Here is an 83,658-nt window from a genome sequence, read left to right on the forward strand (position 1 = left end):
CCCCTGCCGCAAGCACTCCCCCGCCGTGGCCCGGATTCCCGCCCCCGCAGGGCAATGGCTACCCCATCCCGCCGCCGCACTGGCCACCGCCAAGAAAGCGCGGCCGCAAACGCCTTGTGATATCCGCGGTTTCGGCACTGATCGTGCTCGCCGTACTGGTCGCCGCCGGTATCTTCGCGGTATCCAAACTCGGCGGCCCCGACGCCGCGCAGCGCGCGGCCCAAGACCGGGAAGCCGCTCGCCTGGCCGGCCAGCATTACTTGGAAGCGCTGGCCACTGGCGATGCGCGCACCGCGCTGTCGTTGAGCGCCCAACAGCCGGCCACTCCACAACTCGTCACCGATAAAGCACTCGCCGACCAACTTTCGGCAACACCGATCACCGCCATCACAGTGACCAACGACCCTTCACAGAATCCGGATACCCAGCCCGACACCCAGCGTGTCGTTCTGTCGGCACACTTCGGGCCCACCCCGTCACAAACGGTGATGACCGCCCACAAAAAAGACGGCCAGTGGAAGCTGGACACCACCACCGTCGCGATCATGATCGCCGCGCCGCCCAATGCCGCTGCGGCGATGAAAGCCCTCACCGTCGGCGGGGCCCTTACCAATGGCGCCAGCCCAATCTCGGTGTTCCCCGGAACACCGCAGGTCTCCTCCTCCAACCGCTACATCGACATCAGCGCCCCCACCACACCGCTGCTGCTCGAAGCGCTGACCGCCGCCAATCCGCCCGCTATCGCGCCCGTGGTCGCGCTCAATGACGCCGGCCGGCAGGCCTCATTAGAGGCCGTCGATAGACGACTCCACTACTGCTTCGCAGGGGTTGCATCTCCCGCCGGATGCTGCCCGCGCGGTTGTCCGATCATCAGTAACAACGGCGCTAACCTCGACCCCGACAGCATGAACCTCATCAGCCTGGAAAGCACTGACAACATGCACTACGAGCTTGATCCCAACGTCATGAAGGTTCACGTCACCGGAGACATGCGCTACAGCGCGCGCGGAACCCACCAATCCCAGCCAATTTCATTCCGTCAAACATGGACTGTGGACAGCATGGTAGACCTGACCACCCAACCAACCGTCTACGTGCCAAACCAACCACGATAGTCCCCTGGCCGGTCGTTACACGTTGCAGCCCAACGCTTCTCGCATCCGTGATGATTGAGCTAGCGTGGCGGCTTCTTCGCATCAGTCGCGGTGTTGATGGACCGTTCCCAGATGGTGGCCAGGGTGTCGACGAGTGCGTCGAGTTCGGCATCGCCGGTTTCCGGGGTGAGGGTGAGCATCCGATGGATGTTCATGGTGACGAGGGCAAGGGCCGTCTGGTGCGGGTCAGCAAGATCGGGGCCTAAGCGGTCGATGACGGTCTCGGCGACCGCGACGACGGGGTCGATCAGTCCGGCCCGTGCGGCCTCGATGTCCGGGTCGTCGATCGACGACCAGAAGACCGCCCGCAGGATCGCGCTGTGGCGCCGGTAGGTGCGCGCCGCACTGGCCAAAGCTGTCCGCCCGGCCACGACAGGATCATCGGCGGTGCGCCATCGCTCCAGCGCGGCGTCGGCGTCGGCGCGCAGTGGCCGCACCAGGGCCTCGAGGAGTTCGCTTCGGTCGCGGAAGTAGACGTAGAACGATTTGCGCGAGAGCGTCGTCCGAGCCATAACGGCGGCGACGGACACCGTGTGTGCTGGCTGCTGTGCGAGCAATTCCTTTGCGGCGTCGATAATTTCGCGTCGCGCGTCGGCGGGGGCGCGCCGCCGCCGCGGGCCTGCCGGACGGGGTGGGGCACCGTCACCTTTCGTTACTGCCACATTGGCAGTATAGTCACCCCGTGTTACTGCCATAGTGGCAGTAGTGGTCGCGAAGGCGGGAGTGTCGGATGCGTGCAGGTTGGGTCCGCGTGGTTCATGCGCCACGCTGGTATTGCGTCGTGGTCGGGATTTTCTTGGCGGTGCGTGCGGTGTCGACATTGGCAGCGGGCGCGAATTTCGCCCTGCCCGGTGACGGGTGGCGATCTGTTTGGCAATTGCTGCTGGTGGCGGTGCTAGCGGTCGGCGTCGCGTCGCCGCGCGTGGCCTGGCCGGCCGTCGCCGTGGTCGGGGTGGTGTACACAGTGGCGACGGTCCTAGAGGCGTTCCACGGCGCCGATCTGTTCGGGGTGGTGCCGGTCGACATGCGCGACCGGATCGTGCACCCGCTGCTGGCGATTGTTGCGGCCCTGAGCTTGTCGCTTGGAGGGCGTCGAGCCTCAGTACCCAGTCGCGACTAGGTGCACGGATATTGCCCGTTGAGCACACAATTCGACGGTGGCGTGTAGGTGCCGGTCAGCACGCCTCTGAGACCACCTGTGGCGGACCCACCGGGTGCGATGACGCGATTCCAATTCGCAGGAGTGAGAACATAGTGCGTGCCAGATTGGGTGACGGTGCTGTTCCACGTGTGCACGACGGATTGTCCCGCCGGCATGTCGAACTCAAGCTTCCAATCGCTCAGCGGCGCCATGCTCGCGTTGGTGACGGCGAAGCGAGCGATGAAACCGGTCTGCCACGTATGTTCCACCGAAAACGTCGCAGCGGCCGCGGCCGCATGAGCTACCGGGGCGATGACGAGCCCAAGGATGGCAACCATCACTGCCGACACAGTTACGTGAAGCGCTGCGCGCCAGCGTTTCACGTGGTTCTTCGGTCCGGACATAGTAGCCAACACTAGAGCCGAACAGGCGATATTGGCTCTCGCATCGCGGGTAAGCTGCAGTACCTTTGCTTAACCGAAACCGTCACGAAACCTTCGCCGGACGAACCTCACCGCGCCATGTTGGCGAACCGCGACAGGTGCAGTTGATGCGCGACGGTGACCGTCTTGGTCGGGCCGTTGCGGTGCTTGGCGAGAATGAAATCCGCCTCTCCCCCGCGTGGGTCGTCCCGCTCGAACGCGTCCGGCCGGTGCAGCAGGATCACGACGTCCGCGTCCTGCTCCAGTGATCCCGACTCACGAAGGTCGGCCAGCATGGGCTTCTTGTCGGTGCGCTGTTCGGGACCGCGGTTCAGCTGGCTGATCGCGACCACCGGAACCTCGAGCTCCTTCGCCAAAAGCTTGAGATGCCTTGAGAATTCCGACACTTCGACCTGGCGCGACTCGTGCTTCTTGCCCGACGTCATCAGCTGCATGTAGTCGACCACGATCAGCTTCAGGTCGGCTTTCTGCCGCAGCCGGCGCGCCTTGGCGCGGATCTCCATCATGGTGAGGTTGGGCGAGTCGTCGATATACAGTGGGGCCTCACTGATTTCGCTCATCCGCCGCGCCAGCCGCGTCCAGTCGTCGTCGTTCATCCGACCCGAGCGCATATCGGCCAGCTTGATCTTCGCCTCCGCCGACAGCAGCCGCATCACGATCTCGGACTTGCTCATCTCCAACGAGAAGATCACGCTGGCCAGCCGGTGCTTGATCGAACACGACCGCAAAAAATCCAATCCTAGTGTCGATTTGCCCACTCCAGGTCGCGCCGCCACGATGATCATCTGCCCGGGGTGCAGGCCGTTGGTGACCTCGTCGAGCTCGGTGAAGCCCGTCGGCACGCCGCGCGCCAGACCACCGCTCGAGGCGATGGCGTCGATCTCGTCCATCGTCGGCTGCAGCAGGTCCTCGAGTGGAACGAAGTCCTCGGAAAGCCGGCGATCGGCGACGTCGTAGATTTCGGCCTGCGCGCGGTCGACCACCTCGGCGACGTCGGCTCCCTCGGCGCCCGCGTATCCGTACTGCACCACGCGCGTGCCGGCTTCCACGAGCCGGCGCAGCAATGCCTTCTCGGCCACGATGCCGGCGTAATAGCCCGCATTGGCGGCCGTCGGCACCGTCGAGATCAGCGTGTGCAAGTACGGCGCGCCGCCGATCCGGCGGAGCAACCCGCGGCGGTCCAGCTCTGCGGCAACCGTCACCGCGTCGGCAGGCTCCCCACGGCCGTAGAGGTCCAGGATCGCGTCGTAGACATTCTGGTGCGCCGGACGATAGAAGTCGCCGGGCCGCAGCCGCTCCAGCACATCGGCGATGGCGTCCTTGCTGAGCAGCATGCCGCCCAGCACCGACTGTTCGGCGGCCAGATCCTGCGGCGGCTGACGGCCGTAATCTTCACTGGGAGGCGAGGCGTCCATGCCGGGCGCTAAGTCATCGACAACCGCCATGGCTCTCACCTCCCTCTGTCACAGAGTATCCGAACATACATTCGACACCCGGTATTGAGAGCGTAAGCCCGGGCACTGACGCCCCCGACTCAAGCACCCGGATAGCCTTGCGCCGGGACGACGGTAAACGTTGCTGGCAAGTACTTAAAGGGGCCACTGTTCATAACGCTGTGCATCGTGTGTGCATATCCGTCGACACCTGTGTTGAACGGGGTGTGGAGAACCTGTGGATTAATCTCGGGCGTCCTGACATCGCTGCAGATACGCGCAGTACAACACCGCACAATTGGTGTGGACAAGAATCTCTTCGGCGTGTCGCCGCAGGTTACCGTGTCGGGCGTGTTGGCTTTCGGCCACATTTTCGGCACGTTAAGGGCGGGTTAAGGGGCCCCTCCTGGAGGGCACCGGAAATAGTTCGCCAGACCCACCGCTGAACCATCGTCAAAGCGGGCACACAGCGCCCTCGAAGCGCCTAAGATTTGGCGCCCGGCCGATCGGGCGATCGCCGTCGGCATTGAGCAAACGCCGCGGGGTTAGCCCTCCGCGACGACCTCGAGCGCGACCTCGACATCGATCTCGGGGTGCAGGTGCACCGACACCGGGTGCGTGCCGACGGCTTTGATGTGCGTCTTGGGTAGCCGGACGATGCGCTTGTCGAGATTGGGTCCGCCGGCTTTCTTGATGGCCGCGACCACGTCACCGGTGGTCACCGAGCCGAACAACTTACCCGAGTCGGCCGCGGTCTTCACCGGCAGCGAAACCGGGCCCAGCGCCTCGATCGCCGTCTTGATTTCGGTGGCGTGCTCGAGGTCGCGCACGGTCTTGGTATCCCGGGCCCGGCGGATGTCGTCGGCCTGCTTCTGCGCGCCGCGCGAGGCGACGATCGCCAGGCCGCGCGGGAGCAGGAAGTTTCGGCCGTACCCGTCCTTGACCTCGACGGTGTCGCCGACGGCGCCGAGGTGGTCGACATCGGCCGTCAAAATCAGCTTCATCGTTTCGTACTTTCGGTTAAGCCTCGGCGGCTATCGCGCCGAGGAGGTGAAGGGCAGCAGGGCCACCTCGCGTGCATTCTTCACGGCGAGCGCAATGTCGCGCTGGTGCTGCACACAGTTGCCGGTCACGCGACGCGCGCGGATCTTGCCGCGCTCGCTGATGTACGTGCGCAGCAGCGCGGTGTCCTTGTAGTCGATCGCTTGTTCCTTCTTGCCACAGAAGACGCATTTGCGCGCCTTCACCGGCTTTTCCGGAGCCGGGCGCCGCTTGTTGGACTTGGCCATGTCTGTCTTTCTTTCGTTTCCTACTGCTGAAGTGTGTTTGATCAGAAGGGTGGTTCGTCGTCACCGCCGCCGAAGGAGCCCGACGCCGGGGCGCTGCCCCACGGGTCGTCCCCGCCGCCGCTCGGTTGCGCCGCCGGCGCCTGGCGCGAACCGCCGCCGCCACCGCCACCGAAGCCACCGCCGCCGGCGCCACTGCGGCTGGCCTTGTTGACCTTGGCGGTGGCGTAGCGAAGCGAGGGCCCGATCTCGTCGACCTCGACTTCCACGACAGTGCGCTTCTCGCCTTCGCGGGTCTCGAAGGAGCGCTGCTTGAGCCGTCCGGTGACGATCACCCGCGCCCCGCGGGTGAGGCTCTCCGCGACGTTCTCAGCGGCCTCGCGCCAGATGTTGCACCGCAGGAACAGCGCCTCGCCGTCTTTCCATTCCCCGCTTTGGCGGTCATAGATCCGCGGGGTCGATGCCACGGTGAAGTTCGCCACCGCGGCGCCCGACGGGGTGAACCGCAGTTCGGGATCAGCGGTCAGGTTTCCGACAACGGTGATAGTGGTGTCACCAGCCACTGTGCCCTCCTGGGTCCGTCCTGGTCCTCGCCTCGGGACGAGAGATGGTCATGAGCGTGTTCCTCGCTGAGCCTACGCAAGCCTGACGACAGCGGGCAGCCAGCGCCGCCGTTGACGTCCGCTTAGTGCTTGTCGGTGCGCATCACCTTGGTGCGCAGCACCGACTCGTTGAGGCTCAGCTGACGGTCGAGTTCGGATACCGTCGCCGGCTCGGCCTTCAGATCGACGACGACGTAGATGCCTTCGGCGTGCTTCGCGATCTCGTACGCCAGCCGCCGCTTACCCCAGATGTCGACCTTGTCGACGGTGCCGCCGTCCTTGCGGACGACGTTGAGGAACGTCTCCAATGACGGAGCGACGGTTCGTTCGTCGAGCGTGGGGTCAAGAATGACCATGATTTCGTATGGACGCATGGAAACCTCACCACCTCCTCTGGTCTGCGCGGCCACGGTCGATCCGTGGCAGGAGGGTCGCCTGCGTCGGCAACCGCCCCAGGGTACCGGAAGGTGATCTGCGCAGCGAAATCGTTACTGCCGGGCGCGCAGGTATTCGTTGGCCCGCGCCACGGTGGCCTCGTCGGCCTTGGTGAGCGCGCCCGAATCGAAGGGCGGCTGAGGGTCGTACTCGATGAGTAGTTGCGCGGCCTGCGCCGCCTGACGATCGACGAGCAGTTCAACCAGGCGCAGCGTCATGTCGATGCCGCTGGACACGCCCGCGGCGGTGATGATCCGCTGTGGCAGATGTTCGACGACGCGTTCGGGCACATAGCGCGCGCCCAACTCGTCGAGCAGGTCCGCGGCCCGCCAGTGCGTCGTCGCGGTGAGCCCATCGAGCAGGCCCGCGGCGGCGAGTAACAGCGCACCGGTGCACACCGAGGTAGTGAATGCGGTGGTCGGGTGTACCGACTGCAGCCAGGCGCGAATTGCGTCGTCGTGAATCAGCGCCCGGGTTCCGATGCCGCCCGGGAACACCACGACGTCGGGGGCGCCGACTTCGTCCAATGTGGCGTCGCACGTGATGCCCAGCATCCCGTTTTCGGTGCGCACCTCGCCGCGGCGGTGCCCGACGAACACCACGTCGATCGATGGAATGCGTTGCAGCACTTCGTAAGGCCCGACGGCATCGAGCGCGGTGAACCGCGGGAACAGTGGAATCGCGACCTGCGTCATGGCTGGCTCGCCGCGGCCGCGGTTTCCGCGCCGCTTTCGGCCGGGGCAGCCCGTCGGTGTGCGGGCGGGCGTAGCCAATCAGGCAGCCAACCCGGCGGGGCGTCGGGCGCGCGGTCGAAAGGCCCGCCCGCCGGGTCGTCCACCCGCCCGCCCCAGCGCACCAGGTCCTCGTCCGGTCGGTAGATCTGCCGGATCACCAGCGCGCACAGCGCCATGACCGCGAGGTCGCGCAGCAACACCGTCGTCGTGAAGAACTGTTCCGGCAGCGCGCGATTCGGGTTGCCATACAGGAAATACATGCGTGGCACCCATACCACCGCGTCAATCGTCATCCACGCCAGAAGTATTCGGCGGTGCGGCAACGCCAGCACGGCCAGCGGTACCAGCCAGAGCGAGAACTGCGGGCTCCACACCTTGTTGGTCAACAGAAATGCCGCCACTATCAGAAACGCCAGCTGCGCCACCCGCGGCCGTCGCGGAGCGGTCAGAGCGATGAAAGTGATTGCGGCGCAGCATATTAGGAAGGACACCGCGACCACCGTGTTGAGCACCGTGGGCGGTTCCCAGAAGCCCAGCTTGGGATCGAAACCGCGCCAGCCGGTGAAAGATTTGACGACGTTGTACAGCGAGTCCATGTCGTCGCCGCGGCGGGTGTTGAGCCGGAAGAACTCCGACCATCCACGCGGAAAGAGCAGCAACACAGGTAAATTCACCAACAGCCAGGTCGCCGCGGCGGCCGCTGTGGTGCGGGTCCAGGCACGAAGGCGGCCGGTCCGTATGCCCAGCACCAGCATCGGGCCGAGGAACAACAGCGGGTACAGCTTGGCCGCGGCGCCCAATCCGATGAGCGCGCCGGCCAGCACGGGTTTGCGGCGCGCCCACGCCAACATTCCGGCGAGGGCGAATCCCGTTGCCAGCGCATCGAAGTTGGTGAATATCTGAAAGATCAGCAGTGGTGAGGCGGCCACCAGCGCCGCATCCCAGATGCGACGGCCGGACAGGCCCGCCGTCGCCCAGACGGTCGCGAGCCAGGCCAGCGCCAGGCCGAAGGCCGCGACGTCGAAGAACACCACAACCTCGGCGACGACCGGAAGGGGGGCGACCTTGCTCAGCGCGGTGTAGGTCTTGGCCACCGCCATCGACGCGTACTGATAGACGCCGGTCAACACCGGATACTCCATGTATCGCACCGCCGGCTGGCCGTCATAGCGGGTCTGCGGCGAACCGCTGTTGTCACTTTCGATCCAGCTCGACTTGTACGGAAACTTGCCCTGGCTCAACAGCTCCGCGCCGTAGAGCGGCACCGTGTCGGAGTAGCACAACTCGTAGTAGGCGCGTTGGTTGTCCCAGTTGGCGACCCGCTGATCGCCCGTGCCGGTACCGGTGCTCTGCAGGCAGGCCGCCTTCGTCGACCAGCCGAGCGCCAAGAACACCAGCCCGATCAGAAACATGACGCGCAGCGGAGTCATCAGCCGAGCGCGCCCGATCAGCGCGTGCCGACCCACCGGTCCGCCGATCGCATCCGCCAGGGCGGCACCCAGAGAATCGGTGTGGCTTGGGCAATCGCGGTTGCCGGCGCTACGCAAATCCGCGGCCAGCGGTCGCGGCGAAATGGCGCTCTGCTGCCGAGCGCCGGTCACGGTGGCGGCTGGAGAAATGGCGGGCCCCCGGGCGGTGGGCCACCTGGCTGGGGACCGCCCGGCTGGACGCCACCCGGGGCCTGTGGTGGCGGCGGCGCGACCGTGATCGTCGTGGGCGGGCCAACGGGGATGGTGATCCCCGGCGCGACCTCGACGGTGGGCTGGATGACCTGCTCAGACGGCGGTGGCGGCGGAGGTGGCGGCGCGACGGGCACGCCGGCGTAACCGCCGATCTCACTCGGTTTGGGGAAGCTCTCATTCGAGGTGCCCTTCAGTGCACCGTCCATGGTCGCCTTCCAGATGTCCGACGGCAGGCCCGAGCCGTAAACCTCTGCGCCCGAGGCGGTTACCAGCGGCACGTTGTCTTGGACGGTCCCGACCCATACAGCCGTCGAGAGCGACGGCGTGTATCCGACCATCCACGCGTCCTTGTTGGCTTTGGTGTCGCCCAGCTGCACCGTGCCGGTCTTGGCGGCCGACGCGCGCCCGCCGGCCAGGGAGTGGCCGCGCGAATAGGCGGCGATCGGCTGCATCGCCGCGGTGACGTTATCCGCCACGCCCTTGTCGAGGCGTTGCTCGCCGTTGTTGTCCGAGCCGCCGGCGTCGAAAAGGACTTGCCCATCGGCATTGACGACCTTTTGCACCAGGTGCGGCGGGTGATAGACGCCGGAGGCGGCTAGCGTTGCGTAAGCCGACGCCATGTCGATCGGTCGAGTTTGATACTGCCCCAACACGATCCCGTTGTTCGGCGGTCCGCCCTTGCCGTCCTCGGACAGCGTGTGGTCGACGCCCGGGAAGCTTTTTGCGATGCCGGCTTGGTGGGCGGCATCCGCGACGGCCTGCGGCCCATTCTTGAGCTTGAGCATCAGCCGGTAGTAGGCGGTGTTCAGCGAAAGCTTGAGCGCCTCGGCGATGTTGCAGGTCCCGCAGCTCTCGCCGTCGACGTTGGTGATCTTGATGCCGTCCACCGTCAGCGGGGAACTGTCGACCTGGTAGCCCAGCCCGATCCCTTGCTGGAGCGCGGCAACAAGTGCGAACACCTTGAACGACGATCCGGTCTGCAGGCCGGCCTGAGCGAAGTCGAAACCGTTGGCATCGGTACCGCCGTAGTAGGCGCGTATCGCGCCGTTGTGCGGGTCGATGGAAACCGCGGCGGACCGCATGTCGGGGTCTTGCCCGTCGAGGTATTTCGAGACCGCCTTCTCCGCCGCCTGCTGGGCTTTCGGATCGATGGTGGTGGTGACCTGCAATCCCTGCGTGTTGAGGGTCTGTTCGTCGATGTTGAACAGCTCCATCAGTTCCCTGGTCACCTGACGCTCGATCAGCCCGTTGGGTCCGGTCGTCTGATTCTGCGCGCGGGCTTGATCGGGCGGCACGGTGGGCGGAAAGACTTGTGCCGCGCGATCACTCGGCGACAGCGTCTTGGTTTCGACCATGCCGTCGAGCACCCAATTCCAGCGGGCCGCGGCCCCCTTTGGATCGACGGCCGGGTCCAGAGAGGACGGGCGCCGAATCAGTGCCGCCAATAGGGCGCCCTCGGACACGGTGAGCTGCTCGACGGGCTTATTGAAGTAGGCCTTGGCGGCGGCCGAAATCCCGTAGGCCCCGCGCCCGAAGTAGATGATGTTCAGATAGGCCTGCAGCACATCGTCTTTGGACCACTCCCCCGACATCTTGGTGGCAATGACCAACTCCTTGGCCTTGCGCAGCAGTCCACTGAACCCGTGTTGGGCGGAACCGACCAGGGCGTTCTTCACGTACTGCTGAGTGATCGTCGAACCGCCCTGGAGATCGCCACCGCCGAATAGATTGTTGTTCACCGCCCGCGCGAATCCGCTGAAGGAAAAGCCCGGGTTGGAATAGAAGTTGCGGTCCTCGGCGGCGATTACCGCCTGGCGCACATGCACCGGCACTTGGTTGATGTTGACATCTACCCGATTGCCTTCCGGGGGAATGATTTTCGCGATCTCCGAACCATCGCTGGCCAGGATCGTCGAGACCTGATTGGTCCGGATGTTGCCCGGTTTGGGAATGTCGACGATGAAGTACGCCATCGTGAAGGTGACGATCGGCAACAGCACCAGCACCGCCGCGGTGAGGTAGGCCGCGCGGCGAACCCATCGCCAGTTGATCTGGTCGACCCAGCTCCAGTCCAGCCGCGGCTCTGGAGCCCGCGGGTCCGGTCCAATCGGATCACCGGGCCCACCGGGCCGGCGCGGTGGAGGCGGTGGTCCGGCCGGTGGCCGCTGACCGGACATCGGACGGTTGCGCCGCCCGGGCGTTGGCGAGCGGCCGTCGAGCGCGGCCTTGACCTCATCGATCGCGTCGGTCGGCACGGGTTTCGACGGAGGAGCGTCCAGCGCGGCCTTGACCTCGTCGAGCGGGTCGCGGCGCCTGGGGCTCCGGTCGTCGACGACGGGCGGGAGGATCGTCGTCATCCGGTCGTCGGGAGGAAGCGGTCGGCGGGGGCGGGGTTCCGGGGGCGCGCCGTCGTCCGGGCGGTCGGTGCTCGCATGCTTGCCCACGCGCTCAGTCGCTGGCCCGCTCGCCTCACCGGACGACTGGTCGTGGCGCCCTTCGTTACTCAATGGCCGTGCGGGCGCCGTTGCGCGCAGTCCGGGTGCCGCGCGTGCCCTTGGGCGGGCGTGCCGCGCCGAGCACATACGACTTGACGAGGTGATTCCAGCTGCAGGTTCTGCACACCTCCACCACGTGGACCGCGAACTCCTCGTAGCGGGTAGCCAGCAAGACCAGCTCTTCGGCCGTCCGTGCAGAACCCGACACCGCACCCAAGTGCTCGCCGAACACCCACGACACCAACGTGAGCTGCTCCTTGCGGCAGATCGGGCACATCACCTGGCTGGTTTTTCCGTGAAACTTCGCGGCGCGCAGCAAATAGGGGTTCGCGTCACACACCTCGGACACACCGGTGCGGCCGGAGTACACCTCGGCCAGCACCGCGCGCCGCCGAAGCGCGTAGTCCACCACCTGTCGCTGCAGTCGCACGCTGACCAGAGTACGTCGCGATGCCGGCCGCCGATATGCAACCAACGCCGTCGCGCTGGCGGAGCCGCCGTAATCGCTCGTCACATTCAGTGCCGAACTCGCCTCGGCCTTCTACGATCATGGCCGTGGCGAAATGGCTCGGGGCACCCCTCGGTGGCGGGACGACGTCGACCACCCGCGCCAAGGACGCCGATCGGCAAGACGCCTGCGCGATTCTCGACAACGCCCTGGGCGACGGCGAACTGTCCGGGGAAGAACACCGGCAACGAGTCAGCAGCGCCACCAATGCGGTCACGCTGGGCGATCTGCGGGCGCTGTTGGCCGACCTGCAGGTGACCAACGCCCCGGCCAAGCTGCGGGGCGCGAAGCCGCCGACGAAAGTCAGCGTATGGGTCATGCTGGCCGCCGCGTTCGTCGTCTCGGTGCTACTGGGCGTCGGAATCGGATGGGGCCTCTACGGCAATGCCGGCTCGCCGCTGGACTTCGGCAACGGCCGCGAGGACCCCGGGGCCAAGCCGGACGGAGTGGCCGCCGTCGTGTTGACCCCGCCCACGCAGCTGCATTCGGTCGGCGGGCTTACCGGCCTGATGGAGCAAACCCGCAAGAGGTTCGGGGACACCGTCGGCTATCGGCTGGTGATCTACCCGACGTATGCCAGCCTCGACCGCCCCGATCCATCCGACGACCGCCGCGTGCTCGATTACACCTACCGGGGCGGGTGGGGCGATCCGACCAGTTCCGCCAAGAGCTCCGTCGATGGGCCCGTGACGGTTGACCTAAGCAAGTTCGACATCGCGGCGACCGTGGGCATCATGCGCGGCGCCCCCGAAACCCTGCACATGAAGCAGGCTGACGTCCGAACCATGTACCTGATCATCGAGCCCGGCAAGGATCCCACGGCCCCGGGGGTGCTGTCGCTGTCGCTGTACGTCTCCAGCGATTACGGTGGTGGTTCGATCACATTCGCGGGCGACGGCACCGTCAGGCGGTTGGATTTGCCCACGTAGACGGCCTATCCGGAAGCGCGGGGCCGGGCACGTTTCGCGGTGACTAATAGCACACCAACACTAGGTGCTGTTGTGGCTAATATATCGAAACGATACGATGACGCGAGGCGTCGGACCGTCGTAACCAGCCAAGCAAAGGGGGTGGATCGATGCTGGAGCTTGCCATCCTGGGGCTTCTGATCGAATCGCCCATGCACGGTTACGAGCTAAGGAAACGGCTGACCGGTTTACTCGGTGCGTTCCGTGCATTTTCGTACGGTTCGCTCTACCCGGCCCTGCGGCGCATGCAGGCCGACGGGTTGATCGCCGAGGATGCCGCCCCGGCCGGGACCCCGGTCCGGCGGGCAAGGCGCGTCTACCAACTGACCGAGGCGGGTCGTCGACGCTTCGGTGAGTTGGTGGCCGACACCGGCCCGCATAACTACACCGACGACGGCTTCGGGGTACACCTGGCCTTCTTCAACCGCACCCCGGCAGAGGCGCGGATGCGCATTCTGGAAGGCCGCCGCCGCCAGGTCGAGGAACGCCGAGAAGGTCTGCGTGAAGCCGTGGCGCGGGCCAGCAGCTCGTTCGATCGCTACACCCGCCAGCTTCACCAACTCGGGCTCGAGTCCAGCGAGCGCGAAGTCAAGTGGCTCAACGAGCTCATTGCTGCGGAACGGGCCATGCCTGGCCTCACCGAGCAGACGTAACCCCCTTGCACAAACCCGAATACCGAGACACCACGTTATTGAGTTAGGAGAACGCCCTATGAGTGAGCAACACGCGCCACAGGCGTCGACGGATGTACGAGTCGCCATTGTCGGCGTCGGAAACTGCGCGTCCTCGCTTGTTCAGGGCGTCCAGTATTACTACGACGCCGACGCGAACAGCACTGTGCCTGGCCTGATGCACGTGAAGTTCGGCCAATACCACGTTCGCGACGTCAAGTTCGTGGCCGCATTCGACGTCGACGCCAAGAAGGTCGGCTTCGATCTGTCCGAGGCAATCTTCGCGTCGGAGAACAACACGATCAAGATCGCCGACGTGCCGCCCACCAATGTGACGGTGCAGCGGGGCCCGACGCTCGACGGCATCGGCAAGTACTACGCCGACACCATCGAAGTGTCCGACGCCGAGCCGGTCGACGTGGTGAAGGTGCTCAAGGAGAACAACGTCGACGTGCTGGTCTCCTACCTGCCGGTGGGCTCCGAGGAGGCGGACAAGTTCTACGCGCAATGCGCGATCGACGCGGGGGTGGCGTTCGTCAACGCCTTGCCGGTGTTCATCGCCTCAGACCCGGTGTGGGCCAAGAAGTTCGCCGACGCGGGCGTCCCGATCGTCGGGGACGACATCAAGAGCCAGGTCGGTGCCACCATCACCCACCGCGTGATGGCCAAGCTGTTCGAGGACCGCGGCGTGCAGCTCGACCGCACCATGCAGCTCAACGTCGGCGGCAACATGGACTTCCTGAACATGCTCGAACGCGAGCGGTTGGAGTCGAAGAAGATCTCCAAGACCCAGGCCGTCACGTCCAACCTGCAGCGCGAGTTCAAGACCAAAGACGTGCACATCGGCCCGTCCGACCACGTCGGCTGGCTCGATGACCGCAAGTGGGCCTACGTCCGCCTGGAGGGCCGTGCCTTCGGCGACGTGCCGCTGAACCTTGAGTACAAGCTCGAGGTGTGGGATTCGCCGAACTCGGCGGGCGTCATCATCGACGCGGTGCGCGCGGCCAAGATCGCCAAGGACCGCGGCATCGGCGGACCGGTGGTGCCCGCTTCGGCGTACCTCATGAAGAGCCCGCCGCAGCAATTGCCCGACGACGTCGCGCGCGCCCAGCTCGAAGAGTTCATCATCGGGGCGTAACAGCGCCTGCGGCCCCGTGGCGTGCGTTCAGGGCGCCCTGTAAGAACACGCAAAGCCCTGGACGCACACTCGGCGGCTCAAAGTAGTGTCGGAGATCGTGACCGAGATCTCCGAGGACGAACTGGTTGGACTGCACGAGTTCGCGCTGCTGCCCGAAAACGCCGAGCAGGCTGGGGTTTCAGGACCGCTGCCGCAGGTCCGGCGGATCGATACCGGTCCGATTAGCGCACTGCAATGGGGTGACTCGCCGCCGAGGATCGTTTTCCTGCACGGCGGCGGGCAGAACGCACACACGTGGGACACCGTCATCGTCGGTGTCGGGGAGCCGGCGCTTGCAGTCGACCTTCCGGGTCATGGACATTCCGCCTGGCATGAGGACGGCGACTACTCACCGCAGCACAACGCCGAGGCCCTGGTGCCGGTGCTGCGCGAGCTCGCACCCTCCGCCGACGTTGTGGTGGGCATGTCGCTGGGCGGTTTGACCGGGATCCGGCTGGCCGCTGTCGCGCCCGACCTGGTGCCCGAACTCGTTCTCATCGACGTGACCCCGTCGGCGCTGCAGCGGCATTCCGAGCTGACCAAAGAACAGCAAGGCACCGTCGCGCTGATGCACGGCGAGCGGGAGTTCCCCAGCTTCCAGGCGATGCTGGACCTCACGATCGCCGCGGCGCCACACCGCGAGGTGACGGCGCTGCGCCGGGGTGTCTTCCATAACTCCCGCCGGCTCGACAACGGAAATTGGACGTGGCGCTATGACGCCATCCGAACATTCCCCGACTTCGCTGGCCTGTGGGACGACGTCGACACCCTATCCGCGCCGATCACATTGGTGCGCGGTGGTTCATCGGGCTTCGTTACCGATGACGATGCGGCCGAACTCCGCAGGCGCGCAAAGCATTTCCGAACTGCACACGTCGTAGAGAATTCCGGGCACTCGGTGCAAAGCGACCAGCCGCGCGCACTGATCGATCTGGTGCGCGGGGTGCTCGAGGCACACTGAGACTACGGTTGCACACATGACTGCTGAGCGCCCCATCCGCGTCGGTGTGCAGCTGCAACCGCAGCACGCCCCGCACTACGGCCATCTTCGCGACGCCGTGCGCCGCTGTGAGGACATCGGCGTCGACATCGCCTTCAACTGGGACCATTTCTTCCCGCTGTACGGGGATCCCGACGGCCCGCACTTCGAGTGCTGGACCATGCTCGGCGCCTGGGCCGAGCAGACGTCGCGCATCGAAATCGGCGCGCTGGTGACATGCAACTCCTACCGGAATCCGGAGCTGCTGGCCGACATGGCCCGCACCGTCGACCACATATCGGACGGCCGGCTCGTCCTGGGCATCGGTTCGGGCTGGAAGCAAAAGGACTACGACGAGTACGGCTACGAGTTCGGCACCGCGGGCAGCCGCCTCGACGACCTGGCGGAAGCCCTGCCCCGAATCAAGGCGCGGCTGGCCAAACTCAACCCGGCGCCCACCCGTGACATCCCGGTCCTGATCGGCGGTGGGGGCGAACGCAAGACCCTGCGGCTCGTCGCCGAGCACGCGGATATCTGGCACAGCTTTACCTCGGCCGACGAGTTCCCAGCTAAGACGGATGTCCTCGGGCGGCATTGCGCCGACGTTGGGCGCGATCCGGCCGAAATCGAACGCTCGGCGGCGGTTGGTAACTCGGGCTCGCTGATCGACAACGCCGAAACCCTCGTGGGCCTCGGCGCCACGCTGCTGACGGTCGGCGTCAACGGCCCGGACTACGACCTGAGTGCCGCCGAGTCACTATGCAAGTGGCGCGATAAGCGCTAACCCCTCGATTCGAGGTTTGCTCCAATTCATCGGCGAAAAACCTGCACGCGCGTGCCAAGTCGTGAGAAACTTTCCTCCGCTGATAGCAGGTGCACATTCTGAAAGAGACTGATGCCGAAGAAATACGGGGTCAAAGAAAAAGACCAGGTTGTTAACCACATTCTCAACCTGATATTGACCGGGAAGCTGCGCAGCGGCGACCGCGTCGACCGCAACGAGATCGCGCTTGGGCTGGGCGTAAGTCGTGTCCCCATTCAAGAGGCACTCGTGCAACTCGAACACGACGGCATAGTCTCCACGCGCTATCACCGGGGAGCTTTCGTCGAGCGGTTCGACGAAGCCACGGTCCTCGAGCATCACGAACTCGACGGCCTGCTCAACGGCGTAGCGTCAGCCCGCGCTGCGGAAAACCCGACGCCGCGGATACTGGGACAAATCGACGCGCTCATGCGATCGCTGCGCGGCGCAAAGGAAGGGCGGGCCTTTTCCGAAATCGCTGGGGAATACCGGCGCACCGTCAACGACGAGTACGCGGGCCCGCGGCTGCACGCCACCATCCGCGCCTCGCAAAACCTCATCCCGCGCGTGTTCTGGATGACATACCAGAGCAGCCGCGACGACATGTTGCCGTTCTACGAAGACGAAACCTCCGCCATCTACCGGCGCGACCCGGAAGCCGCCCGGGCCGCATGCATCGGTCGCTCCCACTTGATGGCCCAAACCATGCTGGCCGAACTGTACCGGCGCAGGGTATTTACCCCCGCCGAAACCGTTGGCGCCGCGCCTCTTCGGATACTCGCCGGCGTCGACGCCGCCTGCGCCGAGCCGTCGATCGCGCTCTGAACGGCCGAATTCGGTCCTAAAACTGGTCGGCAATAGCTACCTTGTACGCACCCGATATCCGGTTAGACTGCCAAACTATGACGGACAGCACTTCCACGGTGCCCGAGGTGACGGAGCTTGCTGAGGGATTGCACCGTGCGCTGTCCAAATTGTTTTCGATTTTGCGCCGTGGCGACCCGAGCGGCGTGGTGGCCGGCGACTTAACGCTGGCGCAGCTCTCAATCCTGATCACGTTGCTCGATCAAGGACCCATCCGGATGACGGATCTGGCCGCACACGAGCGGGTGCGGACCCCCACCACGACCGTGGCGATCCGACGGCTGGAGAAGATCGGGCTGGTGAAGCGCTCGCGCGACCCGTCCGATCTGCGGGCCGTGCTCGTCGACATCACCCCGCGCGGGCGTGCGGTCCATGCCGAGTCGCTGGCCAACCGGCACGCCGCGCTCGCGGCGATGCTCAGTCAGCTGCCCGAGTCCGACTTGAACACCCTGATGAAGGCGCTCGCGCCGCTGGAGCGCCTGGCCTCCGGCGAAGCGGCACCGGCCCCTTCGGGCGAATCGACCGCATAAGCGGCCGAAACTGACTGCTTCACAACGTCATTGGTGGCGCCCGTAGACTGACGGCATGCCAACTGCTCTCATCACCGGGGCCGGCGGCGGTATCGGTTCCGCCATCGCCACCGCGCTGGCGCCGACGCACTCACTGCTCTTGGCCGGTCGGCCCTCCGATCGCCTGGATGCCGTCGCGGAGCGCCTCGACGCCACAACGTTTCCATTGGACCTGACCGATGCCGACGGGATCAAATCCAGTTGCGAAATCGTGGATGCCCTCGACGTGCTGGTGCACAACGCCGGCGTCTCGATCCCCGGCCATGTCGCCGAGTCGGATGTCGACGAGTGGCGCGCCACCTTCGACGTGAATGTCTTTGGCGCGGTGGCTCTTACGTTGGCGCTGTTGCCGGCATTGCGGAGCGCCCGCGGTCAGGTGGTGTTCGTCAACTCCGGCGCGGGGCGCAAGGTCTCGCCGGGTATGGCGTCCTATTCGGCCAGCAAGTTCGCGTTACGCGCGTTCGCGGACTCGCTGCGCGACGACGAGCCGGAATTGCGGGTCACCACGATATATCCGGGCCGCACCGACACGACCATGCAGCGTGAACTGGTCGCGTTCGAAGGCGGCGAGTACGACCCCGCCAGGTTCCTGCGGCCCGAAACCGTCGCGGCCGCGGTCGCCAGCGTGGTAGCCACGCCCCCTGACGGCCACGTCCACGAGGTGATGCTCCGCCCTAGGCGGGCCTAGACGACCAGGTTGACCAGCCGGCCGGGAACCACTATTACCTTGCGCGGGGTGGCACCCGCGAGGAACGCCTGGACCTTTTCATCGGCCAGCGCGGCGGCTTTCAGGATGTCGTCGTTGGCGTCGGGTGCCACCACCACTCGACCGCGTACCTTGCCGTTGACCTGCACCGGGTATTCCACGGTGTCCTCGACGAGATAGGCCGGGTCGGCGGCCGGAAACGGGCCGTGCGCCAACGGCGTGGTGTGGCCCAGGCGCAGCCACAGCTCCTCGGCCATGTGGGGGGCCAGCGGCGCCAACATCAGCACCAGCGGCTCCACCGCCGCGCGCGGCACCGAATCGCGGCGCTCTTTGGTGAGGTGGTTGGTGTACTCGATCAGCTTGGCGACCGCAGTGTTATTGCGCAGTGCCGCATAGTCTTCCGTTACGCCGGCGATGGTGCGGTGCAGCGAGCGCAGTGTGCCGGTGTCCAGGTCTTGCTGGCCGGCGCCGTCGTCCACCTTTGTTTCCCCGGTGTTCTCGTCGACCACCAGCCGCCACACCCGCTGCAGGAAGCGGTAAGCACCGACGACGTCCTTGGTGGCCCAGGGCCGGGATGCCTCGAGCGGGCCCATCGACATCTCGTATACCCGCAGCGTGTCCGCGCCGTACTCGTCGCAGATCTCGTCGGGCGAGATCGAATTCTTCAGGCTCTTACCGATTTTCCCGAATTCTTGAAAGACTTCGATTTCGCCGTCGGGCCCCGGATAGACGAACCCGCCGCCGCGTTCGATCACCTCGTCCGCCGGTACATACGATCCGCGAGCATCGGTGTAGGCGAAGGCCTGGATGTAGCCCTGGTTGATCAGCCGGCGGAAGGGCTCTCGGGAGCTCACGTGCCCGAGGTCGTACAAGACCTTGTGCCAGAACCGCGAATAGAGCAAGTGCAGCACGGCGTGTTCGGCGCCCCCGACGTACAGGTCGACACCGCCGGGATCGTCCGGGCCGTGTTCGGCCGGCCGGGGCCCCATCCAGTACGCCTCGTTTTCCTTGGCGCAGAACCGTTCCGAGTTGTGCGGGTCGGTGTAGCGCAGCTCGTACCAGGAGCTGGCCGCCCACTGCGGCATGACGTTGGTGTCGCGGCTGTAGGGCTTCAAGCCGTCGCCCAGGTCCAGCTCGACGTGCACCCACTCGGTCGCCTTGGCCAGCGGCGGTGACGGCTCGCTGTCGGCGTCGTCGGGATCGAACAACACCGGCGAATAGTCCGGCACGTCGGGCAATTCAACCGGCAACGCGGCCTCGTCCAGCGGGTGCGGGCGCCCGTCGCTGTCGTAGACGATCGGGAACGGTTCACCCCAATAGCGCTGCCGTGCGAAAAGCCAGTCGTGCAGCTTGTATTCGATGCGCGCCCGGCCTCGGCCTTCGGCTTCCAGGCGGGCGATGATCGCTTCCTTGGCGGCGGCCACGTCCAGCCCGTCGAGGTGGCCGGAGTTCACCAGCACACCGTCGCCGGTGTGTGCCGCCTCCGAAATATCGCCGCCGGCAATGACTTCCACGATCGGCAGGTGCAACTCCCGGGCGAATTCCCAGTCGCGCTGGTCGTGGCCAGGGACCGCCATGATGGCACCGGTGCCGTATCCGGCCAGCACGTAGTCGGCGATGAAGATCGGCACCGGCTTTCCGTTGGCGGGGTTGGTCGCGTAGCTGCCCAGGAAGACGCCGGTCTTGTCCCTACTCTCCTGACGCTCGAGGTCTGACTTCGCGCGGATCGCCTGCCGGTATGCGGCGACGGCGTCAGTGGGGGTAGCGGACCCGTACGTCCATGCGGGATCCACCCCGTCGGGCCAGGCGGAGGCGGCCAGATCTTCGACCAGATCGTGTTCGGGGGCCAGGACCAGATATGTGGAGCCGAACAGGGTGTCGGGCCGGGTGGTGAACACCTCGATGTCGGTGACATCGCCGTTGGTTTTGGTCGCGGAAAACAGCGCCTGCGCACCCCGGGATCGGCCGATCCAGTTGCGCTGCATGGTTTTGATCTTTTCCGGCCAGTCCAGCAGCTCGAGGTCGTCGAGCAGCCGGTCGGAATAGGCCGTGATGCGCATCATCCACTGCCGCAACCGTTTCCGGAATACCGGGAAGTTGCCCCGGTCGCTGCGCCCGTCGGCGGTGACCTCCTCGTTGGCCAGCACCGTGCCCAGGCCCGGACACCAATTCACCATCGCGTCCGCTCGGTAGACCAACCGGTAGCCGTCGATCACGTCGGCCCGCTCCCCCGCCGACAGCTTCGTCCAGTCCCGGCCGTCGTCGAGGCGGCGGGCGCCGGAATCGAATTCGGCGATCAGCTGGGCGATCGGGCGCGCCTTGCCGGCCGCGGTGTCGAACCAGGCGTTATAGATCTGCAGAAAGATCCACTGGGTCCACTTGTAGAAGTCGACATCTGTGGTGGAAAAGCTTCGCCGCCTGTCGTGACCGAGACCCAGCCGCCCCAGCTGGCGCCGGAAATTCACCACATTGGCCTCGGTCCGGGCGCGCGGGTGGGTGCCGGTTTGCACCGCGTATTGCTCGGCGGGCAGCCCGAAGGAGTCAAAACCCAACGCGTGCAGCACATTACGGCCGGTCATGCGGAAGTAGCGGGCGTAGACGTCGGTGGCGATGTAGCCCAACGGGTGCCCGACGTGCAGTCCTTCCCCGGAGGGATACGGGAACATGTCCTGCACGAACAGCTTGTCGTCGGGCACCGACGAACCGTCGGTCGGAGCCAGCGAGCCGACCGGATTGGGCACGTTGAACGTCCCGAGCCGCGCCCAGTTGTCCTGCCAGGCGCCTTCGATGCGGCCCGCCAGCTCCGCGGTGTAGCGATAGGGCGGCGCGTCGGAGTCCGTCGGAGCGCCGGCCGGGTTGCTCCCGGGCGCGCCGGTCGGGGATTCGGTCACCTGAACAGGGTATAAGGACGGCCCCGGCCGCCCCGTCGGCCACAGGTTGGTCTCGGTTGCGTTGCGCGCCGATCAGAGGTTCATCCCAGGTGTATTTCGGCCCTATTCACGGTGTTTGACCACTAGTTACAGTCAGCCTCTGTAGTAACGCCTGAGCCGTTGGGAAGGACCGACGCCATGATTCAGATCACCCCGAATTACCGGGTTTTAGGGGGTCTGGTGGCCGGCCTGATCGGCGTCGCGGTTTTTTCGGGCGCCCAGGCCTCGGCGGAGCCCTTGGTTCCAGCACCCCCACCGACGCCCGTCGGCCCCGGTGCCGCCGCGCCGGCGCCACAGAACGTCATCAGTCCCGGCGCGGTCAACGGGAACAGATTCACCGCCACCCCGCCGTCGGCAAACCCATTCACTCCGCCCAATACCGCGGCCGCACCCGCCGCTCCAGGACCCGCCGCCGCGGCTCCGGTGCCGCCCTCGGCGACTCCGGCCGTCTCCGGGACCATCCGTGAGTACCTGCAAACGAAGGGCGTCAAGCTCGAGGCGCAAAAACCGCAGGGATTCAACGCGCTCGACATCACCCTGCCGGTGCCGCCGCGGTGGACGCAGGTACCCGACCCCAACGTTCCCGACGCGTTCGCGGTGATCGCGGACCGGCAGGGCAACAGCGTGTACACGTCGAATGCGCAGGTCGTGGTTTACAAGCTGGTCGGCAACTTCGATCCCAAGGAAGCCATGGCGCACGGCTACGTCGACAGCCAGAAGCTGCTCGCCTGGCAGACCACGAACGCGTCGATGGCTGATTTCGGCGGCTTCCCGTCGTCGGTCATCGAGGGCACGTACCGCGACGGCGACATGTTGCTCAACACCTCGCGGCGCAACGTCATCGCGACGTCCGGGCACGACAAGTACCTGGTCACGCTGTCGGTGACCACCGATCGCACGCAGGCGGTCGCCGACGCACCCGCCACGGACGCCATCATCAACGGGTTCCGTGTGACTGCGCCCGGGGCCGCGTCCCCCGCGCCCGTGGCCGCACCCCCGGCGCCTTCCCGGGCCCCGGCTAACGCACCGGTCGGGGTTCCAGGGCAGACGGCCAGCGCGGCGCCCGTCGGGCTTCCGGGGCAGACCGCGAACGCGGCACCCGTCGGACTGCCCGCACAAGCCGCCGCGCCAATGCCGTCGGCGCAGCCCAGGCCCAACTTGTTGACCATGGTGCCCGGGCTGCCGCCGCTGCCGAACTTCAGTTTCCTCCAGCAGCGCTGACGCGGCGCCGACCCGAGCCCTGTGGAGCCGGGCGCGCGGATCGACGGCGGGACTCGTATTGTGAGGCCATGCTGATCGCGGGTGTGGTGTGCGTGTGCGCGGCGGTGGCTTCCGCGGGATTCGGGACCTGGTCGCTCTCCCACAGCCAGACGGTCGGCACCAGGCAGCTAGCGCTGCGCGCCTTGGCGCCGACACAGCTGGCCGTCGCGATAATGCTGGCCGCGGGCGGTGTCGTCGCGCTGGCCGCCTCCCCGCAGACCGCGTTGGTGGTGGTGATCGTCTGTGTCGTAGGCGCTTTCGGCACACTCGCCGCCGGATCGTGGCAGAGCGCACGCTTCGCGCTACGCCGGGAAGCGGCCTCGGCCGGCTGCGCCGGCAACTGCACGATGTGCACGCAGGCCTGCAACTGAAAATGCGTAGCGGTTGAGCCCTTAGTTTCGGCTGATGTCGATCGGGTGGGTCGCAAGCAACGAAAGCGGAAGTGGCTGGCGGCGCAGCACCTGCCCCCACAAGTCCGCCCTGGGGCCGACAAGAACGTCGGATGGCAACGCGGACAACACAATCCAGTCGTCGCGCTCGATCTCGCCTTCGAGCTGACCGATGGTCCAGCCCGAGTAGCCGGCGAAGATTCGCACTCCCTCCACCAGGGGCGCGATCAGGTCGGGCTCGGCGTCCAGATCGACCATGACCATCCGTCCGGCGACATGCCGCAGGCCCGGCACACCGTCCGGGTCGGCACCGACCCGCAACGCGGCCAGACAAAGGGCCGCGTCACGCTTGACGGGCCCTCCGATGAACATCGTCTTCGGTTTGGCGGCGAGTTTGGCCCACTGTGGCAACACGTTGTAGACGGCCGTCTCGCTGGATCGGTTGAGCACCACGCCCAACGTGCCGCCGTCATTGTGTTCGACGATGTAGATCACGCTGCGCCGAAACGTCGGCTCGAGCAGATCGGTGTTGGCCAGCAGCAACGTACCCGCACGCACCCGCTGCGCGGCGGGTGCGACATAGTCCTCTGGATCTTCAGGCGGCACGTCACCATCATCGCACCCCGGCAGCGCCGTCCGGTGGAAACGGGCCCGCCCCAGCCATATTTGTACTGTTATTGCAGCGGCGTCGAGATCGTCGGCCCGCGCCCTTAATCGTGGAAGTCGGTTCTGTGGTTCAAACCCGGATGCGCACGCACCTACGCGTCGAACTGTGGCGGTCGGTGCGCGGCTTGCCGGATTTCTGGCGATTGCTGCAGCTGCGCATGGCGAGTCAGTTCGGTGACGGCCTATTCCAGGCGGGGATGGCCGGAGCGCTGCTGTTCAACCCCGACCGGGCCGCGGACCCGATGGCGATTGCCCGCGCGTTCGCCGTGCTGTTTCTGCCCTACTCGCTGCTGGGACCATTCGCCGGGGCGTTGATGGACCGCTGGGATCGGCGGCTGGTCCTCGTCGGTGCCAACATCGGCCGCCTGATATTGATCGCCGGAATCGGCACGATTCTGGCGGTCAGGGCCGGCGAAATGCCGTTGCTCATCGCAGCATTGGTCGCCAACGGCTTGGGCCGGTTCGTCGCATCGGGGCTGTCGGCATCGTTGCCTCATGTCGTTCCGCGCGAACAGGTGGTGACCATGAACTCGGTCGCCACCGCCGCCGGTGCCGTCGCCGCATTTCTCGGCGCCAACTTCATGCTGGTACCGCGCTTTGTCGTCGGCGCCGGAGATAGGGGAGCGGCGGTCGTCATTTTTCTCACCGCGATCCCGGTGGCGACCGCGTTGCTGTTGTCGTGGCGGTTCGCGCCTCGGGCGCTCGGCCCCGACGACACCAAACGCGCGATCCACGGGTCGGCCATCTATGCGGTGATCACCGGCTGGCTGCACGGCGCGCGCACGGTCGTGAGCTACCCGACCGTGGCAGCAACACTGTCCGGCCTGGCCGCGCACCGCATGGTGGTTGGCATCAACTCGCTGCTGATCTTGTTGCTGGCCCATCACATGAAACATCCGGCGGCCGGCGGGCTGGGTATCGCGCTGGTGTTCTTCGGCGCCTCGGGGCTGGGAGCATTCCTGGCGACGGTGTTGACCCCACCGACGGTCCGGCGCTGGGGTCGCTACGCGGCGGCTAACGGCGCGCTCACCGCGGCCGCGCTGATCGAGGTCACCGGGGCGGGGCTGTGGCTTCCCCTTATGGTGGCGTGCAGCTTTTTCCTCGGCGTGACGGGCCAGATGATCAAGCTGTGCGCCGATTCGGCGATCCAGATCGATGTCGACGATGCGTTGCGCGGCCACGTGTTCGCGGTACAGGACGCATTGTTCTGGGTTTCCTTTATCGTCTCGATCACGTTGGCCGCGACCGTGATTCCCAAAGACGGGCACGCGCCCGGGTTTGTCCTGTTCGGATCGGCGCTATACCTACTCGGGCTGGTCGTTCACAGCATCGTCGGCCGGCGCGGCCAACCCGTGAACGGTCGCTAAGGTGAGGCGATGATGGCGGGACCCGGGCCGATCGTGGCCGACTTGCGTGCGGAGAGCGACGACCTCGACGCGCTGGTGACGCCGCTTCCGGGCGACCGCTGGGCCGACCCCACGCCGGCGCCCGGCTGGACCATCGCACACCAGATCGGACACCTGCTCTGGACGGACCGGGTTGCCCTGACCGCGGTCACCGACGAGGCTGCATTCGCCGAACTGCTGGCGGCCGCAACGGCGGATCCCGTTGGCTTTGTCGACGCTGGTGCCGATGAGCTGGCGACCGTGGCGCCCGCCGAATTGCTTGCCGACTGGCGGGGGACGCGCGCCCGGTTGCACGAGGCGCTGCTCTCGGTCGCCGACGGGCGCAAACTGCCATGGTTCGGACCGCCGATGAGCGCGGCCTCGATGGCCACCGCGCGGCTGATGGAGACCTGGGCCCACGGACTGGACGTCGCCGACGCCCTCGGCATTACGCGGCCCGCCACAGATCGACTACGGTCGATTGCCCATCTGGGGGTCCGGACCCGCGATTACGCGTTCATGGTCAACAATCTGACTCCGCCGGTCGAGCCCTTCCTGGTCGAGCTGCGTGGACCCGGCGGTGACACGTGGTCGTGGGGACCATCGGATGCGGTCCAACGTGTGGCGGGCTCGGCGGAAGACTTCTGCTTCCTGGTTACCCAGCGGCGCCCGCTGAGGTCCCTGGATCTCGCGGCGGTTGGTGCGGACGCGCAGCGATGGCTGGAAATCGCGCAAGCCTTCGCGGGCCCACCGGGCCCGGGTCGCTAAGCGAGCTACGCGTCCTGCGGATCGGTCGGGTCGCCGCCGACCACAACACGCGCTCGCGTCACGGCGGCGTCCTTGTCAGATTCGCCTCCAGCGCCACGGGCCAGCATGCCCGCAGGCGACATCGGCATCGCGGTACCGCCCATCCCGGTTGAGGCGGTGGGACCGCGCACCTCGGCGGCGTTGAGCACGCCCGCGCGCAGGCTGGTCGGCCTGCCGCCGGTCTCCGGCTCGAAACTGCTAGTGGGGCGCGTATAGCTGGTGAGTGCGGTACCCGGGAACCCGCCGACTCCACCGCCCACGCCACCCACGCCCGCGGCACCGGCTCCGCCCGCGCCGCCGGCACCGGCCAGTACGGGTTCCGCAAGCGCACCCGCCGAAGCCGCATTGGGCGCCCCGGCTGCAGAGAACATCCCCGTCATTGACGACATGAGCCCCTGCGGCATGCTCCCGAAGCTTTGAACCGCCTCCATCGGCGCCTTGAACGCATCCTGCAGCGGTTGCATCATGCCGGACACCATCGACGGGGTGTGGGCCGGCGTGAAACTGCCGGGTGGGCAATACCGCAAGCGCGACCAGCTCGCCCGCGCCCACGACGTTCTCCGGCGTATCGCCGCCGGAGAGATCAATTCCCGACAGCTGCCCGAGAACGCGGCGCTGCTGGCGCGCCGCGAGCATGACGTCGTTGCGGTACCCGCGGTGGTGGTGCACCTACCGCTCGCCCAAGTCGGGCCCCGTTCGGCCGCCTGACGCGTGCAATGTCTGGCCGGCCAGCCGTTTGCTGACCCGGCCGACCGGGTAGAGCGCATCCATGACGTTCGACCTCACTCCGACGGCCGCGCAACACGATCTGGCCCGGCGCACCCACGAGTTCGCCGAGGAAGTGATTCGTCCGGTCGCGCTCGACTACGACCAGCGGCAGGAGTTTCCCTGGCCGGTGCTGGAGGAGGCGGCCCGGCGCGGCTTCTACAGCCCTTTGTTTTACCGCGACTTGATCGGTGATTCGACCGGCGTCTCCTTGCCGATGTTCATGGAGGAGCTGTTTTGGGGCTGCGCGGGGATCGGTTTGGCCATCGTCATGCCGGCCCTGGCGCTGTCGGCGATCGGTCAAGCCGCTTCCCCCGAGCAGATGTTGCAGTGGGCGCCCGAATGTTTCGGTACACCAGGGGATCTCAAACTCGCGGCGCTGGCGATCTCCGAACCCGAAGGCGGCAGCGACGTCCGCAACCTGCGCACCCATGCTCGCCGCGACGGAGACGACTGGGTTATCGACGGCCACAAAATGTGGATCGGCAATGGCGGCATCGCCAACGTGCACGTGGTCAATGCGGTAGTCGACGAGGAACTCGGCCACCGCGGTCAGGCACTGTTCGTGATCCCGGGCGGTACCCCCGGACTGAAAATGGTGCGAAAGCTCGACAAGCTCGGCTGTCGGGCCTCCCACACCGCCGAGTTGATGTTGGAGGACGTCCGGATTCCCGGCGACAACCTCCTTGGCGGGCAAGACAAACTCGAACACAAGCTCGCCAAGGCGCGCGAAGCGGTGGCGGGCGGAGAACGTTCCGGCTCGGCGACTTTGGGCACCTTCGAACAGACGCGCCCGATGGTCGCCGCCCAGGCAATCGGAATCGCGCGCGCCGCATTGGAGTACGCGACGTCCTACGCCACCGAACGAGAGGCGTTCGGCGGACCCATTATCGACAACCAGGGCATCGCATTCCCGCTCGCCGACCTTGCCACCCAGATCGACGCCGCTCGGCTGCTGACTTGGCGTGCCTCGTGGATGGCGGCCAATAACGTCCCCTTCGAGCGGGGCGAGGGGTCGATGTCGAAACTCGCGTCCAGCGAGGTGGCCGTCAAGGCCACCGAATGCGCCATCCAGGTCTTGGGCGGCTGGGGCTACATCACCGATCATCCGGTGGAGAAGTGGTATCGAGATGCCAAGCTGTACACCATCTTTGAAGGCACTAGCGAGATCCAGCGGATGGTCATTTCGAACGCGTTAGGCGCCGCCGTGGGTACGCCGCCGCTGCATGTGGTGATCGAGCCGTCCGGGGGGCCGCTGAACCGGGTCTTCGGTCGCGGCGCGCTGTCGCGATCTCGCGCCGCTGAGGCCGCGTTGTCGATGCAGGATCGGGTCCCTGAACCGGTCATGCGGCTCGCAATGAAGGTGCTGCGCCCGCCGGGCCGGTAGCGGGGCTTGGGTATCGTCGCTGTATTGACGCCGTCTCAACCCCCCGGACGGAGGGTGAACGATGAGCAATCTTGAAGCCGCGCCGACCGAAGTAGCCTGCAGCGCTTCACGGGTCGCGGGCATCGAGGTGCTGCATCCACGAGAAGTTCCGCTGGGCGGGCCGCGAGCAATCCGGGTACAGCGAACCCTGCCGCAACGGCAACGCTCGCTGATCGGCGCGTGGTGTTTTATCGACCACTACGGCCCCGTCCGGGCGAGCATGGACGTGCCGCCGCACCCGCACACGGGACTACAGACCGTGAGTTGGTTGTTCAGCGGGGAAGTGGAGCACCGCGACAGTGCCGGCGTGCACGCCATGGTCCGCCCCGGCGAACTTAACCTGATGACGGCGGGCGCGGGCATTTGTCATTCCGAAGTATCGGTGGATACGGGCGCTGTCTTGCATGGCGCACAGCTGTGGGTGGCACTTCCGGATTCTGATCGCGAGACTGGGCGCGATTTCGCCCACCATGCGCCCCCGCCGATTTCGCTGCCCGGCGCGGTAGCGCGGGTCTTCCTCGGGGAGCTGGCAGGCGGCCGTTCGCCCGTGCAGACCTTCACACCGCTACTCGGCGCCCAGCTCGACCTGGATGCGAACGCTCGGCTCGACCTCGACGTCGACCCCGCATTCGAACACGGCGTGCTGTGCGACGTCGGTGCCGTGCGGCTCGGCGGCACCGCTCTCGGGGTCGCCGACCTCGGTTATCAAGGTGCCGGTAGCTCGTCGCTGCGGCTGCAGAACACGGGGGACGGACCCGCGCGGGTGCTGCTGCTGGGCGGGGCGCCCTTCACCGAGGAGCTCGTGATGTGGTGGAACTTCGTCGGGCGCAGTCACGACGACATCGTCAGCTATCGCCAACAGTGGGAGAACGCCGACGAGCGCTTCGGCGCTGTCCGCGGCTACCAGGGCTCGGTCGACCGACTGCCGGCGCCGCCCCTGCCGACGGCACGGCTGCGGCCGCGATCCATACCGGAGAGAAAGGATCCCTAATGACAACAGACAAGACGGGTGCACCGACCACCGTCACCGCGGGGCACCAGACCTACACGATTGCCGTCGAAGGGCGGACCGTCGGCCATGCCGACTATGCGGACCGCGGCAACCAGCGCGTCTTCCACCACACCGTCGTCGATCCCGAATTCGGCGGACGGGGGCTGGCGACCATCCTCGTCGAAGAGGCGCTCAACGCCGCCCGCGACGAAGGCAAACGCATTGTTCCGGTGTGCTCGATGGTTGAGACGGTGCTCAAAAAGCATCCCGAATTCGACGACATCACCGACCCGGTGACCGCCGAGGTCAAGGGGTGGGCGATGACGCAGCCGGAGGATCCGCGTTGATATGACGCTGGTCCTCAAGGTTGCGCTGATCGCCTTTATCGTCAGCGGCACCGTCCCTCTGATCACGAGGGCGACGATCCACTGCCGCGCTCCCAAAACTGAGGCACTGCAACACAAAACCGGCCCGAGGGCCGAACACGTCGCGGTGCGAACCGCTCGGTGGGCGAAGGGGGACTTGAACCCCCACGTCCCGAAGGACACTGGCACCTGAAGCCAGCGCGTCTGCCATTCCGCCACTCGCCCGGGGAAACAACCGAAGGACCATACCACTGTAGTGGCCGCGTGCCCCAGCCGCTCGCGTGGGCCCAAGAGCGCTTGCGCCGGGGCGCAGCCCGTACTGAGCTGCCGTGATGCGATTCTCAGAGTTCTCACGGTGCCGCAGCGTGGAGGTGTCCCGATACCATGCTTGAGTGATGCGACATGCGGGCGAGGCGTTTGCCTTGCGCCGCCGACATGCCGAGACAAGTGCGGGCGAGCGCTGAAACATGAGTAGCCACAAAGGGCTCGTTGCGCGGCTCGAGCGCAAACTCGAGGCGACTGTCGGCGATGCGTTTGCACGAGTGTTCGGGGGATCGATAGTTCCGCAAGAGGTCGAGGCCCTATTGCGCCGCGAAGCCGAAGACGGCGTGCGGCCACTTCAGGGCAATCGTTTTTTGGCCCCCAACGAATACATCATTACCCTCGGTATGCACGACTTCGAGAAAGTGCGCGCGGATCCCGATCTCACGTCGAGCGTTTTCGCTAGGTACTTGGCTGACTATATCTATGAACAGGGGTGGCAAACGTATGGTGAGGTTGTGGTTCGGTTCGAGCAGTCGCCGAACCTGCACACCGGCCAGTTCCGCGCCCGCGGTGCTGTCAACCCCGATGTCGAGCCCCGCCCGACGGACAACGAGCCCGCCCGGCCACAATCAAATCAGGCGTTCAGCGCAGAACCAGGAGTACCACCAATGACTGACAATTCGAGCTACCGCGGCGGTCAGGGGCAGGGGCGGCCCGGCGACGACTACTACGACGAGCGCTACGCGCGTCCGCAAGACGATCAGCGCGGCGGCCAGGACCCGCAGGGCGGCGCCGACCCACGAGGTGGATATCCACCGGAGCAGGGCGGCTACCCACCCCAAGGTGGCTATCCACCGCCTCGCCACCCCGAGCAGGGCGGTTACCCAGACCAGCGCGGCGGCTACCCCGACCAGGGCGGCTACCAAGACCAGCGCGGCGGCTACCCCGACCAGGGCGGCTACCAAGACCAGCGCGGCGGCTACCCCGATCAAGGCGGTTACCCCGATCAGCGCGGCTACCAAGACCAGGGCCGCGGCTACCCCGACCAGGGCCAGGGCGGCCCCCCGCCGCCGTATGAGCAGCGCCCCCCGGCGCCCGGCGGCGGCTACGGCGGCCCGGGCTACGACCAGGGCTACCGCCAAGGAGGTGGCTACGGACCTCCCGGCGGCGGTCAGCCCGCAGGCGGCCAGCCGGGCTACGGCAGCGGTTACGGCGAATACGGTCGTGGGCCGGCTCGCCAGGACGACGCCGGCTACGCACCGCCGCAAGGCGCACCGGAACAGGCTCGACCGCCTTACCCCGACCAGGGCGCCGGCTACGACCAGGGTTACCAGCAGGGTGGCGGCCAGGGATACGGGCAGCAGGAGTACGCCCAGCCGGAGTACGGCCAGCAAGAGTATGGCCAGCAGGACTACGGGCAAGGCGACTACACCCAGTACGCCGAACACATTCCGGGCGGGGGCGGCGGGTACGCCCCTCCCGCCGGCGGATACGCCGAACCGCCGTCGCGCGACTACGAGTACGGGCAATCAGCCGACTACGGCCAGGCGGCCGATTACGGTCAACCCGCGAGCGGCGGCTACGGCGGTTACGCGCAGGGCGGCTACGGCGCCGCCGGGACTTCGGTCACCCTGCAGCTCGACGACGGCAGCGGTCGGACCTATCAGCTGCGCGAAGGTGCCAACATCGTGGGCCGCGGACAGGACGCCCAGTTCCGGTTGCCCGACACCGGTGTGTCGCGCCGTCATCTTGAAATCCGCTGGGATGGACACGTGGCGCTGCTGACCGACCTCAATTCCACTAACGGCACGACCGTCAACAACGCGCCGGTACAGGAGTGGCAGTTGGCCGATGGCGACGTCATCCGTTTGGGCCACTCGGAGATCATCGTTCGGATCCACTGAACGCAGCGGGCTCAAAGCTGCCGTGCTTCGCCCCGCGCCGACCACCGTCCAAGTATCGTGACGTTGCTGATGTGCTCGGCGTCACCGATGCGAGGGGTGCGACGCCAGGACGGAAAGGACGCCAGATGCAGGGACTAGTACTGCAACTGACGCGTGCCGGATTTCTAATGTTGTTATGGGTATTCATCTGGTCGGTGCTGCGCATCTTGCGGACCGACATCTACGCACCCACCGGTGCTGTCATGGTGCGTCGCGGGTTGGCGCTGCGGGGCACGCTCCTACCCTCGCGGCAGCGCCGCCACGCTGCCCGCTATTTGGTGGTGACCGAGGGTTCACTGGCGGGCGCGCGAATCACGCTCAGCGGGCAGCCCGTGCTCATCGGGCGCGCTGACGATTCGACACTGGTGCTGACCGATGACTACGCCTCGACACGGCACGCCAGGCTGTCCCAGCGCGGCTCGGAATGGTACGTCGAGGATCTAGGATCGACCAACGGCACTTACCTTGACAGGGCGAAGGTGACGACTGCGGTACGAGTCCCAATAGCAACGCCGGTTCGGATCGGCAAAACGGCAATCGAGTTGCGCCCGTGACCCTGGTCCTGCGATATGCCGCCCGCAGCGATCGCGGCCTGGTACGCGCCAACAACGAAGACTCCGTCTATGCCGGCGCACGGCTATTGGCGCTGGCCGATGGCATGGGCGGCCACGCCGCCGGCGAAGTGGCGTCTCAATTGGTGATCGCCGCGCTGGCCCATCTCGACGACGACGAACCGGGCGGTGACCTGCTCGCCAAGCTCGACGCGGCGGTGCGCGCCGGCAACTCGGCTATCGCCGCGCAGGTCGAGATGGAACCCGAGCTCGAGGGGATGGGCACCACGCTCACCGCAATCTTGTTCGCGGGCAACCGTATTGGGTTGGTGCACATCGGGGACTCGCGCGGCTATCTGCTGCGCGACGGCGAGCTCACGCAGATCACCAAGGACGACACCTTTGTCCAAACCCTGGTGGACGAAGGACGCATCACGCGGGAAGAGGCACACAGCCACCCGCAACGATCTCTGATCATGCGGGCGCTGACCGGCCACGAGGTCGAGCCCACGTTGACCATGCGGGAAGCGCGGGCCGGTGATCGCTACCTGCTCTGCTCGGACGGGTTGTCCGACCCGGTCAGCGATGAAACCATCCTCGAGGCGCTGCAGATCCCCGATGTCGCCGAAAGCGCTTACCGCCTCATCGAATTGGCGTTGCGTGGCGGCGGACCCGACAACGTGACGGTCGTAGTGGCCGACGTCGTCGACTACGACTACGGCCAGACCCAGCCGATCCTCGCGGGGGCGGTGTCGGGTGAAGAAGACCAATTGACCACCCTGCCCAACACATCGGCCGGCCGGGCTTCCGCGATCAGCCCTCGCAAAGAGGCCGCGAAACGCGTTGCACCACAAGAAGAAACGCCAAGCCGGCCGCGGTGGCCGCGGCGCAGGATGTTTATCTTTGTGACGCTGATCGTCCTGCTGGTGCTTGCGGGCCTGGCCATCGTGCGCACCGTAATCCGAAGCAACTACTACGTCGCCGAATACAACGGCATCGTCTCGATCGTGCGGGGAATTCAAGGATCGATGCTTGGCGTGTCACTGCACGATCCTTATTTGGTGGGCTGTCTCAACGCGCGCAATGAACTGTCGCTCATCAGCTATAGCCAGTCCGGAGGGCACCTCGACTGTCGCCTGATGCGATTGCAGGACCTGCGTCCCGCGGAACGCGCCCAGGTTCAGGCCGGGCTTCCGGGCGGCACTCTCGACGACGCCATCGGGCAGTTACGCGAGTTGTCCGCCAACTCCCTGCTGCCGGCCTGCCCCCCGCCTCGCGCCACCTCCCCGCCCGGGGCCCCGGCCACCAGCGGGACGCCAGAACCAAGCGCCACAGCGCCCACCACCTCCAGCGGCACCTCACCTAGCAGTCCGACTCCCACGAGCGCCCCCGCGACCACTTCGCCGGCAGGGCCCCCGACCACCCCGCCCCCGACCATTTCCCAGACGGTCACCACACTCCCGCCACCCCCACCTCAGCCGGGCATCGACTGCCGGGCGGCCGCATGACCACGCAGGTCCAGCCGCCGGTTGCGGTCACGCCTCCGCTGCCGACTCGACGCAACGCCGAACTGCTGTTGTTGTGCTTCGCCGCCGTGATCACCGTCGCCGCGCTGCTGATCGTCGAGGCGAACCAGCAGCGCGGCCTGCGCTGGGATCTGACAACCTACGGGCTGGTTTTTCTGGTCGTGTTCGGAAGCGCGCATCTTGCCGTTAGGCGTTTCGCGCCCTACACCGACCCGCTGCTGCTGCCAATTGTGGCCTTGCTCAACGGACTTGGCTTGGTGATGATCCACCGGCTGGACATCGTCAACAACGAGTTGAGCGGTCGCCATCACCCCAGCGCAACCCAGCAGATGCTGTGGACGCTGGTCGGGGTGGCCGCGTTCGCGCTCGTGGTCACCTTTTTGAAGGACCACCGGCAACTCGCGCGCTACGGCTACGTCTGCGGGTTCGCGGGCCTGGTTTTCTTGCTAATCCCCGCGCTGCTGCCAGCGTCGCTGTCCGAAGAGAACGGCGCCAAAATCTGGATTCGCTTCCCGGGCTTCTCAATTCAGCCCGCCGAATTCTCCAAGATTCTGCTGCTGATTTTCTTCTCCGCGGTGCTGGTCGCCAAGCGCGGCCTGTTCACCAGCGTCGGTCGGCATTTCATGGGCTTGAACGTGCCCCGCGCACGCGACCTCGCGCCGCTGCTGGCGGCCTGGGTGATCTCGATAGGCGTGATGGTCTTCGAGAAAGATCTCGGCACTTCGCTGCTGCTTTATGCGTCGTTCCTGGTGGTGGTGTACCTCGCCACCCAGCGTTTCGGTTGGGTCGTCATCGGCCTGGTGCTGTTCGCGGCGGGAAGCGTTGTGGCGTATTTCATTTTCGAGCACGTCCGGGTTCGCGTGCAGACGTGGTGGGACCCCTTCGCCGACCCCGACGGCCACGGATATCAGATTGTGCAGTCGTTGTTCAGCTTTGCTACCGGCGGCATCTTCGGCACCGGGCTGGGAAACGGTCAACCCGACACCGTGCCGGCGGCGTCTACCGATTTCATCATCGCCGCGTTCGGTGAAGAACTCGGACTGGTCGGACTCGCCAGCATCCTGATGCTCTACACGATCGTCCTCGTCCGCGGCCTGCGCACCGCGATCGCGACGCGGGAAAGCTTCGGCAAGCTGTTGGCCGCCGGCCTGGCGTCGACGTTGGCCATTCAGCTGTTCATCGTGGTCGGTGGGGTAACCCAGCTCATTCCGCTGACCGGGTTGACCACCCCGTGGATGTCTTACGGCGGGTCGTCACTGCTGGCGAACTATGTGCTGCTGGGGATTCTGGCGCGCATCTCGCACAGCGCCCGGCGTCCACTGCGCACCCGCGCACGCAACAAGTCGCCCATCGCGGCGGCCGGCACCGAAGTGATCGAGCGGGTATGAACGCCTCTCTGCGTCGGATCTCGGTGACCGTGATGGCGTTGATCGTGCTGCTGCTGCTCAACGCCACCATGACGCAGGTCTTCGCCGCCGACGGGTTGCGCGCCGACCCGCGCAACCAGCGAGTCCTGCTCGACGAGTACTCGCGCCAGCGCGGCCAGATCATCGCGGGCGGCCAGCTGCTGGCCTATTCGGTGGCCACCGACAGCCATTTCCGATTTCTGCGGGTGTATCCCAATCCCGCTGTGTACGCACCGATCACCGGCTTCTACTCCCTGCGCTATTCCAGCTCGGGCCTGGAGCGAGCCGAGGACCCGCTGCTCAATGGGTCCGACGAGCGGCTGTTCGGGCGGCGGCTGGCCGACTTCTTCACCGGTCGCGATCCGCGCGGCGGCAACGTCGACACCACGATCAACCCGCACGTCCAGCAGGCCGGCTGGGATGCGATGCAGCAGGGCTGCGGTGGGCCGCCGTGCAAGGGAGCCGTCGTCGCCCTGGAGCCGTCCACCGGCAAGATTTTGGCCATGGTGTCGTCGCCGTCCTATGACCCCAACCTGCTGGCGTCGCATGACCCGGAGGTGCAGGCGCAGGCGTGGCAGCGGCTCCGCGACGACGTGGACAGTCCGCTGACCAACCGGGCCATCTCCGAGACGTACCCGCCCGGTTCGACGTTCAAGGTGATCACCACCGCCGCGGCCCTGCAGGCCGGAGCCACCGACTCAGAGCAGTTGACCGCGGCGCCGACGATTCCGTTGCCCGACAGCACCGCCACGCTGGAGAACTATGGCGGCACGTCCTGCGGCAACGGCAACGCGGCGACCGTACCGCTCAGCGAGGCCTTCGCCCTGTCGTGCAACACCGCATTCGTCCAGTTGGGAATGCTCACCGGCGCCGACGCGCTGCGCAGCATGGCCCGTTCGTTCGGCCTGGACAGCACCCCGAGTGTCATTCCGCTGCAGGTCGCGGAGTCGACGGTCGGCATAATCCCGGACGCTGCCGCGCTGGGCATGTCGAGCATCGGTCAGAAGGACGTCGCGCTGACGCCGCTGGAAAACGCGGAGGTCGCCGCGACCATCGCGAACAACGGGGTGACGATGCAGCCCTACTTGATCGATAGCCTCAAGGGTCCAGACCTGGCCAACATCAGTACCACCGCGCCCTACCAACAGCGCCGCGCCGTGTCGCCGCAGGTCGCCGCTAAGCTAACAGAGCTGATGGTCGGCGCCGAGAAGGTCGCACAACAGAAAGGGGCCATTCCCGGCGTGCAGATCGCATCCAAAACTGGTACCGCAGAGCATGGCACCGACCCGCGGCACACTCCGCCGCACGCGTGGTACATCGCCTTCGCGCCCGCACAATCACCGAAGGTGGCCGTGGCGGTGCTAGTGGAGAACGGCGCCGACCGCCTGTCCGCGACCGGCGGTGCACTCGCAGCACCGATCGGGCGGGCAGTCATCGAAGCCGCGCTGCAGGGAGGACCATGAGCCCGCGAGTTGGTGTGACGCTGTCTGGCAGGTACCGCCTGCAGCGCCTGATCGCCACCGGTGGCATGGGCCAAGTGTGGGAGGCGGTCGACAGCCGGCTGGGCCGGCGCGTTGCGGTCAAGGTACTCAAGGGCGAGTTCTCTCAGGATCCCGAGTTCATCGAGCGGTTCCGCGCGGAGGCGCGCACCACCGCGATGCTCAACCACCCCGGAATCGCCAGCGTCCACGACTACGGCGAGAGCCAGATGGACGGGGAGGGCCGTACCGCTTACCTGGTGATGGAGCTGGTCAACGGCGAACCGCTGAATTCGGTGCTCAAACGCACCGGGCGGCTGTCGCTGCGGCACGCGCTGGACATGCTCGAGCAGACGGGCCGCGCGTTGCAAGTCGCGCACGCTGCCGGCCTGGTGCACCGCGACGTCAAACCGGGCAACATCTTGATCACCCCCACCGGGCAGGTGAAGATCACCGACTTCGGTATCGCCAAGGCCGTCGACGCCGCGCCGGTGACCCAGACCGGCATGGTGATGGGCACCGCGCAATACATCGCGCCTGAGCAAGCCCTGGGCCACGACGCCACCCCCGCCAGCGATGTCTACTCGCTGGGAGTCGTTGGGTACGAAGTGGTTTCGGGCAAGCGGCCGTTCACCGGTGACGGCGCCCTGACCGTTGCGATGAAGCACATCAAGGAACCCCCGCCGCCGCTTCCGTCCGAACTTCCGCCCAACGTGCGCGAACTCATCGAGATCACGTTGGTCAAGAACCCCGGTATGCGCTACCGCAGCGGGGGACCGTTCGCCGACGCCGTCGCCGCCGTACGTGCCGGACGACGCCCGCCGCGGCCGAGCCAGTCACCGCCGGCCGGTCGGGCCTCGCCGGTCGCGATCTCCTCCGGTGCGACGACCAGGGCGGCCACCGTCACGGGCCGGACCCCGCCGCCCCGCCGATCCCGGCCTTCGACTGGCGGCCACCGGACGCCCGCGCCCCGGCGGACGTTCTCATCGGGTCAGCGCGCGCTGCTGTGGGCGGCCGGGGTGCTTGGTGCGCTGGCGATCATCATTGCGGTGCTCATCGTCATCAATTCCCGCACGGAGAACGAGCAGCAGCAGACACCCGCCCCGACCGTCACCGACACCGGGACCCCGCCGGCGACGAAGACCCCGAGCGGTGCGGGCCCCGGCCTGCGGATTAATTGGACGGATCGACCGACGATAGGTAATTCTGGACTGCGGAGCGGGCGACCCGAACCCGGCTGGGAAATCCCCTTTACACCCAGCGCGTCGCCGGCCCAGTACGAGATACCGCAATGACAACCCCGCAGCACCTGTCCGACCGCTACGAACTCGGTGACATCCTCGGTTTCGGGGGTATGTCCGAGGTTCACTTGGCCCGCGACGTTCGCCTCCACCGCGACGTCGCGGTCAAGGTGCTGCGCGCCGACCTGGCCCGTGACCCGAGCTTTTATCTGCGCTTCCGGCGGGAGGCGCAGAACGCCGCGGCGCTGAATCACCCGTCGATCGTCGCGGTGTACGACACCGGCGAGGCGGAGACCGCCGCGGGCCCGCTGCCCTACATCGTCATGGAGTACGTCGATGGCGTCACGCTGCGCGACATCGTGCACACCGACGGACCGCTCCCGCCCCGCCGCGCGATCGAGATCATCGCCGACGCCTGCCAGGCGCTGAACTTCAGCCACCAGAACGGCATCATTCACCGCGATGTCAAGCCGGCGAACATCATGATCAGCACGACCAACGCGGTGAAGGTGATGGACTTCGGCATCGCGCGCGCGATCGCCGACAGCAACAGCGTCACCCAGACCGCCGCCGTGATCGGGACCGCCCAATACCTCTCACCCGAGCAGGCCCGCGGCGATACGGTCGACGCCCGATCCGACGTGTACTCGTTGGGCTGTGTGCTGTACGAAATCCTTACTGGCGAGCCACCTTTCACCGGCGACTCGCCCGTCTCGGTCGCCTACCAGCATGTGCGCGAAGACCCGATTCCACCGTCGGCGCGGCACGAGGGCATCTCCGCCGACCTTGACGCCGTCGTCCTCAAGGCATTGGCCAAGAACCCGGACAATCGCTATCAGACCGCCGCGGAGATGCGCGCCGATCTGGTTCGCGTGCACAACGGCGAGCCGCCCGAGGCGCCCAAGGTCCTCACCGATGCCGACCGGAGCTCGTTGCTGACGTCGACGGGCCCGAACCTCGGCGGCCCGCGGACCGACCCACTGCCTCGCCAGCCGCTGGACCGTGCCGACGACGATCGGATGGGCGGTTCGATCGGTCGCTGGGTCGTCGCGGTCGCCGTGCTGGCGGTGCTGACGATCGTCGTCGTCATCGCCTTCAACACCTTCGGTGGCAGTACCCGCGACGTTCAAGTGCCCGACATGCGGGGCCAAGTCTCCGCCGACGCGATCGCCGCGCTGCAGAATCGCGGCTTCAAGACGCGCACCCTGCAGAAGCCCGACTCGACGATCCCGCCCGACCACGTCATCAGCACCGACCCCGGCGCCAATGCCTCGGTGAGCGCGGGCGACGAGATCACCATCAACGTCTCCACCGGTCCCGAGCAACGCGAACTACCGGACGTCTCCTCGCTGAGCTACTCGGATGCGGTCAAGAAGCTGACCGCCGCCGGTTTCAGCAAGTTCAAGCAGGCCAACTCGCCGTCGACGCCGGACCTCATCGGCAAGGTCATCGGGACCAACCCTCCGGCCAACCAGACCTCGGCGATCACCAACGTCGTCACGATCATCGTCGGCTCGGGGCCGGAGACCAAGCAGTTGCCCGACGTCGCCGGGCAGACGGTGGACGCGGCGCAAAAGAACCTGAACGTCTATGGCTTCACCAAGTTCAGCCAGGCCTCAGTGGACAGTCCGCGTCCGGCCGGCGAAGTGGTCGGCACCAATCCGCCCAAGGGCCAGACAGTTCCGGTCGATTCCGTCATCGAACTGCAGGTGTCCAAGGGCAACCAGTTCGTCATGCCCGACCTGTCCGGCATGTTCTGGGCCGACGCGGAACCACGCCTTCGGGCGCTGGGCTGGACGGGGTTCCTGGACAAGGGTCCCGACGTCGACGCCGGCGGTTCCCAGTCCCACCGGGTGGTCTACCAGAATCCGCCCGCCGGGGCCGGTTGCAACCGCGACGGGGTCGTCACGCTGAAGTTCGGCCAGTAGCGGCGGGATCCGCCGGCAACTGCGGCCGCACCGCGGCGCGCACCTCGTTCTCCAACCTGCGGACCAGCGTGTCGTTGCGCGCCCACCCGCAGTAGGCGAGCCAGTTGGCCAGCATGCGGTGGCCGCCCTCGGTCAGGATCGACTCGGGATGGAACTGGACGCCGTGGATCGGCAACTCGGTGTGCCGCACGGCCATGATGACGCCGCTGCGGGTCTGGGCCGTGACCTCGAGCACCGGCGGCAACGAGTCGGGCAGAATCGTCAGTGAGTGGTACCGGGTCGCGGTGAATGGATCCGGAAGCCCTTGCAGGACACCGGCATTGGTGTGATACACGCTGCTGGTCTTGCCGTGCAGCAACTCCGGCGCACGGTCGACGGTGGCGCCGAACGCGACGCCGATTGCCTGGTGTCCCAGGCAGACTCCGAGCAGTGGGGTGCGCGCCGCGGCGCACGCGCGGACGAGGGGAACCGACGCGCCCGCCCGTTCCGGGGTGCCGGGGCCCGGGCTCAGCAGAACGCCATCGAACTCGGTGGGGACCGCGGATTCCTCGGACAACCGCGCATCGTCGTTGCGCCACACCTGTGCCTCGACGCCGAGTTGTCCTAGGTACTGCACCAGGTTGAACACGAAGCTGTCGTAGTTGTCGACAACCAGGATCCGCATCGTGTCAGGGTACCGTTCGCTCAATACCCGACCGGGCCGGCTGGTCGCGCGAAATGCATCCGGACCGGTTCGGTGTGGCCGGCGATCTGCACGTCCGGCTTGACCTCTTCGCGGTAGCCCAGCCCGAATCGGACCACGTACTGCTTGTACAGGGTCACCAGGGGAGCGGCGGCCAGCGCGGCCTGCATCGCCGCGGCGTTGCCGATCGCGGTGATCGTGTAGGGCGGGCTGTAGGTGCGGCCGTTGAGCAGCAGCGTATTTCCGACGCAGCGCGGCACCGAGGTGCCGATGATGCGCTGGTCTTGCATCTGGATCGCCTCGGCGCCGGCACTCCACAACGCGTTCAGCACCGCCTGGATGTCTTGCTGGTGCACCACCAGGTCGTCGGGGGAGGCATCGCGGGGGAAGCGGCCATTGGCGTCACGTTGGGCATCCTGCAGCGTCACCACCAAACCCGGGCCGTGCACCGGATCCATCCCCGCCTCCCCGGCCAGCTCGGCGGACCGCCGCAGCATCGCGGCCAACGCGGCATTCGAAGACTTGCCGTGCATCGAGTCGAGCTTGCCCGCCAGCTCATCGCGTTGCGCCTTGAGATGGTTCACCGACGACTGCGCCTCGCGGACCAAGTCGACCAGACGTGGGGCATCGCTGCGGCGGATCTCCGATCCGCCGGACACGCCGTGGGTGGCGGCCAGCAGCAACCCCGCCAGCAGGCAGACCAATGGCACACCGAAGCGCCACGGCGAGCGGCGCGTATCGCTCATCGGCTCTCCATTTCCTGGCGATCTCGCCAGGTGGGTTAGTCTCGTAGCCAAGTTATGCGTGCAGCATCAGTCGTTATCGTTGCACCCGTCCCGCTCACCGTGTCGTTGAGGTAGTTCCGAGATATCGCCGAGGTAGTCATGCCCAAGTCCAAGGTCCGCAAGAAGAACGACTTCACCGTCAGCGCGGTCAGCCGCACCCCGGTAAAGGTGAAGGTCGGACCGTCGAGTGTGTGGTTCGTTGCGCTGTTCGTCGGCCTCATGCTGATCGGGCTCGTGTGGCTGATGGTGTTTCAATTAGCCGCCGTCGGCAGCCAAGCCCCGGCGGCGCTGCACTGGATGGCGCAATTGGGGCCGTGGAACTACGCGATCGCGTTCGCTTTCATGATCACCGGTTTGTTGCTCACAATGCGTTGGCACTGACCAAGATCAAATCCGGAATGAATTCATCTTGGGGTCGCTGCGTTACTGAGCCAGCAACGTTGTGACCACCCAATCACACGCGTGTGATTTATCCCCACTGTTGATAGCGCTTGTGGATAACTGCATAGGCAGTGGTGGGAGGGGGTGGAGGCCTCGTGCAGCAAACTAAATGGGAGCCTCCTGCGGGAGGAATCGCTGGTTGCGGCGTTGCCGGCGTGTTGATGGCTATCGCGAGTGTGACCCTGGTCACAGACGCGCCGGGCCGGGTTATGACGGGGATTGCCGCCGCGGGTCTGATCTTGTTTGCGGGCGCAACGTGGCGCGCGCGGCCGAAGCTGGCAATCACGCCCGACGGCCTGGTAATCCGGGACTGGTTCAGAACGCAGCAATTGCAGCGCTCCGACATCAAGATCATCCGAATCACCGAGTTTCGCCGCATGGCCCGAAAAATGCGGTTGCTCGAGGTCGAAACCGTCGACGGGGGGTTGGCCGTCTTCTCCCGTTGGGACCTCGGGACCGAACCCCTGGACGTGCTCGACGCGCTTACCGAAGCCGGCTACGCGGGCCCCCGGGAAAGCTAGCCGTCGGCCTCAGGAGATGGTGATCGACTCGATCACGACCGGTTCGGTGGGACGGTCGTTGCCGTCGGTGGCCGTCGTCGCGATCGTGTCGACGACCTTCTGCGATTCGGGATCGGTCACTTCGCCGAAAATCGTGTGCCGCCGGTTCAGGTGCGGTGTCCTGTCGACGGTGATGAAGAACTGCGAGCCGTTGGTGCCCGGGCCCGCATTGGCCATCGCCAACAGGTAGGGCTTGTCGAATTGCAACTCGGGGTGGAACTCGTCGGCGAACTTGTAGCCCGGGCCGCCGCGACCGGTGCCGGTCGGGTCGCCACCCTGGATCATGAAGCCATTGATCACCCGGTGGAAAACCGCGCCATCGTAGAACGGCCCGGAGGGGCTACCCGAGGCGTTCTGCGTCGAGTACTCCTTCGTGCCCTGCGCCAGGCCAACGAAATTGGCGACAGTCTTGGGCGCATGGTTTCCGAACAGGGCGATCTTGATGTCTCCGCGGTTGGTGTGCAGCGTGGCGGTAGCAGTCTGAAAGGGGCTGTTAGTCACGAGGTCACAGTCTGCCATCACCCGCGGGCATGCTCGCACCCGGTGTCGATCGACCGAAGCGGGTTGGGCCGAAAGCCGTGCGGTCGCGACGGTGCCGCAGGCGTCGTTTTGGTGGCAGTCTGTAGGTTCCACCCACGGCACAGAAAGGCAGCGGATGAGCGCACAGGCGGACCACCGGTTGACCCCCCGTGAGCGATTGGCCCGCGGCCTGGCCTACACGGCGTTGGGACCGGTGGACGTCACGCGAGGGATTGTCGGGCTGGGGGTGCACTCCGCGCAATCGACCGCGTCGGGATTGCGTCGCCGTTACCGGGAGGGCCGGCTCGCTCGCGAAATCGGTGCGGCGCAAGAAACTCTCGCGCAAGAGCTGGCCGCCGCGCAGCAAGTGGTCGCGAGCCTGCCTCAGGCCCTGCAGGACGCGCGCCGGTCCCAACGGCGCCACGGCAAGCGCCCCTTGCTGATCGCGGGAGTTGTCGTCGGGGTGTTGGCCGGCGGCGCTGCCGCCTTCAGCATCGTCAGGCGCTCCGGGCGCCGGCGCACCGAGCCGTCGCCGCGCCCGCCCAGTGTCGACGTGCAACCGCGCCCCTGAGCACGCCCAGTTTCCCATGGAATTCATACATTCACGCTGACAAATAATCTTTTTGCGGAGCCGTTTCATAGCTCGCTCATATTTCGCCGCCCGACCGGCTTTCGTTCTAACCGAATTCCGGAAAATGTCCCGTGTGGTTCATATTTTTCGGCGCGGCGCGTGCGATTTCGAATTCAACAATTAGAATCTGCGCGAGTCTTGCCGGAAGTCCCAGGTCAGTGGCTGTTCCGTGCGGTCCTCCCAGCGCCAGTTCCTAGCCCGCTGTTTATATCGTCCGGTGGCAACGACAAATTCTGAATGGGAGAACCGATGTCCTTCGTAACGGCTTATCCGGAGAAATTGGCCGCGGCCGCCGCAAATCTTCAGTCCATCGGCGCCGCATTGAATGCGGGAAATGCGGCGGCGGCCGCCCCGACCGCCGGCGTCGTCCCCGCCGCCGCCGACGAGGTATCTGCATTGACCGCGGCCCGGTTCGCCGCACATGCGCAGCGGTACCAGCAGTTGAGCGCCCAAGCGGCCGCGATCCAGCAGTTGATGGTGGCCACGCTGTCGGCAAGCGCGGCCTCCTACGCGTCTACCGAAGCCGCGAACGCGGCGTCGGCCGGCTGAACGGCCTGAGGGACAGGGGAGAACCGAAGTGGACTATGGGTTGTTGCCGCCCGAGATCAACTCCGGCCGCATGTACACCGGTCCGGGCGCGAATTCGTTGGCGGCGGCCGCCGCGGGCTGGGGTGGGCTCGCCTCCGAGTTGCACTCGACCGCGGCCGGATTTCAGTCGGTCGTTTCCGCGCTGACCGGCGGTCCGTGGCTGGGTCCCGCGTCGGCGTCGTTCTTGGCGGCCGCGACTTCGTACGTGGCGTGGCTGCAGAGCAGCGCAGCGCATTCCGAGTTGGCTGCCGCCCAGGCGGCGGCCGCGGTGTCCGCGCACGACGCGGCGTTCGCGATGACCGTGCCTCCTCCGGTGATCGCGGCGAACCGTGCACTGCTGGCGGCATTGCTCGCGACGAACATCTTGGGACAAAATGCGCCGGCAATCGCTGCCGCGGAGGCGGAGTACTTCGAGATGTGGGCTCAGGACGCCACAGCGATGTACGCGTACGCGAGTTCCTCGGCGGCGGCGTCGACGTTGACCGATTTCGAGGACCCGCCGCAGGTGGCCGATTCGTCCGGGCTGCCACGCCAAGCCGCCGCGGTTTCCGCGGCCGCCGATAATACCGGTGTGCGAGAAGCGTTGGCGGGCTTGGAGTCTGCGCCTAATCCGGTGGCCCAGCTGCTCTCGCTCAACGGGTCGGAGATCGACAAGATCATTGCCGACAACACCCCGCTCGACGACATGGTCATGCTGTACAGCAAGTACGTGGTCCCTTACGTGTCGACCGCGCAGTCGATGATTCAGTCGACGCAGTCCTTCGGGCAGATAAGCAACGGCATTACCGCGATGAGCACCTTCGCCAAAGGTCTCGCTCCCGCGGCCAAGGCCGTCGAAGGAGCGGCGCAGGCGGCTGGCAATGCCGCCGCGAACGCGGGGGGCGTGGCGGCGGGGGTGGGAAGAGCGCTTCCCCTGGGCGCGTTGTCGGTGCCGCCAAGCTGGGCGCCGGTGAGCGCGGTAACCAACCCCGGGACCGCGGCCCTCAACGCCACCGTTGTCCCGGCCGGGGCCGAGGGAGTGAATGCCCTGCCGATGGCGCCCGCGTTCGGTCAACTCGGTACAAAAGGTTACGGGCGGATCCCGCCGGCCTACGGTTTCAAGCCCACCGTGATGGCTAGACCTCCGGCTGCCGGGTAATCGAAACCAAACACTGACGCCGGCCTGAGGTGAATCACCCTGCACGCCACGGCTTTTAAGATCTCTCGACCTGGAAGCGCTGCGCTGCAGGCAGCCGGAGCTATGCGCAGCTGTGGTCAGCTTTCAAGCCGCTGACAGAACCGGGGAACCGTCGATCGGCAGCCGCAAAGCCCGGCGAATATTCAAATAACCTGAACATGCCGTGTGATAAACCACCAACAGTCCCTGGCGCATTGATTAGCCTATGTCTAAAGGACAAGAGCATGGCTACCGCACAGGGCTTCGTTACAACCGCTATCGACTGCGAGCATTGACAGGATAGGCGTGGATTTCTGGGCTCCTCCCGAGATCACATCGGCGCTGATTCACTCAGGGCCGGGGCCCGGATCGTTGCTGGCCGCTGCCGAGGCGTGGCGCCAGCTGGCGATCGAGCTGGGGCAGACCGCCGCTGACTATGCCTCCACCGTGGCGAGCATTCCCTGGCAGGGACCATCAGCGACCGCGATGACCCTGTCCACCATCCCCTACGTCAGCTGGATGCAAACCACCGCAACCCAAGCCGCTCAACTGTCGATGGCGGCCACCAGCATGGCCGGCTCCTTCGTCGCCACCCAGGCAGCGATCGTGCATCCCAGCGTGGTCACCGCCAACCGCACGCTGCTGGCGCAGCTGATCGCCACCAACTACTTCGGCATCAATTTCCCCGCCATCGCCGCCACCGAGCTCCAATATCTGCAGATGTGGGCGGACAACACCACCGCCATGCTGGGCTATCACGCCACCAGCCTGCAGACGATGGCGATGCCGACATTCGCCCCCGCATCGGCGATGACCACTCCGACCGCAACCGCGGCTCAAACCACCGCCGTTGCTGCGGCGGCAGCCGCCCCCGCAGCAATCGACCCCGAGTTCCTCGCCAATGCGATCCTTCAGACCGTCAACGGCGTAGTCAGCAGCGGCGTCTTCAACCCGCAGAGCATCATCGGTTTGGTCACCAGCGGCCACGATTACTTTCCGGGTCAGTACCCGGACGTCCTGGCGGCCACCCCCCGTAACCTGGCCATCGCCTACAACCTCACCGGGCCCGAGGCGGTGGGAGGAGCTCCCAATATCTTTGCCCCACCCGCCGCTACGACCGGTGCAGTGCAGGCTTCGGTCACCGCGTCTCTGGGCAGGGGAATGTACGTCGGCAACCTTGTGGTCCCGCCTTCAGCGGTCACTTCGCCGATCCAGCTGGCTGCCGCAGAGGCGCCATTGGCGGCGGCGACAACGGCCGAGGGTGTCCCATTGGTTCCGATGTTCGTCCCGCCGATGCCGCCGGGAGCCCGAAAGGCCCAGCGGGACAAGCCCAATGAGAAAGGCTACGGACCGCCGATCCCCGGCACCATCATGCGGCGGCCTCCGTCAGGCGGATGATGCCGTGGAGCCTAGGGGAATCGAACCCCTGACACCTGCCTTGCAAAGGCAGTGCTCTACCAACTGAGCTAAGGCCCCTCTGGATGATCGGCTGCGGGCGCATCAACCGGGGCCATGTGCCAGACCTCGACCCCACGTCGTGACCACACCACCGCCGCCACCGCAGCGATCAATGCCAGCGGCACTGCGAGTCGTACGTAACGTCTGGACGAGCACATGGTTGTGGGCCTAGGAGGACTCGAACCTCCGACCTCTTCGTTATCAGCGAAGCGCTCTAACCGCCTGAGCTATAGGCCCGTACGCGCGTACGGCCGAGCGACGAGATTACCGCAATCGCCGCCCCACCCCCAAAAATCCCGGGAATCGGCGCTAGTCGCGGTCGGCCAGGGTTACTTCGATGCCGCCGATCAGGTCGGTCGTCAGGTTGTAGACGAACGCGGCGATCGTGGCCATGGCGGTCAGCAGGACGATGTTGACCAAGCCGATCAAGACGGCGCCACCGAAGATGGTCCCGCTGGAGACCAGCTCGCCGCTGCTGCCGCTGGTGTTGTTCAGTAGGTCACCGACGTTGCTGTTGAGCTTGGACCACACACCCATGCCGCCGAGCACCAGGTACAGGAACGCGACCGCGATCATCCAGACGAAGAACAGCGCCACCGAGAGCAGCAGCGACACCTTCAGCGTGCTCCACGGGTCGATCCGGCGGATCTGCATGCTGGCCCGAACCGGGCCGCGGTTGCGCCGCGACACGTGCACCCGGTTTTCGCGGCTTTCCCTGGCTTCGTCGGTTGCCGAGCGGGCCGATCCCGTCGTGGCCGACGTCTCCGCGGTGCGATCGGGCGCGGACTTGCGTTGCGAGGCCCGCGGGATGGGGCCGGACAGATCGGGCAATTCGCTGGCGTACGCCTCGGCGGGCGGCCCGTCGCCGCGCGGTGGGGCGTCGAAATCCTGCGGCGGGCTCTTCGGATGCGCCGACGCCCCCGGTGCCGCGGTGCCGGAGATGAAACGGTTCAGCCGCGCATCCACCCCGGAGGGCGGGCCTGACGGCCGCGGCTCGGCATGGGGTTCCGGCTGGCGATGCGGTGGCTGGGGGGGCCGCCCGGGGCCGCGTCCCCGCGGGGGCACGTCTGCGGCATCCGGAATGCGGCCAGCCTGGGCGGGCGTCGCGCGGTGTACACCGGCTCGCTCGACCGAACCGTCCCCGTTCAGGCTGTCACCCTTGTTGGGGGCCCCCGGCTCGTTCGGTGAAGTCACCCCGACTCCTTACGTGTGTACCAAGGCCGCGAGGCGCTGGCTGTCGTCTGTGCGGTCGGGCCGAGTCTATTAGCCGTCCGACTCCTCGACGCCGTCGATCTGCCCGATTTCTTCCTCGGCGCTTTCTTCGGCGTTGCGTGCAATGGCTAACAGAGTGTCACCCTCACCCAGGTTCATCAACCGAACGCCCTTGGTCTGCCGTCCCGCCTTGCGGACCTGACGCGCGGCGGTGCGGATGACGCCCCCGCCCGAGGTGATCGCGTAGAGCTCGCTCTCGTCGTCCACGATCAACGCCCCAACCAGCCTGCCACGCCGGCGGTCGTACTGAACGGTCAGAACGCCCTTGCCGCCGCGGCCCTGCACCGGATACTCCTCGATCGCGGTGCGTTTCGCATAACCGCCCGCGGTGGCCACCAGCAGGAACATCCCTTCCTGAACGACATTCAGCGATAGCAGCCGGTCATCCTCGTTGAATCGCATGCCCTGCACGCCGGACGTGGCGCGGCCCATCGGCCGCAGCGCCTCGTCGGTCGCCGAGAACCGGATGGATTGCCCGTTGGCCGAGACCAGCAGCAGATCCTCTTCGGCCGAGCACAGCACCGCTCCGACCAGCTCGTCGTTGTCGCGCAGGTTGATCGCCACGATCCCGCCCGAGCGGTTGGAGTCGAAGTCGGTCAGCTTGGACTTCTTCACCAGCCCGTTCTTGGTGGCCAGCACCAGATACGGCGCGTCTTCGTAGCTCTTGATCTGGATGACCTGCGCGATGCGCTCCTCGGGCTGGAAGGCCAGCAGGTTGGCAACGTGCTGACCGCGCGCCGTGCGGGACGCCTCCGGCAACTCGTATGCCTTGGCCCGATACACCCGCCCCTGGGTGGTGAAGAACAGGATCCAGTCGTGCGTCGACGACACGAAGAAGTGCGCGACGATGTCGTCCTGCTTGAGGCCGGCGCCCTGCACGCCCTTCCCGCCGCGCTTCTGGCTGCGGTACAGGTCGGTCTTCGTGCGCTTGGCGTAGCCGGTCTCGGTGATGGTGACGACGACGTCCTCGCGGGCGATCAGGTCCTCGTCGCTGACCTCGCCGTCGGCCGCGACGATCCGGGTGCGACGGTCGTCGCCGTACTTCTCGACGATCTCGCCGAGTTCGTCGTGGACGATCGTGCGCTGGCGCTCCGGCTTGGCCAGGATGTCTTCCAGGTCGGCGATTTCGGCCTCGATCTTGGCCAGGTCGTCGACGATGCGCTGGCGCTCCAGGGCGGCCAGGCGCCGCAGCTGCATGTCCAGGATGGCCTGGGCCTGGATGTCGTCGATATCCAGCAGTTCGATCAGCCCGGCCCGGGCGATGTCGACCGTTTCCGACGCCCGGATCAAGGCGATGACTTCGTCCAGCGCGTCGAGCGCCTTGACCAGGCCGCGCAAGATGTGTGCGCGTTCGTTGGCCTTGCGCAACCGATACGTGGTGCGCCGCACGATGACATCGAGTTGGTGCGCGACGTAGTGACGGATCAGCTGGTCAAGCCGAAGCGTGCGCGGCACCCCGTCGACGATCGCCAGCATGTTGGCGCCGAAGCTGGTCTGCAGCTGGGTGTGCTTGTAGAGGTTGTTCAGCACCACCTTCGCCACGGCGTCGCGCTTGAGCTCGATGACGATGCGCAAGCCGACCCGGTCGCTGGATTGGTCCTCGATGTTGGAGATGCCGGCAAGCTTGCCGTCGCGGACCTGCTCGGCGATCGAGGTGATGAAGTTGTCGTGGTTGACCTGATACGGCAACTCGGTGATGACCAAAGACGTTCGGCCCCTGGCCTCTTCGACTTCCACGACGCCGCGCATCCGGATCGAACCGCGCCCGGTCTTGTATGCGTCGGAGATGCCCTGGGAGCCCACGATCAGCCCGGACGTCGGGAAGTCGGGCCCCTTGACGCACCCCATGACCGCGGCCAGCGTCGCCTCTTCGTCGGCCTCGTGGTTTTCCAGGCACCAGAACACCGCGTCGGCGAGCTCGCGCAGGTTGTGCGGCGGGATGTTGGTGGCCATGCCGACCGCGATGCCGCCCGAGCCGTTGGCCAGCAGGTTGGGGAACCGGCTGGGCAGTACTGTCGGCTCCTGCACCCGGCCGTCGTAGTTGGGAATGAAATCGACTGTCTCCTCGTCGATTTCGCGCAACATCTCCATCGCCAGCGGGGTCAGCCGCGCTTCGGTATACCTCATCGCCGCCGGCGGATCGTTGCCCGGCGAACCGAAGTTGCCCTGCCCGTCGACCAGCGGATAACGCAGCGACCACGGCTGCGCCATGCGCACCAGCGTGTCGTAGATCGACGCGTCGCCGTGCGGGTGGTAGTTACCCATTGTCTCGGCGACCGAGCGCGCCGACTTCGCGTGGCTGCGATCCGGGCGGAACCCCGAGTCGTACATCGCATACAGCACGCGGCGGTGCACCGGCTTGAGGCCGTCGCGCACCTCCGGCAGCGCGCGGCCCACGATCACGCTCATCGCGTAATCGATGTAGCTGCGCTGCATCTCCTGCTGAATGTCAACCGGCTCGACCCGGTCGGCTGGCCCCTCGCCTGGTGGCAGCGTCGTATCAGTCATCGGTTCCTCGTTTTAGTTGGCGTGCCTGATTCGTCAGACATCCAGGAAGCGAACGTCCTTGGCGTTGCGGGTGATAAAGCTTCGGCGAGCATCGACGTCCTCGCCCATCAAGATGGAGAAAAGTTCGTCGGCGGCGGCGGCGTCATCCAGGGTGACCTGACGCAGCACGCGCACGGTCGGGTCCATCGTGGTCTCCCACAATTCCTTGGCGTCCATTTCACCCAGACCTTTGTAGCGCTGGATGCCGTCGTCCTTGTTGATCTTCTTGCCGGCCTTCTGCCCCGCCTCGAGCAGGCCGTCACGCTCGCGATCGGAGTAGGCGAACTCGGGATCGCTGCGCTGCCACTTCAGCTTGTACAACGGCGGCTGCGCCAGAAACACGTGGCCGTTTTCGATGAGCGGGCGCATGAACCGGAACAACAGGGTCAACAGCAGCGTGGAGATGTGCTGGCCGTCGACGTCGGCGTCGGCCATCAGCACGATCTTGTGGTAGCGCAGCTTGGTGATGTCGAACTCGTCGTGAATCCCGGTACCCAGCGCGGTGATGATCGCCTGGACTTCGGTGTTCTTCAGCACCCGGTCGATGCGGGCCTTCTCGACGTTGATGATCTTGCCGCGCAACGGAAGGATCGCCTGGAACATCGAGTCGCGGCCGCTCTTCGCCGAGCCACCGGCCGAATCGCCTTCCACGACATACAGTTCGGATTTGCGCGGGTCGGTGGATCGGCAGTCGGCCAGCTTGCCCGGTAGGCCGCCGAGATCCGTGGCGCTCTTGCGGCGCACCAACTCTCGTGCCTTGCGCGCCGCGATACGTGCTTGCGCCGAGGACACCGCCTTGTTCACGACTGTCTTGGCGTCACTGGGGTTGGCTTCGAACCAGTGGGAGAGCTTGTCGTTGCATGCTTTCTGCACAAATGACTTGACTTCGGTGTTGCCCAGTTTGGTCTTCGTTTGGCCCTCGAACTGCGGTTCGCTGACCTTGACCGAGATCACCGCGGCCAAACCCTCGCGGATGTCGTCGCCGGTCAGATTGGGGTCTTTGTCTTTCAACAGTTTCTTGTCTTTGGCGTATTTGTTCACCACCGACGTCAGCGCGGCGCGGAACCCTTCCTCGTGGGTACCGCCCTCGTGGGTGTTGATGGTATTTGCGAACGTATGGACCGACTCCGAATAACCGGCGTTCCACTGCATCGCGATTTCGACCTCGTGGCCGGGTCCCTTGTCTGAGAAGTCCACGATGCTGGAGTGGATCGGGTTCTTGGTGCGGTTGATGTGCTTGACGTAGTCGACCAAACCGCCCGGGTAGTGAAAGGTGCGGTGCTTGACTTTGTGCGGCGCAACGGATTCCGCGGCCTTCTCCTGCGCGGACTTCGGCGCTTCTGCCGTGTCGCTGACGACTTCGTCGACCACCTCTTCGTTGCTCACCCGCTCATCGGTCAGGTGGATGGTCAGCCCCTTGTTGAGGAACGCCATTTCCTGCAGCCGGCGGGCAACGGTCTCGAAGTCGTAGTCCGTCGTCTCGAAGATGCCCGGGTCGGCCCAGAAACGGACCGTCGTACCGGTCTTCTTGGTTTTGTCGCCCTGTTTCAGCGTGCCGGGAATAGAGCGGTCGTAATGCTGGAACCACTCGTAGCCGTCGGTGCAGATCTCGACCTCGAGTCGAGTGGACAACGCATTGACCACCGACACACCGACGCCGTGCAACCCACCGGACACCGCGTAGGCGCTGTCATCGCCGCCGAACTTTCCGCCAGCATGAAGCTGAGTCATCACCACGTCGACCGTCGGCATGCCGGTGGCGTGCATGCCCACCGGGATACCGCGGCCGTTGTCGGTGACCTGAACGCCGCCGTTCTCCAGAATCTTCACGTCGACTTCCGTCGCGTAACCCGCCATCGCCTCGTCGACGGCGTTGTCGACGACCTCCCATATCAGATGGTGCAATCCGCGCTCCCCGGTCGAGCCGATGTACATGCCGGGGCGTTTGCGGACCGCTTCCAACCCTTCCAGGACGGTGATCGAGTCGGCGCCGTACTCTTTCGGTTTCTTCTTTTGGGCAGCCACGGGCGGAAGGCTCTCCTTGGGGTTGCGCGCGGGTAGTCTCCGGGACTTTGCGCTGGTTCTCCGCCAGTCTACCGATAAGGGGCGCCAGGACCGATTCTGTGAGGGTGTTTCTGCACAGCTATCTGCGCCGTGTGCGGAATTTTTCGCCGAAGGCTGCGTCAGGACGCTTGACGAGCCAGTTTCCAGCGTTATGGCGGCGCTGAAGCGGGTCGCTCGCTCGGTCAACCGTAGGTGTCCCGGGGGCCTCGGCCGGCGATGTGCCGCGGGCCCTTCCGCCACGATGGTGCGGCTGGCCCGGTGATTTTCAGCGATGTCACTACGCCGTTGCCAACCGCGGCGGCGATCTTGGCCAGAATCTGCGCCTGGATCATCCGCAGCTGGGTCGCCCAGGCGGTCGATTCGGCCGCCACGCTGAGCACCCCGTCGTTCAGGGTGGTCGGCGTCGCGTGGTCGGCGATCTGGTGTCCCACCACCGACGACCAGTGGCCAAGCACCGTGCCCTCCGCGACGTGCGTCGACCAGCCCCGCTTTTTCGCCAGATCGCGCGCCAGCCTGCCCAACGGTTGGGGATCGCGCGTGTCGGGTCCGGGGCCCGACCAGCTCCGCCGCTGTCCCGCGACGCGGCGCGGGGGAGGGGGCGCGCCACGTCCCCGGCCGGCGTCCTTTCCCTGCGCGCGGGCGGCGGCACGGGCTTCCTCGAGGGTGCGCCGCACCAGGTCGATGCCTGTCAGGTCGCCGGACGATTTGCGGCGGTCGGGAGTCGATCCGCCGCCGGCGCCGGTCATCCTTGCACCACCGATACGCGCCCGCCGTCCTCGTCGCGCAGGTCGATGTGCACCCGCCTAGCGTCCCACTCGGCCGGTATGTCTTCGAGGACCGCCGCGGTTACCAATACCTGTTCTGCCGCTTCGGCCACCGAAGCCAAGGCGCGACGACGCGTCGCGTCGAGTTCGGCGAACACGTCGTCGAGCAACAACACCGGTTCACTGCCGTCGGCACGCAGCAACTCGTACGCCGCCAAGCGCAGTGCGACGGCGAACGACCACGACTCCCCATGACTGGCAAAGCCTTTGGCGGGCTGATCGCCGAGTCGCAACTCGAGATCGTCGCGATGCGGGCCGACAAGACACATTCCGCGTTCCACCTCGGCGTCGCGGCGTGCCGCCAGCGCAGCCAACAACGCGGCTTCCAAGAACTCGCGGTCGGTACCTTCGGCGCCCACGCCATCCATGCTCGCGCGGTAGCCGATCGATGCCTGCCGCGATCCCGGCGCCAGCAACTGGTAGGCCTTTTCCACCTCGGGCGCCAACTGATTGACGAGATCGATGCGGGCGGCCATCAATTCCGCGCCGTGCTCGGCCAAACGGCTGTCCCACACGTCGAGAGTGTCCACCGCGCCGCCTCGGTGGCGCGCACCCGACAACGACTTCAACAGCGCCGTGCGCTGGCGCAACACTTTGTCGTAGTCCGCGCGCACCGCGGCGATCGCCGGGCGGCGCACCGTCGCCAAATCGTCGAGGTAGCGGCGCCGGTCCGCCGGATCGCCGCGAACCAAGGCCAGGTCTTCCGGCGCGAAAAGCACCGCGCGCAACACCCCGAGCACCTCACGTGTGCTGCGCACGGGGGAGCGGTTCAGCCTGGCCTTGTTGGCCCGACCCGCCGCGATCTCCAGGTCGATCGCGCATTCCCTGCCTTCGTTGACGACGATGGTCGAGACTATCGCGCGCGTATTGCCCGCCCGGATCAACGGCGCGTCGGTACCCACCCGGTGCGAACCCAACGTACTCGAATACCACAGTGCCTCAATGAGATTCGTCTTCCCGAACCCATTGGGGCCGACGAACACCGTCCGGCCCGGTTCCAATTCGAGGTCGGCCTGCGCCCAGGACCGGAAATCACGCAGTCCCAAATGCCGGACGTACACCTACCCGGGCAGCCGCACTGGCATCAACAGGTACACGTAATCCGTCGGCAAAGCGGGGAAGGGACCGTTGCCCGTCGGATGGCTGTCGTCGTCGAACGCCGGCCGCAGCAATGCCGGCTTACCCGGGGTCGTGAAACCGAACGACACCCGGTCGGCATGGACCGAGCCCAGTCCATCCGTCAGGTAGGTCGGGTTGAACGCGATCGTCAACGGGTCGCCGGCGAAGTCAACGGCGAGGTCTTCTTCGGCCCGGCCGACATCGTCGGCGCCCGCGGAGAGCCGCAGCATGCCGTCGGCGAATTCCATGCGCACCTGCGCGCCTCGGTCGGCGACCAGCGCGACCAGCTTGATAGCTTCGGTCAACTCGGCCACGTTGATGGTGGCGACCGCCGTGTGCTCGGCCGGCAACAGCTGACGAAACTTCGGGAACTCCGCGTCCAGCAGGCGGGTGGTGCTGCGCTTGCCGTTACCGCTGATACCCAGCAGTCCGTCTTTTCCGACGCCCGACCCGGCGCCCAATGACAGCCGCACATCCGAGCCGTCGATGCCGGCCTTAGCGGCCTCGGACAAGGTTCTCGCCGGCACCAGCACCGCGGCCTCGACATCGGGCGACAAGGCCGTCCACGTCAGCTCACGAACGGCCAGGCGGAACCTGTCGGTCGCGGCCAGAACTACGGTTTCACCCGAGATCTCGACCCGAATTCCCGTCAGCATGGGCAAGGTGTCATCCCGGCCGGCCGCGATGGCGACCTGACCGATCGCCTCGGCGAACAGCTCCGACGGCAGGCTTCCGGTGTCGTCCGGCAGCGCGGGCAGCGTCGGGTAATCCTCGACCGCCATCGTCGGCAGCGAAAACCTGGCATTTCCACACGTCAACGCCACGCGACTACCGTCCACGTAGAAGTCCACCGGTTTGTCCGGCAACGCCCGGGTAATGTCCGACAACAACCGCCCAGACACCAAAACGCTTCCAGGAGAAGCTATTTCGGCTGCAACCTGTGCCTCGGCGGACACCTCGTAGTCGAATCCCGAGATGGTCAGGCCCTCATCCGAGCCGGTCAACAACACGCCCGAAAGCACCGGCACCGCCGGTCTGGTCGGCAGATTCTTTGCCACCCACGACACCGCGTCGGCGAAAGACTCCCGCACCACACGAAACTTCAGATCGGTGAGGCCAGCTGTTGTCGTCGCCGCGTCCATAGCGTCCCTTCACCTGCCGAGTGTTCGAAACCAAGCTTGGCTAGCCGCCCGTCGCTAGCAGTCGAAGAACAACCGTAGATCGTCGGAGGCCATCTTGAAAGCTAATCGCAAAGCCCGACAAGCCCGGTCACCGCGAGGCTTGCGAGCCCAGCGTAACGAAGCCTCCCCAGCGCTGTACTTCAAAGAAGAAACAACGGAGATAACTCAGTAACAGTATTAAGGGGTGTGGATTCTGGGGACAGCGTGGTCTTGAAGCAGCTAGGGCGGGAGGCGGGATGTGGATGACAGCGTTGACAACTATGTGAGCTGTGTTGGGCCGGTGGGGATGAACGACGGGTGTGGACTGAGGCGCGATCGGTGCACCGGTGTTTGAGGGGTTTGTACACACCGCTGCGCACAACTCCGGCGTGTGGCTGGTGTTACAGGGGTGTGAGAAGTTTTTTGAAAAAAAGATGCCGGTAAGCGGCTGAAATCAGCGCTTGGACCGCTGACGGATACGAGTGGTGAGTTCCTTCACGTGATCGAACACCTCGCGTCGCTCGGCCATCTCGGACAAGATCTTCCGCTGGGCATACATGACGGTGGTGTGATCACGGCCGAATGCCTGGCCGATCTTGGGCAACGAGAGGTCGGTGAGTTCGCGGCACAGGTACATCGCGATTTGTCGTGATTGAGCCAGCGCTCGGGTCTTGCCCGGGCCGCGGAGCTCCTCGACGGTGGTGTCGAAGTATTCGGCGGTGGCTGCCATGATGGTCGCGGCGCTGATCTGCATGGTGCTGGCGTCGGCGATCAAGTCGCGAAGGACGATCTCGGCCAATGCCTTGTCGATCGGAGTCTTGTTCAACGACGCGAACGCCGTCACCCGGATCAGGGCGCCTTCGAGTTCGCGGATGTTGCGTTCGATGCTGCTGGCGATGAGCTCGAGCACGTCGTCGGGCACCGCGAGGCGCTCCATCTGCGCTTTTTTGCGCAGGATCGCGATGCGGGTTTCCAGTTCCGGGGGCTGCACGTCGGTGATCAGGCCCCACTCGAACCGCGTCCTCAGCCGGTCTTCCAGGGTGGCGAGCTGTTTGGGCGGCCGGTCGGAGGAGATGACGATCTGCTTGTTGGCGTTGTGCAGCGTATTGAAGGTGTGGAAGAACTCCTCCTGGATACCTTCCTTGCCCTCGATGAACTGGATGTCGTCGACAAGCAGCACGTCGACGTCGCGATAGCTGCGCTTGAACGCGACCTTGCGGTCGTCGCGAAGCGAGTTGATGAAGTCGTTGGTGAACTCCTCGGTGGAGACGTACTTGACCCGCATACCCGGGAACAACCGTTGCGCATAATTGCCCGCCGCGTGCAACAGATGTGTCTTGCCCAGGCCGGATTCGCCCCAGATGAACAGCGGGTTGTACGCGCGGGCCGGCGCCTCGGCGATGGCGAGCGCCGCCGCGTGCGCGAACCGGTTGGAGGCACCGATGACGAAGGTGTCGAAGGTGTAGCGGCGGTTGAGGCTGGTTCCGCCCGCGATGGCCGGGTCGATGATGTGGGGACGCTCGGTGAAGTAGTTGGGCCAACCCTGCTCGTCGTCGATGACGGGTTCCCCGTTTTCGTCAGCCTCGTCGACGTCACTTGACGATTCGAGGTCGACGTCGTCGACGAAGATGTCGGTTTGAGGGAGGACGGTGTCGTCACCGTCTTCCGCGGGCGGGGCGATGCGCACCCCGAGTTGGACTTGCTGGCCGAGGCGCCGGCTGAGCGCGTCGGTGATGGGTTCACGCAGATGACGTTCGATCTCATTTTGGACGAAACTGCTCGGTACCGAAAGCAGAGCAAACCCCTCGACGATGGTCAGCGGTTGGACCAGATTGAGCCACGCCCTTTGCTGAGGGGTCAGGGGGGCGACGAGCGTTGCGCGATTGGTGGCGACGCCGTCTGCGGTGGGTTCGCCGTTGAGTTCGGAGACGACCGCGTTCCACACTGTCGTGAAAGTTGAACCGGGGTCATCGGTCAACGACGTATCTCCCTGGTCCGACGTCGAGGAACTGCCAGCTTGGCGACAAAGCAGCTGTCCACATAGTTATACACAGGTGTGGACAGGATGAGCGTAAACGAGCCACAGCCTTCCGGCGACGGCCCGCGATCTCCATGCTGGTGGCAACCCACGCAGGTCGCCTAGGCAGCTAGTTGATCCGCCATCCTCGCTTCGTTGTCGAGCGCCGCCTCACGCTGAAACGGCATGCCCGAAGCTAACAGTTTTCCGTGCGGCTGCCAACCGTTCTGCTGCATTCCAATCGGGTTATTTAAAGTTCTTTGGGGCGCGCTTCGATTCGATACGGTTTCGGCCGGCACCGGGCCGGCGAGAACGAATGTTTTCACGGCGCTTGGGTGTGGGTCCGTTGGGGCAGGCCAAGTTTGACCCAGCGAAGGCGCATCAGTACCCTCAAACAGTCGCCCGAAAGTCGGCGATACGGCTGCGACCTAGGTGGACGTGCCTGGGGACCGCGCCGGCCAGTAGCGAGACCAGCTTCGACCGACACAGGAACCCATGCGGTTGCGAATCGTGAGCGGCCGGACGGCTGGGAAAGCTTTGAGCGAGACACAACGAGGAGAACGCCGTGGCCAAGGGCAAGCGGACCTTCCAGCCCAACAACCGGCGCCGAGCCCGCGTGCATGGCTTCCGTTTGCGGATGCGGACCCGTGCGGGGCGTTCGATCGTGTCCAGCCGGCGCCGTAAGGGTCGCCGCGCGCTGTCTGCCTGATCGCAACGTCAGGTCCTTTGGCGGTGCTTCCCGCACGCAACCGTATGAGGCGGTCGACGGAGTTCGACGCGACCGTCAAGTGCGGGGCGCGCGCGGTGCAGTCCGACGTCGTCGTCTACCTCCGCCGGCGCAACCACGGCAATAACGGCCCGCGGGTGGGGCTGATCATCGGCAAGGCGGTGGGGTCGGCGGTGGACCGTCACCGGGTCGCGCGTCGCTTGCGGCATGCCGCCCGAAGTCTGCTGGGCGATCTCGATCAATCCGATCTGGTGGTGATCCGGGCGCTGCCGAGTAGTCGGCAAGCGTCATCGGCGCGGCTGACGCAGCAGCTGCGAAGCGCTCTGCGACGCGGGTGTGAGCTGGCGGGGACGCGCCGGTGAATCAGACGGCGCGGGCGCGCGCGGTAGTCGGTGGTTCGGGCAGGGCCGCCGCACGGGGGCTGATTTTTCTCATCCAGCTATACCGGCACATGGTGTCGCCGCTGCGCCCACCGACGTGTCGCTTCGTTCCGACGTGTAGCCAGTACGCGGTCGATGCGCTCACCGAGTACGGCCTGATTCGCGGCGGCTGGTTGGCGGCGGTCAGGCTCGCCAAGTGTGGGCCGTGGCATCAGGGAGGATGGGACCCGATACCGGAGCGCCGCGGATGCCGGGCGAACTTCGACGACGCCAGCGACGTCTGGGATGCGCCAGCGGCGCGAGGGGAGAGTGAATCTTTTGTTTGATTTTTTCAGCCTCGACATCATCTACTACCCGGTGTCGTGGATCATGTGGGTTTGGTACAAGTTGTTCGCGGCGCTGCTGGGCCCATCGAACTTCTTCGCCTGGGCCCTGGCGGTGATGTTCTTGGTGTTCACCCTGCGAGCCTTGCTGTACAAGCCCTTCGTGCGTCAGATCCGTACCACCCGGCAGATGCAGGAGCTGCAGCCACAGATCAAGGCGCTGCAAAAGAAGTACGGCAAGGACCGTCAGCGGATGGCGCTCGAGATGCAGAAGCTGCAGCGCGAGCACGGCTTCAATCCGATCCTGGGCTGCTTGCCGATGCTGGCGCAGATCCCCGTGTTCCTGGGGCTGTATCACGTGTTGCGCTCGTTCAACCGAACGCAGGGCGGATTCGGTCAGCCGCACCTGTCGGTGATCCAAAACCGGCTTACGGGGAACTACATGTTCAGCCCGCTCGAGGTACAACACTTCCTGGACGCCAACCTGTTTGGCGCGCCGATCGGCGCGTCCATGACACAGCGGACGGGCATGGAGGCATTCACCGATTTCAGTCGCCCCGCAGTGGTCGCGGTCGGCGTCCCGGTGATGATCCTCGCCGGCATCGCAACCTACTTCAACAGCCGGGCATCGATCGCGCGGCAGAGCCCCGAGGCGGCGGCCAACCCGCAGACCGCGATGATGAACAAGCTTGCGCTGTATGTGTTTCCGCTCGGTGTGGTGGTCGGTGGGCCGTTCCTTCCGCTGGCGATCATCCTGTATTGGTTCTCGAACAACATTTGGACCTTCGGTCAGCAGCACTACGTGTTCGGCATGATCGAGAAAGAGGACGAGGCCAAGAAGCAGGAAGTCATCAAGCGCCGGGCGGCCAACGCGCCGGCGCCGGGAGCCAAGCCCAAACGCAACCCGAAGCCGACCCCGGCAGTCGGTAACGGCTCGGCGACGGTCGGCGATGACGACGCGGAACCGGCCGCGCCGAAGGCGGACTCCGATGGCTCCCAAGCTCGGCAAGCCGAGACACCGGAACAGGCGGACAAACCGAAGCCCGGCACACGCAACAACGCGCCGGGCAACCGCGCCCCGCGGCCGGGAGCGCGACCGAAGAGACGCAAACGCTGACGAGGGGGACCCGTGGATGAGGGAGAGAGAGGCATGACGGACGCACACATCACCGAGCCCGACGTTGACGTCGAACCGTCGGTCGAGGATGTCAACGAGGACGGGGCGGCGACGGAAGCGGCCGCCGACGAAGGCGATGACTTGGAGGAGCGGTTGGTCGCCGAGGGGGAGATCGCCGGCGACTACCTCGAGGAGCTGCTGGACCTATTGGACTTCGACGGCGACATCGATCTGGACGTCGAGGGCAACCGCGCGGTGGTGAGCATCGACGGCAGCGACGACCTGAACAAGTTGGTCGGCCGCACCGGCGAGGTGCTCGACGCGCTGCAGGAGCTGACTCGGCTGGCGGTCCACCAGAAGACCGGCGTGCGCAGCCGACTGATGCTCGACATCGCGAGTTGGCGCCGTCGGCGCCGCGAGGAGCTGGCCGCGCTGGGCGACAAGGTCGCGCGTCGCGTGCTGGACAGCGGCGAGCGCGAGGAGCTCGCGCCGATGACGCCGTTCGAGCGGAAGATCGTCCACGACGCGGTCGCGGCGGTCCCCGGGGTGCACAGCGAAAGCGAGGGCGCGGAGCCGTCGCGCCGCGTGGTAGTACTGCTCGACTAGGAGTTACAGCGGTGTAGTTCGCCGCGGCATTTTGAGCCGCGGCGACAAAGACCAGAGGGATGTTTCACGTGAAACATGTCGGCCGTTGCGAGCGGATGCCCGACCCTGCCGTGCCGACAGCCCCCGCCGAATCGATACCGACCCCGGACGCGGCGTCCGCCATCTTCGGGCCACATATATCTATTGCGCAGCGGTATGCCGAACTGTTGGCATCGCGCGGCGTGGAACGCGGCCTCCTCGGACCGCGCGAGGTGGCCCGGGTATGGGACCGTCATGTGCTGAACAGTGTCGCCGTCGCCGAGCTCCTGGATCCGGGGGATCGGGTGGTGGATATCGGCAGCGGCGCCGGGCTGCCGGGGATCCCGCTGGCGATTGCGCGGCCCGACCTTCGGGTCGTACTTCTCGAACCGCTGCTGCGACGGAGCGAGTTTCTCAATGAGGTGGTGGCCGAACTAGGGTTGGCCGTCGAGGTGGTGCGCGGCCGGGCCGAGGAACCTTGGGTGCGGGAACGGTACGGGGGAAGGGACGCGGCTGTGTCGCGAGCGGTTGCAGCATTGGACAAGTTGACGAAGTGGAGTATGCCGTTGCTACGGCCCGGCGGTCGGATGGTGGCCATCAAGGGCGAGCGCGCCCCGGACGAACTCCGGGCGCACCGGCGTGTGATGGCGGCGTCGGGCGCCGTTGATGCCAGGGTGGTCACATGTGGCGCGAACTATTTGCGTCCGCCCGCAACCGTGGTCTTAGCGCGACGCGCAAGCCAGCCGCGGGAGGGGTCGGTACGAATGGGGAACAGGGGACATCGATGAGTTCTCCGCGAGACTGGCCCGCCGCGCCGCCGCCTCCAGCGGCTGTCGCGCCCGGGCAGGAGAGTGCCACCGAGTACCACGACCCGGCGGATGCGGTGCCGCATGTTTCACGTGAAACATCGGAGGAATACGACACCCCGATCGGCGCCGCCGCCGAGCGGGCGATGCGGGTCCTCCACACCGCCTACCCACCGTTGCGCAGGCCGGATCACCGACGGGTCTTCACCGTCGCGAACCAAAAGGGCGGCGTCGGCAAAACCACCACGGCGGTCAACCTTGCGGCCGCACTCGCCGTCCAGGGGCTCAAGACGCTCGTCATCGATCTCGATCCGCAGGGCAACGCGAGCACGGCGCTCGGGATCACCGACCGGCAGGCCGGGACGCCGTCATCGTACGAAGTCCTCCTCGGCGAGGTCTCGCTGCAGGACGCGCTGCGCCGCAGCCCGCACAGCGAGCGCCTGTTCTGCGTCCCGTCCACGATCGACCTGGCCGGTGCCGAGATCGAATTGGTGAGCATGGTTGCGCGCGAGAACCGATTGCGTAACGCTTTGGCCGCGCTTGAGGAGTTCGACTTCGACTACGTCTTCGTTGACTGCCCGCCGTCGCTGGGGCTGTTGACCATCAACGCGCTCGTCGCCGCGCCCGAGGTGATGATCCCGATTCAGTGCGAGTACTACGCGCTCGAGGGGGTGTCACAGCTGATGCGCAACATCGAGATGGTGAAGGCCCACCTGAATCCCCGGCTGGACGTCACCACCGTCATCCTCACCATGTATGACGGGCGGACCAAGCTCGCGGACCAGGTGGCCGAAGAGGTGCGCCGGTATTTCGGAAGCAAGGTGCTGCGCACGGTGATCCCGCGCAGCGTCAAGGTCTCGGAGGCGCCCGGCTACAGCATGACCATCATCGACTACGACCCCGGTTCGCGCGGGGCGATGAGCTACCTCGACGCGAGCCGCGAACTCGCGCTACGCGACTGACAACCATCGGCGAAGGGACGATCATGACGCAGCCGTTACGGAGGAAGGGCGGCCTTGGCCGGGGCCTGGCTTCGCTGATTCCCACCGGTCCGGCCGAGGGCGACTCGGGCCCGGCGACCCTTGGCCCACGGATGGGGGACGCCGCCGCCGACGTGTTGATCGGTGGACCGGCGCCGGACGCCTCAGGCGTGGGGGCGGTGTACCGCGAGATCGCGCCGGCCGACATCGAGGCCAATCCACGTCAGCCACGGCAGGTCTTCGACGAGGAGGCGCTGTCCGAACTCGTGCACTCCATCCGCGAGTTCGGCCTCTTGCAGCCCATCGTGGTGCGGGCGGTGCCCGGGGCGAAGAGCGGCGCGCGCTACCAGATCGTGATGGGGGAGCGGCGCTGGCGGGCGGCCCAGGAGGCGGGCCTGGCCACCATCCCGGCCATCGTGCGCGAGACCGCGGACGACACCCTGCTGCGCGACGCCTTGCTGGAGAACATCCATCGGGTGCAGCTGAACCCTCTGGAAGAGGCGGCGGCTTACCAGCAGCTGCTCGACGAGTTCGACGTCACCCACGACGAACTGGCGACCCGCATCGGCCGATCGCGGCCGCTGATCACCAACATGATCCGCTTGCTCAAACTGCCGATCGCAGTCCAGCGCCGAGTAGCGGCGGGGGTGCTGTCGGCCGGCCACGCCCGTGCGCTGCTATCCCTCGAGGCCGGCCCCGAGGCCCAAGAAGAGTTGGCCAGCCGGATCGTCGCGGAGGGCCTGTCGGTGCGCGCCACCGAGGAAGCGGTCACGCTGGCCAATCGCGGGGAGGGGCATAAGCCGGCGCCCCCGCGGCGCAAGCCCATCCAGATGCCCGGCCTGCAGGACGTTGCTGACCGGCTGTCGAATACCTTCGATACGCGCGTGACGGTCAGCCTTGGCAAACGCAAGGGGCGGATTGTTGTGGAGTTCGCCTCGGTGGAGGACTTGCAGCGGATCATCGGCGTTATGACCCCGCCCAACCCATGACCAGCGACACGGTGTAATTACGTCACTGTGACACTGGCCGGGTTCCGGGCGCGAATCAACCCGCTGCGGACACGGCGCAGTGCCGGAAAACCACTGGGCGACAACGAATTTCGGAGTTGAGCGGGCCGGAACACCCGGCTGTAGGCCGGCCCCGGCCGGGCCCGTCACCGGGCTGCGCGAACACTGGCCCCGCGACGGCAAACTCTCCTATCCTGGAGGGGTTGCCGGTGCATGTCAGCCTGGGGATATCCGGGCTTGCGGTACGCACGGAAGCCAGGAGGCTAGTGTCTGCTCGAATCACGCCGCTGCGGCTCGAAGCCTTCGAGCATCTTCCGAAGCACGCGCGCCGCTGCGTCTTCTGGGAGGTCGATCCCGCGACCCTCGGTAACCAGGACCACCTCGCCGATCCGGAATTCGAAAAGGAAGCCTGGTTGTCGATGGTGATGCTGGAGTGGGGCTCGTGCGGTCAGGTCGCGACGGCGGTCCCCGACGAACGCAGCCACGCCGATCCCCCGTGCCTCGGCTATGTCCTCTACGCACCGCCGCGAGCGGTTCCACGCGCGCAGCGGTTTCCCACCGCGCCGGTATCCGCCGATGCGGTGTTGCTGACGTCCATGGGGATCGAACCCGGACAGGCCGCACACGACTTGCCGCACAGCTTGTTGGCCCGCGTCATCGACGAGCTGGTGCGGCGCGGAGTCCGGGCGCTGGAAGCGTTCGGCCGCATGCCGGCGGCGTCGGAGTTACAGGACCCGCGCATGGTCGATCCCGCTGTGCGTCCGGTGCTGGAAGCCCTCGGCGACTGCACGGTCGAGCATTGCATCATCGATGCGGAGTTCTTGAAGGACGTGGGTTTCGTTGTGGTGGCGCCACATACGTACTTCCCCCGGCTGCGGCTCGAACTCGATAAGGGCCTGGGCTGGAAGGCCGAGGTGGAGGCGGCGCTGGAGCGCCTGCTGGCCAATGCGCAGCTGGAGCAGCCGATCGGGGCCGGGTCGACGGCCACGAATACCTAGCGGGCATCCAGCAGGGTTAGGAGCCGCCGAGCCTGGTCGTGCGTTCCACCGACAATTCGTGAGCCAGCAGCTCGGCGAAGGTGAATGTGCCGGTGGGTCTATCGTTCTTGCCCAGCAGATACAGCCGCTTGACCGCGGCGAGGATACCTTCGGCGATCGCGTCGCGAGTGTGCGTCGACACCAGCATGTCCCGGTCGCGTGGATTGGTGATGTAGCCGACGTCGACCTGAACGGTCGGCATCCGGGTCAGCCGGAGCAGATCCCATGTCCGGCCATGTGTGCGGCAATCCCGTAAACCGGTGCGGGCCACCACTTCTCGCTGAATGAAGTCGGCGAGATTACGGCCGATGGTAGAAACCGAGCCATGCGAGTTGCCGAAATGGAACGACGCGACGCCGTTGGCGGAAGGACTGCGCTGAGCCTCGCAGCGCAGGCTGATCATCAGGTCCGCGCCGACGTTGTTGGCCGTCGCGGCGCGTTCGGCATCCGACGGGCTGCGATTGGTCGGCCGGGACAGAAAGGTCTCCATGCCGATGGCCGTCATCCTGCCTTCAAGCCGGCTTGCCAAGTCCCACAACACATCTGCTTCGCTGATGGGCCCGTTCGGACCGTGGCAGATCAAGCCGTGATCCGCGCCGCCGCGGCCCGGATCGATGATGATCCGCTTGCCCGAGAGTTTGGGTCCCGATCGGCGCACCAACTCTTCCTCGCGAATCGCGTGGGGCGAGCCGCCGCTGACCCGGGAACTCAGAAAGTACAAGGAGCGTAACGTTTCCGGACCGCAGATGCCGTCGGCGGCGAGCCCGTACTCGCGTTGGTACGACATCAACGCGTTGTGCGTCTGCAAACCGAAGTAGCCGTCGACCAACCCGGTGTAGAAGCCGAGGTCCTGTAGCCGAGCTTGCAGGGTCGCGACGTCGTCCCCGTACAGGGGGGCGCCGAATTGGTGATACAGCGTGCGCGCGCCGAGCCGGTAAGACGCCTCTTTCAACGCCCGATAGGTGGCCTCGCCGACGATGCCGTCGACCAGCAGTCCACGGTGCTGCTGGAAGGCACGTACGGCCTGGTCGAGTTCGGAATCGAACAGTTCGAGGGCCACATGCCTGCCGGTGGTCAGGTCTTCCTCGGAGTTCTCCAGCAGGTTCAGCGCAGCCAGCGCCGCCCGGATTTCGGTCACTGCAGCGCTGCGGTCACCACAGCGCAGCGCGTCGCCGTTTTCGCGGCGCGGACTCGGCATACCAAGGGCCCTCCGGGACGGACTGACAGGCTTGAAATACGGGTTAGAGCTAACCGGTATTGTCGCAGATCCTTCTCGATTTCCGGAAAACCCCAGGCTAACCGGCGGGCTCGTGCCGCGCGGTTGGATGGGGTTCAGGCGAGGTTGGGAACCGCGTCGGAAAGCTCACGCAACAGGGCGGCTTTGCCCTTGGCGCCGACGATACGTTTCACCGGCTGACCGTCCTTGAACAGGATCATCGTGGGGATGGACACCACCTGGAAGTCGCGCGCCGTTTCCGGATTCGCGTCGACGTCGAGCTTGGCGACGGTGATGTGTTCGGCGCGCTCGGCCGCGATCTCTTCGAGCACGGGCGCGACCATCTTGCACGGTCCGCACCAGGTTGCCCAAAAGTCAACCAGCACAGGCTTATTGCTGGACAACACGTCGGTGGAGAAGGACGAGTCGGAGACTTCTATTGTGCCGCCGGCGTTTTCGGTCATCGTGACGCTCCCATCAATGTGTTCCTACGGTCAGCTGCTGTGTCTCGCCGGCCGCATCCGACTCTTCGTGCTCGGCCAGCCACCGCTCGGCGTCGATCGCCGCGGCGCAACCGCTACCGGCCGCCGTGACCGCCTGCCGATACGTGCGGTCTACCAGGTCGCCTGCCGCGAACACACCATCCAGCGACGTGCTGGTGGTGCGCCCCTTGACGAGCACGTACCCGTCGGGGTCGACGTCGATGACGTCGCGCACCAACGCCGAACGCGGCTCGTGGCCGATCGCGACGAAGACGCCGGTCACCGGCAGCGTGGTTTCTTCACCAGTCACGGTGTGGCGCAGCCGCAATCCGGTCACCGTGGTGTCGCCCTCCACCGCGGCGACAGTGTGATTGGTGACGAACTTGATCTTGTCGTTGTTGCGGGCGCGGTTCAGCATGATTTTCGATGCCCGGAACTCGTCGCGGCGGTGCACAAGCGTCACGCTGGTGGCGAACCGGGTCAGGAACAGGGCTTCCTCCATCGCGGAGTCGCCGCCGCCGATGACGGCGATGTGTTGGTCTCGGAAGAAGAAGCCGTCGCAGGTGGCACAGGAACTCACCCCGCGGCCCAGCAACTCCTGCTCGCCGGGAACCCGTAGGTAGCGCGCCGCGGCGCCCATCGCCAGAATGACGGCCCGGGCGCGGTGGGTTTCCCCCTCCGCCGTGACGACCGACTTGACCGGTCCGTCCAGCGACACCGACTCGACGTCCTCCATCCGCAGGTCCGCCCCGAAGCGCAGCGCCTGCTCGCGCATCTCGTCCATCAACTCCGGGCCGGTGATGCCGTCGCGGAACCCGGGATAGTTCTCCACGTCGGTGGTGGTCATCAACGCGCCGCCGAATGAGGTGCCCTCGAAGACCAGTGGTGCCAGCTGCGCGCGGGCGGCATACAGGGCCGCGGTGTACCCGGCGGGACCGGAACCGATGACGATGACGTCGTGGATGGGGTCAGTAGCGGACGGGGCGGCGGTCATGCGGGCCTTTCGGGGTACAGGGCGTCGTTGTGTCGAACGCCAGCGTAGGCATTGCTGTTCCCGCTGGGGCGCGCAACACGTGGCATCACACTAAAGGCGCGGGACTTGCGTGTTGGCCAGCAGGCCGGTGTCGGCCGCGCTGCAATTCAGTGCCACCGCAAAGACCGCCAGGTTGTTGGGCGTATCGCCGGGCAGCACGAGCAGCACGCCAGGGCGGGCGTTGATGTCGATCGGCCGTGCGCCCAGCACCTGCGTGGAAGCCGGATAGCCCAGGCCGCTGAGGCAGGATGCGCGACGAGACGGGTCGCTGAGCGGGCCGTACTCGGGTCTGCGGTCGAGCAGGCCAAGGATCTCGTGCTGCGACAACGGCACCACCATCGGCGGCGTCGACACCGTGATGTGCTCGGCGGTGACCGCCGTGCTCGGTATTGGCGTCGGCGCGTTGACCAGCGCCGCCGTGCCGATGCCGATCGCGGCCAGCACGGCGCACAAACCGGCCACACCCGCGGCGACCCGGCCGGGGCGCGGTCGCGGCCGGGCGGAGTGTGCCGCGGGGGCCCCGCGGGGGTCGGCCGACGTCAACGCCGCGGTGATCCGGGCGACAACCTCGGGGGGAGCCTCGGGGGCCACCGCGCCGGCGTCGGCGACATCGCGGCGCACCTGATTCAGCGCACGCAGGACGTTCTCGGCCTCCGGGTTGGCGCGGATTTGTCTGCGTACCCGGGCGGCGGCGTCGTCGTCCAGCAGGCCGGCCTGCAAATCGGCGAGCCGCTCGACCGTCAGCGGTGGATCTGCTGCCCCCGCACCATGATCCGCGGGATCGTTCTCGGCTGCACCCATCCGTCCCAGTGTCCGTCATGCACGGATCGATGGCCACACGCGGCCCCGCGGAAGCGTCAGGCCTGACCGGCTGGAGCATCGGGTGCGGCGTGGGCGCCGGTGTTGAGATAACCGAGCAGCTCGGCCAGGCGAACCCGGCCGCGGGCGCATCGGCTCTTGACGGTGCCTTCGGGGATGCCGAGCAGCCGGGCGGTGTCGGCAACCGAACAGCCCAGCATGTCGACCGCCACGATCGCGGCCCGCTGTTCGATTGGGAGCCGACCCAGGGCGCGCTGCACCAGCAGCGCCGTTTCGACCTGCGCGCTGCGATCGGCCACCGGGTAGACATCGTCGAGTGGCACGGTCCGCTGCGTCTTGGTCCGCCGCAGCCGGTCCAGGCACGCGTTGACCACGATGCGGTGCAGCCAGCTGCCGACCGCTGCGTCGTGCCGGAACGAACCCGCGCCGCGATGGGCCGAAAGCATGGCGTCCTGCAGCGCGTCTTCGGCGTCCTCGGGGGTGCGGGTGGTCAGCCGGGCCAGGCGGTGCAGCTGGCGGCGGTGACGGTGGAACAGCTCGCCGAACGCGTAGCGGTCGCCGGCAACGTGGGCGGCGAGCAGCTCGGCGTCGCTGCGCTCGACCTCTCCCCCCACACCCACGGCCGGACAGTAACCAATCGGTGATCGCGCGGCACTTCACCGCACCAAGGGTCTGTGAGCGCCGTCAGGACGCGGCTTGAACGGTGATCTCGAAGAAACCGGCTTGGCTCTTGCCGCTGGTGGTTCCGAGCGTGGAAATCCACACCAGCAGGTTCGAGGTCGGCGACCCGGCCTTGACCGGGATGACGTTGTGGCCGGGTTTGAGTGTGAAGGCCGGGGCGAGCACGGTGGTGTCCTCCAGCTTCGACGGCGTCTGGGTGGACGACGCCCGGATCTCGACTTTGGTTCCGCTGCTCGGGGTGTCGATCGTGACTTGGCCGACGACGGTCGGGCTGGGCAGCTGCAGCATCAAACCTTCGCCCTGCTTGAAGCTGGGGAAGGGAACGGCGTCGGTGTAGACCTCGGTAGCCCAGGCGGTGGTGGGGTCGCCGTCGATCGCCTGCCCGGCCGTGCCCGCATTGTCGGCATCACCGTCAGGGGAGTAGACGGACGCCCTGGTGGGTTTGACGACGGCGCCCGCCGGAGCGGAGCTGGGGGCCGACGAGCTGGTCGACGACGACGGGCCGTTGAGTCCGAGCTCGTCCTTGTTGAGGCCGCCGCCGACGTTGCCGAAGATCTTGCTCACCACCGACGCGAGCACCAACAGCGCCACCACGAGGACCACGACGCCGGCGCCCACCCCGATCAGCACGTTGCGGCGCCGTCGCGCGAACGTGGCCTCGTCCAGCGGACCGGCGGGTTCGCGCGGGCTCGGCGCTAGGGGTGAGTCGTCGACGGGCCCGAGCACCTCGGTGCGGTCCGCCACCGCGGTCGCCTGTTGCAACAGGTTCAAAAGTGTTGACGCACTGCGGATTCCGCCGTCTTCCTGGACCGCGCGGACGGCGACCGCCGAGATCTGGAAGGGAATGTCGCGGTCGATGACCGTGGGTTCGACGGGCAGGCCGGACGAATCGTGGTCGGCGGGGGCCAGTCCGCTGCGGACCCCGTGCTCCGGCAGCGGCCAACGGTTGACCAGCAGCGCGTAGAGCGCGGCGCCGATTCCGCGGATGTCGTCCTGTGGATTCGCGTCGGGCATCGTGGCCGGGTAGGCCAGCACCACGTCGCCCTCGATGCTCACGCGCACCCGGCTGGGGTGATCGATCGACAGGGCAACTCCGGCGCGGTGGGCCGCGTCCGCGGCGGCGGCGAGCGACTGCATCGCCCGGATGGCGCCGATTGGCGACGGCGCGGTGTCGGCCACCTCCTGCAGCGAGCCGCCGCGAATCCACTCCGCGACCACCAAGCCACCGAATCCCGTGTGCACGACGTCGAGCACTCGGGCGACACCGGGCTTGTCGATCCGGCTCAGCCGCAGCGTGCGGGCGAGGACCTCCTGCAGCACGTCATGCGGCAGGGCTCCGTCGGGATCCACGAACGTGAGCGCCACCTGCCGGTCGAGCGCGGTGTCGAGCGCCTGCCAGAACTGCAGGGGCGGCGCCCCGCCGTGGAAGACGAGGAGCCGATAGCGGCCGCCGGCGATGCGAGCGCCGGGCACCAGGTGGACGTCGTCGGTGGACGCCGCCGAGTCCGCGCTTCGCTCGCGGGGCGCGTCGAAGGGGATCGGCCCGCGCGCGGCTTCGCCGTTAAGATCGCCGTTGCGCTGGTCGGACGGCCGCGGCGCCGCGGAATCGGGCTTGGCGGGAATATCGGGGGCCGGAATGTCGGGCTCGAAATCGTCGGCAACCGGACGCGGTAGCTTGCCGCCTGACGCGGGGCCGGATGCGGCGCTGTCTACTGGGCGGTCGGTCACCTCCGGTCCTTTCGCTATCCGGACGCTGTCGGCCCGCTCCGGAGGCCTGCGCCGGATCGGCTCCTGGACCGCACCTACCCCCGGCGGGGACGAATTCCTCTGCTCAGGGTACGTGACGGGCCGCCGGTGAGACGATCGATCCGGTACGGCCGCCGTAGGGCGCGCTGGCGGTTGCTCCCAGCGCCCGCTGCGGGGTCTGATCCGGCGGCTCACGGCGCCCAGCGCCGCCTGGGCCTCGGGGACCCGTGCGCGGACCATGACCGTGGCCATGATCGGCAACATGATGAGCGCCAGGACCAGTAGTCGCAGCAGCGAACCGGCGGCGCCGCCGTGGGCCGTCAGCTCGCTCAGTCCCAGCAGCCGGTCGGCCACATGGGCAATCAAGGCAGCCAGCAACGACGCGGCAACCGTCACCAGAACCGTGCGCACCTCCCGGACGCCGACCGGGTGGCCGCCGCGGGGCAGCAGCGCGCGCCGCAACAGGTGGTAGCCGACGACTGCGCCGGCGAGGAAACCGATGCCGTTGGCCAGCCCGAGGAAACCGGCCACCAGCTTGGGGTCGCCGGTGAGGTGCGGGGCCAGCACCGAGCCGACGATCTTGACCGCCGTGATGACGAGGATGATCACGATCGGTGTCCACGGCTGTTCGCGTGCGTAGAACACGCGCAGCTGCAAAAGCACCAGCCCGTAAGGGATTAACGTGAACGCCGACAACGCGATCGCGGCACCCAGGTATCCGGCGTCGACCCCGCCGAAATGACCGTAGGCGAACAGGGCGCTGCCGATCGCGGGCCCGCCGACGGTCATGAAAGCCACGATCGGAATCAGCGTGATCAGGGTCAGTCGGGTGGCCAGCGACAGGTCGGCCAGCACCGCTCGGGTGTCGTCGGCGGCGGCGTTGCGGCTCAGCCGTGGCGTCACCACGGTCAGCACCGTGACGCCGATCATGCCGAACGGCAGCATCAGCACGAGCCAGGTGTAGTTGTAGATCGCCGGTCCGGAAGCGGCTGCGGTGCTGGCGATTTGGTTGCCGACCACCAGGCCGAGCTGGCTGATCAGCACGTAGAGCACCATCGCGGCGGCCATCGCACCGAATCGCTTGAGCCGCTGGTCGATTCCCCACAGCGGGCGCAGGCTCACACGCTCGCGCCGCAGCGCGATCAGCAGGACCGCGGTCTGCGCGAACACGCCGGCGGTGGTGCCGATGCCGAGCACGAGCAGCTTGGCATTGCCCATCCGAACGGGATCGACCGAAAGTTCGCCGGGGACCGCCAGATACACGCCCAGGGTTGCGAGTGCGACGACGTTGTTGACGACCGGTGCCCATGCCGTCGGCCCAAACACGTTGCGGGTGTTGAGGATTGCCATGAATACCGAGGTAAGACCGTAGGCGAGCACCTGGGGCAGGAGCAGGTAGGCGAAGGCCGTCGTCAGGGGTTCGTTGACCTGAGGAGCGCGGCCGAGCATCAGGCGCACCAGCAGCGGTGCGGCGACCACCGACAGCGCCGTCGCGAACAGCAGCAGCGCGGTGGTCAACGTGACCAGGCGCCGCACGAACGCCGCGCCGCCGTCGGGATCGTCTTGCTCGGCACGGGCCAGCACCGGAACGAAGATCGCCGTGAACGTCGCCTCCAGCACCAGCGCCGCGACCAGGTTCGGCAGCTGGTTGGCCACCGAGAAAGCACTGGACAGCGCGGCCCCCAGGATGGCGGCCAGCAGGACGATGCGGGCGAATCCGGTGATCCGGCTGATCAGTGTCGCGAAAGCCATCGCCCACGAGCGCGATACCAGGGCGGCGTCGGATAGTTCGGGTCGTCGACGGGCCAACTCCGGCACCGGAGGCAGCGGCCCGGTAGGCGGCGAGGCGGGTCCCCGGGTACCGGGCCGCGGCTGCGGCCGCGGCTGGGGTCGCCGGTAGGCGGGTTTCATACTCGGTGCTCTTCATCGACCCGATCGGGGATGTCGTCTCGCGAACGGGCGGGTCGGTGGTCGGGTGGGTCGGGCCGGTCTAGATCGGCGCGGTCGGGCTGGCCGCGGAATCGGTGCCACAGCCGGCGTCCGGCCAGCAGCACCAGGATCGCCGCCGCGGTCAGCGTGATCGCGAACAACACCTTCCCGTAGGCGTTGGAGTGCACGGACAAGCGCACCGGCTCGCCCAGCCGCAGCCCGTCCTGCGTTCGCAGCGACACGTCGATGGCAACCCGCTGGGTGAAGTTCACTTCGATCGGCACCCGCAGCGGTAGGTATCCCGGCGGCAGTTCGATCTGGCCGACGTCGGAGACGTTCATTCCGGGCGGGGCGTCGACGTGTAGGCGGACCCGGATGGGGACGGCGAGGCCGTTGTGCAGCGCCAGCGGGAGGGGGCTGTGCTCGGTGGCCAGGGTGTAGGAGCCGCCGGGGTTGACGATCGTGACGGCACCGAACAAGTCGCTGATGGTTTTGCCCACCACCGTTAGGCGCTGCGCGGCCAGCGCGTTGCGGGTGTCCGGCGGTTCGGTTTCGCTGAGTGCGCGCAGCATGTCCTCGCGCAGGGGAGCGGTGTACTGGATGCCGGTCAGGCCGGTGCGCTCGTCGGTGGTCAGCGCCGACGTCAGCCCCCACAGCCTGCCTACCTGGTGACCGATGTCGGCCGTCACGTCGTCACCGAAGCGGCCGCGGGCCGACAGGTAGGCGTCCGTCGGCGGCCCCGGCGCCTCGTTGTGGGCCGCGGCCTCGGCGATCAGCGCGGGCAGTGGGCGCGGTATGGCCAGGCCGGACCGGATCGTGGTGGCCAGCGCGGTCAGGATGACCTGCGCGTCGTCCGCCTGCAGGTGCCATGTCGCCGGCGGCACCAAGATCTGGGTGCGCGGCGCGGCGTCATGCTGCAAGGAGTGCCAGAACATGGAACCCAGCGCGTCCTGACGTCGGGCGGTCTCCGAGTCGTGCGCCAGCCGGACCGTCAGCGAGGAGTCCAGATAGGTGGGGACGGTGGGGTCGGTCCCCGCTCCGGCCAGCGCGGCGCCGACGGCCGGGTCAAACGGCGCGAGCACCACCTGGGGCGACAACCGCCGGGGCTTCGTGTCGACGGTCGTGGGCGAGTCGCTGGCGGAGTCCTGGGCGGCCAGGTCGGCGGCCGCGATGGCGACCGTGTTGTCGTTGGCGCTGAGCAAGTCGACCGCTCGGTTGGTCAGCGGGCCGTCGGGCAGCAGGGTGGCCCCGCGGGCGGACGGGACGTCGAGAATGTGGTCGACGATGTCGCCGACGCCGTTGGTGGCGATCCCGCTCAGGCCCTGATCGTTGACGCGCTGCAAGGCGTCGAGGTCGGCTTGCGCGTAGGGCAGCGGTGTGACGCAGGTGCGGTGGGCCAGCGCGCGTAACCGGTTCATCCACACGGTCGCGGCCGCCTGGCCGGTCCCCGGGTGGGTCGGGCTACCGGGTTGTTGAGCGGCCAGGTCAGGCGAGTTGGACACGACGTAGCCGCTCGTCATCGCGTTGACGGTGACCAGCAGATCCGGGTCGACAGCCAGGCAGAGCGCGCGTCCGACCGCGCCGTCGGGGTCGACGTCGTGGCTGGTGGCGACCTCGGCTGAGGACAGCAGGATGTCCAGCCGGCCACCGGTGGCCAGCGAGGTGGCCAAGTCGTCGTCGACGAGCCGGACCGGAATGGTGCCGCCGGGCGCGCCCGGGGACAGACGCGGCCGATCGGCCAGCGGCCACAGCATCGTGATCCACACGGGTTTCGACGTATCGGGCGCAACGGCCGAGCCCAGGTCGTCGGCCTGGTCCGGCGGCACACCGATCACCGGCAGCAGGAACCGCGCGTTGTCGAGCCGGGCGGGGGCGCCGTAGTCGGGAGTTCCGTTGGCATTGACCAGGATTGGGTAGATCCCGGGCTGGTCGATGCCCAACGATGGCTTGCTCAACGACCGCAGCGGGACGGACAGGCTGAAGCCGGCTTGTTGCCCACGCTGCAGTTCCGGTGCGACCGTCAGGAAATCCGCCGCCGGCTGGTATTGGTCGGTGCCACCGTCCAGGGCCGTGCGTAAACCCGCCGAGGCGGTGACGGGTGCGGCGTGCTCCAGCCGGACCATGACGTCGCGGACCGGACGGTCGCCGATATTGATCACCATGCCGCTGACCGTGACGACCGGTTGACTCGTTGTCGTGACCACATCGGGGGTCACCTGGTCGATGCGGACACGGACAAACGGCGTCGACCCGGGTTCGTCGGCCGCCGCGCGCGGCGCGATGACGGGCCCGTTGAGCAGTACCGCAAAACCGGCCACGATGCCGACCACGGCGGCAACCCGCACCAGGCCCGTCCAGCAGAGTCGCGGCACAATCACGGCCCCGGCCCGTGGCCGTTCTTCCGGCCGGCGGGTTTGTCGGAATGCCGGGTGCGCGAATGGGTCTGCGGGCGCCGCCGGGGCGAGCTCGGCGGCAGCGGAGGAAGTGCGGCCGGACCGTCACTCTGCAACTTGTCGATCAGTTCGTCGGCGACCTCGGCCAAGCGGCGCTCGTCCGCGTAGGCCAGCCTCGACGGCAGTTCCCGCATCGGCACCCATGCCACTTCGGCGACTTCGAGGTCCTCGTCCGACAGCTCGCCGCCGGAGAAGCGCATTAAATAGTGGTGCACGGTCTTGTGCACGCGGCGGCCGTCGGTGACAAACCAGTAGTCGATGCGCCCCAACGCCGCCAGCACGCTGCCCCGTATTCCCGTTTCCTCGGCAACCTCGCGAATGGCGGTCTGCTCGGCGGTCTCGCCCTGCTCGATGTGGCCTTTGGGCAGCGACCACAACATCCGTCCGCGTCGATCGATGCGACCGATAAGGGCGGCGACCTGGCTGTCGCGAGGCCCGTCGAGGCCGTCGATGACCAGTCCGCCGGCGGATGTTTCGTGCACGGTCCGCAGCCGGTCCGGCACGCGGCGCGGCGAGCGCGATCGGCGTGGTTTCGTCACCGCCGCGTCACTGGCCGCTTGGCCGTTCGTAAGGTTCTCGGCCGAGCCGGCAGCGCCGCGGCGTCGGCGTCGTCCCCGGCGCCGACGTGGTTTGGCTTGTTCGCCATCCGACACCCAAGCGATAGTAGCTGGCACGAGCTGGGCCTCCGGACATACTCGCCGCGGGCGAGGCCTGGGGTCTGGCCCGACTACGCTGATCGAACGTGTCCCAAGCCGATGCCGATCTGCTGACCGCCGCGGCGGTCGCGCTTAACCGGCACGCCCCCGTGTTGCGCGAGCTCGGGTCGGCATTCGCCGATGCGGGCCACGAGTTGTATCTGGTCGGCGGTTCGGTGCGGGACGCGTTGCTGGGCAGGTTGAGTCCAGACCTTGACTTCACCACCGACGCGCGTCCCGAGCAGGTGCAACAGATGGTGCGGCCGTGGGCGGACAGCGTGTGGGACACCGGCATCGCATTCGGCACCGTCGGAGTCGGCAAGGGCGATTATCGCCTCGAGATCACCACGTTCCGCGCGGACAGCTACGACCAGGTGTCGCGCAATCCCGAGGTGCGGTTCGGCGACCGGCTCGACGACGATTTGGTGCGGCGCGATTTCACCGTGAACGCGATGGCCGTGCGCGTCACGCCGGCCGGGCCGGGTGAATTCCTCGATCCGCTAGGCGGTTTGGCCGCGCTCGGCGCGCGCGTGCTGGACACCCCGTCGGCTCCGTCGGTTTCCTTCGGGGACGACCCGCTGCGGATGCTGCGCGCGGCGCGGTTCGTGTCACAACTCGGCTTCACCGTCGCGCCGCGGGTGCGGACGGCGATCGAAGAGATGGCACCGCAGCTGGAACGGATCAGCGCCGAGCGGGTCGCCGCCGAGCTGGACAAGCTGCTACTCGGCGACGACCCCGTCGCCGGTATCGACCTGCTGGTGCAGACCGGGATGGGCGAGGTGGTGCTGCCCGAGGTCGGCGGCATGCAGATGGCCATCGACGAACATCATCAGCACAAGGACGTCTACCAACATTCGCTGACCGTGCTGCGGCAGGCGATTGCGCTGGAAGGCCCACGCCCCGAGGGCGGCCCGGATCTGGTGCTGCGGTGGGCCGCGTTGCTGCATGACATCGGTAAGCCGGCCACGCGGCGGCACGAGGCGAACGGCGGCGTCAGCTTCCACCACCACGAGGTGGTCGGCGCGAAGATGGCCCGGAAGCGGCTACGGGCGCTGAAGTACTCCAAACAGATGGTCGACGACGTCTCGCAGCTGGTGTATCTGCATCTGCGATTCCACGGCTACGGCGATGGCAAGTGGACGGACTCCGCGGTGCGCCGTTACGTCACCGACGCCGGGCCGCTGCTGCCGCGGCTGCACAAGCTGGTGCGCGCCGACTGCACGACCCGCAACAAGCGGCGGGCCGCGCGCCTGCAGGCCAGCTATGACCGGCTGGAGGCGCGGATCGCCGAGCTGGCGGCCCGGGAGGATCTTGCGCGGGTGCGCCCCGATCTGGACGGCAACCAGATCATGGAGTTGCTCGACATCCCGGCGGGCCCGCAGGTCGGGGAGGCGTGGCGGTTCTTGAAAGAGCTGCGGCTGGAACGCGGGCCGTTGACCACCGAGGAGGCGTCCGCCGAGCTGTTGGCGTGGTGGCGATCGCGCCGGAACCCGTAGCGGATGCCGGGCGTCCGACAAAGCATGGAATCATCATGTCGGCCGTCACCGCGGCGACCTGCACCCTGGCCGCCCACGCCGCGGCCCACCTCGGGCAGGGGCGCGTCGCACTCGAATGGACCGATCGCGTCGAACTGCGCTCCGGATACGGTGGCCCGACCGAGTCGCGTCGTCACAATCTCGAAACCGCCCTCGCCGCAATAGATCCCAACGATTTCCCGCTGATCGCCGCCGATCTTGCCTACGTACGCGGCATGGCGCATCGCCAGCTCGGCGACGAGAACAAGGCGCAGATCTGGCTGTCGAAGGCGACGATCAACGGTGCGCTGATCGAACCGGCCAAGCAAGCGCTAGCCGATCCCGCGCTGCAGCTGGTGATCACCGACGAGGATGCCATCAGCAGCCGATCGAACAAGTGGGACGTGACCACCGAGCTGTCGGAGCAGCAACGTCAGGAATCCGAACACCAAGAGCGGCGCAGCGAACTCCTGCAGGAGGGGCGCGCGCTGCTCGACAACCAAGTCGGACTGGCCGAAGTCAAGCGGGCGGTCGCCGAACTGGAGGACCAGATCGAGGTCCGCGCGCTGCGCCTGGCGGCGGGATTGCCGGTGGCCAACCAGACCAACCACATGCTGCTGGTGGGCCCGCCCGGCACCGGTAAGACAACCACCGCCGAGGCGCTGGGAAAGATCTACGCCGGCCTCGGCATCGTGCGCCATCCCGAGATCATCGAGGTCAAGCGCGCCGACTTCTGCGGGGAACACATCGGCGCCTCGGGCCCGAAGACCAACGAACTGATCAGCCGCTCGCTGGGCCGCATCCTGTTCATGGACGAGTTCTACTCGTTGGTGGAGCGCCACCAGGACGGCCGGCCGGACATGATCGGCATGGAGGCGGTCAACCAGCTGTTGGTCGCGCTCGAGGTGCACCGGTTCGACTTCTGCTTCATCGGCGCGGGCTACGAGCGAGAAGTCGACGAATTCCTCACGGTCAACCCGGGTCTGGCGGGGCGGTTCAACCGCAAACTGCGGTTCGAGTCGTACACGCCCGACGAGCTGGTGGAAATCGCGGTGCGCTACGGCAAGCCGCGCGCCACCGTGCTCGAGGACGCCGCCGGCGAAGCGCTGAAGGCGGCCTGCCTCACGTTGCGCGCCTACCACGCACCCAACGGGGAGCACGGCATCGACTTGATGCAGAACGGCCGATTCGCACGAAACGTGGTCGAACGCGCCGAACGGCTGCGGGACTCGCGGGTGGCCGCCCAGCACCGCACCGACAAGGGGTCGGTGACCGTCGAAGACCTACAGTCGATTCGCACCCAGGACATGATCGCCGCGGTCAAGGACGCGTGCGCGGAAAAGCATGTGCCGATAGCGCTTTGAACGACGGTGGCGGCCTCAGTGCATGTGGCTGATTAGCGCTTCGATAGCGTCGGCGACGCCGTGGGGAACAGTTTCGTTGGCTTCTACGCGCGCGACCATCTCCTCGGTCACGCCGGCCGCGTCCGCGGTCTCGATGGTGGAAAGGTTGGCCCTCCGCCGGGCCGCATATAGACGCTGCGCCAGCGGAGCGCCGGGCGCGCTCGCGCCGACCGTCATCAGCTCGGCGTAATGACGGCGCACCGTGGCCAGCGCCTTGATCAGTTCCGGGGTAATCCGGCTGATGCGGGTTGCTCGAACGGCGATCGCCTCGAGCTGGCGCAGGTCGGCGAGGATCGGTGTCGCCCGCTCGATGAATTGCGGATCATCGGCCGGCGGCAATGCGGCGATCGCCAGATCGCAACCGTCCACAGCAGCAACGATCGCCTCCGCGATCAACGACGTCGAGGCATCGGAATTTGGGCCCTGCTCGCCCGCCTCGCGGGCGCCAGGGGCGGCCGGATTCGGCTTGACTTGTGCTTCGCCGGCCAATCCCCGGCGGAGCCGCGCGATGGTTCCGGCGGGCCATTGCAGTACCTGCTCGAGCTTGGCCTGAGTTCGTTCCCGCGGCCAACTGCGTCCCTTTTCGAAAGCGATGAGTGCGCCGGCGTTGATGATCCCGTCGGCCGCGAGACCGCGCTGACTAATGCCCAGTTCACGACGGCGCGCGGCCGCGGCTGCCCCTGCCCGAACCATGCCGGGATCCAGCTCGCCGACACGGGCATCGTGAGCGTCCGACCCGTCCCGGCGCTGCGGTGGAGCAGTCGACTCGGCGGTGGACATTTGCGGTGATCCCTCGGTTCCCGGGGCGGACCTTCCGCCGTTGCGATTCTAACCGTCGCGCCGGCCCCGTTCGTACACCGATTGCTACGTTTCGATGCAATACGGTCGGTGCTATCGTTCGACCTCAGCGTGCTACGGTTTTCAACTACTGCAATGGTCCGGGGGATCGTTGGGCCAGATTCGAATTGACGCAAAACTCCAGCTCAGACGAGCCATAATCCCGGCCTCGACCTAGGCACGGCCCGTCGGCGAGCCGAGGAATGCAGGATCGCTAACAGTAGCGCGGAAGACGCTGACTGGACATAACCGTTGCATTGCAGCGGTAAGTGCTATAGCGTGACGGACACAAGCACGGATGACCGCAATGCTTCTGGAGGAACGCGCGACATGACCGCACCAACTCTGTACGACATCCCGCTGGGCGCTTGCACGCGGGACCCCGACCGCTGGACGTCAGCCCCTGACGCGGAGGCTAAGGCCCTGTGCCGAGCGTGCCCACGCCGGTGGCTATGCGCGCGCGAGGCCGTCGAGTCCCCGCGTGCGGACGGACTGTGGGCCGGCGTCGTCATTCCGGAATCGGGCCGACCGCGGGCCTTCGCCTTGCGGCAGCTGCGATCCCTGGCCGAGCGCAACGGATACCCGCTGCGCGAGACCGCAAAGTCGGCTTAACCTGGTGCGCGGTGGCCGCCGAATTTCGAGGGGTCGGCGGCAGGACGCGTGGTTGGGTGTGGGCGACGGCGGTCAAGCCGGTTCGAATCGGAAGACGGCGAGCTGGCCCGCCAACGCCTCGAATTCGTCGGCTGTTCCGTCGCGCACCATTCCGGAGCGCTTTGCGAACGCCACTCCGACGGGCACCTCGGCCGGGAATGCCCGCAGCACCGGCCGCGCTTCGTCGGCATTCAGTTCGACGATCCTGACTTGCCGCGATCGTCGGCCCCGGGCCAGCGTGCCGGTGCCCGCGGCGCGGGCATTGGCCGCCCAGTCGGCGCCCGGATAACCGGCCACCACGTAGAGGCCGCCCTCGAACTCGAACGGCGTCATCGGAGTGCTGCGCGGTTGGCCCGACTTACGGCCGGGCACCGTCAGCACCATGGCGGGGCCGGTCGGTATCCCGAGCCGCTGCACCGCCATCATCATCTTGTTCATCGGTTTGAGGTAGCGCGGCGGACGTGGTTGTGACATCTGAGTGCTCCTTATTTCTCTGCTGATCTAATTCGCGAACAGGCTGCGGTGCGCCGACACCCAGTGCGCGAACGGGGTCGCCGTCCGGCCCAGGATCTTCTCGACGTCGTGGGTGACAAGGGCGGGTTTGTCGAGCGTGTCGGCGAGCATGGACGTGTAGGCGTCGGCGAACTCGGCGCCGAAACCCAGGCCGATGAACCGTTGCCGCACGACGTCGGCCGGTACTTCCTGATATCGCAGTCGGCGGCCCAGGACGGCGCCGATGACGTTCACCAGCTCCACGTTGGTGAATGCCTGCGGACCGGTCAGCGGAATGCGCTGCCCGACAAGTTCATCGGTGAGCAGCGCCCGCGCGGCGACCGCCGCGATGTCAGCCTCGACGATCGGCGAGGTCGACGCCGCGGCGTAGGGTCCGGCAACCACATCGCCGGCGCGGATCTGCGCCGACCACATGCCGGCGAAGTTCGTCGCAAACACCGTGGGGCGCAGGCTCACCCACGCCAGGCCGGAATCGACCGCGAGCTGCTCGACCTCCTTGTTGCGGTCGCCGCGGAAGCGGGACGGTTGCCGGGAGAAATCGTCGTCGGCGTTGATGGCCGACAGTGCCACCAGCTTGGTGACCCCGGCGGCCACGCACTGGGCCACCACGTCGGGCAACTCCGCCCCGAGGGCACGGGAATTGAGGAATACCGCCGACGCTCCCGCTAGCGCGTCGGCCGCCGAGGCGACCGCGTCGACGGACGACGGAAACCCCGCCGACTCAGGCGTGCGGGTGACCGCCCGCACTCGGGCGCCGGCGGCGGCGAGTTCGGCAACGAGGGGCCGCCCGACGTTGCCGGTGGCTCCGGTTACGACGATCGTCATGATGTGGTTCCTTCCGGTGTGATGCGACTGCTTTTCACCAAGGACGGGGCGGAAGATGGGAAAGTTACAGCCGGAATCTGTAACTTTTTGCCGCATCAGATCGTCGAAGATTCATGGACCAGTCATACGACCAGATCACCGAGGCGTGGCGTCAGCACCGCCCGTATCTGATCAATCTCGGATACCAGATACTCGGAGATGTCGGAGACGCCGAAGACGTTGCGCAGGAGGCGTTTCTGCGGCTGTCCCGTGAAGACGTCGACCAGCTCGACGATGTCCGCGGGTGGCTGACGGTCGTCACGAGCCGGCTCTGCCTCGATCAGGTGCGCTCGGCGCGATCGCGCTACGAACGCTTGAGCCGCCCGGCCAGCGAGGGCCGCGAACGCGAGCCGGCTGAACCGCGGTCCGTCGATCCGGCCGACCGCGTCACGCTCGACGACGAGGTCCGCAGCGCCTTGATGGAAGTCTTACGCAGGCTCAGCCCGGGGGAGCGCGTCGCGTTCGTGTTGCATGACGTGTTCGGCGTCCCCTTCGACACGATCGCCGAAACGGTGGGTCGTCCCCCCGGCACCTGCCGCCAGCTGGCGCGGCGGGCACGAGCCAAATTCAGTACGGCACAACCGAAGTTGAGCGAGGTGGCCTCGGCAGAGCACCAGCTCGTCGCCGAAAAGTTCATCACCGCATGCGCGAACGGCGACATCGCCGCACTGACCGCCGTGCTGGATCCCACGGTCTGGGGCGTGGGCACGGTTCTCGCCGACCCGGCGCCGCCCCCGCAGGTCAATCACGGGCCACACGCGGTGGCCACCAACCTGATGCGCTACCTCGGCCCGGAAGTCACGGTGGTGAGTGGTCCGGCCGGACAGCCGGTGCTGCTGGCCTTCGCGCAGCGCCGGCTCTTCGCCGCCATCGTGCTGACCATCCGCGGGCGCCTGGTCACCAAGATCGAGGCGATCGCCGATCCGTCGGCCCGCATCGGGGTCGCTCAAGGGCCGTAGCGCTTGTCAGCCCTCGTCCGCGTCGCGGCGGCGAGCGCGTGCCCGGTCCGGGCGCGCCGCGAAATACCCTGCGACCGTGGCCGTTATCTGTAGAAATTTGCGGCGCGTCGCCGTCGCCATTTGATGGCTCACATCGATGACGCCGCCGGGCCGTAGGTGGGGATCGAACGGCACCTCGACCACCGGCTGTCCGTGTTCGACGAATTCGCGGGCCAACAGTTCCCGGGTGCGTTTGTCGGCATGGCCGTCGGAATCGTTGAGCACCACGAGCGTGCGGTGCAAGAGATCGGCAAGGCCCTGATCCGACAGCCACTCCAGCGTCCGCGCGGCGGCGGAGGCGCCGTCCGCCCACGGCGAGGAGACCACGATCAATGCGTCGAGATCGCGCAGCACTTCCTGAGTGACCGGCGAATCCATCGTCGAGCCGCAATCGATGACCGAGATAGTGAAATGGCGATCCAGCCGCGACGCGGCTTCGCGGTAGATCGCGGGATCGAGGACCCGGCGTGGGCCCGAGGCAGGCTCCCCACCGAGCACGTGCAGCCCGGCGGAATTGCGCCCGACCCGCTCGATGACGTCGGTGAAGGACCGCAGATTCTTGTTCGACGTCAGCTCCCAGAACGAGGCGGTCGAACGCGGATCGACCCGGCTGCTCAATCGGCCGAATGCGGTGTCGGCGTCGATGGCGACGACGTGGTCCTGGGGACGCAACTCGGCGAACACCGATCCAACGCTGGCGGCGACCGACGTCTTTCCGACACCGCCCTTGCCCAGCACGCCCACCTTGTAATTGCCGTGCAGGCCGGCCCGAATGGTTGCCTCGAACTGAGCCTCCTGGCGCTGCGTCGCCGACGGACCGAGCTTGACGAGGTCAAAGGTGATCAGCCTCAGGATGCGTCGCCAACCGCGGTCGGGCAGTTCTGTCGCGGGGGTCCGCGGCGGGATCGGGGCGGGCGGCGCGGCGGGCGGAGCCGTCTGCTGGGGCGGCGCGGTGGATCGCGCGGACGCGGCGGGAGCGGCTTGCGCACGCGGCGGGGCAGCGGCGGGCGTGCGCAAGCCGCTCCCGCCG

The 83,658-nt window shown here is 66.7% G+C and carries 77 protein-coding genes, 3 tRNA genes and 4 pseudogenes; 44 read left to right on the forward strand and 40 right to left on the reverse strand.

The annotated features are described in order from the left end of the window. The first annotated feature begins 143 nt into the window (after positions 1-143). Complete coding sequence (locus tag ACQI5H_RS20345; RefSeq protein ID WP_427081120.1) at positions 144-1,115, forward strand: hypothetical protein; 972 nt, start codon at positions 144-146, stop codon at positions 1,113-1,115. Between the two features lie 59 nt (positions 1,116-1,174). Here the strand turns inward: ACQI5H_RS20345 and ACQI5H_RS20350 are convergent, their stop codons facing one another. Further along, positions 1,175-1,816, reverse strand: coding sequence for a TetR/AcrR family transcriptional regulator (locus tag ACQI5H_RS20350; protein WP_427081121.1), 642 nt, complete (start codon positions 1,814-1,816; stop codon positions 1,175-1,177). A 119-nt stretch (positions 1,817-1,935) separates the two neighbouring features. On the opposite strand from ACQI5H_RS20350, the gene ACQI5H_RS20355 reads away from it, so the two are divergent. Then, positions 1,936-2,274 (forward strand): hypothetical protein, encoded by a 339-nt coding sequence (locus ACQI5H_RS20355; RefSeq protein WP_427081122.1) that lies wholly within the window; start codon positions 1,936-1,938, stop codon positions 2,272-2,274. Here the strand turns inward: ACQI5H_RS20355 and ACQI5H_RS20360 are convergent. From ACQI5H_RS20360 to ACQI5H_RS20405, 10 genes and pseudogenes are all read right to left on the reverse strand, one after another. Further along, on the reverse strand, positions 2,271-2,699 hold the full coding sequence (locus tag ACQI5H_RS20360) for a cellulose-binding domain-containing protein (RefSeq protein WP_427081123.1): 429 nt from the start codon (positions 2,697-2,699) through the stop codon (positions 2,271-2,273). The genes ACQI5H_RS20355 and ACQI5H_RS20360 overlap by 4 nt on opposite strands. A 107-nt stretch (positions 2,700-2,806) precedes the next feature. Then, positions 2,807-4,183 (reverse strand): replicative DNA helicase, encoded by a 1,377-nt coding sequence (dnaB, locus tag ACQI5H_RS20365; RefSeq protein ID WP_427081124.1) that lies wholly within the window; start codon positions 4,181-4,183, stop codon positions 2,807-2,809. Positions 4,184-4,716: 533 nt separating this feature from the next. After that, on the reverse strand, positions 4,717-5,175 hold the full coding sequence (gene rplI / locus ACQI5H_RS20370) for a 50S ribosomal protein L9 (protein ID WP_076128959.1): 459 nt from the start codon (positions 5,173-5,175) through the stop codon (positions 4,717-4,719). 30 nt (positions 5,176-5,205) lie between these two features. After that, positions 5,206-5,460: a 30S ribosomal protein S18 gene (gene rpsR, locus ACQI5H_RS20375; RefSeq protein WP_076064574.1), complete on the reverse strand. Its 255-nt coding sequence runs from the start codon at positions 5,458-5,460 to the stop codon at positions 5,206-5,208. A 41-nt stretch (positions 5,461-5,501) separates the two neighbouring features. Continuing rightward, positions 5,502-6,020, reverse strand: coding sequence for a single-stranded DNA-binding protein (locus ACQI5H_RS20380; protein WP_427081125.1), 519 nt, complete (start codon positions 6,018-6,020; stop codon positions 5,502-5,504). A 122-nt stretch (positions 6,021-6,142) separates the two neighbouring features. Next, entirely contained in the window at positions 6,143-6,433 is a 291-nt protein-coding gene (gene rpsF / locus ACQI5H_RS20385; RefSeq protein ID WP_044509152.1) for a 30S ribosomal protein S6, read from the reverse strand. Positions 6,434-6,547: 114 nt separating this feature from the next. After that, positions 6,548-7,189 carry a DJ-1/PfpI family protein gene (locus tag ACQI5H_RS20390; RefSeq protein ID WP_427081181.1) on the reverse strand — a complete coding sequence of 214 codons (642 nt, stop codon included), beginning with the start codon at positions 7,187-7,189 and terminating at the stop codon, positions 6,548-6,550. After that, positions 7,146-8,829 (reverse strand): annotated as a pseudogene (locus ACQI5H_RS20395) (glycosyltransferase family 87 protein); the annotation flags it as partial. The gene ACQI5H_RS20390 and the pseudogene ACQI5H_RS20395, both read right to left, overlap by 44 nt. Further along, positions 8,826-11,417: a transglycosylase domain-containing protein gene (locus ACQI5H_RS20400; protein WP_427081126.1), complete on the reverse strand. Its 2,592-nt coding sequence runs from the start codon at positions 11,415-11,417 to the stop codon at positions 8,826-8,828. The pseudogene ACQI5H_RS20395 and the gene ACQI5H_RS20400, both read right to left, overlap by 4 nt. Next, positions 11,410-11,835, reverse strand: a complete 426-nt coding sequence (locus ACQI5H_RS20405; protein WP_076064569.1) for a DUF5318 family protein — start codon at positions 11,833-11,835, stop codon at positions 11,410-11,412. The genes ACQI5H_RS20400 and ACQI5H_RS20405 overlap by 8 nt, the downstream gene beginning before the upstream one ends. A gap of 125 nt (positions 11,836-11,960) precedes the next feature. Here ACQI5H_RS20405 and ACQI5H_RS20410 point away from each other — a divergent pair, with 125 nt between their 5' ends. The 8 genes from ACQI5H_RS20410 to ACQI5H_RS20445 all read left to right on the forward strand — a co-directional run bounded on the left by ACQI5H_RS20410 (position 11,961) and on the right by ACQI5H_RS20445 (position 18,631). Then, a complete protein-coding gene (locus ACQI5H_RS20410) occupies positions 11,961-12,842 on the forward strand; it encodes a DUF1707 SHOCT-like domain-containing protein (protein WP_427081127.1) in 882 nt (293 codons plus the stop codon). A gap of 149 nt (positions 12,843-12,991) precedes the next feature. Further along, entirely contained in the window at positions 12,992-13,534 is a 543-nt protein-coding gene (locus ACQI5H_RS20415) for a PadR family transcriptional regulator (protein ID WP_076064568.1), read from the forward strand. Between the two features lie 58 nt (positions 13,535-13,592). Further along, positions 13,593-14,690: an inositol-3-phosphate synthase gene (locus ACQI5H_RS20420; RefSeq protein WP_076064567.1), complete on the forward strand. Its 1,098-nt coding sequence runs from the start codon at positions 13,593-13,595 to the stop codon at positions 14,688-14,690. A gap of 97 nt (positions 14,691-14,787) precedes the next feature. Next, the gene (locus ACQI5H_RS20425; RefSeq protein WP_427081128.1) at positions 14,788-15,690 is read left to right on the forward strand and encodes an alpha/beta fold hydrolase; all 903 of its coding nucleotides are present in this window, start codon (positions 14,788-14,790) and stop codon (positions 15,688-15,690) included. A 16-nt stretch (positions 15,691-15,706) separates the two neighbouring features. After that, positions 15,707-16,492, forward strand: coding sequence for an LLM class F420-dependent oxidoreductase (locus ACQI5H_RS20430; protein WP_427081129.1), 786 nt, complete (start codon positions 15,707-15,709; stop codon positions 16,490-16,492). Positions 16,493-16,603: 111 nt separating this feature from the next. Continuing rightward, the gene (locus ACQI5H_RS20435) at positions 16,604-17,335 is read left to right on the forward strand and encodes a GntR family transcriptional regulator (RefSeq protein WP_427081130.1); all 732 of its coding nucleotides are present in this window, start codon (positions 16,604-16,606) and stop codon (positions 17,333-17,335) included. A 77-nt stretch (positions 17,336-17,412) separates the two neighbouring features. Continuing rightward, positions 17,413-17,904 carry a MarR family winged helix-turn-helix transcriptional regulator gene (locus tag ACQI5H_RS20440; RefSeq protein ID WP_427081131.1) on the forward strand — a complete coding sequence of 164 codons (492 nt, stop codon included), beginning with the start codon at positions 17,413-17,415 and terminating at the stop codon, positions 17,902-17,904. Positions 17,905-17,959: 55 nt separating this feature from the next. Beyond that, complete coding sequence (locus ACQI5H_RS20445; RefSeq protein ID WP_427081132.1) at positions 17,960-18,631, forward strand: SDR family oxidoreductase; 672 nt, start codon at positions 17,960-17,962, stop codon at positions 18,629-18,631. On the opposite strand, the gene leuS is transcribed toward ACQI5H_RS20445, so the two are convergent. Beyond that, the gene (gene leuS / locus ACQI5H_RS20450; protein ID WP_427081133.1) at positions 18,628-21,540 is read right to left on the reverse strand and encodes a leucine--tRNA ligase; all 2,913 of its coding nucleotides are present in this window, start codon (positions 21,538-21,540) and stop codon (positions 18,628-18,630) included. The genes ACQI5H_RS20445 and leuS overlap by 4 nt on opposite strands. A gap of 177 nt (positions 21,541-21,717) precedes the next feature. Here leuS and ACQI5H_RS20455 point away from each other — a divergent pair, with 177 nt between their 5' ends. Next, the gene (locus ACQI5H_RS20455; protein WP_427081134.1) at positions 21,718-22,800 is read left to right on the forward strand and encodes an LpqN/LpqT family lipoprotein; all 1,083 of its coding nucleotides are present in this window, start codon (positions 21,718-21,720) and stop codon (positions 22,798-22,800) included. 68 nt (positions 22,801-22,868) lie between these two features. Continuing rightward, positions 22,869-23,210 carry a hypothetical protein gene (locus ACQI5H_RS20460; RefSeq protein WP_427081135.1) on the forward strand — a complete coding sequence of 114 codons (342 nt, stop codon included), beginning with the start codon at positions 22,869-22,871 and terminating at the stop codon, positions 23,208-23,210. A gap of 21 nt (positions 23,211-23,231) precedes the next feature. Here the strand turns inward: ACQI5H_RS20460 and ACQI5H_RS20465 are convergent, their stop codons facing one another. Beyond that, positions 23,232-23,834 carry a YqgE/AlgH family protein gene (locus ACQI5H_RS20465; RefSeq protein ID WP_076128985.1) on the reverse strand — a complete coding sequence of 201 codons (603 nt, stop codon included), beginning with the start codon at positions 23,832-23,834 and terminating at the stop codon, positions 23,232-23,234. A 140-nt stretch (positions 23,835-23,974) separates the two neighbouring features. Here ACQI5H_RS20465 and ACQI5H_RS20470 point away from each other — a divergent pair, with 140 nt between their 5' ends. Together ACQI5H_RS20470 and ACQI5H_RS20475 are read left to right on the forward strand one after the other, a co-directional pair. Continuing rightward, a complete protein-coding gene (locus ACQI5H_RS20470; RefSeq protein ID WP_427081182.1) occupies positions 23,975-25,261 on the forward strand; it encodes an MFS transporter in 1,287 nt (428 codons plus the stop codon). Between the two features lie 12 nt (positions 25,262-25,273). Then, positions 25,274-26,047, forward strand: a complete 774-nt coding sequence (locus ACQI5H_RS20475) for a TIGR03084 family metal-binding protein (protein ID WP_427081183.1) — start codon at positions 25,274-25,276, stop codon at positions 26,045-26,047. Positions 26,048-26,052: 5 nt separating this feature from the next. Here ACQI5H_RS20475 and ACQI5H_RS20480 read toward each other — a convergent pair whose 3' ends face one another. After that, the gene (locus ACQI5H_RS20480) at positions 26,053-26,553 is read right to left on the reverse strand and encodes a hypothetical protein (protein ID WP_427081136.1); all 501 of its coding nucleotides are present in this window, start codon (positions 26,551-26,553) and stop codon (positions 26,053-26,055) included. 16 nt (positions 26,554-26,569) lie between these two features. On the opposite strand from ACQI5H_RS20480, the pseudogene ACQI5H_RS20485 reads away from it, so the two are divergent. From ACQI5H_RS20485 to ACQI5H_RS20500, 4 genes and pseudogenes are all read left to right on the forward strand, one after another. Continuing rightward, positions 26,570-26,794: pseudogene (locus tag ACQI5H_RS20485) on the forward strand (transcriptional regulator); the annotation flags it as partial. A 61-nt stretch (positions 26,795-26,855) separates the two neighbouring features. Continuing rightward, complete coding sequence (locus ACQI5H_RS20490) at positions 26,856-28,238, forward strand: acyl-CoA dehydrogenase family protein (RefSeq protein ID WP_427081137.1); 1,383 nt, start codon at positions 26,856-26,858, stop codon at positions 28,236-28,238. Between the two features lie 61 nt (positions 28,239-28,299). Continuing rightward, positions 28,300-29,278, forward strand: a pseudogene (locus tag ACQI5H_RS20495) (pirin family protein); the annotation flags it as partial. Further along, positions 29,268-29,615 carry a GNAT family N-acetyltransferase gene (locus ACQI5H_RS20500; RefSeq protein WP_427081138.1) on the forward strand — a complete coding sequence of 116 codons (348 nt, stop codon included), beginning with the start codon at positions 29,268-29,270 and terminating at the stop codon, positions 29,613-29,615. The pseudogene ACQI5H_RS20495 and the gene ACQI5H_RS20500, both read left to right, overlap by 11 nt. Positions 29,616-29,775: 160 nt before the next feature. Here ACQI5H_RS20500 and ACQI5H_RS20505 read toward each other — a convergent pair. Beyond that, a tRNA-Leu gene (locus tag ACQI5H_RS20505) sits at positions 29,776-29,858 on the reverse strand. 242 nt (positions 29,859-30,100) lie between these two features. Between ACQI5H_RS20505 and ACQI5H_RS20510 the strand changes: the two genes are divergently transcribed. From ACQI5H_RS20510 to pknB, 7 genes are all read left to right on the forward strand, one after another. Continuing rightward, positions 30,101-31,801, forward strand: a complete 1,701-nt coding sequence (locus ACQI5H_RS20510) for an FhaA domain-containing protein (protein WP_427081139.1) — start codon at positions 30,101-30,103, stop codon at positions 31,799-31,801. A 125-nt stretch (positions 31,802-31,926) separates the two neighbouring features. Then, complete coding sequence (locus ACQI5H_RS20515) at positions 31,927-32,394, forward strand: FHA domain-containing protein FhaB/FipA (RefSeq protein WP_076059994.1); 468 nt, start codon at positions 31,927-31,929, stop codon at positions 32,392-32,394. Then, entirely contained in the window at positions 32,391-33,899 is a 1,509-nt protein-coding gene (locus ACQI5H_RS20520) for a PP2C family protein-serine/threonine phosphatase (RefSeq protein ID WP_427081140.1), read from the forward strand. The genes ACQI5H_RS20515 and ACQI5H_RS20520 overlap by 4 nt, the downstream gene beginning before the upstream one ends. Further along, entirely contained in the window at positions 33,896-35,305 is a 1,410-nt protein-coding gene (locus ACQI5H_RS20525; protein WP_427081141.1) for an FtsW/RodA/SpoVE family cell cycle protein, read from the forward strand. The genes ACQI5H_RS20520 and ACQI5H_RS20525 overlap by 4 nt, the downstream gene beginning before the upstream one ends. Beyond that, positions 35,302-36,786 (forward strand): D,D-transpeptidase PbpA, encoded by a 1,485-nt coding sequence (pbpA, locus tag ACQI5H_RS20530; RefSeq protein WP_427081142.1) that lies wholly within the window; start codon positions 35,302-35,304, stop codon positions 36,784-36,786. The genes ACQI5H_RS20525 and pbpA overlap by 4 nt, the downstream gene beginning before the upstream one ends. Continuing rightward, positions 36,783-38,096 carry a serine/threonine-protein kinase gene (locus tag ACQI5H_RS20535; protein WP_427081143.1) on the forward strand — a complete coding sequence of 438 codons (1,314 nt, stop codon included), beginning with the start codon at positions 36,783-36,785 and terminating at the stop codon, positions 38,094-38,096. Before pbpA ends, ACQI5H_RS20535 begins: the two co-directional genes overlap by 4 nt. Continuing rightward, a complete protein-coding gene (gene pknB, locus ACQI5H_RS20540; protein WP_427081144.1) occupies positions 38,093-39,970 on the forward strand; it encodes a Stk1 family PASTA domain-containing Ser/Thr kinase in 1,878 nt (625 codons plus the stop codon). Before ACQI5H_RS20535 ends, pknB begins: the two co-directional genes overlap by 4 nt. On the opposite strand, the gene ACQI5H_RS20545 is transcribed toward pknB, so the two are convergent. Continuing rightward, a complete protein-coding gene (locus tag ACQI5H_RS20545) occupies positions 39,948-40,634 on the reverse strand; it encodes an aminodeoxychorismate/anthranilate synthase component II (RefSeq protein ID WP_427081145.1) in 687 nt (228 codons plus the stop codon). The two genes, pknB and ACQI5H_RS20545, sit on opposite strands and share 23 nt — an antisense overlap. A gap of 20 nt (positions 40,635-40,654) precedes the next feature. Further along, on the reverse strand, positions 40,655-41,398 hold the full coding sequence (locus tag ACQI5H_RS20550) for a DUF881 domain-containing protein (protein ID WP_427081146.1): 744 nt from the start codon (positions 41,396-41,398) through the stop codon (positions 40,655-40,657). A 138-nt stretch (positions 41,399-41,536) separates the two neighbouring features. On the opposite strand from ACQI5H_RS20550, the gene crgA reads away from it, so the two are divergent. Together crgA and ACQI5H_RS20560 are read left to right on the forward strand one after the other, a co-directional pair. Continuing rightward, the gene (gene crgA, locus ACQI5H_RS20555) at positions 41,537-41,818 is read left to right on the forward strand and encodes a cell division protein CrgA (protein ID WP_076060007.1); all 282 of its coding nucleotides are present in this window, start codon (positions 41,537-41,539) and stop codon (positions 41,816-41,818) included. Between the two features lie 155 nt (positions 41,819-41,973). Then, entirely contained in the window at positions 41,974-42,399 is a 426-nt protein-coding gene (locus ACQI5H_RS20560; RefSeq protein WP_427081147.1) for a PH domain-containing protein, read from the forward strand. A 9-nt stretch (positions 42,400-42,408) separates the two neighbouring features. On the opposite strand, the gene ACQI5H_RS20565 is transcribed toward ACQI5H_RS20560, so the two are convergent. After that, positions 42,409-42,957, reverse strand: coding sequence for a peptidylprolyl isomerase (locus ACQI5H_RS20565; RefSeq protein ID WP_427081148.1), 549 nt, complete (start codon positions 42,955-42,957; stop codon positions 42,409-42,411). Positions 42,958-43,093: 136 nt separating this feature from the next. Here ACQI5H_RS20565 and cwsA point away from each other — a divergent pair, with 136 nt between their 5' ends. From cwsA to ACQI5H_RS20585, 4 genes are all read left to right on the forward strand, one after another. Then, complete coding sequence (cwsA, locus tag ACQI5H_RS20570; RefSeq protein WP_427081149.1) at positions 43,094-43,528, forward strand: cell wall synthesis protein CwsA; 435 nt, start codon at positions 43,094-43,096, stop codon at positions 43,526-43,528. Between the two features lie 309 nt (positions 43,529-43,837). Next, entirely contained in the window at positions 43,838-44,137 is a 300-nt protein-coding gene (locus ACQI5H_RS20575; RefSeq protein ID WP_427081150.1) for a PE family protein, read from the forward strand. Between the two features lie 28 nt (positions 44,138-44,165). After that, entirely contained in the window at positions 44,166-45,314 is a 1,149-nt protein-coding gene (locus tag ACQI5H_RS20580) for a PPE family protein (RefSeq protein ID WP_427081151.1), read from the forward strand. A 324-nt stretch (positions 45,315-45,638) separates the two neighbouring features. Then, on the forward strand, positions 45,639-46,730 hold the full coding sequence (locus ACQI5H_RS20585; protein ID WP_427081152.1) for a PPE family protein: 1,092 nt from the start codon (positions 45,639-45,641) through the stop codon (positions 46,728-46,730). A 5-nt stretch (positions 46,731-46,735) separates the two neighbouring features. Here ACQI5H_RS20585 and ACQI5H_RS20590 read toward each other — a convergent pair. The 10 genes from ACQI5H_RS20590 to ACQI5H_RS20635 all read right to left on the reverse strand — a co-directional run bounded on the left by ACQI5H_RS20590 (position 46,736) and on the right by ACQI5H_RS20635 (position 58,119). After that, positions 46,736-46,808 (reverse strand) — tRNA-Ala (locus tag ACQI5H_RS20590). 145 nt (positions 46,809-46,953) lie between these two features. After that, positions 46,954-47,027, reverse strand: a tRNA-Ile gene (locus ACQI5H_RS20595). Positions 47,028-47,099: 72 nt separating this feature from the next. Next, the gene (locus ACQI5H_RS20600; RefSeq protein ID WP_427081153.1) at positions 47,100-47,984 is read right to left on the reverse strand and encodes a DUF3566 domain-containing protein; all 885 of its coding nucleotides are present in this window, start codon (positions 47,982-47,984) and stop codon (positions 47,100-47,102) included. A gap of 69 nt (positions 47,985-48,053) precedes the next feature. Then, the gene (gene gyrA / locus ACQI5H_RS20605; protein WP_427081154.1) at positions 48,054-50,570 is read right to left on the reverse strand and encodes a DNA gyrase subunit A; all 2,517 of its coding nucleotides are present in this window, start codon (positions 50,568-50,570) and stop codon (positions 48,054-48,056) included. Positions 50,571-50,603: 33 nt separating this feature from the next. Beyond that, positions 50,604-52,634: a DNA topoisomerase (ATP-hydrolyzing) subunit B gene (gene gyrB / locus ACQI5H_RS20610; protein ID WP_427081155.1), complete on the reverse strand. Its 2,031-nt coding sequence runs from the start codon at positions 52,632-52,634 to the stop codon at positions 50,604-50,606. A gap of 221 nt (positions 52,635-52,855) precedes the next feature. Continuing rightward, complete coding sequence (locus ACQI5H_RS20615; protein WP_427081156.1) at positions 52,856-53,419, reverse strand: DUF721 family protein; 564 nt, start codon at positions 53,417-53,419, stop codon at positions 52,856-52,858. Continuing rightward, entirely contained in the window at positions 53,416-54,558 is a 1,143-nt protein-coding gene (recF, locus tag ACQI5H_RS20620; protein WP_427081157.1) for a DNA replication/repair protein RecF, read from the reverse strand. Before recF ends, ACQI5H_RS20615 begins: the two co-directional genes overlap by 4 nt. Further along, positions 54,559-55,758, reverse strand: a complete 1,200-nt coding sequence (gene dnaN / locus ACQI5H_RS20625; RefSeq protein ID WP_427081158.1) for a DNA polymerase III subunit beta — start codon at positions 55,756-55,758, stop codon at positions 54,559-54,561. A 472-nt stretch (positions 55,759-56,230) separates the two neighbouring features. After that, positions 56,231-57,754, reverse strand: a complete 1,524-nt coding sequence (gene dnaA / locus ACQI5H_RS20630; protein WP_427081159.1) for a chromosomal replication initiator protein DnaA — start codon at positions 57,752-57,754, stop codon at positions 56,231-56,233. Between the two features lie 161 nt (positions 57,755-57,915). Then, complete coding sequence (locus ACQI5H_RS20635; RefSeq protein ID WP_427081160.1) at positions 57,916-58,119, reverse strand: hypothetical protein; 204 nt, start codon at positions 58,117-58,119, stop codon at positions 57,916-57,918. Positions 58,120-58,358: 239 nt separating this feature from the next. Between ACQI5H_RS20635 and rpmH the strand changes: the two genes are divergently transcribed. From rpmH to ACQI5H_RS20680, 9 genes are all read left to right on the forward strand, one after another. Beyond that, complete coding sequence (gene rpmH / locus ACQI5H_RS20640) at positions 58,359-58,502, forward strand: 50S ribosomal protein L34 (protein WP_073880743.1); 144 nt, start codon at positions 58,359-58,361, stop codon at positions 58,500-58,502. A 23-nt stretch (positions 58,503-58,525) separates the two neighbouring features. Next, positions 58,526-58,882, forward strand: coding sequence for a ribonuclease P protein component (gene rnpA, locus ACQI5H_RS20645; RefSeq protein ID WP_427081184.1), 357 nt, complete (start codon positions 58,526-58,528; stop codon positions 58,880-58,882). Further along, a complete protein-coding gene (gene yidD / locus ACQI5H_RS20650; RefSeq protein ID WP_427081161.1) occupies positions 58,879-59,226 on the forward strand; it encodes a membrane protein insertion efficiency factor YidD in 348 nt (115 codons plus the stop codon). The genes rnpA and yidD overlap by 4 nt, the downstream gene beginning before the upstream one ends. Next, entirely contained in the window at positions 59,210-60,340 is a 1,131-nt protein-coding gene (yidC, locus tag ACQI5H_RS20655; protein ID WP_427081162.1) for a membrane protein insertase YidC, read from the forward strand. Before yidD ends, yidC begins: the two co-directional genes overlap by 17 nt. Positions 60,341-60,373: 33 nt before the next feature. Then, positions 60,374-60,946, forward strand: coding sequence for a protein jag (locus ACQI5H_RS20660; RefSeq protein WP_427081163.1), 573 nt, complete (start codon positions 60,374-60,376; stop codon positions 60,944-60,946). A gap of 95 nt (positions 60,947-61,041) precedes the next feature. Next, positions 61,042-61,752 carry a 16S rRNA (guanine(527)-N(7))-methyltransferase RsmG gene (rsmG, locus tag ACQI5H_RS20665; protein WP_427081185.1) on the forward strand — a complete coding sequence of 237 codons (711 nt, stop codon included), beginning with the start codon at positions 61,042-61,044 and terminating at the stop codon, positions 61,750-61,752. Beyond that, positions 61,749-62,732, forward strand: coding sequence for a ParA family protein (locus ACQI5H_RS20670; RefSeq protein WP_427081164.1), 984 nt, complete (start codon positions 61,749-61,751; stop codon positions 62,730-62,732). Before rsmG ends, ACQI5H_RS20670 begins: the two co-directional genes overlap by 4 nt. 23 nt (positions 62,733-62,755) lie before the next feature. Next, the gene (locus ACQI5H_RS20675; protein WP_427081165.1) at positions 62,756-63,739 is read left to right on the forward strand and encodes a ParB/RepB/Spo0J family partition protein; all 984 of its coding nucleotides are present in this window, start codon (positions 62,756-62,758) and stop codon (positions 63,737-63,739) included. Positions 63,740-64,023: 284 nt separating this feature from the next. Further along, positions 64,024-64,755 carry an acetyltransferase gene (locus ACQI5H_RS20680; RefSeq protein ID WP_427081166.1) on the forward strand — a complete coding sequence of 244 codons (732 nt, stop codon included), beginning with the start codon at positions 64,024-64,026 and terminating at the stop codon, positions 64,753-64,755. A gap of 16 nt (positions 64,756-64,771) precedes the next feature. Here the strand turns inward: ACQI5H_RS20680 and ACQI5H_RS20685 are convergent, their stop codons facing one another. The 8 genes from ACQI5H_RS20685 to ACQI5H_RS20720 form a co-directional block, all read right to left on the reverse strand. Further along, positions 64,772-65,992, reverse strand: coding sequence for an N-acetylmuramoyl-L-alanine amidase (locus tag ACQI5H_RS20685; protein WP_427081167.1), 1,221 nt, complete (start codon positions 65,990-65,992; stop codon positions 64,772-64,774). Positions 65,993-66,126: 134 nt separating this feature from the next. Continuing rightward, the gene (gene trxA, locus ACQI5H_RS20690) at positions 66,127-66,474 is read right to left on the reverse strand and encodes a thioredoxin (protein WP_427081168.1); all 348 of its coding nucleotides are present in this window, start codon (positions 66,472-66,474) and stop codon (positions 66,127-66,129) included. 13 nt (positions 66,475-66,487) lie between these two features. Next, on the reverse strand, positions 66,488-67,486 hold the full coding sequence (trxB, locus tag ACQI5H_RS20695; protein ID WP_427081169.1) for a thioredoxin-disulfide reductase: 999 nt from the start codon (positions 67,484-67,486) through the stop codon (positions 66,488-66,490). 90 nt (positions 67,487-67,576) lie between these two features. After that, positions 67,577-68,326, reverse strand: coding sequence for a hypothetical protein (locus ACQI5H_RS20700; RefSeq protein WP_427081170.1), 750 nt, complete (start codon positions 68,324-68,326; stop codon positions 67,577-67,579). A gap of 56 nt (positions 68,327-68,382) precedes the next feature. Then, a complete protein-coding gene (gene sigM, locus ACQI5H_RS20705; RefSeq protein ID WP_427081171.1) occupies positions 68,383-68,964 on the reverse strand; it encodes an RNA polymerase sigma factor SigM in 582 nt (193 codons plus the stop codon). A 64-nt stretch (positions 68,965-69,028) separates the two neighbouring features. Further along, positions 69,029-72,682, reverse strand: a complete 3,654-nt coding sequence (locus ACQI5H_RS20710) for a lipid II flippase MurJ (protein ID WP_427081172.1) — start codon at positions 72,680-72,682, stop codon at positions 69,029-69,031. Next, on the reverse strand, positions 72,679-75,078 hold the full coding sequence (locus tag ACQI5H_RS20715) for a hypothetical protein (protein WP_427081173.1): 2,400 nt from the start codon (positions 75,076-75,078) through the stop codon (positions 72,679-72,681). The genes ACQI5H_RS20710 and ACQI5H_RS20715 overlap by 4 nt, the downstream gene beginning before the upstream one ends. Continuing rightward, entirely contained in the window at positions 75,075-75,806 is a 732-nt protein-coding gene (locus ACQI5H_RS20720) for an NUDIX hydrolase (protein WP_427081174.1), read from the reverse strand. The genes ACQI5H_RS20715 and ACQI5H_RS20720 overlap by 4 nt, the downstream gene beginning before the upstream one ends. Before the next feature lie 89 nt (positions 75,807-75,895). On the opposite strand from ACQI5H_RS20720, the gene ACQI5H_RS20725 reads away from it, so the two are divergent. Further along, positions 75,896-77,344, forward strand: a complete 1,449-nt coding sequence (locus ACQI5H_RS20725) for a CCA tRNA nucleotidyltransferase (protein ID WP_427081175.1) — start codon at positions 75,896-75,898, stop codon at positions 77,342-77,344. A gap of 29 nt (positions 77,345-77,373) precedes the next feature. Then, a pseudogene (gene eccA / locus ACQI5H_RS20730) lies at positions 77,374-78,726 on the forward strand (type VII secretion AAA-ATPase EccA); the annotation flags it as partial. A gap of 15 nt (positions 78,727-78,741) precedes the next feature. On the opposite strand, the gene ACQI5H_RS20735 reads toward eccA, so the two are convergent. Then, positions 78,742-79,545 carry a helix-turn-helix domain-containing protein gene (locus ACQI5H_RS20735; RefSeq protein ID WP_427081176.1) on the reverse strand — a complete coding sequence of 268 codons (804 nt, stop codon included), beginning with the start codon at positions 79,543-79,545 and terminating at the stop codon, positions 78,742-78,744. A gap of 387 nt (positions 79,546-79,932) precedes the next feature. On the opposite strand from ACQI5H_RS20735, the gene ACQI5H_RS20740 reads away from it, so the two are divergent. Beyond that, complete coding sequence (locus tag ACQI5H_RS20740) at positions 79,933-80,214, forward strand: WhiB family transcriptional regulator (RefSeq protein WP_427081177.1); 282 nt, start codon at positions 79,933-79,935, stop codon at positions 80,212-80,214. 72 nt (positions 80,215-80,286) lie between these two features. On the opposite strand, the gene ACQI5H_RS20745 is transcribed toward ACQI5H_RS20740, so the two are convergent. Then, positions 80,287-80,727, reverse strand: coding sequence for a nitroreductase family deazaflavin-dependent oxidoreductase (locus ACQI5H_RS20745; protein WP_427081178.1), 441 nt, complete (start codon positions 80,725-80,727; stop codon positions 80,287-80,289). A gap of 27 nt (positions 80,728-80,754) precedes the next feature. After that, positions 80,755-81,591, reverse strand: a complete 837-nt coding sequence (locus ACQI5H_RS20750; RefSeq protein ID WP_427081179.1) for an NAD(P)H-binding protein — start codon at positions 81,589-81,591, stop codon at positions 80,755-80,757. A 113-nt stretch (positions 81,592-81,704) separates the two neighbouring features. On the opposite strand from ACQI5H_RS20750, the gene sigI reads away from it, so the two are divergent. Continuing rightward, entirely contained in the window at positions 81,705-82,589 is an 885-nt protein-coding gene (gene sigI, locus ACQI5H_RS20755) for an RNA polymerase sigma factor SigI (RefSeq protein WP_427081180.1), read from the forward strand. Positions 82,590-82,595: 6 nt separating this feature from the next. On the opposite strand, the gene ACQI5H_RS20760 is transcribed toward sigI, so the two are convergent. After that, positions 82,596-83,534 carry a MinD/ParA family ATP-binding protein gene (locus ACQI5H_RS20760; protein ID WP_427081186.1) on the reverse strand — a complete coding sequence of 313 codons (939 nt, stop codon included), beginning with the start codon at positions 83,532-83,534 and terminating at the stop codon, positions 82,596-82,598. Positions 83,535-83,658 lie beyond the last annotated feature (124 nt).

The sequence above is a fragment of the Mycobacterium heidelbergense genome, assembly GCF_050205645.1.
In the GTDB taxonomy this organism is placed as follows: domain Bacteria; phylum Actinomycetota; class Actinomycetes; order Mycobacteriales; family Mycobacteriaceae; genus Mycobacterium; species Mycobacterium heidelbergense_A.

Bases quoted from the DNA above. Each gene is read 5' to 3' on its own strand.
- ACQI5H_RS20360 (WP_427081123.1), bottom strand. From the start codon at position 2,699: ATGTCCGGACCGAAGAACCACGTGAAACGCTGGCGCGCAGCGCTTCAC.
- dnaB (WP_427081124.1), bottom strand. From the start codon at position 4,183: ATGGCGGTTGTCGATGACTTAGCGCCCGGCATGGACGCCTCGCCTCCC.
- rplI (WP_076128959.1), bottom strand. From the start codon at position 5,175: ATGAAGCTGATTTTGACGGCCGATGTCGACCACCTCGGCGCCGTCGGC.
- rpsR (WP_076064574.1), bottom strand. From the start codon at position 5,460: ATGGCCAAGTCCAACAAGCGGCGCCCGGCTCCGGAAAAGCCGGTGAAG.
- rpsF (WP_044509152.1), bottom strand. From the start codon at position 6,433: ATGCGTCCATACGAAATCATGGTCATTCTTGACCCCACGCTCGACGAA.
- ACQI5H_RS20390 (WP_427081181.1), bottom strand. From the start codon at position 7,189: ATGACGCAGGTCGCGATTCCACTGTTCCCGCGGTTCACCGCGCTCGAT.
- ACQI5H_RS20415 (WP_076064568.1), top strand. From the start codon at position 12,992: ATGCTGGAGCTTGCCATCCTGGGGCTTCTGATCGAATCGCCCATGCAC.
- ACQI5H_RS20420 (WP_076064567.1), top strand. From the start codon at position 13,593: ATGAGTGAGCAACACGCGCCACAGGCGTCGACGGATGTACGAGTCGCC.
- ACQI5H_RS20430 (WP_427081129.1), top strand. From the start codon at position 15,707: ATGACTGCTGAGCGCCCCATCCGCGTCGGTGTGCAGCTGCAACCGCAG.
- ACQI5H_RS20435 (WP_427081130.1), top strand. From the start codon at position 16,604: ATGCCGAAGAAATACGGGGTCAAAGAAAAAGACCAGGTTGTTAACCAC.
- ACQI5H_RS20440 (WP_427081131.1), top strand. From the start codon at position 17,413: ATGACGGACAGCACTTCCACGGTGCCCGAGGTGACGGAGCTTGCTGAG.
- ACQI5H_RS20445 (WP_427081132.1), top strand. From the start codon at position 17,960: ATGCCAACTGCTCTCATCACCGGGGCCGGCGGCGGTATCGGTTCCGCC.
- ACQI5H_RS20455 (WP_427081134.1), top strand. From the start codon at position 21,718: ATGATTCAGATCACCCCGAATTACCGGGTTTTAGGGGGTCTGGTGGCC.
- ACQI5H_RS20460 (WP_427081135.1), top strand. From the start codon at position 22,869: ATGCTGATCGCGGGTGTGGTGTGCGTGTGCGCGGCGGTGGCTTCCGCG.
- ACQI5H_RS20470 (WP_427081182.1), top strand. From the start codon at position 23,975: ATGCGCACGCACCTACGCGTCGAACTGTGGCGGTCGGTGCGCGGCTTG.
- ACQI5H_RS20475 (WP_427081183.1), top strand. From the start codon at position 25,274: ATGGCGGGACCCGGGCCGATCGTGGCCGACTTGCGTGCGGAGAGCGAC.
- ACQI5H_RS20480 (WP_427081136.1), bottom strand. From the start codon at position 26,553: ATGATGCAACCGCTGCAGGATGCGTTCAAGGCGCCGATGGAGGCGGTT.
- ACQI5H_RS20490 (WP_427081137.1), top strand. From the start codon at position 26,856: ATGACGTTCGACCTCACTCCGACGGCCGCGCAACACGATCTGGCCCGG.
- ACQI5H_RS20500 (WP_427081138.1), top strand. From the start codon at position 29,268: ATGACAACAGACAAGACGGGTGCACCGACCACCGTCACCGCGGGGCAC.
- ACQI5H_RS20510 (WP_427081139.1), top strand. From the start codon at position 30,101: ATGAGTAGCCACAAAGGGCTCGTTGCGCGGCTCGAGCGCAAACTCGAG.
- ACQI5H_RS20515 (WP_076059994.1), top strand. From the start codon at position 31,927: ATGCAGGGACTAGTACTGCAACTGACGCGTGCCGGATTTCTAATGTTG.
- ACQI5H_RS20525 (WP_427081141.1), top strand. From the start codon at position 33,896: ATGACCACGCAGGTCCAGCCGCCGGTTGCGGTCACGCCTCCGCTGCCG.
- pbpA (WP_427081142.1), top strand. From the start codon at position 35,302: ATGAACGCCTCTCTGCGTCGGATCTCGGTGACCGTGATGGCGTTGATC.
- ACQI5H_RS20535 (WP_427081143.1), top strand. From the start codon at position 36,783: ATGAGCCCGCGAGTTGGTGTGACGCTGTCTGGCAGGTACCGCCTGCAG.
- pknB (WP_427081144.1), top strand. From the start codon at position 38,093: ATGACAACCCCGCAGCACCTGTCCGACCGCTACGAACTCGGTGACATC.
- ACQI5H_RS20545 (WP_427081145.1), bottom strand. From the start codon at position 40,634: ATGCGGATCCTGGTTGTCGACAACTACGACAGCTTCGTGTTCAACCTG.
- ACQI5H_RS20550 (WP_427081146.1), bottom strand. From the start codon at position 41,398: ATGAGCGATACGCGCCGCTCGCCGTGGCGCTTCGGTGTGCCATTGGTC.
- crgA (WP_076060007.1), top strand. From the start codon at position 41,537: ATGCCCAAGTCCAAGGTCCGCAAGAAGAACGACTTCACCGTCAGCGCG.
- ACQI5H_RS20565 (WP_427081148.1), bottom strand. From the start codon at position 42,957: ATGGCAGACTGTGACCTCGTGACTAACAGCCCCTTTCAGACTGCTACC.
- cwsA (WP_427081149.1), top strand. From the start codon at position 43,094: ATGAGCGCACAGGCGGACCACCGGTTGACCCCCCGTGAGCGATTGGCC.
- ACQI5H_RS20575 (WP_427081150.1), top strand. From the start codon at position 43,838: ATGTCCTTCGTAACGGCTTATCCGGAGAAATTGGCCGCGGCCGCCGCA.
- gyrA (WP_427081154.1), bottom strand. From the start codon at position 50,570: ATGACTGATACGACGCTGCCACCAGGCGAGGGGCCAGCCGACCGGGTC.
- ACQI5H_RS20615 (WP_427081156.1), bottom strand. From the start codon at position 53,419: ATGACCGGCGCCGGCGGCGGATCGACTCCCGACCGCCGCAAATCGTCC.
- dnaN (WP_427081158.1), bottom strand. From the start codon at position 55,758: ATGGACGCGGCGACGACAACAGCTGGCCTCACCGATCTGAAGTTTCGT.
- ACQI5H_RS20660 (WP_427081163.1), top strand. From the start codon at position 60,374: ATGACGGACGCACACATCACCGAGCCCGACGTTGACGTCGAACCGTCG.
- rsmG (WP_427081185.1), top strand. From the start codon at position 61,042: ATGCCCGACCCTGCCGTGCCGACAGCCCCCGCCGAATCGATACCGACC.
- ACQI5H_RS20670 (WP_427081164.1), top strand. From the start codon at position 61,749: ATGAGTTCTCCGCGAGACTGGCCCGCCGCGCCGCCGCCTCCAGCGGCT.
- ACQI5H_RS20675 (WP_427081165.1), top strand. From the start codon at position 62,756: ATGACGCAGCCGTTACGGAGGAAGGGCGGCCTTGGCCGGGGCCTGGCT.
- ACQI5H_RS20685 (WP_427081167.1), bottom strand. From the start codon at position 65,992: ATGCCGAGTCCGCGCCGCGAAAACGGCGACGCGCTGCGCTGTGGTGAC.
- trxA (WP_427081168.1), bottom strand. From the start codon at position 66,474: ATGACCGAAAACGCCGGCGGCACAATAGAAGTCTCCGACTCGTCCTTC.
- trxB (WP_427081169.1), bottom strand. From the start codon at position 67,486: ATGACCGCCGCCCCGTCCGCTACTGACCCCATCCACGACGTCATCGTC.
- ACQI5H_RS20700 (WP_427081170.1), bottom strand. From the start codon at position 68,326: ATGGGTGCAGCCGAGAACGATCCCGCGGATCATGGTGCGGGGGCAGCA.
- ACQI5H_RS20710 (WP_427081172.1), bottom strand. From the start codon at position 72,682: ATGAAACCCGCCTACCGGCGACCCCAGCCGCGGCCGCAGCCGCGGCCC.
- ACQI5H_RS20735 (WP_427081176.1), bottom strand. From the start codon at position 79,545: ATGTCCACCGCCGAGTCGACTGCTCCACCGCAGCGCCGGGACGGGTCG.
- ACQI5H_RS20740 (WP_427081177.1), top strand. From the start codon at position 79,933: ATGACCGCACCAACTCTGTACGACATCCCGCTGGGCGCTTGCACGCGG.
- ACQI5H_RS20745 (WP_427081178.1), bottom strand. From the start codon at position 80,727: ATGTCACAACCACGTCCGCCGCGCTACCTCAAACCGATGAACAAGATG.
- ACQI5H_RS20750 (WP_427081179.1), bottom strand. From the start codon at position 81,591: ATGACGATCGTCGTAACCGGAGCCACCGGCAACGTCGGGCGGCCCCTC.
- sigI (WP_427081180.1), top strand. From the start codon at position 81,705: ATGGACCAGTCATACGACCAGATCACCGAGGCGTGGCGTCAGCACCGC.